This is a genomic window from Campylobacter sp. BCW_6464 (assembly GCF_001762775.1).
GTDB classification, from domain to species: domain Bacteria; phylum Campylobacterota; class Campylobacteria; order Campylobacterales; family Campylobacteraceae; genus Campylobacter_D; species Campylobacter_D jejuni.
This window is the reverse complement of record NZ_MJXM01000045.1, coordinates 1-104,357: the sequence shown is the minus strand read 5'-3', so window position 1 is coordinate 104,357 and position 104,357 is coordinate 1. Positions and strand designations below refer to the sequence as shown.

At 30.8% G+C, this 104,357-nt stretch carries 113 protein-coding genes, 9 tRNA genes and 4 pseudogenes; 71 read left to right on the top strand and 55 right to left on the bottom strand.

The features are described 5' to 3' along the window. On the top strand, positions 1-915 hold a 915-nt coding region (locus AJ885_RS04345), incomplete at its 5' end, for a methyl-accepting chemotaxis protein (RefSeq protein ID WP_002934477.1). 42 nt (positions 916-957) lie between these two features. Here AJ885_RS04345 and AJ885_RS04340 read toward each other — a convergent pair. From AJ885_RS04340 to AJ885_RS04245, 20 genes are all read right to left on the bottom strand, one after another. Continuing rightward, the gene (locus tag AJ885_RS04340; protein ID WP_070280793.1) at positions 958-3,324 is read right to left on the bottom strand and encodes a flagellar protein; all 2,367 of its coding nucleotides are present in this window, start codon (positions 3,322-3,324) and stop codon (positions 958-960) included. Between the two features lie 21 nt (positions 3,325-3,345). Further along, on the bottom strand, positions 3,346-4,734 hold the full coding sequence (locus AJ885_RS04335; protein ID WP_070280790.1) for an NADH-quinone oxidoreductase subunit N: 1,389 nt from the start codon (positions 4,732-4,734) through the stop codon (positions 3,346-3,348). Beyond that, positions 4,724-6,211 carry an NADH-quinone oxidoreductase subunit M gene (locus AJ885_RS04330; protein ID WP_070280788.1) on the bottom strand — a complete coding sequence of 496 codons (1,488 nt, stop codon included), beginning with the start codon at positions 6,209-6,211 and terminating at the stop codon, positions 4,724-4,726. The genes AJ885_RS04335 and AJ885_RS04330 overlap by 11 nt, the downstream gene beginning before the upstream one ends. Before the next feature lies 1 nt (position 6,212). Beyond that, positions 6,213-8,003 (bottom strand): NADH-quinone oxidoreductase subunit L, encoded by a 1,791-nt coding sequence (gene nuoL, locus AJ885_RS04325; RefSeq protein ID WP_070280786.1) that lies wholly within the window; start codon positions 8,001-8,003, stop codon positions 6,213-6,215. Between the two features lies 1 nt (position 8,004). After that, positions 8,005-8,301, bottom strand: a complete 297-nt coding sequence (gene nuoK, locus AJ885_RS04320) for an NADH-quinone oxidoreductase subunit NuoK (protein WP_002858466.1) — start codon at positions 8,299-8,301, stop codon at positions 8,005-8,007. Then, positions 8,298-8,816 carry an NADH-quinone oxidoreductase subunit J gene (locus AJ885_RS04315; protein ID WP_053872614.1) on the bottom strand — a complete coding sequence of 173 codons (519 nt, stop codon included), beginning with the start codon at positions 8,814-8,816 and terminating at the stop codon, positions 8,298-8,300. The genes nuoK and AJ885_RS04315 overlap by 4 nt, the downstream gene beginning before the upstream one ends. Then, positions 8,813-9,454: an NADH-quinone oxidoreductase subunit NuoI gene (gene nuoI, locus AJ885_RS04310; protein ID WP_070280784.1), complete on the bottom strand. Its 642-nt coding sequence runs from the start codon at positions 9,452-9,454 to the stop codon at positions 8,813-8,815. Before nuoI ends, AJ885_RS04315 begins: the two co-directional genes overlap by 4 nt. A gap of 9 nt (positions 9,455-9,463) precedes the next feature. After that, complete coding sequence (nuoH, locus tag AJ885_RS04305) at positions 9,464-10,462, bottom strand: NADH-quinone oxidoreductase subunit NuoH (protein ID WP_002856570.1); 999 nt, start codon at positions 10,460-10,462, stop codon at positions 9,464-9,466. After that, a complete protein-coding gene (locus AJ885_RS04300; RefSeq protein ID WP_070280782.1) occupies positions 10,455-12,917 on the bottom strand; it encodes an NADH-quinone oxidoreductase subunit G in 2,463 nt (820 codons plus the stop codon). Before AJ885_RS04300 ends, nuoH begins: the two co-directional genes overlap by 8 nt. Further along, on the bottom strand, positions 12,914-13,606 hold the full coding sequence (locus AJ885_RS04295) for a hypothetical protein (protein ID WP_002862215.1): 693 nt from the start codon (positions 13,604-13,606) through the stop codon (positions 12,914-12,916). The genes AJ885_RS04300 and AJ885_RS04295 overlap by 4 nt, the downstream gene beginning before the upstream one ends. Continuing rightward, a complete protein-coding gene (locus AJ885_RS04290) occupies positions 13,603-13,830 on the bottom strand; it encodes an NADH-ubiquinone oxidoreductase subunit E family protein (RefSeq protein ID WP_002824979.1) in 228 nt (75 codons plus the stop codon). Before AJ885_RS04290 ends, AJ885_RS04295 begins: the two co-directional genes overlap by 4 nt. Beyond that, a complete protein-coding gene (gene nuoD / locus AJ885_RS04285) occupies positions 13,827-15,053 on the bottom strand; it encodes an NADH dehydrogenase (quinone) subunit D (protein ID WP_044778690.1) in 1,227 nt (408 codons plus the stop codon). The genes AJ885_RS04290 and nuoD overlap by 4 nt, the downstream gene beginning before the upstream one ends. A gap of 1 nt (position 15,054) precedes the next feature. Further along, complete coding sequence (locus tag AJ885_RS04280) at positions 15,055-15,849, bottom strand: NADH-quinone oxidoreductase subunit C (RefSeq protein WP_079396964.1); 795 nt, start codon at positions 15,847-15,849, stop codon at positions 15,055-15,057. Continuing rightward, on the bottom strand, positions 15,846-16,349 hold the full coding sequence (locus AJ885_RS04275) for a NuoB/complex I 20 kDa subunit family protein (protein WP_002777888.1): 504 nt from the start codon (positions 16,347-16,349) through the stop codon (positions 15,846-15,848). The genes AJ885_RS04280 and AJ885_RS04275 overlap by 4 nt, the downstream gene beginning before the upstream one ends. After that, a complete protein-coding gene (locus AJ885_RS04270; protein ID WP_002824972.1) occupies positions 16,331-16,720 on the bottom strand; it encodes an NAD(P)H-quinone oxidoreductase subunit 3 in 390 nt (129 codons plus the stop codon). The genes AJ885_RS04275 and AJ885_RS04270 overlap by 19 nt, the downstream gene beginning before the upstream one ends. A gap of 113 nt (positions 16,721-16,833) precedes the next feature. Then, complete coding sequence (locus AJ885_RS04265) at positions 16,834-17,499, bottom strand: ATP-binding cassette domain-containing protein (RefSeq protein ID WP_044778688.1); 666 nt, start codon at positions 17,497-17,499, stop codon at positions 16,834-16,836. After that, positions 17,492-18,202, bottom strand: coding sequence for an ATP-binding cassette domain-containing protein (locus AJ885_RS04260; RefSeq protein WP_044778686.1), 711 nt, complete (start codon positions 18,200-18,202; stop codon positions 17,492-17,494). Before AJ885_RS04260 ends, AJ885_RS04265 begins: the two co-directional genes overlap by 8 nt. Further along, positions 18,199-18,993 (bottom strand): ABC transporter permease, encoded by a 795-nt coding sequence (locus AJ885_RS04255; protein ID WP_074487149.1) that lies wholly within the window; start codon positions 18,991-18,993, stop codon positions 18,199-18,201. The genes AJ885_RS04260 and AJ885_RS04255 overlap by 4 nt, the downstream gene beginning before the upstream one ends. Beyond that, the gene (locus tag AJ885_RS04250; RefSeq protein ID WP_053872620.1) at positions 18,980-19,924 is read right to left on the bottom strand and encodes an ABC transporter permease; all 945 of its coding nucleotides are present in this window, start codon (positions 19,922-19,924) and stop codon (positions 18,980-18,982) included. Before AJ885_RS04250 ends, AJ885_RS04255 begins: the two co-directional genes overlap by 14 nt. Next, positions 19,924-21,459: an ABC transporter substrate-binding protein gene (locus tag AJ885_RS04245; RefSeq protein ID WP_070274071.1), complete on the bottom strand. Its 1,536-nt coding sequence runs from the start codon at positions 21,457-21,459 to the stop codon at positions 19,924-19,926. The genes AJ885_RS04250 and AJ885_RS04245 overlap by 1 nt, the downstream gene beginning before the upstream one ends. Positions 21,460-21,754: 295 nt before the next feature. Here AJ885_RS04245 and AJ885_RS10645 point away from each other — a divergent pair, with 295 nt between their 5' ends. The 7 genes and pseudogenes from AJ885_RS10645 to cgb all read left to right on the top strand — a co-directional run bounded on the left by AJ885_RS10645 (position 21,755) and on the right by cgb (position 26,166). Further along, positions 21,755-21,943 carry a hypothetical protein gene (locus AJ885_RS10645; protein WP_251988560.1) on the top strand — a complete coding sequence of 63 codons (189 nt, stop codon included), beginning with the start codon at positions 21,755-21,757 and terminating at the stop codon, positions 21,941-21,943. A 151-nt stretch (positions 21,944-22,094) separates the two neighbouring features. Next, complete coding sequence (locus AJ885_RS10640) at positions 22,095-22,502, top strand: molybdopterin-dependent oxidoreductase (RefSeq protein WP_053872594.1); 408 nt, start codon at positions 22,095-22,097, stop codon at positions 22,500-22,502. A gap of 225 nt (positions 22,503-22,727) precedes the next feature. Next, positions 22,728-23,978, top strand: a complete 1,251-nt coding sequence (locus tag AJ885_RS10635; protein WP_353641643.1) for a molybdopterin-dependent oxidoreductase — start codon at positions 22,728-22,730, stop codon at positions 23,976-23,978. A 10-nt stretch (positions 23,979-23,988) separates the two neighbouring features. After that, positions 23,989-24,419, top strand: a pseudogene (locus tag AJ885_RS04235) (4Fe-4S dicluster domain-containing protein); the annotation flags it as partial. Positions 24,420-24,545: 126 nt separating this feature from the next. Continuing rightward, positions 24,546-25,172 (top strand): DmsC/YnfH family molybdoenzyme membrane anchor subunit, encoded by a 627-nt coding sequence (locus AJ885_RS04230; protein ID WP_079860282.1) that lies wholly within the window; start codon positions 24,546-24,548, stop codon positions 25,170-25,172. Beyond that, positions 25,120-25,677 (top strand): molecular chaperone, encoded by a 558-nt coding sequence (locus AJ885_RS04225; RefSeq protein ID WP_053872689.1) that lies wholly within the window; start codon positions 25,120-25,122, stop codon positions 25,675-25,677. The genes AJ885_RS04230 and AJ885_RS04225 overlap by 53 nt, the downstream gene beginning before the upstream one ends. A 66-nt stretch (positions 25,678-25,743) precedes the next feature. Then, the gene (gene cgb, locus AJ885_RS04220) at positions 25,744-26,166 is read left to right on the top strand and encodes a single-domain globin Cgb (RefSeq protein WP_002862237.1); all 423 of its coding nucleotides are present in this window, start codon (positions 25,744-25,746) and stop codon (positions 26,164-26,166) included. A gap of 19 nt (positions 26,167-26,185) precedes the next feature. On the opposite strand, the gene AJ885_RS04215 is transcribed toward cgb, so the two are convergent. Further along, positions 26,186-27,817 (bottom strand): multidrug ABC transporter permease/ATP-binding protein, encoded by a 1,632-nt coding sequence (locus tag AJ885_RS04215; protein WP_053872690.1) that lies wholly within the window; start codon positions 27,815-27,817, stop codon positions 26,186-26,188. A gap of 49 nt (positions 27,818-27,866) precedes the next feature. After that, a pseudogene (locus tag AJ885_RS04210) lies at positions 27,867-29,159 on the bottom strand (MFS transporter). An 87-nt stretch (positions 29,160-29,246) separates the two neighbouring features. Between AJ885_RS04210 and AJ885_RS04205 the strand changes: the two are divergent. The 15 genes from AJ885_RS04205 to hisIE all read left to right on the top strand — a co-directional run bounded on the left by AJ885_RS04205 (position 29,247) and on the right by hisIE (position 39,552). Next, positions 29,247-30,044, top strand: a complete 798-nt coding sequence (locus AJ885_RS04205) for an MBL fold metallo-hydrolase (protein WP_053872691.1) — start codon at positions 29,247-29,249, stop codon at positions 30,042-30,044. An 87-nt stretch (positions 30,045-30,131) separates the two neighbouring features. Further along, positions 30,132-30,350: a translation initiation factor IF-1 gene (gene infA / locus AJ885_RS04200; protein ID WP_002781436.1), complete on the top strand. Its 219-nt coding sequence runs from the start codon at positions 30,132-30,134 to the stop codon at positions 30,348-30,350. 171 nt (positions 30,351-30,521) lie between these two features. After that, a complete protein-coding gene (gene rpmJ / locus AJ885_RS04195; RefSeq protein WP_002781429.1) occupies positions 30,522-30,635 on the top strand; it encodes a 50S ribosomal protein L36 in 114 nt (37 codons plus the stop codon). A gap of 2 nt (positions 30,636-30,637) precedes the next feature. Continuing rightward, on the top strand, positions 30,638-31,003 hold the full coding sequence (gene rpsM, locus AJ885_RS04190; protein WP_002800121.1) for a 30S ribosomal protein S13: 366 nt from the start codon (positions 30,638-30,640) through the stop codon (positions 31,001-31,003). A gap of 9 nt (positions 31,004-31,012) precedes the next feature. Further along, positions 31,013-31,405, top strand: a complete 393-nt coding sequence (gene rpsK, locus AJ885_RS04185) for a 30S ribosomal protein S11 (protein WP_002779544.1) — start codon at positions 31,013-31,015, stop codon at positions 31,403-31,405. A 27-nt stretch (positions 31,406-31,432) separates the two neighbouring features. Next, the gene (gene rpsD / locus AJ885_RS04180) at positions 31,433-32,059 is read left to right on the top strand and encodes a 30S ribosomal protein S4 (RefSeq protein WP_002856574.1); all 627 of its coding nucleotides are present in this window, start codon (positions 31,433-31,435) and stop codon (positions 32,057-32,059) included. Positions 32,060-32,071: 12 nt separating this feature from the next. After that, positions 32,072-33,085: a DNA-directed RNA polymerase subunit alpha gene (locus AJ885_RS04175; protein ID WP_002855748.1), complete on the top strand. Its 1,014-nt coding sequence runs from the start codon at positions 32,072-32,074 to the stop codon at positions 33,083-33,085. Between the two features lie 3 nt (positions 33,086-33,088). Beyond that, positions 33,089-33,442 (top strand): 50S ribosomal protein L17, encoded by a 354-nt coding sequence (gene rplQ, locus AJ885_RS04170; protein WP_002851332.1) that lies wholly within the window; start codon positions 33,089-33,091, stop codon positions 33,440-33,442. Between the two features lie 172 nt (positions 33,443-33,614). Beyond that, complete coding sequence (gene hisG, locus AJ885_RS04165) at positions 33,615-34,514, top strand: ATP phosphoribosyltransferase (RefSeq protein ID WP_002866577.1); 900 nt, start codon at positions 33,615-33,617, stop codon at positions 34,512-34,514. Between the two features lie 7 nt (positions 34,515-34,521). Then, a complete protein-coding gene (gene hisD, locus AJ885_RS04160; protein ID WP_070280780.1) occupies positions 34,522-35,808 on the top strand; it encodes a histidinol dehydrogenase in 1,287 nt (428 codons plus the stop codon). Continuing rightward, positions 35,805-36,863 (top strand): bifunctional histidinol-phosphatase/imidazoleglycerol-phosphate dehydratase HisB, encoded by a 1,059-nt coding sequence (gene hisB, locus AJ885_RS04155; RefSeq protein ID WP_070280778.1) that lies wholly within the window; start codon positions 35,805-35,807, stop codon positions 36,861-36,863. The genes hisD and hisB overlap by 4 nt, the downstream gene beginning before the upstream one ends. After that, a complete protein-coding gene (hisH, locus tag AJ885_RS04150) occupies positions 36,860-37,447 on the top strand; it encodes an imidazole glycerol phosphate synthase subunit HisH (RefSeq protein WP_002882756.1) in 588 nt (195 codons plus the stop codon). Before hisB ends, hisH begins: the two co-directional genes overlap by 4 nt. Beyond that, entirely contained in the window at positions 37,444-38,178 is a 735-nt protein-coding gene (gene hisA, locus AJ885_RS04145) for a 1-(5-phosphoribosyl)-5-[(5-phosphoribosylamino)methylideneamino]imidazole-4-carboxamide isomerase (protein ID WP_070280777.1), read from the top strand. Before hisH ends, hisA begins: the two co-directional genes overlap by 4 nt. Next, positions 38,160-38,927: an imidazole glycerol phosphate synthase subunit HisF gene (hisF, locus tag AJ885_RS04140; RefSeq protein WP_002862247.1), complete on the top strand. Its 768-nt coding sequence runs from the start codon at positions 38,160-38,162 to the stop codon at positions 38,925-38,927. Before hisA ends, hisF begins: the two co-directional genes overlap by 19 nt. A gap of 1 nt (position 38,928) precedes the next feature. Next, positions 38,929-39,552, top strand: a complete 624-nt coding sequence (gene hisIE / locus AJ885_RS04135) for a bifunctional phosphoribosyl-AMP cyclohydrolase/phosphoribosyl-ATP diphosphatase HisIE (protein ID WP_070280774.1) — start codon at positions 38,929-38,931, stop codon at positions 39,550-39,552. Positions 39,553-39,575: 23 nt separating this feature from the next. Here the strand turns inward: hisIE and AJ885_RS04130 are convergent, their stop codons facing one another. Continuing rightward, positions 39,576-40,736: a tetrahydrodipicolinate N-succinyltransferase N-terminal domain-containing protein gene (locus tag AJ885_RS04130; protein WP_070209923.1), complete on the bottom strand. Its 1,161-nt coding sequence runs from the start codon at positions 40,734-40,736 to the stop codon at positions 39,576-39,578. Positions 40,737-40,761: 25 nt separating this feature from the next. Continuing rightward, a complete protein-coding gene (locus tag AJ885_RS04125) occupies positions 40,762-41,868 on the bottom strand; it encodes an Mrp/NBP35 family ATP-binding protein (protein ID WP_070209922.1) in 1,107 nt (368 codons plus the stop codon). A gap of 122 nt (positions 41,869-41,990) precedes the next feature. Here AJ885_RS04125 and AJ885_RS04120 point away from each other — a divergent pair, with 122 nt between their 5' ends. The 6 genes from AJ885_RS04120 (at position 41,991) to prfA (ending at position 47,061) form a co-directional block, all read left to right on the top strand. Then, positions 41,991-43,106: a bifunctional 2-C-methyl-D-erythritol 4-phosphate cytidylyltransferase/2-C-methyl-D-erythritol 2,4-cyclodiphosphate synthase gene (locus AJ885_RS04120; protein ID WP_070209921.1), complete on the top strand. Its 1,116-nt coding sequence runs from the start codon at positions 41,991-41,993 to the stop codon at positions 43,104-43,106. Continuing rightward, positions 43,103-43,990, top strand: a complete 888-nt coding sequence (locus AJ885_RS04115; protein WP_070209920.1) for a response regulator — start codon at positions 43,103-43,105, stop codon at positions 43,988-43,990. The genes AJ885_RS04120 and AJ885_RS04115 overlap by 4 nt, the downstream gene beginning before the upstream one ends. Then, entirely contained in the window at positions 43,968-45,128 is a 1,161-nt protein-coding gene (locus AJ885_RS04110; protein WP_070209919.1) for a sulfate adenylyltransferase, read from the top strand. The genes AJ885_RS04115 and AJ885_RS04110 overlap by 23 nt, the downstream gene beginning before the upstream one ends. A gap of 4 nt (positions 45,129-45,132) precedes the next feature. After that, positions 45,133-45,633: a phosphatidylglycerophosphatase A gene (locus AJ885_RS04105; RefSeq protein WP_070209918.1), complete on the top strand. Its 501-nt coding sequence runs from the start codon at positions 45,133-45,135 to the stop codon at positions 45,631-45,633. Between the two features lie 78 nt (positions 45,634-45,711). Beyond that, complete coding sequence (rpsT, locus tag AJ885_RS04100; protein ID WP_002856547.1) at positions 45,712-45,975, top strand: 30S ribosomal protein S20; 264 nt, start codon at positions 45,712-45,714, stop codon at positions 45,973-45,975. A gap of 18 nt (positions 45,976-45,993) precedes the next feature. Then, positions 45,994-47,061 carry a peptide chain release factor 1 gene (prfA, locus tag AJ885_RS04095; RefSeq protein WP_002858952.1) on the top strand — a complete coding sequence of 356 codons (1,068 nt, stop codon included), beginning with the start codon at positions 45,994-45,996 and terminating at the stop codon, positions 47,059-47,061. 13 nt (positions 47,062-47,074) lie between these two features. On the opposite strand, the gene AJ885_RS04090 is transcribed toward prfA, so the two are convergent. Then, a complete protein-coding gene (locus AJ885_RS04090) occupies positions 47,075-47,830 on the bottom strand; it encodes a HugZ family heme oxygenase (protein ID WP_070280772.1) in 756 nt (251 codons plus the stop codon). 193 nt (positions 47,831-48,023) lie between these two features. On the opposite strand from AJ885_RS04090, the gene AJ885_RS04085 reads away from it, so the two are divergent. The 4 genes from AJ885_RS04085 to AJ885_RS04070 are packed head-to-tail and all read left to right on the top strand — an operon-like array spanning position 48,024 to position 52,687. Beyond that, positions 48,024-50,147 carry a TonB-dependent receptor gene (locus tag AJ885_RS04085; protein WP_070280771.1) on the top strand — a complete coding sequence of 708 codons (2,124 nt, stop codon included), beginning with the start codon at positions 48,024-48,026 and terminating at the stop codon, positions 50,145-50,147. Further along, a complete protein-coding gene (locus AJ885_RS04080) occupies positions 50,122-51,108 on the top strand; it encodes a FecCD family ABC transporter permease (protein WP_070248920.1) in 987 nt (328 codons plus the stop codon). Before AJ885_RS04085 ends, AJ885_RS04080 begins: the two co-directional genes overlap by 26 nt. After that, positions 51,108-51,884, top strand: coding sequence for an ABC transporter ATP-binding protein (locus tag AJ885_RS04075; protein WP_044778649.1), 777 nt, complete (start codon positions 51,108-51,110; stop codon positions 51,882-51,884). The genes AJ885_RS04080 and AJ885_RS04075 overlap by 1 nt, the downstream gene beginning before the upstream one ends. Continuing rightward, positions 51,881-52,687, top strand: coding sequence for an ABC transporter substrate-binding protein (locus tag AJ885_RS04070; protein ID WP_044778648.1), 807 nt, complete (start codon positions 51,881-51,883; stop codon positions 52,685-52,687). Before AJ885_RS04075 ends, AJ885_RS04070 begins: the two co-directional genes overlap by 4 nt. Here AJ885_RS04070 and AJ885_RS04065 read toward each other — a convergent pair. Next, positions 52,684-53,541, bottom strand: a complete 858-nt coding sequence (locus AJ885_RS04065) for a radical SAM/SPASM domain-containing protein (RefSeq protein ID WP_070274062.1) — start codon at positions 53,539-53,541, stop codon at positions 52,684-52,686. The genes AJ885_RS04070 and AJ885_RS04065 overlap by 4 nt on opposite strands. Before the next feature lie 165 nt (positions 53,542-53,706). On the opposite strand from AJ885_RS04065, the pseudogene AJ885_RS04060 reads away from it, so the two are divergent. Next, positions 53,707-54,965, top strand: a pseudogene (locus AJ885_RS04060) (MFS transporter). On the opposite strand, the gene mutY reads toward AJ885_RS04060, so the two are convergent. After that, a complete protein-coding gene (gene mutY / locus AJ885_RS04055; protein WP_070248911.1) occupies positions 54,951-55,970 on the bottom strand; it encodes an A/G-specific adenine glycosylase in 1,020 nt (339 codons plus the stop codon). The pseudogene AJ885_RS04060 and the gene mutY sit on opposite strands and share 15 nt — an antisense overlap. 72 nt (positions 55,971-56,042) lie before the next feature. Here mutY and AJ885_RS04050 point away from each other — a divergent pair, with 72 nt between their 5' ends. The 7 genes from AJ885_RS04050 to AJ885_RS04020 all read left to right on the top strand — a co-directional run bounded on the left by AJ885_RS04050 (position 56,043) and on the right by AJ885_RS04020 (position 58,956). Then, positions 56,043-56,795, top strand: a complete 753-nt coding sequence (locus tag AJ885_RS04050) for a hypothetical protein (RefSeq protein WP_070248909.1) — start codon at positions 56,043-56,045, stop codon at positions 56,793-56,795. Positions 56,796-56,866: 71 nt separating this feature from the next. Then, positions 56,867-56,941: transfer RNA gene (locus AJ885_RS04045), tRNA-Gly, on the top strand. A gap of 9 nt (positions 56,942-56,950) precedes the next feature. Then, positions 56,951-57,039: transfer RNA gene (locus AJ885_RS04040), tRNA-Leu, on the top strand. Positions 57,040-57,057: 18 nt separating this feature from the next. Further along, positions 57,058-57,131, top strand: a tRNA-Cys gene (locus AJ885_RS04035). 21 nt (positions 57,132-57,152) lie between these two features. Continuing rightward, positions 57,153-57,240: transfer RNA gene (locus tag AJ885_RS04030), tRNA-Ser, on the top strand. 203 nt (positions 57,241-57,443) lie between these two features. Next, positions 57,444-58,454: a bifunctional diaminohydroxyphosphoribosylaminopyrimidine deaminase/5-amino-6-(5-phosphoribosylamino)uracil reductase RibD gene (gene ribD, locus AJ885_RS04025; RefSeq protein ID WP_079463153.1), complete on the top strand. Its 1,011-nt coding sequence runs from the start codon at positions 57,444-57,446 to the stop codon at positions 58,452-58,454. Further along, positions 58,435-58,956, top strand: coding sequence for a hypothetical protein (locus AJ885_RS04020; protein WP_070248907.1), 522 nt, complete (start codon positions 58,435-58,437; stop codon positions 58,954-58,956). The genes ribD and AJ885_RS04020 overlap by 20 nt, the downstream gene beginning before the upstream one ends. An 8-nt stretch (positions 58,957-58,964) precedes the next feature. Here AJ885_RS04020 and AJ885_RS04015 read toward each other — a convergent pair whose 3' ends face one another. From AJ885_RS04015 to AJ885_RS04000, 4 genes are all read right to left on the bottom strand, one after another. Further along, complete coding sequence (locus tag AJ885_RS04015) at positions 58,965-60,329, bottom strand: L-serine ammonia-lyase (protein ID WP_070209909.1); 1,365 nt, start codon at positions 60,327-60,329, stop codon at positions 58,965-58,967. Between the two features lie 14 nt (positions 60,330-60,343). Continuing rightward, a complete protein-coding gene (locus AJ885_RS04010) occupies positions 60,344-61,594 on the bottom strand; it encodes a serine/threonine protein kinase (protein WP_070248905.1) in 1,251 nt (416 codons plus the stop codon). A gap of 244 nt (positions 61,595-61,838) precedes the next feature. After that, a complete protein-coding gene (locus AJ885_RS04005) occupies positions 61,839-62,255 on the bottom strand; it encodes a PepSY-like domain-containing protein (protein ID WP_070248903.1) in 417 nt (138 codons plus the stop codon). A 64-nt stretch (positions 62,256-62,319) separates the two neighbouring features. Next, positions 62,320-63,063 (bottom strand): DUF4261 domain-containing protein, encoded by a 744-nt coding sequence (locus AJ885_RS04000; protein ID WP_070248901.1) that lies wholly within the window; start codon positions 63,061-63,063, stop codon positions 62,320-62,322. A gap of 158 nt (positions 63,064-63,221) precedes the next feature. On the opposite strand from AJ885_RS04000, the gene exbB reads away from it, so the two are divergent. The 3 genes from exbB to AJ885_RS03985 are packed head-to-tail and all read left to right on the top strand — an operon-like array spanning position 63,222 to position 64,709. Continuing rightward, positions 63,222-63,647 carry a TonB-system energizer ExbB gene (gene exbB, locus AJ885_RS03995; RefSeq protein ID WP_002851166.1) on the top strand — a complete coding sequence of 142 codons (426 nt, stop codon included), beginning with the start codon at positions 63,222-63,224 and terminating at the stop codon, positions 63,645-63,647. Beyond that, complete coding sequence (gene exbD / locus AJ885_RS03990; RefSeq protein WP_002851470.1) at positions 63,640-64,029, top strand: TonB system transport protein ExbD; 390 nt, start codon at positions 63,640-63,642, stop codon at positions 64,027-64,029. The genes exbB and exbD overlap by 8 nt, the downstream gene beginning before the upstream one ends. Continuing rightward, positions 64,026-64,709, top strand: coding sequence for an energy transducer TonB (locus tag AJ885_RS03985; RefSeq protein ID WP_002862271.1), 684 nt, complete (start codon positions 64,026-64,028; stop codon positions 64,707-64,709). Before exbD ends, AJ885_RS03985 begins: the two co-directional genes overlap by 4 nt. Positions 64,710-64,721: 12 nt before the next feature. On the opposite strand, the gene AJ885_RS03980 is transcribed toward AJ885_RS03985, so the two are convergent. Beyond that, entirely contained in the window at positions 64,722-65,591 is an 870-nt protein-coding gene (locus tag AJ885_RS03980; RefSeq protein WP_002862272.1) for a hypothetical protein, read from the bottom strand. Positions 65,592-65,594: 3 nt separating this feature from the next. Next, positions 65,595-65,756 (bottom strand): hypothetical protein, encoded by a 162-nt coding sequence (locus AJ885_RS03975; protein ID WP_002778908.1) that lies wholly within the window; start codon positions 65,754-65,756, stop codon positions 65,595-65,597. A 94-nt stretch (positions 65,757-65,850) separates the two neighbouring features. Between AJ885_RS03975 and AJ885_RS03970 the strand changes: the two genes are divergently transcribed. Continuing rightward, positions 65,851-66,834, top strand: coding sequence for an MnmA/TRMU family protein (locus AJ885_RS03970; RefSeq protein WP_070280769.1), 984 nt, complete (start codon positions 65,851-65,853; stop codon positions 66,832-66,834). Positions 66,835-66,918: 84 nt separating this feature from the next. On the opposite strand, the gene aroC is transcribed toward AJ885_RS03970, so the two are convergent. The 4 genes from aroC to AJ885_RS03950 are packed head-to-tail and all read right to left on the bottom strand — an operon-like array spanning position 66,919 to position 70,081. Then, complete coding sequence (gene aroC, locus AJ885_RS03965) at positions 66,919-68,007, bottom strand: chorismate synthase (protein WP_002862274.1); 1,089 nt, start codon at positions 68,005-68,007, stop codon at positions 66,919-66,921. Next, positions 68,007-68,681, bottom strand: coding sequence for a ribonuclease III (gene rnc, locus AJ885_RS03960; RefSeq protein WP_002862275.1), 675 nt, complete (start codon positions 68,679-68,681; stop codon positions 68,007-68,009). The genes aroC and rnc overlap by 1 nt, the downstream gene beginning before the upstream one ends. After that, entirely contained in the window at positions 68,668-69,108 is a 441-nt protein-coding gene (gene rnhA / locus AJ885_RS03955; protein ID WP_002851277.1) for a ribonuclease HI, read from the bottom strand. Before rnhA ends, rnc begins: the two co-directional genes overlap by 14 nt. Continuing rightward, positions 69,095-70,081 (bottom strand): hypothetical protein, encoded by a 987-nt coding sequence (locus AJ885_RS03950; RefSeq protein WP_044779894.1) that lies wholly within the window; start codon positions 70,079-70,081, stop codon positions 69,095-69,097. The genes rnhA and AJ885_RS03950 overlap by 14 nt, the downstream gene beginning before the upstream one ends. 69 nt (positions 70,082-70,150) lie before the next feature. On the opposite strand from AJ885_RS03950, the gene dnaG reads away from it, so the two are divergent. The 13 genes from dnaG (at position 70,151) to AJ885_RS03885 (ending at position 82,165) form a co-directional block, all read left to right on the top strand. After that, complete coding sequence (gene dnaG, locus AJ885_RS03945; RefSeq protein ID WP_070274060.1) at positions 70,151-71,968, top strand: DNA primase; 1,818 nt, start codon at positions 70,151-70,153, stop codon at positions 71,966-71,968. Between the two features lie 81 nt (positions 71,969-72,049). Further along, entirely contained in the window at positions 72,050-72,322 is a 273-nt protein-coding gene (locus AJ885_RS03940) for a NifU family protein (protein WP_002866611.1), read from the top strand. Continuing rightward, entirely contained in the window at positions 72,309-72,860 is a 552-nt protein-coding gene (locus AJ885_RS03935) for a hypothetical protein (RefSeq protein ID WP_002855727.1), read from the top strand. Before AJ885_RS03940 ends, AJ885_RS03935 begins: the two co-directional genes overlap by 14 nt. Further along, on the top strand, positions 72,844-74,127 hold the full coding sequence (locus AJ885_RS03930; protein WP_002862278.1) for a UDP-N-acetylmuramoyl-L-alanyl-D-glutamate--2,6-diaminopimelate ligase: 1,284 nt from the start codon (positions 72,844-72,846) through the stop codon (positions 74,125-74,127). Before AJ885_RS03935 ends, AJ885_RS03930 begins: the two co-directional genes overlap by 17 nt. A 3-nt stretch (positions 74,128-74,130) precedes the next feature. Continuing rightward, positions 74,131-74,442 (top strand): YbaB/EbfC family nucleoid-associated protein, encoded by a 312-nt coding sequence (locus tag AJ885_RS03925; RefSeq protein ID WP_002851172.1) that lies wholly within the window; start codon positions 74,131-74,133, stop codon positions 74,440-74,442. Then, the gene (locus AJ885_RS03920) at positions 74,439-75,533 is read left to right on the top strand and encodes a PDZ domain-containing protein (RefSeq protein ID WP_002862279.1); all 1,095 of its coding nucleotides are present in this window, start codon (positions 74,439-74,441) and stop codon (positions 75,531-75,533) included. Before AJ885_RS03925 ends, AJ885_RS03920 begins: the two co-directional genes overlap by 4 nt. Further along, positions 75,530-76,375 (top strand): polyprenyl synthetase family protein, encoded by an 846-nt coding sequence (locus AJ885_RS03915; protein WP_002883129.1) that lies wholly within the window; start codon positions 75,530-75,532, stop codon positions 76,373-76,375. The genes AJ885_RS03920 and AJ885_RS03915 overlap by 4 nt, the downstream gene beginning before the upstream one ends. 9 nt (positions 76,376-76,384) lie before the next feature. Further along, positions 76,385-78,283, top strand: a complete 1,899-nt coding sequence (gene tkt / locus AJ885_RS03910; protein ID WP_044779896.1) for a transketolase — start codon at positions 76,385-76,387, stop codon at positions 78,281-78,283. 1 nt (position 78,284) lies between these two features. Continuing rightward, positions 78,285-79,394 (top strand): ABC transporter permease, encoded by a 1,110-nt coding sequence (locus AJ885_RS03905; protein ID WP_070274059.1) that lies wholly within the window; start codon positions 78,285-78,287, stop codon positions 79,392-79,394. After that, a complete protein-coding gene (locus AJ885_RS03900) occupies positions 79,395-80,117 on the top strand; it encodes an ABC transporter ATP-binding protein (protein ID WP_002862283.1) in 723 nt (240 codons plus the stop codon). It begins immediately after the preceding gene. 2 nt (positions 80,118-80,119) lie between these two features. Beyond that, the gene (locus AJ885_RS03895; protein ID WP_002862284.1) at positions 80,120-81,010 is read left to right on the top strand and encodes an MlaD family protein; all 891 of its coding nucleotides are present in this window, start codon (positions 80,120-80,122) and stop codon (positions 81,008-81,010) included. After that, positions 81,010-81,609 (top strand): ABC-type transport auxiliary lipoprotein family protein, encoded by a 600-nt coding sequence (locus AJ885_RS03890; RefSeq protein WP_002862285.1) that lies wholly within the window; start codon positions 81,010-81,012, stop codon positions 81,607-81,609. The genes AJ885_RS03895 and AJ885_RS03890 overlap by 1 nt, the downstream gene beginning before the upstream one ends. A 55-nt stretch (positions 81,610-81,664) precedes the next feature. Next, complete coding sequence (locus AJ885_RS03885) at positions 81,665-82,165, top strand: flagellar FLiS export co-chaperone (protein ID WP_070209901.1); 501 nt, start codon at positions 81,665-81,667, stop codon at positions 82,163-82,165. 370 nt (positions 82,166-82,535) lie between these two features. Here AJ885_RS03885 and map read toward each other — a convergent pair whose 3' ends face one another. The 6 genes from map to AJ885_RS03855 all read right to left on the bottom strand — a co-directional run bounded on the left by map (position 82,536) and on the right by AJ885_RS03855 (position 87,157). Then, complete coding sequence (gene map / locus AJ885_RS03880; RefSeq protein WP_002856112.1) at positions 82,536-83,294, bottom strand: type I methionyl aminopeptidase; 759 nt, start codon at positions 83,292-83,294, stop codon at positions 82,536-82,538. A gap of 9 nt (positions 83,295-83,303) precedes the next feature. Beyond that, a complete protein-coding gene (murI, locus tag AJ885_RS03875) occupies positions 83,304-84,047 on the bottom strand; it encodes a glutamate racemase (protein WP_002871264.1) in 744 nt (247 codons plus the stop codon). A gap of 1 nt (position 84,048) precedes the next feature. Then, positions 84,049-84,510 (bottom strand): C40 family peptidase, encoded by a 462-nt coding sequence (locus tag AJ885_RS03870; protein ID WP_002862288.1) that lies wholly within the window; start codon positions 84,508-84,510, stop codon positions 84,049-84,051. A gap of 8 nt (positions 84,511-84,518) precedes the next feature. Next, positions 84,519-85,688, bottom strand: a complete 1,170-nt coding sequence (gene nhaA / locus AJ885_RS03865) for a Na+/H+ antiporter NhaA (protein ID WP_070239897.1) — start codon at positions 85,686-85,688, stop codon at positions 84,519-84,521. Beyond that, entirely contained in the window at positions 85,685-86,833 is a 1,149-nt protein-coding gene (gene nhaA / locus AJ885_RS03860; protein ID WP_032603391.1) for a Na+/H+ antiporter NhaA, read from the bottom strand. Before nhaA (AJ885_RS03860) ends, nhaA (AJ885_RS03865) begins: the two co-directional genes overlap by 4 nt. Before the next feature lie 141 nt (positions 86,834-86,974). Then, on the bottom strand, positions 86,975-87,157 hold the full coding sequence (locus AJ885_RS03855; protein ID WP_002856010.1) for a YjfB family protein: 183 nt from the start codon (positions 87,155-87,157) through the stop codon (positions 86,975-86,977). A gap of 360 nt (positions 87,158-87,517) precedes the next feature. Between AJ885_RS03855 and AJ885_RS03850 the strand changes: the two genes are divergently transcribed. The 9 genes from AJ885_RS03850 (at position 87,518) to AJ885_RS03810 (ending at position 96,181) form a co-directional block, all read left to right on the top strand. Further along, positions 87,518-87,730 (top strand): hypothetical protein, encoded by a 213-nt coding sequence (locus AJ885_RS03850; protein ID WP_002862290.1) that lies wholly within the window; start codon positions 87,518-87,520, stop codon positions 87,728-87,730. Positions 87,731-88,081: 351 nt separating this feature from the next. Then, positions 88,082-90,172, top strand: a complete 2,091-nt coding sequence (locus tag AJ885_RS03845) for an FTR1 family protein (protein ID WP_044779901.1) — start codon at positions 88,082-88,084, stop codon at positions 90,170-90,172. Then, positions 90,169-90,708, top strand: a complete 540-nt coding sequence (locus AJ885_RS03840) for an iron transporter (RefSeq protein WP_002778842.1) — start codon at positions 90,169-90,171, stop codon at positions 90,706-90,708. Before AJ885_RS03845 ends, AJ885_RS03840 begins: the two co-directional genes overlap by 4 nt. Before the next feature lie 83 nt (positions 90,709-90,791). Next, positions 90,792-92,195 carry a Fe-S-containing protein gene (locus AJ885_RS03835; RefSeq protein ID WP_044779902.1) on the top strand — a complete coding sequence of 468 codons (1,404 nt, stop codon included), beginning with the start codon at positions 90,792-90,794 and terminating at the stop codon, positions 92,193-92,195. Next, complete coding sequence (locus tag AJ885_RS03830) at positions 92,185-93,474, top strand: ABC transporter permease (protein WP_044779903.1); 1,290 nt, start codon at positions 92,185-92,187, stop codon at positions 93,472-93,474. The genes AJ885_RS03835 and AJ885_RS03830 overlap by 11 nt, the downstream gene beginning before the upstream one ends. Further along, positions 93,464-94,582, top strand: coding sequence for an ABC transporter permease (locus AJ885_RS03825; protein WP_002862294.1), 1,119 nt, complete (start codon positions 93,464-93,466; stop codon positions 94,580-94,582). Before AJ885_RS03830 ends, AJ885_RS03825 begins: the two co-directional genes overlap by 11 nt. Then, positions 94,579-95,232 carry an ABC transporter ATP-binding protein gene (locus AJ885_RS03820; protein ID WP_002860103.1) on the top strand — a complete coding sequence of 218 codons (654 nt, stop codon included), beginning with the start codon at positions 94,579-94,581 and terminating at the stop codon, positions 95,230-95,232. Before AJ885_RS03825 ends, AJ885_RS03820 begins: the two co-directional genes overlap by 4 nt. Further along, the gene (locus AJ885_RS03815) at positions 95,229-95,717 is read left to right on the top strand and encodes a TlpA family protein disulfide reductase (RefSeq protein ID WP_002851267.1); all 489 of its coding nucleotides are present in this window, start codon (positions 95,229-95,231) and stop codon (positions 95,715-95,717) included. The genes AJ885_RS03820 and AJ885_RS03815 overlap by 4 nt, the downstream gene beginning before the upstream one ends. Further along, a complete protein-coding gene (locus AJ885_RS03810; RefSeq protein ID WP_002867533.1) occupies positions 95,678-96,181 on the top strand; it encodes a TlpA family protein disulfide reductase in 504 nt (167 codons plus the stop codon). The genes AJ885_RS03815 and AJ885_RS03810 overlap by 40 nt, the downstream gene beginning before the upstream one ends. Positions 96,182-96,190: 9 nt before the next feature. On the opposite strand, the gene AJ885_RS03805 is transcribed toward AJ885_RS03810, so the two are convergent. The 12 genes from AJ885_RS03805 to recA all read right to left on the bottom strand — a co-directional run bounded on the left by AJ885_RS03805 (position 96,191) and on the right by recA (position 102,026). Beyond that, positions 96,191-96,628 carry a DUF411 domain-containing protein gene (locus tag AJ885_RS03805; protein WP_070209897.1) on the bottom strand — a complete coding sequence of 146 codons (438 nt, stop codon included), beginning with the start codon at positions 96,626-96,628 and terminating at the stop codon, positions 96,191-96,193. 279 nt (positions 96,629-96,907) lie between these two features. Then, positions 96,908-97,324, bottom strand: coding sequence for a hypothetical protein (locus AJ885_RS03800; RefSeq protein ID WP_070209896.1), 417 nt, complete (start codon positions 97,322-97,324; stop codon positions 96,908-96,910). 174 nt (positions 97,325-97,498) lie between these two features. Further along, a tRNA-Leu gene (locus AJ885_RS03795) sits at positions 97,499-97,583 on the bottom strand. 5 nt (positions 97,584-97,588) lie between these two features. Then, positions 97,589-97,665, bottom strand: a tRNA-Arg gene (locus tag AJ885_RS03790). A 14-nt stretch (positions 97,666-97,679) separates the two neighbouring features. Further along, positions 97,680-97,756: transfer RNA gene (locus AJ885_RS03785), tRNA-Arg, on the bottom strand. 4 nt (positions 97,757-97,760) lie between these two features. After that, positions 97,761-97,837: transfer RNA gene (locus AJ885_RS03780), tRNA-His, on the bottom strand. 24 nt (positions 97,838-97,861) lie between these two features. Then, positions 97,862-97,939, bottom strand: a tRNA-Pro gene (locus AJ885_RS03775). 42 nt (positions 97,940-97,981) lie between these two features. Beyond that, positions 97,982-98,830 carry a DNA ligase gene (locus AJ885_RS03770; protein WP_070280767.1) on the bottom strand — a complete coding sequence of 283 codons (849 nt, stop codon included), beginning with the start codon at positions 98,828-98,830 and terminating at the stop codon, positions 97,982-97,984. Next, the gene (cgpA, locus tag AJ885_RS03765) at positions 98,830-99,492 is read right to left on the bottom strand and encodes a glycoprotein CgpA (RefSeq protein ID WP_070209895.1); all 663 of its coding nucleotides are present in this window, start codon (positions 99,490-99,492) and stop codon (positions 98,830-98,832) included. The genes AJ885_RS03770 and cgpA overlap by 1 nt, the downstream gene beginning before the upstream one ends. Then, positions 99,482-99,685: a hypothetical protein gene (locus AJ885_RS03760; RefSeq protein WP_002839177.1), complete on the bottom strand. Its 204-nt coding sequence runs from the start codon at positions 99,683-99,685 to the stop codon at positions 99,482-99,484. Before AJ885_RS03760 ends, cgpA begins: the two co-directional genes overlap by 11 nt. 65 nt (positions 99,686-99,750) lie before the next feature. Beyond that, complete coding sequence (eno, locus tag AJ885_RS03755; RefSeq protein WP_044779909.1) at positions 99,751-100,995, bottom strand: phosphopyruvate hydratase; 1,245 nt, start codon at positions 100,993-100,995, stop codon at positions 99,751-99,753. Beyond that, positions 100,995-102,026 carry a recombinase RecA gene (gene recA, locus AJ885_RS03750; RefSeq protein WP_002862302.1) on the bottom strand — a complete coding sequence of 344 codons (1,032 nt, stop codon included), beginning with the start codon at positions 102,024-102,026 and terminating at the stop codon, positions 100,995-100,997. The genes eno and recA overlap by 1 nt, the downstream gene beginning before the upstream one ends. Positions 102,027-102,131: 105 nt before the next feature. On the opposite strand from recA, the gene AJ885_RS03745 reads away from it, so the two are divergent. The 4 genes and pseudogenes from AJ885_RS03745 to AJ885_RS10955 form a co-directional block, all read left to right on the top strand. Next, positions 102,132-102,992, top strand: a complete 861-nt coding sequence (locus tag AJ885_RS03745) for a menaquinone biosynthesis family protein (protein WP_070209894.1) — start codon at positions 102,132-102,134, stop codon at positions 102,990-102,992. Positions 102,993-103,003: 11 nt separating this feature from the next. Then, positions 103,004-103,273 (top strand): flagellar biosynthesis protein FliQ, encoded by a 270-nt coding sequence (fliQ, locus tag AJ885_RS03740; protein WP_002851290.1) that lies wholly within the window; start codon positions 103,004-103,006, stop codon positions 103,271-103,273. Continuing rightward, positions 103,270-104,046, top strand: coding sequence for a UDP-N-acetylmuramate dehydrogenase (locus tag AJ885_RS03735; RefSeq protein ID WP_070209893.1), 777 nt, complete (start codon positions 103,270-103,272; stop codon positions 104,044-104,046). The genes fliQ and AJ885_RS03735 overlap by 4 nt, the downstream gene beginning before the upstream one ends. A 206-nt stretch (positions 104,047-104,252) precedes the next feature. After that, positions 104,253-104,357, top strand: a pseudogene (locus AJ885_RS10955) (autotransporter); the annotation flags it as partial.

The following is a 104,357-nucleotide window of genomic DNA, read 5'->3' as shown; positions in this document are numbered from 1 at the left end:
ATCAACGAAAACATCCTTGCTACTAAAAAAGGTTTAGAACAAGACAATCAAGCTGTTAAAGAATCAGTTCAAACCGTATCAGTTGTAGAAGGTGGTAATTTAACAGCAAGAATTACTGCTAATCCAAGAAACCCACAACTTATTGAACTTAAAAATGTTCTAAATAAACTTCTTGATGTTTTACAAGCTAGAGTAGGTTCTGATATGAATGTTATTCATAAAATATTTGAAGAATACAAAAGCTTAGATTTTAGAAATAAAATCTCTAATGCTTCAGGAAGTGTTGAATTAACTACTAATGCTTTAGGTGATGAAATAGTTAAAATGCTAAAACAAAGTTCAGACTTTGCTAATGCTTTAGCTAATGAAAGTGGAAAATTACAAACTGCTGTTCAAAGCTTAACCACTTCTTCAAATTCTCAAGCTCAATCTTTAGAAGAAACTGCAGCAGCTTTAGAAGAGATCACTTCTTCTATGCAAAATGTTTCAGTTAAAACTAGTGATGTTATCACTCAATCTGAAGAGATTAAAAATGTTACAGGTATTATAGGAGATATCGCAGATCAAATCAATCTTCTAGCTTTAAATGCAGCTATTGAAGCTGCACGTGCTGGAGAACATGGTAGAGGCTTTGCTGTTGTGGCTGATGAAGTTAGAAAGCTAGCTGAGAGAACTCAAAAGTCTTTATCTGAAATAGAAGCTAATACTAATTTACTTGTTCAATCTATCAATGATATGGCAGAAAGTATTAAAGAACAAACTGCAGGTATTACTCAAATCAATGATAGCGTAGCACAAATTGATCAAACTACTAAAGATAATGTTGAAATTGCTAATGAATCAGCTATTATTTCTAGTACAGTAAGTGATATAGCTAATAATATCTTAGAAGATGTTAAGAAGAAGAGGTTTTAACCTTAGATAACTAGCTAAAAAGCTAGTTATCTCTAAATTTACTTATTGATTTAAAATTTGATTTTTACTCTTACATAAATTCTGCCAATTTGAAACACTTTTGATTTCAAGACATTGTTTTAAACTTTCTTTTTCAGCTTGTATATTTTGCATTCTTTCATAAGTTAAAGCTTGGATATATAAAGCTCTTGCTCTATCTTCATCTGAAAGTTTTAATTTAAGCAAATCTGTTAAAACGGCTAAACTTTCTTCATTTTTATTGATTTTAGCCAAAGCATCAAGATACATAAATTCTAAATTAGGACTAAAAAGATTTATACCTTTAAAATTTTGATAGTCAATGGCCTTAGGTGCGTAAGTTAAAATAGTTGTTTGCATATTATGATCATTAGCATAAGAAAGTAAAGCATCATAAGCTTCTACCATACTAAAATTCATTGGAAAACTTTCTAAAATTTGCAAAATTTTAATGGCTTGATTGTAGTCATTTAAACGCAACAAAGACAAAAATTGCAAATAATAAGCCTTAAAATTCTCATCATCGCTTTTTAAAATTCTAGAATTAGCTATATCTTTAGAAATTTTAATCACCTGAGGATATTGTTTATTATCAAAAAGAATAGATGCTTTTTGAAGACCATAAAATATAGAATCTTCACTATAATTTTTATCTATATAATCAAGTGCTTGTTCAACATTAGAAGTTCTGATAAGACAAGCTAACATTTGTTTTTTATTCTCAATTTTCTGACCTATATCATAAGCGCTAAAACGCATAAAAATATTTGCAGCATTGATACAATTATCAGCTTTTATCGCATTTTTTAAATCATTAACAGCTGCTTTCTCTAAAAATTGAGTAGCATTTGGAATTTTTTTACTTTCTATAAGATCTTTATAAGCTAAAATCGCACTAAAATTTCCCTCTTTATAATAAAGTGCAACATCTTCATCTAAAGCTTTATTTGCAATATTCTCATCTTTATTTGCATATTGCTTCATTAAATCTGTATAACGCTGATGCAAAAAGCTTGCATTATTATCACCTAAAGCAAAGAATACCTCATCACTTGCTTTTTTGATTTCATCTAAATACCTACCATCTAAATAATCATCCATATACAAATCAAGGTATTTTTTAGCATCACTAGATCTGTTAGTATGTGATAAAACTAAGGCTAAATCTTTTAAAGTTTCTTCATAACTTGGATCAAGTTTGGACATTTTAGCAAAGGCATCTTCATAAATACTTGCACTTATATCAAATTGTCCTTTTTGATTAAATAATTTAGCAAGTTCTAAGGATCTTGGAATATCTTTTCCAAAATATTCAGGATTGGCTTTTAAAATAGTGTTAATATACTCTATAGCTTTATTTACTTGCCCATTTGAAAGCAAATTCTTTGCCAAACTCATAGCTGCTCTTGCAGCTAAATCTAAATTTTTTGTATTAAAATAAGTATTTTCATAAATATTTACAGCTTTTTCTTTTTCATTTAAATTATAAATATAGTCTGCATAATCAAGTTTTGATAACTGAGTAAAATAATTATTAGGTTGTTCATTATCCAAAATCGACATTGTATATTCCACATCAGCACGCTGGGCTAAAGCGATATAAGTTCTTAACATTATATGTAAAACTTCTGAAAAATTTTTATCACTTGTAAAAGTACGCGTCCAATTTTTAGCATCATCAATCATCTTTTCTAAAATTTGTTGATCACGCATGCTTGGATCTTGGGTGTAAAGTTTATTTTGAGCTCTTAATTTATATAGTATAAATTCACTAGTAAAAATACTGCCACGATATCTATTGATAGCATTTTGCGCATCAATAGCAACCTGACTATAATTAGCCTTATCGTATTCTTTTTTGATGCGTAAATAAGTATTAATATCTGCACTTTGAGGGATAATAACAGGATCAGAATTTAAATCCAAAGCTCCAACATAAGGCAAGCTCTCGTGTGGAAAATTGATATTAAAATCAAGTCCATCATAGTCTTTAATAGGTGCTAGCTCTGGTGCAAAAATAAAAGTAAAAGCCTTACTTTTATGCGAACTTGATGAACTAAGTTCTTTATCTATATAAATATTTTGAGAAGTGTCAAACATTCTTGCTTGTATTTTTGGCAAAATGATCATTTTAATTTTTTGAGCTTCTTGTATAAATTTTAAATCAAAAGCAGAAAAACTCTGATCTTTTAATTTATTATCAACCATACCTACAATATCACATTCAAAATGAACTTTTGATTCGGTAATAAATTTTTGACATGTAAATTCTAAATCATTACTCGCATGTAAAACTGCAAAAGCTTGATTATTTTCGCGACCCGTGTTTAAAACAAGCTCAAAAGCAAAAGCATTTAAAAAATTTAATAAAATTAAAAATAATATTCTCATAAAATAATTATAGCAAAACTCTTATAACATTAACAATATAGCAAAAGTGCTTATACAAACACAAAAAGCTAAAATAAAATTTTGTATAAAACTAAACTTAATATTATAAACCCTATCATTTTTCATAAATAAAGCATGAATTAAAATCTTTAAATACGCATAAAGCATAATAACAGAAGATAAAGTCACAAAAAGTGCCAAATACCAATATCCATTTAAAATTACTGTATTTAAAATCATAAATTTACCCCAAAATACTCCAAAAGGCGGGACACCTGCTAAAGAAAGCACACTAATGCTTAAACAAAAAGCAATTAAAGGTTTTTTAACCAAAAGCCCATTTAAACTCTCATAAGAATTATTCTCATAATTGCTTAAAATCATAAATACAGCATAATTTGCAAAAGCAAATAAAGTCCAATATCCAAAAATAGCAAGCAAAATTCCATCAAAATTTTGTTCTTTTAATAAAGGAATGCAAGCTACCAAAACCAAAGAAGAATGCACTACAGAACTATAAGCAAACATTTTTTTGATATTGTTTTGACTTAGAGCCGCAAAAGCACCTATAAGCATAGAAAAAATCGCTAGAACTATTATGATATATTCAAAACCTGTATTATTTAAAAAATCAAACAAACGAATAACCACAACCAACATGGCAACTTTTGGCACAACTGAAATAAAAGCAACCAAATTTGTATGTGCTGCATAATACACATCTTTAAGCCAAAAATGAAAAGGTGCCAAAGAAAGCTTGATTGCACAAAGAACAAAAATCATCACTCCAGCACCCAAAAGCATGGGATCTTTTTGAAACTCATTTTTTAACGCTAAATTAGCAGATAAATCTAAAGTTCCTATTTTTAAATAAATAAAAGCTACAGCCATAACAAAAAACCCAGCTCCTACAGCCGCTACACTAAAGTATTTTATCGCACTTGAAATAGCATTATCACTTCCACGCATTGCTATTAAAGTATAAAGTGCTAAAGAAGAACTTTCAAGTCCTATAAAAATAAGTACTAAATTTGAGCTTGAAACCATCAAAAGCAAAGATGCAATCACAAATAAAAATAAAGCATAAAATTCACCCTGATTTTCTTCTTTTTGCATTAAAAGATATAAAAATGAAAAACACAAAATCACCAAAGAAGCATAAAATGAAACAATATCATTATTTAAAGTAGCCAAAAAAGCTTTTGCTTCTAAACCTTGAGCATTTGCATTATTTAAAATCAAAAAAGCACTTACAATTAAAGATAAAGAACTTATGCCAATATAAAACGATCGATGAAATTTCCAAAAACCAGAGCAAAGCAAAAGAACTATTGCAGTTGTAATTAAAAATAAAAATGGATAAGATAAGCTTATATTTAAAAGTTCTAAATTTAAAAAATTATTTAACATTTACCTCTCCTATTTTAGATAAAAAATCTAAAGTATTTTGCTCCACAGCTCTAATATTCATTGTTTTTATAAGATTATCCACATCTTTTTGTATCGGCTTTAAAAGTATATTTGGCATAAGCCCTAGTCCAAAAATCATTACTACAATACACACAAGCGCTACTATTTCTCTAAAGCGTAAAGAAAAACTCTCTATAAAGCTTTGTTTTTGCATGAAAAATATTTTTCTAAATACTGCAAACATATAAATCGCTCCTAAAATAATCACCAAACCTGCCAATAAAGCGTAAAATAAATTAATCTTTGCTATACCTAAAAGAATTAAAAACTCTCCCACAAAAGAAACAGTTAAAGGCAAAGAAACACTCGCAAGTAAAATTAGCATAAAGAAAATTGAAAATAAAGGTGCTTTTTTAGCCAAAGAATGGTAAAAAGAAATATCATAAGTATGATATCTTTGGTGTAAAAGTTCAACCATTAAAAATAAAGCTCCCGTTACAATACCGTGTGCAAACATATAAAAAACCGCACCACTAATACCCAAAGCATTTAAAGAAAAAATTCCCAAAATCATCACACCAAGATGTGAAATAGAACTATAAGCGATCAATTCTTTAATATTTTCTGCTCTATAAGCAATTAAAGCATTATAAACGATACTCACTATGCATAAAGCTACAATTAAAGGCATAAAATACACACTCGCATCTGGAAAAAGTGGTAAACAAAAAAGTAAAAATCCAAAAGGAGCCATTTTAAAAACTACAAGCATTACAGAAACAAGTACAGGCGAATTTGCATAAACCTTAGGTGCCCAAGTATGAAGTGGAAATAAAGGAGCTTTGATAGCAAAAGCGATAAAAAATGCTCCAAAAAGTAAAAGTTGCTCTGTGAAATTTACTGCTGAGGCATTATTTTTCCAAATTTCCAAGTCAAAAGTGAAGATGTTTAAAAGTTGATAATTTAAATAAGCTTGATAAATCAATGCTACAAGCATTAAAATTGAACCCGCAAAAGCATAGATAAAAAATTTCACCCCTGCTCTAAAATCTTTACCATAAACTCCCATAATATAAAGCAAAGGCAAAAGAGAAAATTCCCAAAAAACATAAAATAACAAACCATCTTTTGCGCTAAAAAGTCCCATAATAGCAAATTCTAAAAAGAATATACAAGATACAAGCGCTTTTTGTTCCAGCTTTAAAAATAAAAAGCTTAAAAATATCATCAAAGAACTTAAAAGCATCAATATAATTGCGATACTGTCTACTCCTACATGAAAGCTAAAAAATTTCAAAATTTTAAAAGAGAGATTATAATCAAAGCTTGCCCCTTGTAAAAAATCCGCAAAAATATCCAAATTTAAAGCCAAAATCATAAAACTTACAACAACGCTAAAAACCTTAACGCCTCCACGATTTAAAAGCAAAACCACAAAAGCAGAAATTAAAGGAAAAAATATCAAATAATTTAGCATTTTACACCATCCATACCAAAATCAACAAAATCACAAAAGCTGTCACCAAAAATCTAAGCATTAAGTTTAAGCTGTTTGGCATAATCATTTTTTGTGAAATATTTTGAGAATAAAAAGCAATTTTTTCAACTATTCTATCAAAAATATAAAGATCACAATGTTTTAAAATCGCACATAAGCTTTCATATTTTGAAACAATAAATTGATGATAGAATCTAGGAATAAAATAATCATTACTTAAAAGTTTGTGAATTTTATTTTCTTCAATACTTTCTTTAAACCAAGAATTTTTATAAGCAAAAATAGCCAAAATTACACCCAAAATAGCTGCTACACTCGCACAAATCATTACAATTTGATTTTGTGCATCAATAAAAACTAATTTTGTGCTTAAATATTCAAAAAAACTATGTTCAAAAAATCCTGCAACAATAGCTAAAACCATCAAAGGACTCATAGCCAAAAGTGCGATTTTACTTGCTTCATGTGGATGTTCATCATGCCTTGCAGGGGTAAAAAATACCAACATTAAAAGTCTAAAGCTATAAAATGCTGTTAAAAAAGCTGCGATTAAAAGCACTAAAAAAATACCATGGTGAAAAGAAATGAAAGAATATCCTAAAATCAAATCTTTAGAGAAAAATCCTGCAAAAGGATAAATTCCTGCTAAAGCTAAAGATCCTATACACATCAAAATAGCCGTAAATTTTAAAGGTTTAAAAAGTCCACCCATTTTTTTAATGTCTAATTTATCATTCATAGCATGCATTACATTTCCAGCACCTAAAAAAAGTAAAGATTTAAAAAAAGCATGTGTAGCTAAGTGAAATAAAGCTATACCATAAGCCCCAAGTCCTGCAGCTACAAACATATATCCAAGTTGTGATAAGGTAGAGTAAGCAATAATGCGTTTTAAATCCCTAGTCACCAAAGCCATAGAGGCTGCAAAAATCGCTACAAAAGCTCCAAGTAAGGCAATAATATAAGAAACCTCAGGAACTAAATCATAAAGCGTGCTAGCACGAATTACCAAATAAACCCCCGCTGTTACCATGGTTGCTGCATGGATTAATGCAGAAACAGGAGTTGGCCCTGCCATAGCATCAGCAAGCCAAGTGTGAAAAGGAAATTGTGCAGATTTTCCCATAGCTCCTATAAATAAACAAGTTGCGATTAAGATCAAAGCATTGTGATCTAGGCTTTGTGCCATGGAAAAAACTTCATTATATTTTAAAGTTCCTGCTTGTAAATAAAGCCAAAAAATTCCTAAAAGCATACCCAAATCTGCAATACGATTCATAATAAAAGCTTCATTAGCTGCAAAAGAATAAGTATCATTTTTATACCAAAAACCTATAAGCAACCAAGAGCAAAGCCCAACACCTTCCCAACCTACAAAAAGTCCTAAGAAATTATCACTCATAACTAAAAAAAGCATAGAAAAGACAAAAAGTCCTAAATAAGCAAAAAATTTATTAAAACCTTCATCATGAGCCATATAAAAAATACTATAAAAATGCACACAAGTAGCTACAATACCTACAACACTCATCATAGTAAGCGAAATGGCATCTATATCAAATCCAAAATTTACTCCAGCAAACCATTCAAACAAACTCACATTAAAAGCTTCATTGCAAAAAAGCAAATACAAAGAACAAAAAGCACTCAAAGCTATTAGAAGTGAGCAAATTATCCCTACAAATTGTTTTTTCTCACTCAAAGCAAAACAACTTGCAAACAAAAAAGCAATAAAAGGACTAAAAAGAGAAATCAAAGCCAAATTTTGCATACTAAGCCTCCACTTCTTTTAAGCTTTTTAATTCCAAAGTGCCTTTTCTTCTATACCAAAGCACACACAAAGCTACACCAACAGCTACTTCACAAGCCGCTACACCCATGATAAAAAGTGCAAAAACCTGTCCATTTAAATCATTGTGCATTTTAGAAGCTGCTACTAAGGCTAAATTAGCACTATTTAATAAAATTTCACTCGAAATAAAAAGCATGATGAGATTTTGTCTTTTTAAAATCCCTACAAGCCCTATGACAAACATTAAAATAGCTATAAAAAAATACTTTTCTATCATCGTTTTTCCTTTGTCAGCTCTTTATGAGTAAGAGTGATAGCACAAACTAAAGCAATCAAAAGTAAAATGGCTATAAATTCAAAAGCCAAAAGATATTTTGAAAAAATCGCTAAAGCCAGTTGTTTATTAAAATCAAACAAAGCAGGATCATTTAAAGGCAAATCCGTGCTGATATTTTGGTATTTAAAACCTATAAGCATGGCCAAAAGTAAAATCGCACTTAAAACTACCAAAGTAAAAAAACTTTTTTTAGCTTTAAGTTGTTCTTTAAATTCTTTAGAAGCATCAAAAAACATCATCGCGAAACTATAAAGTCCAAGCACAGCTCCACTATAAACAATAATTTGTATCACGCCTAAAAACTCTGCATCAAGTAAAAAATAAAATCCCGATAAAAACACCATTCCACCCGCTAAAGCCGAAAGAGAATAAAGCATATTTTTACTTAAAACCGCAATGCCAAAAAAGCCTAAAACCACTACACTAAAAAATACAAAAGCCAAATTTTCTATCATTTATTTTCTCCTTGCTCTTGTGTATTTTGATTTTCTAAGGCTCTTTCTTGCATCACATCGTAATAATTTGGTGTTTTTACCACCAATAAATCAGCATCTTTTCTAAGGCTTCCCGCTCCTTCAAATTCAACTTGATTTTTAAGCTTATCAATAGGAGTTAAAAAATCTTGCTTATAGCCAAAATAAGACCTTTGCTCAGCTGCATTTTCATACTCTGTTCCATGCACTATAGCAAGTTCAGGGCAAACCTCAGCACAAAAACCACAATAAATGCAACGCCCTAAATTAATACTATAATTTCCTACTTTTTTACGCCCATTTTCATCTAAAGAAGTTTCCATTCTAATACAATTGCTAATGCAAATTTTTTCGCAAAGCCCACAACCTATACATCTTTCATTTTCGCTTTCTATAAAACGCATCAAACGATGAACAGCACGGTAACGATTGTCAAGCTTTACCTTTTCAAAAGGATATTTAATCGTAGCGCTATTATTTCTCTTAAGTAATTCTCTCATCATCACAAAAAGCCCTACAAAAAGCTCTAGTTTAACGCTTCTACGCAAAGCTTGTGAAATTTTCTCCCAAGTGCTAACAGGAGTTTTTCTTTGCTCATCCACTAAATAATAATTTTTCATATCAAACTCCTATAAAAGAACTGCCAAAGCAGTGATTAAAAGGTTTAAAACCGCTAAAGGGATTAAGATCAAATAGCACATTTTCATCACTTGATCTGGACGCAATTGCGGAAAAGCAGCTCTTGCCCAAAAATACCAAAAGAAAATAAAACTTGATTTTACTATCATCATAATCCAACCAGGAATAATCCAAAAGCTATTAAAACCCCCTAAAAACAAAAGAGTTACCAAAATAGCTCCAGCTATCATAGAAGCATATTCACCTATAAAAAACATACCCCATCTTAAACCCGAATACTCCGTTCCATAACCCGCTACAATTTCAGCATCATTTTCCGTCAAACAAAGCGGAGTTCTATTGGTCTCTATAAATAAAGCAATTATAAAAAGCACAAAAGCCAAGGGCTGTTTAAAAATAAGCCAAGAAAAAAATCCATCACTTTGATAATTGTTAATATCCACCAAAGAAAAAGAACCTACAAGCATTACAATAGCAATCAAAGCCAAAGCTCCTACGCTTTCATAGGAAATAATCGCTACAAGCCCTCTTGCAGCCCCTAAAATCGACCATTTATTATTACTTGCAAGTCCACCCAAAAACACCGCATAAAAGCAAAGTCCTGAAGTGCCGATGACAAAAAGCAAAGCTACATTGATATCTGCCACTATAGGCTGAATCACCCTTCCAAATAAAGTAAATTCAGGTAGCATAGGAATAGCCGCTAAAGAAACAAAAGCACAAATAGCAGAAATCAAAGGTGCTATAGCAAAAATAAATTTTTGCGAATTTGAAGGGATTATATCTTCTTTAGTAAAAAGTTTTATCATATCAGCTACAAGTTGAATAAGCCCAAAAGGCCCTACCATATCAGGCCCTATGCGTCTTTGAAAATAAGCTAAAACTTTTCTTTCAGCATAAGTTGCAAGACCTGCTAAACTCGCAAATATTGCAATGACAATAATACATTTAATCAAAGCCTCTAAAGCAAAAAAAGCAAAATCACTCATGGTTTGTTCCTAATTTTTCTAAATTCGCCACAACAAATCTTTCATCAAAAAAGCTTAGCGTGTCAAGTTTTTCATCAAAATACGGTAAGAAAGCTCCATTTTTTATATCCTTATCCACACGCACACTAAGGCTTAATTCTTTATCTTTTATTTTAAGTTTTACAAGATCTTTATCTTTTAAATTTTTCTCTTTAGCTAAATTTTCACTTACACCTAAAAAAATCACCTCATTAATCGCACTAGCACGATTTGAAAATCTACCAAATTGATAGCTAGGATTAGCACTATAAAGCAAAATTTCATCTTCTTTTGGGTTTAAATTTTCAAAATTTGGAGAGATGAATTCTTTTTTAGCAACTTGTTTAAAACATTCTAAATTAAGCTCATATCCCCTTTTACAATCGCCTGCATTGGTATAAAAATTGTCTAAATGATCAAAATCAATCGGAGAAAAACCTTTATTTATAGGGAGTCTCTTAGTATAATTTATGGTATATTCCTCATCAAAACCTAAAGCATTAGCTAAATCATTTAAAAAATATCCCTTAAATTCTAAAGCAGCGTTAGTTGGCACCACTCTTTTATCGTAATTTAAAAAAGTTCCTTCTTGCTGATTTAAACTCGCACTAGCTAAATTTGCATGCTCTTCATAAGAAAAACTAAAATCACCTTTTTCATTATAACCTAAAGTCTTGCCTTCTTGTGTGTTTTTATCCAAATCGCAAATCATGGCCACACCTAAGGTATTGGTATGCGTAGGATTTAAAAAGACTTTAAAAGGAGTGGTATTTTGGATCAAAGCAAGTAATTTAGCAAGTTTTTTCGCATTTTTATGAAAATAAAAATCACTCCCTATAACAAGAGTAAAATTTGCTTTTTTAAGCAATAAATCTTCTAATTTATCTTCATCTATGCCTAAATTTTTAGCAAAAATAGAGCGTTGCACTTCTATGATTTTTTTCACTTTCTTAGGCACGACTTTTTTTACTTCTTTTTGGATTTCATTGCCTTCTTCATCTTTTTCTATGACTTGCTCTACAACTTCTTCGTTGATACTTTCTTCTATTTCTTTATTTTCACTAACAAAAAACTCTGCTAAATGAGTTTTAATACCTTCATCTTGGCTAAATTTTTGAAGTAAAAAATATAAAATTTGCTCTTCATCGCCACTTTTATGAATGTGTGAAATAAAATTTTTAGAATATTTTGCTATACCCATATCTTCCATAGGATGAAAATAAAGCCCTGAGCCTTTATTCATCACTAAAGCATTATTGATTTTATAGCTAAGTGTTGGAGCATCATATCTTAAAAGCATTCCAGCCACAACAAAAAAATCACTTTTTGTTATATCTTGAGTATTAGCACTATAAAACTCGCCAGAATTAGCGATAAATTCTTGTAAAAATTCTTTAAATTTCAAAGCTTCTTCATTGATCAAAGAAAGATTAAATTTCTTTTTTAAATTTTGTAAAATCAAAGCTTCTTCATTGGTAATAAAACTATTAAATTTAATGTTTTTAATTTCATTTTTCTCAAAAAGCTCCACAAGTTCTTTAAAGGCTTTTTCATCTTTATCTGCCTCATTTTGCGTATCAAAAGCAAATCTTGCAGCCTTATTTAAACTCGCAAAGGCAAAATCATTACTCACACGATAAATTTTTTCTTTTTGATTGCTAATACCACTTTGCTTAATATCATAATACATCAACTCACAATCGCTTGAATGCGGATTTGAAGCAGGGATTCTTTTAAGTTCCCAAATATTTGAAGTGTATTGAAATTTCGAACCTATCAAAGCTCCTGTTGGGCATACGCTTGTACATTCCCCACAAAATGAACAATCAAGCGTGTCGCCATTTGCAGGACCTATCAAACTTTTTTGAAATTTAGTCCAAATCGCATAAGCATCTTTTCCCATGCTCTCTTTAAAGCTATTATCCACACTATCTCCGCCACGAGGAACGGTTTTTAAAGCACTTTCGCCGATTTTATCCTTACAAACTGTAATACAACGCTCACATACTATGCAAAGTGCGGGATCGTAATTAATCATTCCCCAATGTTTATGCGGTTTATGCGTGTCTTTAATCCAATGTTTTTGAACATTTACACGACTTTTATGAGTGAAATTTTGCAATTCACACTCGCCTGATTTATCGCAAACTCCACATTCTAAAGGATGATTGATACAATAAGCTTGCATGATCTCATTTCTTTCATCCCAAAGATTTTTTAAATCACTTTCTACAACCATACCCTCTTTTGCTTTAGTATTGCAAGAATATACCTTTTTACCATCAGCTTCAACCATACACATACGACAAGCCAAAGTAGGACTACAGCCTGAAAGATAGCAAATCGCTGGGATAAAAATATCATTTCTTCTTGCTATATTTAAAATATATTCGCCTTCTTCAAAGGCGCAATTTATACCATTAATCTTAACTGTCATTTTGCTTCCTTTATGCGAATTGGAGTAAAATCAAAACCATTGTTTTCATAATTTAAAAAAGCTATGGTGCCTTGTAAATTTTCATCTAAACAAAGCTTGGTTTTAAAACTAAAATCTTTAGCCAAAATTTTAACTTCACTTTGATCTTTGCATTTTGCAATTTGTAAAAATTGCTTTGAACAATGTAAATTTTTATCTTGCAAATTTGCTCTAAAAAGCACTAAACCATCATAATTATCTAGTTCTTTTAAGGTGTTTAATTTTGCCTTTTTAAAATCGCATTCTTCTTCATCGCTATCTAAAATCTTTAATTCATATTTTACGCTTAAGAAATTCAAAAAATATTTGATATTTTCGCTATCTTTATAAAAATGGATATTTTTATCTATAATTAAATACTTAGCCTCTTTTAAAAAAGCAAGCACTTCACCTGCTTCTTCCTCTCCAAAGCAAGATTCAGCACTTAAATATCCCTCATCTAAATCGCTAAATTGTCCTTCATCGCTTAATTTACAAAGCAAGGCTAAAACAAAACTCAAACTTGCAATTTCGCATTTGTAAAATTTAGCTTTTAAATTTTTATCTTCCAAACAAGAAATATTAATACTATTTACACCTATTTTTTCACATAAATTTTTGTTTTTAAGGCTTGGCATATCTAAAAAACAAAGAGCATTATCATAAATCATACCCTCTCCTTTTTTATAACAATAGTCCAATCCACTTGATTAAATTTCAAAGAATTTAAAAGCTCGCAACCTTGTTCTTTTACAAAAGAAAAACTTTTTTCAACAGGAGAAAAATCGCCGATTTCAAAAAGCACCACTAAAACCTCACCTTGTTTTGCTTCTTTTATGATTTGTGCTAAATCTTCAAAAAGCTCTTTGCTTTTTCTTAAATCTACTCTTCTCATCGATCTATCTCACCTAAAACTATATTTACATTACCCATAATGGCTACAACATCAGCCAAATAAGTACCTACAAGCATTTCTTCAAAAAACGCACAATGCCAATAACTAGGCGTTCTAGCCTTTAAACGATAAGGTCTTCCTGTACCATCACTATGGATAAAAAAGCCAAGCTCACCTTTTGGACTTTCGGTAGGCACATAAACTTCGCCTTTAGGAGGTTTTAAACCTTGAGTGATTAAAACAAAATGCTGCATTAAGGAATAATTCTGCGTTAAAATTTGTTCCTTTGAAGCACTTACATACTCAGGATGCGTAGCTAAAATTTCAGGTGGAGTATCTTTATAAAGCGTGGCACATTGCCTAAGGATTTTCAAACTTTCACGAAATTCTTGCATATAAACTTTATATCTTGCATAAGAATCCCCTTGTGTAGCATAAGGCACACCAAATTCGACTTCATTATAAAGCAAATAAGGCTCTTCTTTGCGTATATCGTATTTTATACCACTTCCTCTTAACATCACACCCGTACAACCCCAATTTAAGGCTTGTTCTTTGGTAACCACACCTACATTTTCAGTTCTTAAACGCCAAATTCTATTATCATCTAAAAGATCTTCATAATCTTTTAGATCATTTGGAAATTTGTCACAAAATGCAAGCATTTCTTCTAAATAATTCTCAGGTAAATCAAGCATAACCCCGCCTATTCTCATAGAAGAATGCGTAAGCCTTGCGCCGCAATACTTTTCTATCAAATCCAAAACATATTCACGTTCTCTAAAGCAGTATAAAAACACACTCATCGCACCAATATCAAGCGCATGAGTGGCAAGCCAAAGTAAATGCGATGCGATACGGTTTAATTCTAAAAGTATCATGCGTATGACTGCTGCACGGCGTGGAATCTCTAAACCACAAAGCTTTTCAACCGCTGCACAATAAGCATAATTATTCGCTGAAGCGGCGATATAATCCATTCTATCAGTAGTAGGAATAAATTCTTGATAAATCATATTTTCAGCCATTTTTTCCATACCACGATGCATATAACCTATACAAGGACGTGCTTTTACAACTTGCTCTCCATCAAGTTCTAAAATAAGACGTAAATTTCCATGTGCTGAAGGGTGTTGAGGGCCTAAATTGATAATCATTTTTGAGTCTTCTTGCTCAAAAGTTATATTTTCATAATAAGGTTTTAACTTGCTAGGAATTTGCATTTTAACGCCTTTTCTCTAAAATTTTTGCTTCATCACGTTTTACTTTTTTTACAAAAGCTACGCCTTCATCTTCTTGATATTCTTGTTTAAAGGAAATTTCCTTCTTTTGACCACCTTTTGACACTTCATGATAAAGTCTTGCAAAATTTAGCGTATCTTTATCATCAACAAAACCAGAATCTCTTTGTTCTTCACCCACTACTTCACGATATTCTTTACCAAAAATTTTATCAATCTCATACCATCTTGCAAACTCATCACCCTTTAAAGGATAAGTTTTTAAAAGCGGATGTCCAAACCAATCATCAGGCATTAAAATGCGTTTTAAATTGGGATGATTTATGATGAAAATTCCAAACATGTCATAAATTTCTCTCTCACTCCAATTTGCCCCTTTAAAAACATGAGCCACGCTTTGCAAACGCTCTTTTACACCTACAAAAGTTTTTATTCTCACTCTTAATTTTTTTTCTAAATTTAAAAGCTGATAAAACACTTCAAAACCATTTCTATCTGCTATAAAATCAATAGCACTTGCCTCTGTAAAACTTAAATACCCTAAAGTTTTAAGCATTTGCAAGGTTTTAACATTGTCTTCTTTTTTAATTTCTATTACCCAAAAATCAAGCTCTATAAAGGAATTTAAAATTTCTACTTGAGTTTTTAAAACTTCAAAATCATCTTTAAAAACACTTTCATTAACATCAGATTTTACAGTGTGTGGTGCGTGATAAAATCTATCTTTATAGTAATTTTGAGTTTGAGCATTTTTTTTATCGCTATACTTTCTCATCATACCAACCTTTTAGGTGCGATCTTGCGACTTGCTTTTTCTTTGCGAATCTTTTTTTGCAAAATCATCAAAGCAAACTGAAAACTTTCGGGGCGTGGAGCACAGCCTGGTACATAAATATCTACAGGTATAATTCTATCCACTCCTTGAACAGTAGAATAAGTATTAAACATACCACCTGTATTGGCACAACTTCCCATAGAAATCACCCATTTAGGATCAGGCATTTGATCATAAAGTCTTCTTGTAAATTCAGCGTGTTTTTTACATAAAGTTCCTGCGATAATCATCACTTCGCTATGACGTGGCGAAGCTCTAAAAATCGTTCCAAATCTATCAAAATCATATCTTGAACCCCCAGCCGCCATCATCTCAATCGCACAACAGGCAAGTCCATAAGATAAAGCCCATAAAGAATTACTCCTACCCCATTGAACTAGTTTATCAACGCTAGTTAAAACGACGGGCAAACCACTTGCATAATTTACTTGATGCTCTGCCATGCAAACGCTCCTTTTTTATAAGCATATAAAAATCCAACTCCTAAAAGTACGATAAAAACAAAAACTTCTAAAAGCCCAAACCAACCTAAATCTTTAAAAATCAAAGCCCAAGGAAATAAAAACACAACTTCTATATCCAAAAGTATGAAGATTAAGGCGATGATGAAAAATTGAGAGTTAATCTTGTTAGCTTGTTTAACAGGAATAGGACCACATTCATAAATTCCAAGTCCTAATTTTTTGCGATTTTTTGCGGCAAAATTATTACCAATTTTTGAAGCTAAAAAAACCAGTCCAAAAAAAATAACACTAGCAAGTACTAGCATTAAAAAAATACCAAAATAAGGATGCGAAGCATCTATATGAGACATTTATTCTCCTTTTTTAAAGCACTTTAATCACTCCACAACAAAAATTAAATTTACACTTTTCTTTATTTTACTCTAAACTTTCTATATTGAAACTTATATTAAAAAATATTTTTTTAAAGTTTTAATTTTTTATGATTAAATTTATAAAAAAGATCACTTTGATGGGTTATAAATATATAAGAAATATTATTTTTTTGCTGATAGTCATATAAAAAAGTTAAAATTTCTTTAGAAGTTTTAATATCAAGCGCTGAAGTAATTTCATCTAAAATCAACAATTTAGGATTTAAAACCAAAGCACGGATAAGACCTACACGCGTGGCTTCTCCTCCGCTTAATTCATAGGGTTTTTGTTCTAAAATTTGTTTTTTTAGACTAAAAAAATCAAAAAATTCTAAAATCAAGTCATCATTCTTTTGTAAATTAAAATTTTCCAAACCATCTTGTATAAGATTTTTGATTTTTTTATAAGGGTTTAAAGTCATTTTGTGATCTTGAAAGCAATACTGAATTTGCTTTCTTAAAAGTCTCTGTTTGTTTTTATCAAGCTTGTGTAAGTTAAGATTTTCATACCATATCTCACCCTCGCTTGGATCTTCTAAAAAACAAAGAATTCTAGCTAATGTACTTTTACCTGCACCACTTTTACCTAAAATCATTAAATTGTCATTTTCATTTAAAGAAAAATTGATATTATCAAAAACAATATGTCTTTCTTTTTTTAAATACCAATGCTTTTTAAGCTCATAAAACTTACTTAAATTACAAACTTTAAGCATTATAATACCTTAAAAACTCATCTAAACTATATAAATTTGAACTATTTTTTTCTAGCATAAGAATTTCATCTGCTAAAGAATTTACCAAATTTAAATCATGAGTGATGCAAACTAAGGCTGTAGTATTTTTTAATTCTTCTAAAATCGATATGATCTTAGAAGCGTTTTCTTTATCCAAAGAAGCTGTGATTTCATCACAAATTAAAATTTGGGGTTGATTTAATAATGCTAAAGCTAGGCTCACCCTTCTTGCCATACCCAAACTTAATTCATTAGCATAAGAATGCCATAAACGATCAAGATTTTCAAATCCTAATTTTTTAAAATAAGAAAAAGCGTAATCTTTTCTTTCTTTTTGTTTTAATTTTGTATGAGTTTTTAAAACAAGATGACATAAATTTCCGATATCCAAATAAGGATAAAGACTAAGCTCTGCATCTTGTAAAACAAGTGCCACCTTAGAACGAAAATCTCTAAGTTCTTCTTTGTTAAAATTAAAAATACAAGAATTATGAAAACTTAATTCATCAAAACTTATTGTGAAATTAGAATCTAAAAGTCTTACCAAAGCTTTTCCTAACAAGCTTTTACCCACTCCACTTTGTCCTAGTATCATTAAAGTTTTGCCTGTTTTTATATCTAAATTAATATCCTTAAGCAATAAATTATTCTTCAAACTGATATTTAAATTTCTTACCTTCAAGATCTTATACCCCAAATTTTTTGTAAAAAATTACCCAACCATAAAAGAGGTAAAAACAACAAAAGCAAGCTTAAAAGTGGAAAAAGTATCATCCACCAAGCACCTATAAAAACTGCTTTTGAAGACTCACTCAAAAGAGTACCTAAAGTTGGAATTTCAAATCCTAAGCCCAGTCCAAAAAAACTCAAAGTAGCTTCTGTGGCTATAGCATGAACAATATTAAATATAAAAAGTGTAAAAATCAGTGTTTTTAAAGCGGGTATTAAATCTTTAAAAAAAGCTCTAAATTTAGTTCTTCCAAGCACTATATTTGCTTTGTAAAAATCTAAATTTTCAAGTCTTTTTAATTCACTTTCTATAATTCTTGCTATGAAACACCAATGAATTAAAGCGATTAAAAAAATCATCAAAAACACATCAGAAGTTATCATGCTTTGAAAAAACATCATAAGTAAAAAAGCAGGCAAGGCTAAAAAAAACTCTAAAATACGCATCCAAAAAATATAAAAAAAACATCGTGCTAAAAACAAATAACACAAAGCAAAAATAATAGACAATAAAGATCCACCAACACCTATAATCAAAGAATTTCTCAAAGCAAAAAGCAAACGAGAAAACAAATCCCTGCCTAAAAAATCAGTCCCTAAAATATAAGTAAAATTAGGAGCTTGATGCAAATTTTCTAAATGAGTGCTTAAAATATCAAAAGGAGTCAAAAAAGGTGCGAACAAGGCGCATAAAAACAAAAAAATTAAAGGCGCAAGTATGATAAGAAATTTAAACAAAATCAAGCCTTCTTAATCTAGGATTTAAAATCCTAGCTACAATATCACTTAAAAATGTAAAAAATGCTGCAAGCAAAACACTAAAAAATATAAGCGCAAGCACAACAGGATAATCTTTAAAAATAATACTTTTAAAAAGTAAAGACCCAAGCCCCTCGTAAGCAAAGACACTTTCTACCACATAAGTTCCCATCATAAAACTTAAAGCACTTCCCCCAAAATAAGCCACAATAGGACTTAAAGAATATTTCAAAACTAAAAAATAAATATCTTTTTCCCTCAAAGCTCTAGCATATAAATTTTGAATAAAAATTTGAGAAAAACTTTCATTGATAAAATTTCTAGCAATCCTTAAAAATAACGCCAAATGTGATAAAACGAGCACCAAAACAGGTAAAATCAAATGCTCTAAACGATTTAAAAAATCATCTTCAAAGCCTATATCACTACTTCCCATAACAGGCAAAATTTTCCAAAAAATTCCAAAAATTAAAACAAACAATAAAGCTAAAACAAAAGGAGGTAAAGCAAAAAAATTAAAAGCTAAAAAAGTGATGATTTTATCTATAAAACTTTCTTTATAGTAATATCCTAAAAGTGCCAAAAAAACACTGAGTAAAAATAAAAGCATTAAGGCACTAAAACCCAAAATAAAAGTATTAAAAATTCTTTCTTTTATAAGCTTTAAAACACTTTCTCCACTTAAAAAAGAAACCCCTAAATCTCCTTTTAAAGCCTTAAAAAGCCAAATTTTATACTGCTCTAGCAAAGGCTTATCAAGCCCTAAATTTTGTTCTATTCTTTGAATAAATTCTTTACTTTGTGAATTAACTCCATTAACATAAGCTATACCGCCTTTACTAAAATAAAGCAAAGCAAAACATAAAAAAGTGCTAAAAAATGCTACGACAAGACTAAAAACTAAGCGTTTTAGCACTATTTACTCCACTCATAAACATTCCAAGTAAAACCCACTCCATGATGACCTAAAGTCCTTGCTTTGATACCTTTTAAATCTTTATTATAAACTAAAGCAAAATCAAGATAGGCTAAAAAGATAAAAGGAGGATTTTCATACAAAGCATCTATAAAATCTTTATAATATTTTTTTCTCTCTTCCAAATTTGAAGTATTTCTTGCTTTTTGCAAGGCTATATCCACTTTTTTATCATGATAATGTCCAAAATTCCAACCCTCATCATTTAAAGCACTATCTTGCGAACTTTCAAATACCCTAAAAGTGTGAAAATCAGGATCTAAAGGACTTCCCCAGCCTATTAAAAAACTATCTACTTTAGAATAATCAAAACTTCCAGCAGGTTTAGCCACTACCTTGCTTACAACTCCTATTTTTCTAAATTCGCTTTGCAAAATTCCAGCTAAACTTACCCTTAAAGGATCATTACTCATCGCCCAAATTTCAAATTCTAAAATTTTCCCATCTTTTTCAAAATTTCCATCTTTATTTTTCTTAAAACCTGCATTTACAAGTAAATCCTCGGCTTTTTTAGGATCATATTTGTAAATTTTAAAATTCTTAGGATTTGCCCAAGAACGCTCTAAAGGGTGATTAGCTACAAAAGCATAATCATGCAAAAGATTTTTTACTATACTTTCTTTATCAACTGCATAATTTAAAGCTTGTCTTACTTTTAAATCTTTTAAAAATTCATTATCAAAATTAAACATTAAAGCCCGATAATCAGCCGATTTTTCACGTAAAATTCCAAAATTTTCATCATTTTTAAAAATATTTAGCAAAGAAACATCGATTAAAGCTGCGTCTATCTTGCCATTTTTAAGCTCAGCACTAGCTATAGAAGGATCAAAAATGTGTTTTATAATAAGTCTTGGAGTTTTTACCTTATCAAGATAAAAATGTTCATTAGCTTTAAATTCAACATATTCACCTTTTTTCCATTTTACAAATTTATAAGGACCTGTACCTATAGGATTTTGATTAAAAGAGCTTGTGTTTAAATTCTCATTTTCAAGCAAATGTTTAGGAAGCATTCCTATGCTTAAAGCATCTAAAAATGCAGGATAAGGTTTAAAAAGTGTGATTTTTACATGAGAAGGATTTAAAATTTCCACACTTTTAATGTCTTCAAAATTGACATAAACAGAAGAATTGTTTTTAGGATTTTTAAAGGCTTCTATGCTAAATTTCACATCATCAGCACTAAATTTGACTCCATCATGCCATAAAACATCATCTCTTAAAAAAATATCATAAACAAGCCCGTCTTTACTAACATCCCAAGACTTAGCCAAATCAGGTTTTAAACTCATATTTTCATCAAAACGCGTAAGCCCTGAAAATACAAGATTAATCACTGCATCATGATCCTCACTATAAGCAGGATTTATCCTTGCGATTTCATTTTCAACTGCTATAATAAGTGTATCTTTTGGGATTTTTGCTTCTAAATTCACAAACAACAACATTGCAAAAATTAAAAATCTCAACATAAAAAACCTTTTTATTTTAATAACGCACAAAATTATAAAACAAAAAAACTCAACTCGCAAGCCTATACGGGGGATAAAGTTATATTTTAGTTATAAATTTATATTTAAATACTATTTTAATAAATTTTTATCATTATATTATTCAAATTTTTATTTTTTGAAGTTAAATTCATAAACGAAAAATCCATTATAAAGCCTATATTTAGGAGTTTTAAAGTCTTAATTTTAATTGAATAAAATTATTATTTGTATTATAATCGCAATTACTTTTGTCACATAAATGTAAGGAGATAACATGGAACAAAATCGTAGAGATTTTTTAAAATGGAGTTCTTTGTTTGGCGGCTTAACCTTAAGTCCTATAAGTCTAAGTGCAAATTTATTAAAAACTCCACCATTGATCAGCAAATGGGCTGGATGTAATGTAAATTGCGGAACAAAATGTCCTGTAAAAGTGCATACTCAAGATGGAATTATTAAATAATCAGTACTGATAATGAAGGTGATGATAGCTTTGATAATCGTCAAGCAAGAGCCTGTATTAGAGGGCGTAGTTCAAGATATAAAGTTTACAACGCAAATCGCCTAAAAAGATCTTTAAAAAGAGTGGGAAAAAGGGGTGAAGGTAAATTTTTATGCCTATTTCTTGGAAACAAGCTTTTGATGAAATTTCTGCCAAAATGCAAGAAATTAAAGAAAAATACGGCAATGAAGCCTTTTATATAAATTATGCAACAAGAACAATAATCAATCGCTGTACACAAGGTCCATGGGCTAGACTTTTAAATTTTTATGGTGATTATTTAAATTATCATAATTCTTATTCTACGGCTCAAATTTCAAATGCTATGAATTTTTTCTATGGAGGATCTCCTGCTAGCGATATATACACTTTACGCTCTGCAAAATTAGCTATATTTTTTAGAGCAAATCATGTTGAAACTAGAATGGGAGGTGGTGGAGTAGGCTATGCTTATCAAAAAGCCTTTAACACCAGGAACCGATGCAGCTTTGATTATGTGATGATAAAAAGATTTACTTGATAGAACTTTTCTTGATAAATACACCATAAGCTTTAGCGAAAATACTCTGCCACAAGATACAACCAAAACTCAAGCTATGAAAGCTATGTTTTAGGACTAAACGATGGAGTAGAAAAAACTCCTGATTGGGCTAGCAAGATTACAAAAATTCCAGCACGCCGCATAGTTCAACTTGCAAGAGAAATTGCCACCATAAAGCCTTGTTTTATAGAACAAGGTTGGGGAGTGCAAAGACATTCAAATGGAGAACAAAATGCAAGGGCGATAGCAACTCTAGCTTGTATTACAGGAAATATTGGCATAGAAGGGACAAATACAGGATGTCGAACAGGGTCAAGTAAAACATATGATATAATGGGTATGCCTTTTAAAAATCCAATAAAAGATTCTATTCCTTGTTTTTTATTTACAGAAGCTATTTATCGCGGAAAAGAAATGACAGATATTAGTGATGGGGTGCGTGACACAACACAATTAAAACAAAATATCAAATTTATTTTCAATACAGCAGGAAATTGTCTTACAAATCAGCACAGCACCATTAAAGAAGTGCATGATATTTTAAGCGATGAGAATTTGTGTGAGTGTATAGTAGATGTTAATGTAACTAGAACTCCGTCAAATAACTACGCAGATTATATCTTACCTGATGCAACTATGCTGGAGCAAGAAGATTTTATAAGACCTAGCGCAGGATATTATAGCAATAAGCCTTATATTATTTATTGTCAAAAAGCTATCGAGCCAGTTGGCGAAGCAAAACCTATTTATGAAATGTGTCTTGAACTTGCTAAAAGACTTGGCATAGAAAAAGAATTTAGCGAAGGAAGAACACAAAAAGATTGGCTAAAATACCTTTATGAAGAAAGTATGAAAAAAAATCCACTTTTGCCTAGTTTTGAAGAAATGTGCGAAAAAGGACTTGTAAAATTTGAGCCTGTAAAACCTGTAGTGGCATTACAAAGTTTTATAAAAGATCCTATCAATAATCCTTTAAAAACTCCTAGCGGAAAGATAGAAATTTATAGCACAAAACTTGCACAAATGCAAAAAACTTGGAAATTAAAAGAAGGACAACAAACAGTGCCTATTCCTGTTTTTGAAAGCCAAAGAGAAGGGATTTTAGATCCATTAAAACAAAAATATCCTTTGCAATTTTTTGGCTATCACTACAAAGGTAGAACACATTCTAGCTTTTGGGAAATTCCACAAATTAGAGAAGCTAATCCACAAGAAATTTGGATAAATACCATAGATGCAGAGCAAAGAAGTATCAAAACAGGCAATGTGGTGCAAGTAAGAAATGACTTAGGAATCATACCAGGTTGTGCAGTAACCCCACAAGGCGCATGGGTAAAATATGAAAATGGCACCAATGTGGGAACTTGTGTGAATTCTTTGGCAAGTATAGTGCCAACTGCTATTTCTAAAGGAAATGGACAACATTCTATTTTAGTTGAAATTGCAAAAGTTTAAGGAGAAAAAGATGAAATTCGAAGAAAATTCACAATTTGGTTTTATGCTAGATCAAAACAAATGCTTAGGCTGTAGGACTTGCTCACCTTCTTGCAAGGATTATAAAAACATGCCTGTGGGGGTTAATTTTCGCCGTGTATTTGAGACTGAAGCGGGAAATTGGACCTGTAAAGAAGATGGAAGTTTTGAGCAAAGTGTTTTTGCTTACTACACTTCTATTTCTTGTAATCATTGTTCTAATCCATCTTGTCTTAAAGCTTATCCAACCGGTGCAACAACGAAAATAAATAGGGTATAGTAACAATCGATGATAGTATGTGTATAGGCTGCAAAGCTTGTTCTATGGTATGTCCTTATGGCGCACCTCAATTTAATCATGAAAGTGGTCATATGAGCAAATGCGATGGGTGTTATGAGAGATTAAAAGAAGGTAAAAATCCAAAGGAATTTGCAATGGTGGTTGCTTTTATCCCTTCATTTTTTCATTTAAATGATATTGCACACATTTTTAATGTATTAAATAGAATGGGTGTTTTTTATGCAAATAATGAGTGACATATAGGCTGGATGAATAATGAAATTTTATTTGTATCTCTTGTGTGTGCTTTGGGCTTTTTGCTTTATCTAAAAACTTCAAATTGGGTGTTTTATCTTACGCTAATATGTGGAATTTTAGGACTTTTCTTTATGAGTGGAGCTTATGGCTCCATGCAAGAAAGTGTGCCTACTTGGGATTTTAAGATCACTTTGCTTTATTTTTTCGCTAGTACTATATTTTTAGGTGCTATTGTTTATTATTGTTTTTTTGAAAATAGCGAACATGAAAAAAATGTCGTTTTTTACAGGACTTATGGGCATAGGGCTTTAAGCACTGCTATAGTTTTGCAAACCCTACATGTAGGACAAACTTGGATTATGGGGCTTGTAAACCCTTTTGAACTTTTAGGTGGAGCCTATGATTGGTTTATATCGCTTTCTTTTGCATTCTTAGGACTTGGGATTTTTACTTGGTATTTGCATAATTATTTACATGAAAAATTTAAAAGTAAATTTTTTGCTTATTTTGCCCTACTTTGTGCATTTTTAGGGGTGTTTACCACTAGAATGCTATTTTATGGACTTATAAGTTGGGACATTCTTAATGCAAAAATTGGCAATAGATATATTTATCAATTTTTTGCAAAATCCACCTAATCATTTTTTGCTAGAAAAACTTAAAAAAGAAGAATTCTGGCAAAATTGGTTTTTAAAAAATAATAGCAAATTACAATGCACCGCTTTAAAGCTTTTATCATCTTCAAACGAAGATGATAAATTAATAGCAAGTGATTTTACTTCTTTGTTTTTAAGTGATGTTGATTATGTAAAAGCACCGCCTTTTGCTTCTTTTTATCTTGATGAAAATAAAGAAATTTATTCAGATAATTCTGATAAAATTAAGCAAATTTTTGTGCAAAATAACTTTTTTTCTTTTTTTAATGAAGAACCTGCAGATAGCTTGATAAATGAATTATTATTTATTAGTTTTTTAATCAAAAAACAAGATGATATAACTTTGCAAAAATTCTTAAAAGAAGAATTTTTTACTTGGTTTAACATGTGGAGTTTTGATGTTATCAATAAAGCTAAAACACATTTTTATAAAGCATTAGCAATATTAATGCAAGACTTTTTCAATCAACTAAATACAAAATTTTAACACAAGTCAATTTTTTTCTCCTTTTTAAGATATAAAATATCTCTTTTACAATAAAAAGGAGAAATTATGACAAAAGAACAAATTCAAATCATCAAAGATTGTGTGCCTATTTTGCAAAAAAATGGAGAGGATTTAACCAATGAGTTTTATAAAATAATGTTTAATGATTATCCTGAGGTAAAACCTATGTTTAATATGGAAAAACAAATTTCAGGAGAACAACCAAAAGCTTTAGCGATGGCGATTTTAATGGCAGCCAAAAATATAGAAAATTTAGAAAATATGAGAAGCTTTGTTGATAAAGTTGCCATAACTCATGTTAATTTAGGGGTTAAAGAAGAGCATTATCCTATAGTTGGAGCTTGCCTTTTAAAGGCTATTAAAAATCTTTTAAATCCTGACGAAGCTACTCTTAAAGCTTGGGAAGTTGCTTATGGAAAAATTGCTGAATTTTATATCGATATAGAAAAAAAGCTCTATGATAAATAATACAAGCCCATTTTGGGCTTTAATCAAATTTTTCTACTAAATTTTTAGCTAATTCCTTTATATTCTCACCCTTTAATTCGCTGATTTCACCATTTTGAGCCAAGAAAATTCTATCAGCACTATCAAAATATGCATCATCATGTGTGATAGCAAAGATTGTTTTACCTTGCTCTTTTAGCAAAGGTAAAAGTTTTTTATAAAAAAATCTTCTAAAAACAGGATCTTGATCAGCCGCCCATTCATCAAGCACTAAAATATCCCTTTCTTCAAGCAAGGCTATAAGCATAGCTAAACGCTTTTTTTGCCCTGTAGAAAGTTTGGTTAAGGTCAGTTCATTATCTTTGACACTTGTTTTATCTTTAAGTTCTAAAAACTCCAACCAAAAAGCAATTTTTTCTTCGCTTGCAAAATTTTCTTTATTTAAGGTTTTAGTAAAAAGATGAAAATCGCTAAAAACAGCAGAAATAAGAGATCTATACTCATCTAACTTTTTATCATCTATAAGCGTATCATCAACATAAATTCCGCCTTTGCTTGGCTTAAAAAGTCCTGTCAAAAGCATACAAAAAGTGGATTTACCACTTCCATTTTTACCTATTAAAAATACCAATTCACCTTTTTTAAGTTCTATATTTACAGGATTTAAGTGAAAATTTTCTTCATAAGCAAATTGAGTATTTCTAAAAGAAATTTTTTTCCATTCGCTAATATAATGTGTTTTTTTAAAACCTTCTATATAATCATCTAATTCCAATTTTGCGATCTTATCCAAAGCGATTTTTGCCAAAAGCAAAGTAGGAAAAGATCCTATCATAGATACTAAAGGGGTTCGTAAAAACAAAATAGAAAGAGCTATAGTTGTAGCATCTGCAACACTTGCCCATTCAAATTTTAAAGCTAAGTAAAACTCTACGCCCACTAAAGCCAAAAGAGTTACATTTGTCCAGTTGTTTGAGAGATTGTTAAAAAGATTGCCTAAAGTACTATTTTTCTTTTTCAATCTTGCATTATTTTCAAATTCATCTTCATAATAAAGCTTGGCTCTATCACGATTGATCAAAAGTTCTTTATGTCCATCTAGTATATTTTGGTAATTATTTTGCAAAGCATCGTCATTTTCCCTTGCCTTTCGAAAATACTGATATACTTTCATCATCAAAAAATTATTAGTAATAAAAATAACCATAATCCATACCACACACAAAGCAAAAATTTGTGGTGAAAGATAACATAAATAAACACTAGTGCATAAAATCAATATACTTGATTGTAAAAAATCAGGCAATCTTAAAAGCCCAAAAGATATATTTCTCACATCACTTCCCAAAGAAGCTAAAATTCTAGCCTTACCTACTTTAGCCACTCTTAACAAAGGAGTGTCTAAGATCTGCTTTACTACACGCCTTTGCATTTTAAAAATAAAATTTTGTCCAAAAATACTAAGTCCAAGTTCAACTATGGTAGAACTTATAAAAAATATCAAAAGCAAAACAATAAAATAAAAAATAGGAATGTTTTGTGCATTTTTAAGCAAATAATCATTGATAAAAACAAGAGTTAAAACTCCAACAGCACTTGTAATAAAAGAAAAAAGCAAAAAAGAAATCAACTTTAATTTATTTTGCTTAAGTAATTCGATAATAAAAGGCATCTATAAACTCCAAAATATAATTTTAATTATAACATTTTAAGAGTGATTATCAAAATTTTATTTTATCTTTTACTATAAAAACAGCACAAATAGCCAATAACGCTAAAAAATCATATATATACTCATACCATATAAAAATGGATTTTCATTTTTACTCGCGAGTGTATTAAGCCAAAAAACGAGTTGCGGAGTAATACCGCCTGAAATTGCATAAGCAATATTATAAGAAAAAGAAATTCCTGAAAATCTTATTTTAGCTCTAAAAACTTCACTCATTAAAATAGGCGCAAACACATTAATCCCACCTAAAAAACAAACAATCGAATACAAAATACACACCAAAACCAAATTTTTAAGTTCATATAAAGCATAAAAATATAAAAAAGAAAAAAATACAAAAGTTAAAGAAAAGAAAATGCAAATTTTAAATAAACCAAATTTATCTACAAGATAACCCATAAAAGCCCCGCCTAAAGCTATTCCCAAAATTCCTAATATCTGCAAATAACTTCCTTCAACCCCACTTAAATTTAAAATACTAGGCATAAATTTAGGCATCAATAAAACAAGCACAATAACACAACCTGTTAAAACCCAAGTCATCATCATTGATGAAAATAAATTTTTTACAATATCCTTTTCTTTAAATAAATCTTTAAGTGGAAAAGAACTAAGCGATGATTCTTTTTTCATTTGTTTAAAAACAGGAGTTTCTTGCAAAAATCTACGCAAATAAATAGAAATAATCCCAAAAATTCCACCTACAAAAAAGCAATACGCCATGCATAAGCAGCAATTTCTTCTATACTAAAAAAAGCATTAATGATTAAAAATACTATACTTCCTAACAAAATTCCTAAAGCCATAGCTGAATTTAAACAGCTTAAAAAGAAAGCTTTTTGTTTTTCTTGACAATGTTCTCTTACAAAAACCCAAGCTCCAGGCAATTCTCCACCTATAGCTATGCCTTGAAAAATTCTTATAAGTATCAATAAAACAGGAGCTAAAAACCCAAGAGTTTCATAACCTGGAATAAAAGCTAAGACAAAGGTAGGAAGAACCATTAGTAAAATACTTAGCATAAACATGTTTTTACGCCCAAATTTATCTCCAAAATGTGCCATAACTATACCACCTAAGGACGTGCTAAATATCCAGCTGCAAATGCTCCATAAGTATTTAATAAAGCCCAAAATTCACTCATACCTTTAGGAAAAAATACATTGGCTATATATTCAGCAAAAAAGACAAAAATAATAAAATCATAAAATTCTAAAGTTCCTCCTAGTGAAGAAAGTCCTAAGATCTTAATTTCCTTTGTTCCAAATTTTGATTTTCTCATTGATTAATTACCTTAAATTTTAAAAACATTGTTTTTATTATACTATAATCATTTCCAAAATATTATCTAAAAAATTTAAGGATAAATATGTTTAATTTTATAACCACTCTTTTAAAAACCAATCTTTATTTTTTAGAAGAAAAAACCACAAGCAAAAGTTCAAATCAAACCCATATAATCCCACTTAAACAATCTGATGATGAATTTTTAAATTTATTATTTTCTTTTTTAGTGCCACAAAGCGATGAAGATAAGAATTTTATAGAAAAAACTCGCACAAAAATCAAAAGAAATGAGCATAATATTGCTCTGATAAAAAATCCAAATTTTAATGCTTTAATAGACACAGGGTTTTTAGATACTATTGATACATTAAAAGAAAAATTACATATCCAAAAAACCGATTTTAAAGATATCACTCATATTATCTTAACACATGCACATCCTGATCATATAGGAGCTTTAATGAGCGAAGAAAATCTTTTTCCAAAAGCTCAAATTTTAATCGATAAAAAAGAATATGATTTTTGGATCAAAAGCGATAGACAAGAAATTAAAAACACCTTACTTAAACTTAAAAATATAGAATTTATTAACCACTCTAAAGATTTAATCTTTCAAAATTCAGGCATTAAAGCCATACCTGCTTATGGACATACCCCAGGACAAAACGCTATAATAATTGATGATAAAATAGTCTTTTGGGGAGATTTACTTCATCTTTATGATATACAAATTCCAAAACCTAAAATCGCTATAAAATTTGATATAGATCAAAATGAGGCTATACAAACAAGGGAAAAACTACTTAAAGAATTTAAAGAAAGAAAACTCAAAGTTATAGGGACTCATGTGCCTTTTATCGAACCTAAATTTTTAGATTAATTACTTAAAAATTACTAAAAATTAAGTAAAAATTTTAATAATTTTTGCTAAAATTATAGCCTTTTTATTTCATGAAAGGAGAAAATTTTGGCAAAAGATGATGTAATTGAAATTGATGGCACCGTACTTGAAGCATTGCCTAATGCAAATTTCAAGGTTGAACTTGACAACAAACATGTAATTTTATGTCATATTGCAGGAAAAATGCGTATGCATTATATAAGAATAATGCCAGGTGATAAAGTAAAAGTAGAACTTACACCTTATAGCCTTGATAAAGGGCGTATAACTTTTAGATATAAATAATCTAAGTTATTTAAAAGCTAATTTTAGATAAAATTAGAGTTTTTGCGACAAATTACATCGAACTATATGAAGAAGTATTTTTAAAATCCACCACTTATTTTGAAAATAGTTGGTTATTCATAAAACCTGATGTAGTCGTAAATCAAGTGGAATTCATTCAAGGAGACGCTCATGAAAGTGAGACCATCGGTTAAAAAGATGTGCGACAAGTGCAAAGTAGTTCGCCGTAAAGGCGTGGTTCGCATTATTTGCGAAAATCCAAAACATAAACAAAGACAAGGATAAACATGGCTCGTATTGCAGGTGTGGATTTACCAAAGAAAAAAAGAATTGAGTATGGACTAACCTATATTTATGGTATAGGGCTTTTCACTTCAAGAAAAATTCTAGATAAAGTAGGAATTTCTTATGATAAAAGAGTTCATGAGTTAAGTGAAGATGAAGCAGCAGCTATCCGTAAAGAAATTCAAGAAAACTATATGGTTGAAGGGGACTTGAGAAAACAAGTTGCTATGGATATTAAAGCACTTATGGATTTAGGAAGCTTTAGAGGCTTAAGACACAGAAAAGGCTTACCAGTTCGCGGACAAAAAACAAAAACAAACGCAAGAACTAGAAAAGGTAAGAGAAAAACTGTTGGTGCAAAATCATAAGGATAAATCATGGCAAAAAGAAAAATCGTAAAGAAAAAAGTAGTTAAAAAAAATATAGCAAAAGGTATTGTTTATATCAGTGCGACTTTTAACAATACTATGGTTACAGTAACTGATGAAATGGGAAATGCTATCGCTTGGAGTAGTGCAGGTGGTTTAGGATTTAAAGGTTCTAAAAAATCAACTCCTTATGCAGCACAACAAGCAGTAGAAGACGCTTTAAATAAAGCAAAAGAACACGGAATTAAAGAAGTAGGCATTAAAGTACAAGGACCAGGAAGCGGTAGAGAAACTGCTGTTAAGAGTGTAGGTGCTATGGAAGGAATCAAAGTAACTTTCTTAAAAGATATCACTCCATTAGCTCACAATGGTTGCAGACCGCCTAAGCGTCGTCGTGTCTAAGATATAAGAAAAATTTAGGAGAATATTATGGCAAGATATAGAGGACCAGTAGAAAAATTAGAAAGACGCTTTGGTGTTAGCTTAGCATTAAAAGGAGAAAGAAGACTAGCTGGCAAAAGTGCACTAGACAAACGCCCTTATGCGCCAGGACAACACGGAGCAAGAAAAGGTAAAATTAGTGAGTATGGACTTCAATTAAGAGAAAAACAAAAAGCTAAATTTATGTATGGAGTAAGCGAAAAGCAATTCCGTCGTTTATTTGCTGAAGCAGCAAGAAGAGAAGGAAATACAGGGGTATTACTTATCCAACTTTTAGAACAAAGATTAGACAATGTGGTATATAGAATGGGTTTTGCTACAACACGTCGTTTTGCAAGACAACTTGTAACACATGGACATGTTTTAGTAAATGGTAAAAGAGTGGATATTCCTAGCTTTAGAGTAGAAGCAGGTGCTAAAATCGAAATCATCGAAAAAAGCAAAAACAATCCTCAAATTACAAGAGCTATCGAACTTACAGCACAAACTGGAATCGTTGCTTGGGTTGATGTTGAAAAAGATAAGAGATTTGGAATTTTCACAAGAAAACCTGAGAGAGAAGAAGTTGTCATTCCGGTTGAGGAAAGATTTATCGTTGAGCTTTACTCTAAGTAATAGGGGCTAAATATGAGAAACATTACAACATCTGCTTATACGCCAACAGAATTTACAATAGAAAACATTAGTGATACTGTGGCTAAAATCAGTGCTTGGCCTTTTGAGATCGGCTATGGAATCACCCTAGCCCATCCTTTACGCCGTTTGCTTTACACTAGCACCATAGGATATGCTCCAACTGCAATTCATATTGATGGCGTAGCTCATGAATTTGATAGCATGCGTGGTATGCTTGAAGATGTAGCACTTTTTATCATTAATCTAAAAAAACTACGCTTTAAAATTAAAGGCGAATCAAATAAAGAAATAGTAGAATTTAGCTTTAAAGGCTCAAAAGAAATTTACGGCAAAGATCTAAATAATGATCAAGTAGAAGTAGTAAATAAAGACGCCTATCTAGCAACAATCAACGAAGATGCTGAACTCAAATTCACATTGATTGTTGAAAAAGGTATTGGCTATGTACCAAGCGAAGAAATTAAAGAGCTTATAAATGATCCTAAATTTATAGCTTTAGATGCTTTCTTTACACCTGTAAGAGAAGCAACCTATGATATTGAAAAAGTTTTATTTGAAGATAATCCTGATTATGAAAAAGTGGTTTTAACCGTAACAACTGATGGACAAATCACTCCAAATGAGGCTTTTCAAAATGCTCTAGAAGCTATGTATAAACAATTATCAGTATTTGATAAAATTACCAATGTTAGAAGCGTAATTAAAAATCAAGCAACAAGCAATGAACTAGAAAATACTAAATTATTGCAAAACATTACAGATTTAAATTTAAGTGCTAGAAGTTATAATTGTCTTGAAAAAGCAGGAGTAGTTTACATAGGCGAGCTTGCTTTGATGAGTGTAAGTGAACTTGCAGGGCTTAAAAATTTAGGTAAAAAATCTCTTGATGAAATTAAAAACATCATGGAAAGCATAGGTTTTCCTGTGGGAACTTCTAAGCTTAGCGATAATAAAGAAATACTTAAAAATAAAATCGCAGAATTAAAAGCACAAAACGAAGGATAAAGAATGAGACATAAACATGGATATAGAAAACTTGGCAGAACTTCATCTCATCGTGCTGCCTTATTAAAAAATTTAACTATAGCTTTAGTAAATAGCGGAAAAATCGAAACTACTCTACCAAAAGCTAAAGAATTAAGAGGTTATGTAGAAAGATTGATTACTAGAGCAAGACTTGGAGATTTTAACGCTCATAGAGCAGTTTTTGCTTCATTACAAGATAAAAACGCTACTAATAAATTAGTAACTGAAATTGCTCCAAAATTCAAAGATCGCAATGGTGGATATACAAGAATCATCAAAACAAGAATTCGCCGTGGTGATGCTGCTGAAATGGCTTTCATCGAATTTGTAGCTTAATCAAATCCTAGCTTTTGCTAGGATTAATACTTCAATTAAATATCCTAAAAATAAAAAGTTTTAAATAATTATTTTAAATAAAATTAAATTTATTTATTTTCTAAAACCCTTGCTAAAAATTCAACTACTTATGCTAATATAAGTTTTTAATTTTTAATTTCAAGGATATGTTATGCAAGAAAACACTCGTTTACGCATTGCGATACAAAAATCAGGTAGACTTTCAAAAGAATCCATAGAGCTTCTTTCAGAATGTGGTGTTAAAATGCATATCCATGAACAAAGTTTGATCGCTTTTTCTACAAATTTACCCATAGATATTTTACGCGTTAGAGATGATGATATCCCTGGGCTTATTTTTGATGGAGTTGTAGATTTAGGCATTATAGGGGAAAATGTTTTAGAAGAAAATGAACTTGAACGCCAGTCTTTAGGAGAAAATCCAAGCTATAAGCTTTTAAAAAAGCTAGATTTTGGATATTGCCGTCTTTCTCTTGCCTTGCCTCAAGAAAATAAATTTCAAAATTTGAAAGATTTTGAAGGCTTAAGGATAGCTACTTCTTATCCACAACTTTTAAAGCGTTTTATGAAAGAAAATGGGATTAATTATAAAAATTGTATGCTTACAGGTTCTGTTGAAGTAGCCCCTAGGGCAAATTTAGCCGATGCAATTTGCGATCTTGTTTCAAGTGGAGCAACTTTACAAGCAAATAATCTTAAAGAAGTTAAAGTCATTTATGAATCTCGTGCTTGTTTGATTCAAAAAGAAAATGCTTTAAGTAAAGAAAAACAAGCCTTAGTGGATAAAATTATGTTGCGTGTAGCAGGAGTAATGCAAGCAAGAGAATCTAAATACATTATGCTTCATGCTCCAAAAGAAAAACTTGATAAAATTCAAGCCCTACTTCCAGGAGTTGAAAGACCAACTATCTTACCTTTAGCACACGATGAAAAAAATGTAGCTTTACATATGGTAAGTAAAGAAAATCTTTTTTGGGAAACTATGGAGGCTTTAAAAGAAGAAGGTGCGAGTTCGATTTTAGTTCTGCCTATAGAAAAAATGTTAAAGTGAGTAAAAAATGCAAATTTTAGTATATGATAATTTAGATGAAAAACAAAAAGAAGAGGCGTTAAAACGCCCTGCTATAAGCGCGAAGGATGAAATTTCAAAAATAGTAAGCTCCATTATTAAAGAAGTGCAAGAAAAAGGCGATGAAGCTTTGGTAGAACAAGCTTTAAAATTTGATAAGGCTGAAATTTCTAATATTAAAATCACTCAAGAAGAAATTACTCAAGCAAGTAATCGTTTGGATAAAGATTTACAAGATGCTATTTTAGTAGCTTATGAAAATATCAAAAAATTCCACGAAACCCAAATCCCACATGAAATCGCTCTTGAAACTACAAAAGGCGTTAAATGTGAGGTTTTAACACGCCCTATAGAAAAAGTAGGACTTTACATACCAGGGGGTTTAGCACCTTTGTTTTCAACGGTTTTAATGTTAGCTATCCCTGCAAAAATTGCAGGTTGTGAAAAAATCGTTTTAGCAAGTCCTGCAAAAATCAATGATGCCGTGCTTTTTTGTGCTAAACTTTGCGGCGTGGATGAAATTTATCAAATGGGTGGTGCAGGAGCTATAGCAGCTTTGGCTTATGGTACACAAAGTGTTTTAAAGGTGGATAAAATTTTTGGCCCAGGAAATGCCTTTGTAACCGAAGCAAAACGTCAAGTAAGTAGCGATATAAACGGAGCGACTATTGATATGCAAGCAGGACCTAGTGAAGTTTTAGTAATAGCTGATGATTTGGCTAATGAAAAATTTGTAGCTAGTGATTTGCTTTCACAAGCTGAACATGGTGCAGATTCTCAAGTGATTTTAGTGTGTTTAAGTCAAGATTTTGCTCAAAAAGCAAGTAATGAAGTCCAAAGTCAATTAGAACTTTTACCTCGTAAAGAACTTGCAAGCAAAAGCATTGCTAATTCACGCATTATCATAGCTAAAGATTTAAATCAAGCCTTGGAAATTTCAAATCTCTATGCCCCTGAACATTTGATCATACAAACTCAAAATCCACGAGAACTTTTAAAAGGTGTAAAACACGCAGGATCGGTATTTTTAGGAGCTTATTCTCCGGAGTCTATGGGTGATTATGCAAGCGGGACAAATCATGTTTTACCTACTTATGGACTTACTAAAACGCATTCTAGTTTAGGTTTGGCAGATTTTAGCAAAAGAATGACCGTTCAAGAATTAAGTAAAGAAGGCTTTTTAGCTTTGGGTAAAAGTGTTGCAATTTTAGCGCAAAATGAGCATTTAGACGCACACAAAAATGCAGTAACTTTTCGTTTAGAGAGCTTAAAATGAGTCAAAAAATCCTTTTTATAGATAGAGATGGCACTTTAATAGAGGAGCCAAAAAGCGATTTTCAAATCGATACTCTTGAAAAATTGCGTTTTGAAAAAGATGCTATTCCTACTCTTTTAAAACTAAAAAATTTTGGATTTAAATTTGTCATGGTAAGCAATCAAGATGGTCTTGGAACGCCAAGTTTTCCAAAGGAAAATTTTGAAATTGCTCATGAAAAAATGCTTGATATTTTAAAAAGTTGCGGTATAGAATTTCAAGATATTTTTATTTGTCCGCATTTTGAAAATGAAAATTGTGCTTGTAGAAAACCTAAAACCGCTATGTTAGAAGAGTATATCAAACACGAACTTTACGATAAAGAACAAAGTTTTGTTATAGGAGATCGCGAAAGTGATATGATCTTAGCTTCAAATTTAGGCGTATGTGGTTTAAGATACGGCAAACTTTCTTGGAAAGAAATAGAAAATGAAATTTTAAGTTCTTTTAGAAGCGCGAGTTATCAAAGAACTACTAAAGAAACAGATATAAAAGTGAAAGTGTGCTTAAATGGGGGTAAGATTAGCATTAAAACAGGTATTGATTTTTTTGATCACATGTTAGAGCAAATCGCTGTACATGGAGGCATAGGGCTTGAAATTTCTTGCAAAGGGGATTTAGAAATCGATGAGCATCATAGCGTTGAAGATGTAGCCTTAGCACTTGGAGCTTGTATCAAAAAAGCCTTAGGGGATAAAATCGGCATTGCAAGATATGGTTTTGCTTTACCTATGGATGAGTGTTTGGCAAGTTGTGCGATGGATTTTTGCAATCGTCCTCATTTAGTCTATAAAGCCAAATTTAAAAAATCTCATTTAGGGGCTTTAAGCACAGAAATGATCGAGCACTTTTTTTATTCTTTAAGCTATGCTATGGGTATAAGTTTGCATTTAAAAGTTAAAGGCAAAAACGATCATCATAAAGCCGAAGGGCTTTTTAAAGCCTTTGCAAAAGCTTTGAAAATGGCAGTGAAAATAGAAAGTGAAAATTTAGCCAGCTCTAAAGGAGTGATATGAAAATCATCATCATCGATACAGCCTGTGCGAATTTGGCATCTTTGAAATTTTGTCTGGATAGATTAGGTTTTAATGCAACTATCAGTAGGGATTTAAAAGAGCTTGAAAGTGCGGATAAGCTTTTTTTACCTGGAGTGGGTACCGCAAAAGAAGCGATGAAAAATTTAGAACAATTTAATCTTATTGATTTTATTCAAAATACCAAAAAACCTTTGCTTGGTATTTGTTTAGGTATGCAAATTTTAGGAAATTTTTCTGAAGAATTAAATCAAGAAACCTTAAAACTCATAGATTTTACAACTCAAAAATTTAAAGCTAAAGAAGGCTTTACTTTTCCACATATGGGATGGAATCAAGTTCATAGCTCTCATGCTTTGTTTAAAGGCTTAGAAGGGGCTTATTTTTATTTTGTGCATAGTTATTGTGTAGGACTTGGAGAATACACTATAGCAGATTGTGAGTATTCGCAAAAATTTAGCGCAAGCGTAATGAAAGATAATTTTTACGGGGTGCAATTTCACCCTGAAAGAAGCAGTGAAGCGGGGGAAATTTTAATTTCAAATTTTATTAAGGATATAGGATGACTCAAATCATACCCGCACTCGATCTTATAGATGGCGAAGTGGTGCGTCTTGTAAAAGGGGATTATGAACAAAAAAAAGTATATAAATACAATCCCTTGGAAAAATTCAAAGAATACGAAAAAGCAGGAGCGAAAGAACTTCATCTTGTAGATCTTACAGGTGCAAAAGATCCTAGCAAAAGACAACTTGCTTTGATAGAAAAATTAGCCAAAGAAGTCAATGTCAATTTGCAAGTAGGTGGAGGCATACGCTCTAAAGAAGAAGTTAAAGCTTTGCTTGATTGTGGAGTAAAAAGAGTAGTTATAGGATCTATGGCGATTAAAGATGCGACTTTATGTCTTGAAATTTTAAAAGAATTTGGTAGCGAAACTATAGTTTTAGCCTTAGATACGATTTTAAAAGAAGATTATGTTGTGGCTGTAAATGCTTGGCAAGAAGCAAGCGATAAAAAGCTTATGGAAGTTTTAGATTTTTATAGCAATAAAGGCTTAAAACACATACTTTGCACAGATATTTCAAAAGATGGCACCATGCAAGGAGTAAATGTAAGACTTTACAAACTTATCCATGAAATTTTTCCTAATATTTGCATTCAGGCAAGTGGTGGAGTAGCGAGCTTAAAAGACCTTGAAAACTTAAAAGGAATTTGTAGTGGGGTTATCGTAGGAAAAGCTTTATTAGACGGAGTTTTTAGCGTAGAAGAAGGGATAAGATGCTTACAAAACGCATAATTGCATGTTTAGATGTCAAAGATGGCAGAGTAGTAAAAGGAACACAATTTAAAAACCATAAAGATATGGGAGATATCATAGAGCTTGCTAGGTATTATTCTCAAAATGGTATTGATGAGCTTGTTTTTTATGATATTGCTGCAAGCGCTAGAAAAGAACGCATATCAAGAGAATGGGTAAGTGAAGTAGCAAAAAATATCAATATTCCTTTTTGTGTTGCAGGGGGTATTAAAAGCGAAGAAGATGCAGCTGAACTTTTAGCTAATGGGGCAGATAAAATTTCTATCAATTCTCCTGCTTTAAATGATCCAAGCCTAATCACACGCCTTGCTAAAAGCTTTGGCGTACAATGCGTAGTAGTAGGGATTGATAGTTTTAAAGATGAAAATGGAAATTTAAAAGTATTTCAATACACAGGCGATGAAAAAACAAGCAAGCATAGTGGAAAAAGCACTTTAGAATGGGTTAAAGAAGTACAAGATCTAGGTGCAGGCGAAATTGTTTTAAATATGATGAATCAAGATGGCGTTAAAAATGGCTATGATTTAGAACAATTAGAAGCTGTATATAAAATTTGCAAAGTACCTTTGATCGCAAGCGGGGGAGCGGGAAAAATGGAGCATTTTTTAGAAGCTTTTAAACTAGGTATAGATGGGGCTTTAGCTGCTTCTGTTTTTCATCAAAAACTTATAGACATTAAAGAATTAAAAATTTATCTTAAAAATCAAGGTTTAAGTATAAGGATATAATATGCAAAATTTCAAAGAACTTAATGAAAAAATTGCTTGGCAAAAAGTGGATCATCTTTTACCTGTCATCATCCAAGATGCAAAAACTTGTGAAGTTTTAATGCTAGGCTTTATGAATAATGAAGCCTTAGAAAAAAGCTTAGAAAGTGGTAAAGTAGTCTTTTTTTCACGCAAAAAACAGCGTCTTTGGATGAAGGGTGAAGAAAGTGGAAATTTCTTAAATATCATAGATTTAAGCTTAGATTGTGATAATGACACGCTTTTAATTTTAGCAAATCCTGTAGGGCCTACTTGTCATACGGGCAATATTTCTTGTTTTGAAAAAAATTCTAAAAATGCGGATTTTGTTTTTCTAGCCAGACTTCAAAAGCTTATTAATGCACGAAAAAATGCCGATGAAAATACTTCTTATACAGCAAAACTTTTCAAAAGTGGTACAAAACGCATCGCACAAAAAGTTGGTGAAGAAGGCGTAGAAACAGCTTTAGCAGCGACAGTAAAAGATAAAGAAGAGCTTATTTGTGAAGCAGCGGATTTAATGTATCATTTAAGTGTTTTACTTGCAGATGCAAATCTTAGTTTCTCAGATGTGATTTCAAAGTTGAAAGAAAGACATAAAGCTTAAAGCTTTATGTAAATAAATTTGTATCAATGCAAGGCTTCATTAAGTTTGACTGCTTTTTTATTTAAAGCTACTATCATAGCACCACTTATAGAATCTTGACGGAAATGTAGCCCATTTAAACCTTTAAGCTCTAAGCCTTTGTAAATTTCTTTATCAAAATTAAAATAAGGATTAAGTTTAGCAAGTTCCTCAGCATCTTTGAGTAAAAATTTCGTTCCTTCTAGCACCGCAATACCTGCATCAACTATACAATTATCCCCTAAAGGAATTCCTGTCACTGAATTAGCCCCTAAAAGACAAGCCTTACCTACGCTTATAGCATTGCCACTTGTTCCACTTAAAACACCTAAAATCGAAGCTCCTCCACCTACATCAGAACCTTCTCCTACTATAGCACTCGAGCTAATACGCCCTTCAACCATACAAGCTCCTGTTGTGCCTGCATTAAAATTCACATAACTTGCCCCTGGCATGATGGTTGTTCCCGCTGCTAAAGACGCACCCATTCTTACTTTAGAACTTTCTAAAATTCTTGTATTATCCTCAGGGATAATATGTGCTAAAAATCTTGGGAATTTATCAACAAAATCAATTTTTGGATATTGATTGCTCATTTTTAAACGCATTTCATTTGCTCTTAAATACTCAAGCTCGATAGGCTTATCATCACTCCAAGCTACATTGCTTAAAAGTCCAAAAGCTCCATTTAGATTGATACTTCTTAAAGGCACTTTTTTAGTAGAAAGCAAATAAAGTTTTAGATAAACACTTTCTACACTTAAAGGTTCTTTATCCTCAAAAAGACAAACAAAAGCAAACTCACCATCTTTAAATTTATCTTTGATAATCTTTAATAAATCAATATTTTGATGCCCCTCTTCTTCTAAAAAAGGTTTAAAACAAGAAAGTGCAAAATCAATATCTTCTAATTTCAAAGTTTGCACAAACTCACTCGCATTAAAATCAATCTCCGCACCCCTTTGCATAAAAGCTTCAAGCATGATTGCCGCTGAGCCAAAATTTTGCTCGTAATTAATTAAAGCAAAACTTGCTTGCAAGATTTTATTTTTATTTAGCTGTCCTCTATCAAGCCTTGCTATACCAAAAGCTTTAGGTTTTTTATAACCACTTTTTTGCTCAATTTGTTTGATTAAAAGTAAAAAATCTTCTTTAGTATTAATCATTTTCTTTTCCTTATCCACTTAATTTTTAATGCGAACACGCACTTTTTCCATTCATCACAGGTTGTATAGCAGAATTATCCGCACCACCTTCATTATTAATCTTTTCTATAAAGCTCCAAATTTTTTCAGCCGCCATTAAATAACGCTTTGAACTCACACTTTCAGGGTGATAAAAACTCACAGGCTTGCCTTCATCTCCACCTTCTCTTACTATCATTTCTATAGGAATTTGTGCTAAAACTTCACTTTTATAAGCTTTTGCCATATCCTCAGCTGTTCCTTTACCAAAAATATCATACTCTTTACCATTATCAGGACATAAAAATCCACTCATATTTTCAATCACACCCGCTATAGGAATGTGAAGTTTATTAAACATATCTAAAGCTCTTTTACTATCGTCTAAAGATACGGTTTGAGGTGTGCTTACGCAAACTCCTGCAGTAATAGGAATACTTTGTGCAGAAGTAATTTGCGCATCACCTGTTCCTGGAGGCATATCTAAAAACAATACATCAAGTTCAGGCCAAATCACATCAGCTAAAAGTTGCTCGATTGCTTTCATAATCATAGCTCCACGCCACATAAGACCTTGACCCTCTTCAATCAAAACCCCCATACTCATCATATAAACACCATGAGTTAAAATAGGCTTTAATCTCTGCCCTACTACTTCAGGCTGAGTTTTGGTTTCACCTAGCATTCTTGGAATATTTGGCCCATAAATATCCGCGTCTAAAATCCCCACTCTTTTTCCCATTTTAGCCATGGAAATTGCTAAATTTACTGTAGTTGTAGATTTACCCACACCACCTTTTCCACTTGAAACCATGATGAAATTTTTTACTTGTGGAGCGATATTTTTTCCACTTCTTGAATTACTTTTTTCTTCAGGAATTTTTGGAGTAATGATATTAAGTTCAATACTTTTTAAAGCCAAACTCGATAAAGCTTCAGTAGCATTTTTACGAATTTCATTGGCTACTTCAGGATTTGCTGAAACGATTTCTATATCAATGAATACACCATCATCTTGAATTTTAATATCTTTTACAAAGTTAAAACTCACTATATCCTTTTCAAAACCAGGATATTTTACAGTTTTTAATTTCTCTAAAATTTGTTCTTTCATATTTTTTCCTTGTCTTTTAAAAAAATCAATTTTACTAATAAAATGATAAAATTTAGCTTTTTATAAGTGTATAATATGGTAACATTATAAAAACCAACAATATTAAAAAGAGGAATGAAAAAATGAGTGAAATTAGCCTCATTATGTTAGCAGCTGGAAATTCTACTCGTTTTAACACAAAGGTAAAAAAACAATTTTTACGACTTGGAAATGACCCTCTTTGGCTTTATGCAACAAAAAATTTAAGCTCTTTTTATCCTTTTAAAAAAATAGTTGTTACCTCTAGTAATATCGTTTATATGAAAAAATTTACTAAAAACTATGAATTCATAGAAGGTGGTGATACCAGAGCAGAATCCTTAAAAAAAGCCTTAGAGCTCATAGATAGCGAATTTGTTATGGTAAGTGATGTAGCAAGGGTATTGGTGAGCAAAAATTTGTTTGATCGTTTGATTGAAAATTTAGATAAAGCAGATTGTATTACCCCTGCTTTAAAAGTTGCAGATACAACACTTTTTGACAATGAAGCCTTGCAAAGAGAAAAAATCAAACTCATTCAAACCCCGCAAATTTCTAAAACCAAATTGCTTAAAAAAGCCTTGGATCAAAACCTAGAATTTACAGATGATAGCACAGCTATAGCTGCGATGGGTGGAAAAATTTGGTTTGTTGAAGGTGAAGAAAATGCAAGAAAACTAACCTTTAAAGAAGATCTTAAAAAGCTTGATTTGCCTACACCTAGCTTTGAAATTTTTACTGGCAATGGTTTTGATGTGCATGAATTTGGAGAGAATCGCTCTTTGCTTTTAGCAGGAGTGCAAATTCATCCTACTATGGGGCTTAAAGCACACAGCGATGGAGATGTTTTAGCTCACTCTTTAACCGATGCGATTTTAGGTGCTGCAGGACTTGGAGATATAGGAGAGCTTTATCCTGATACTGATATGAAATTTAAAAATGCCAACTCCATGGAGCTTTTAAAACAGGCTTATGATAAAGTCAGAGAAGTAGGTTTTGAACTCATTAATATAGACATTTGCGTCATGGCACAAAGCCCTAAACTTAAAGACTTTAAACAAGCTATGCAAAGCAATATAGCTCATACTTTAGACTTAGATGAATTTAGAATCAATGTTAAAGCCACAACAACGGAAAAATTGGGTTTTATTGGAAGAAAAGAAGGTATGGCGGTGCTTAGTAGTGTAAATTTAAAATATTTTGATTGGACAAGATTATGAAAGTTTTAATTATTGAAAATGAAATTTATCTAGCGCAAAGCATTAGCATTAAACTAAGTGATGCTGGATATAGCTGTGAAATTATAAACTCGTTTGATGAATACAATGGTGAAAAATACTATGATATTGTACTGCTTTCTACAAATACTAATAATTTTCTAAAAGCCGTAGGTCAGTTTAAGCATAGTATTATTATTTTGCTTATTTCTTATATAAGCACAGATACAGTTTCAAATCCTTTGAAATTAGGTGCTAGTGATTATATTCAAAAACCCTTTATGATAGAAGAGCTGATTAGAAAAATAAAGCATTATCAAGATTTTAGAAAACTTTCAATCCTTAATAAAGCTTATCAAAGCTATATCAAATCAAGATTAGAAACAATCAAAATTCCAGAGTATAATTATAAAAAATTAAAACTTCCATTGATATTAAAATCCAACAAGCAAAGCAGTGCTGATGCTTTTGTTTTTAATTATGCAAATGAATGTGACATTACTCTTTCTTTTATTGATTTAACATCTACAAATTCAGTTGAAAAAGTTATGAAACTTCCCACAGAAAACAATCTCTTATTTTTGAGTAATTTTCAAGCATTAAAAGCAGCAGAAAAGGAAAAACTCCTAGATTTTATACAAAACAAAAATATTATTTTGCATACCAATTCAAATACAGATGATTTAAAAATAAACTGCATTAATTTAAATGATAATGAAAAAAATATCGATAGCAATGAAATTTTAACCATAGATGAGTATGTAAAATATGTTATTATAAACTACCAAAATATATTTCCTGATACTGATCTTTCAAAAAAATTAGGCATTTCACGTAAATCTTTATGGGAAAAAAGGAAGAAATATGAAATCAGCAAGAAAAAATAAAAACATTACCATAGATCAAAATGAATTTGGCATCTTATCACTTATTAAAGAAGGTTTGCTAGGCACTTGCACTCATTTAATGAATGAAAAAGAAGTCAATGAAATCATTAAATCAGGAAAATTTAAAGGAGAAAGTTTTCCCTATCCCTTAAGCTTTGCACCGAAAAATGCTGAAGAAGCACTAAATGATATAAAATCTGGCGATAGAATCGATCTCATACTAGACGAAAAAGTAGTAGGACATATAGATTTTAAAAGCCAATTTAAAAATAATAAAAATTTTTCTGATATTTTCAGTCCTAACACTTGCTCTTTAGAAGATATGGGAACAACTTGTATAAGTGGAAAAATAGAAATTTACAATTCTCAAATTAAAAAAATAAAAGAAAATTTTCAACAAATCAAAAACAATCTTAATGCACAAAAAATTACCGCTATAGTTTCAAGTTTTGATCCTTTGCATCGTGCCCATGAAAGAATGTTTCGTTGGACTATTGATAAAGCAGATTTAGTTGTAATTTTTCTTGTAGAATCTTTTGATGCAAATGGGTTTGAATTCGAACTTAAAGAAGCTTATTTGAAAAAATTTATTCAAAACTATCTTCCACCGGATAGAATTTTCATTTTTCCATTAAAAAATATTAATATTTTTCACGCTCATTTAAATCCTGGCTTAGAAAGCATTATCGCAAAAAGTCTAGGTTGTACCAAACTAGTAGTAGGACAAAATCATACAGGACTTGGAATGTTTTATGATGATAATCAACCAAAAACCATACTTGATGATTTTTCCAAGGATTATGGCATAGAAGTGATTGTTTTGCCTGAATTTGTATTTTGCGATCAATGTCGCATGATTGTTAGCACAAGATCTTGCCCTCATGGTTGTCATCACCATTTGCACTATAATTCTCAGTCTTTAAAAGATTTACTAAGAGCGGGTATCATTCCTCCAGCAATTTTCATGCGCAAGGAAGTATCTAGTATTATTTTAACTTCTCTTTTTCCAAATAGATTAAAAAATATGCAAAAAATTTATAATGAGCTTTTTCCAACTGATGGAATTTTAGAATACAAAAATGATGAAGAATTTTATCAAAAACTTTTAGAAATTCATCAAATGTCTTATATGGTGTAACAAAATGCAAAAATTATTTTTAACTTTTTTTTATTCAGGTTCTATAAAAAAGGCAAGTGGGACTTTTGGTACTATCGCTGCTTTAACACCTGCTTTTTTTATACTTAAATATCTCGGGATTAATACTTTGTTTTTACTAAGTATTTTAATTTTTGTTGCAAGTATTCGTGTTATAGATGATTATGAAAAAAAAACAGGAATTCACGATGACAAACACATAGTTATCGATGAAGTTGCTGGGGTTTTTCTTGCTTGTGCTATTGCAGCAAGTGTTGAAAACTCGATAGTCAATTTTATTTTGGCTTTTGTTTTATTTAGACTCTTTGACATTACAAAACCTTCTATTATTGGCAAGATAGATAAAAAAGTCAAAGGCGGACTAGGTGTAATGCTTGATGATATGCTAGCAGGATTGTTTGCTGGACTTTTAAGTGCGGTAATTTATGGATTTTTACTTAAATTTAATTTAGTTTTTTGGGATATAAATTTAAAGGATTTATTTTGAAATTTTGCTTAAATTAATTAAATTTTAAATTTTATTCTTATATAATTTAGTCTTTAATTTCAAAAAAGGAAAATATAAATGGCAAACCATAAATCTGCTGAAAAAAGAGCAAGACAAACTATTAAAAAAACAGAAAGAAATAGATTCTATAGAACAAGACTTAAAAATATAACTAAAGCCGTAAGAGAAGCTGCAGCAAATGGAGATAAAAATGCTGCTAATGAAGCTTTAAAAGTAGCTAATAAAAGCATTCATGCTATGGTAAGTCGCGGTTTCATTAAAAAACAAACTGCTTCTCGCCGTGTAAGCCGCTTAGCCCTTTTAGTAAATAAAATCGCATAATTTTCTATATAGTTTTTAATGTTAGCTAGCAAACTAGATCCTTTTTTAAAACGCTTTGAAGAGTTAAATTCTCTTCTTAGCAGTTCTGATATACTCAACGATATCAGTAAAATGACTACACTCTCTAAAGAACAAAAAAATTTAGAACCTATCGTTTTAAAAGCTAAAGAGTATTTAAAAACTTTAGACAATATAGAAGAAAATAAAGCTTTGCTAAACGATCCAGAACTTGGGGAACTTGCAAAAGAAGAACTAAAAACTTTAGAAGAATTAAAACCAAAACTTGAAGAAGAGATTAAAATTTTACTTCTTCCTAAAGATCCAAATGATGAAAGAAATATTTTTCTTGAAATTCGTGCAGGTACAGGTGGCGATGAGGCATCTTTATTTGTAGGAGATCTTGTAAAAGCTTATGCAAGATATGCTGAAAATCGCGGCTATAAACTTGAGATTGTAAGCTCTAGTGAAGGAAGTGTAGGTGGATTTAAAGAAATCATCATGCTTGTTAAAGGAACAGGGGCTTATTCAAGACTTAAATATGAAGGTGGAACGCACCGTGTTCAAAGAGTTCCTCAAACAGAATCCCAAGGACGCGTGCATACTTCTGCTATCACCGTGGCAGTAATGCCAGAAGTTGATGATATAGAAATCGAAATCAATCCAAACGATCTTAAAGTTGATGTTATGCGATCTTCAGGACATGGTGGACAAAGTGTAAATACTACTGATTCAGCTGTTCGTATCACTCATATCCCCACAGGTATAGTTGTAGTCAATCAAGATGGAAAAAGCCAACACAAAAATAAAGAAAGTGCGATGAAAGTCCTAAAAGCAAGGCTTTATGAAATGCAAGAAAGTGAAAGGCTAGCAAAAGAAAGTGAAGCAAGAAAATCACAAGTAGGAAGCGGAGATAGAAGCGAACGCATTCGCACTTACAATTTTCCACAAAATCGTATCAGCGATCATAGAATAAATCTTACTTTATATCGCTTAGATGCCATTATGCAAGATGGGCTTTTTGATGAAATCATAGAACCTTTAATCACTCATCATCAAGCCCAAGCTTTACAAGAACAAAATTTATAAGATTTTATACAAATTAATGCTTATGTGGGAATTTATGTGGATTTCCACTAGCACCTACATGTGCAACATTTCCATTTTCTATATCATAAGCTTGACCAAAACCTTTTACAAAGCGTCCTTTTTTAAATTCAAGCTTTACTAGATGAAAATCAAGCATCTTGCGTATAGTTTTAATGCCTCCTTCTCCTCCGGTTTGTTTTTCAAACTCATCATAAATTTGATCAAATCTTTCACCTCTCTCTAAAAAGCTTGCATTTACTCTATAGCGCAATCTTTTGCGAAGTATCACAGAAGCAGCTTTACTCTCATCCTCTAAAAACATTATTTCCATATTGTTTGGATTTACTTTGATGTTGTTAAAATGTTCACTTACTTCACTTATATAAATATAATTTCCCCATTGTGTGCTTACAAAAGGTGCATACGAGCAAACAACTTCTCCATTTGTATTTAAAGTTGCCAAAGCTACAGAATTAAAACTTAGCATAAATTCATTTAATTCTTTTTCTACACCACTAAAATTTTGCTCACTCTTTGCACTCATGCAAAGGGATATTATAGTATCTTTAATTGTGTTTTCATCGGCTTTTTTAGGAAATTCCACTCGTAAATTTTCTTTATCATTGTAAACAAGATTCAAGCCATTAAAATCAACACTTTTTAGAAAAACATCTTGCACTTGCTCAATACCACCAAATTTTTTACAAAGATCAACTAAATTTGATTTATGATGATCATTCATATGAGAAATAATGCTTTCAAAATTCATTTTTATCCTTTCTTGATTTTAAAATAAAATATTAAAAAAAATGGTATCAATTATCAAATTAAAAATAACTTAAAATATATAAATTATCTATTTTAACAAAAATTTATACTAAATTAAGTTAATAATGGATAAATTTCGTTCTAAATTATTATGATATAAATTATCATTATTTATTTTATTTAAGGAGTAAAATTTGCATCCAAATAAAAAAGCTTTTAAGTTATCTTTATTTGCATTATTGCTAATAACTAATTTAAATGCACAAGAGTCAAATGAAGCTATTAAATTACAAAAAGTTGTTGTTAGTGCAACAGGTTTTGAGCAAGATGCAGACTCAAATTTACGCAATATAATCAGCATAGAAGGCAAAGATCTGCAAAATAAAGGTTATGTTTCCTTAGAACAAGCCTTAGAAAGAATTTCAGGCATTAGTTTTGTAAATTTTGGACTTGGACGCAATATAGATATGCGTGGACAAGGAGATAAATCCAATATAGCTGTAAAAGTTATGATCGATGGGCGTGCTATTAATATTCTTGATAATTCCCATGGTGTAACCCCGCTAGATAGTATCAATTTAGATAATGTAGAACGCATAGAAATCATACCTGGAGGTGGGTCTGTGCTTTATGGAAGTGGTACTAGAGGGGGTGTGATTAATATCATTACAAAAAAACAAAAATCAGATGCTTTTGCTATAAATTTAAAAAGCAGTGCTTATGATCATGGTGGAATAGGTGGAAATTTAGGTATCAATGGCGCCAAACAAATAAATGAAAATTTAGCTTTTAGCTTTGATATACAAAGTTTTAATCTTGATGGATATCAAGAAGGTTATAATGAAAAAGGTTATTTTATCAACACAAAAACCTATATTGATATCAATGATAATAGCGATTTAACTTTGGGGTATAATTATTTTAAAAGCAAAAATACCAGCAGTGGCTATCTAACAAAAGCACAAGCTCAAAGCGATCCAACTCAAAAAGGCAATAGTGACAATATCACACAAATCAATCGCCCTGAAATTTCTTTGGATTATCATTACTATTTTGATGATATATGGGAATTTAACCTAGAAGCTTTTTGGCAAAATCAAAAGATCAACTATCTAAAAGATGTTTCTGAAATGAGCTCTATGGGGCTAAGCGTCCCTGTATATCAAAATGGAAGTGGTTTTGAAGACACGCTTACAGGGATAAGTTTAAAAAACAAACTAAATTATGCAAATAATTCTTATTTTATTTTTGGTTATGAATTTGCAAACCATGATGCAAAAAGAACAAGCATTATTCATTATGATGTAAATGCCGGCAAATTTCAAATGAGTCACACCATGACAACGCTTATGGATATGGATAAACAAAGCCATTCTATTTTCGCTCTTGATTCTCATGAATTTAACGATATTTTTAGTATTTCAGGTGGAGCAAGATATGAATATAGTCTTTATGACACAAATAGAAATTACACTAGCAATATGGTTATATCAAACATTCCTAAACCAAGCACTCCAGAACTTTTTTCAACCGATGATACAAGTCATAACTTCGCCTTTGAAATCACTCCAAATTTTAAATACTCAGACACAGGAAAGCTTTATATCAAATACGAAAGAGGTTTTGTCTCTCCAAGTCCAGCACAATTTGTCAATAAGGATAAAATTTCACAAAAGTATTATTCTGCAAATTTAAATCCTGAGATCTTTGATACCTTTGAACTAGGAATTGATGATTTTTGGTGGGATTTTTACGGCTTTAATCTAACTTTATTTTACACCCTAAGCAAAGATGAAATTTCTTATCTTGGAAACCCTCATGCCACAGGTGGAGGATTTTGGCAATATTATAATATAGATCAAACTCGCCGTTTAGGAGTAGAATTAAGTCTGAGTCAAAATTTTTTAGATGATGATTTAATCTTTAGAGAAAGTCTAACTTATCTTGATGCTAAAATTTCTAAAGGTGTTAATGACGGCATGAGAATTCCTTATGTTTCAAAAATCAAAGCCACAGCTGGGCTCGAATACGCTTGGAATAAAAATTTCTCAAATTTTATTGATTTAACCTATTTTTCTAGAGCAAAAGATGGTGGAACTATAGATGAAAATACAGGAAAAATGTCTAAAAATTCTTGGATAAGGGATTATTTTTTAACAGATATTGGTATGAAATATAATTATAAAAAATTACAAATTTTAGCAGGAATTCGCAATCTTTTCGATAAAAGATACTACACATACCAAGACAGTATAAATGATCAATACCTAGTTGGGAATGGCAGAAACTACTATGTTGAATTTAAATACGCATTCTAAAATTTTAGTGATTATAGGGCTTTTGGTAGCTTATATAATCGCTTCTTTTACAGCACTTTGCTTAGGAGATAAGAATTTAAACCCAAAAGAACTTTTTTCATATATCTTTAGCCAAGATGAAATTTTAAGACAAATCATCATAGATGGACGCTTGCCACGGATTATAATGGCGATTTTAATCGGTATGCTTCTAGCTAGTAGTGGGGCTATCACTCAAAATGTATTTTCAAATCCTATAGCCGATCCTTATATTATAGGTATAGCTTCTGCAGCAACCTTTGGAGCGGTTTTAGCGTATTTGTTAAAATTGAATGATTATTATTATGGAATTTTAGGTTTTGTTTGCTCTGCCTTTTTTGCCCTAGGAGTTTTTAAAATTTCTTCTAAAGCTTCTATAGCAACTTTACTCATTATCGGCATAGCAGCTTCATCTTTTTTAGGAGCTTTTACTTCTTTTTTCACCTATCTTATAGGCGAGGATTCTTTTAAAATAGTCGCTTGGCTTATGGGAAATATAGGCAATGCTTCTTGGTTTCGTGTGGGAATTTTAATCTTACCTTTAATTTTTTGTTTGTTTTATTTTTACGCTCATAAAAACGAATTAAACATACTTTTAAGCGGAGATGATGAAGCTAGAAATCTAGGGGTAAATGCTCAAAAATTAAAGATAAATTTACTCATTGTCTCATCCTTGGCTGTATCTTTTGCGGTTGCTTTTAGCGGACTTATAGGCTTTGTTGGGCTCATCATTCCTCATACCATAAGACTTTTGCTTAAAAATTATGATAATGCCTTAGTTATCCCTTTATGTACAGCATTTGGAGGATTATTTTTACTTATTTGTGATACTTTAGCAAGAACTCTTTTAGCCCCTGTGCAAATTCCGATTGGAATCCTAACTGCATTTTTTGGAGCTCCTATTTTTTTATACTTGGCTTTAAGCGCTAGGAGATTTTTATAATGCTAAAAATACAAAATTTAAGCTTTGCTTATCACCAAAAAGATTTACTAAAAAACATTCATTTAGAACTTAAAAATCAGGCTTTTATAGGAATTTTAGGGCCAAATGGCTCAGGTAAAAGCACTCTTTTAAAACTTATACTTAAAAATTTAAGTCCAAATAAAGGAGAGATAAGTCTTTTTAATACAAATATCAAAGATTTTTCTCTTAAAGAATTTGCCAAAATTTGCGGCTTTGTGCCTCAAAAATCAGAATTAAACACCCCTTTAAAAGTCATCGATGTGCTTTTAATGAGCAAATATGCAAATTTAAAACACGCTTTTAGTTCTTATTCTAAAGAAGATATTATAGAAATTAAAGAATTTGCTAAGAATTTAAGACTTGAAAATTTTCTAGAAAGAAGCATACTTTCTTTAAGTGGGGGTGAATTTCAAAGAATGCTTTTGGCAAGAGCTTTGCTTAAAAAGCCAAAAATTCTTTTTTTAGATGAACCCACTTCAGCCCTTGATTTAAACTATGCTATAGAGCTTTTAAGTCTTTGCGAAAAACTAGTTAAAGAAAAAAATATAGCCGTTGTTGCTATCTTGCATGATTTAAATTTAGCTTCTATGTTCTGCGATAAAATCCTTTTTTTAAAAGAAGGGGAAATAAAGTATTTTGGAACGAGTAAAGAGCTTTTTACTCAAGAAATTTTAAAAGAAATTTATGATTTAAACTGCGAGATTATTTATAAAAATTCTAAACCTTATATTTTAGCTTTAAAGGAGAAAAAATGAAAAAAATTTTAATTATTATGAGTTTGTTTTTAATCACACTAAATGCAAAAGAACGCCTTGTAGTGCTTGATCCTGCAAGCATAGAAACCCTTTTTATGCTTAAAGCTGGGGATCAAATCGTAGGCATTGCCACTTTACAACACTCAAATATCTATCCTAAAGATCAAACCTCAAAACTTACAAGCGTAGGCACTTTTTCAAATCCTTCGCTTGAAAAAATAGTAGCATTAAAACCAAGTTTGGTGATTTTAAGCTCTTATTCTTTAAATTTAGAAGAAGGACTTAAAAATTTTGGTATCAAAAGTATCAATTTAAAAGCCGAGCGTTTAGAAGATATAACAAAAAATATCACAATCTTAGGTCAAATCACCAAGAAAGAAAAAGAAGCGGAGCTTTTAAAACAAGAATTTGCTCAAAATTTAAAAAAATTAAGCGATAAACCCTTAAATAAAAGTGCGATTTATCTTTATTCTAGCAACCCTTTAATGGCCTTTAATGATAATTCTTTAATAGCTGATATTTTAAGACTCATAGGGATTAAAAATTTAAGTCCGCAAAGTCAAATTTCAAGACCTGTTATATCAGCAGAATATATACTAAAACAAAATCCAGACATACTCATTCTTGGAATGAATGCCAAAAACAATCTTTTAGATACAAATGCTTTATTGAAAAATACCAAAGCAGTTAAAACAGGAAGTATTTATTTTAACAAAGATACACATATATTATTACGCCTTAGTCCTAAGATAATAGATAGAATTCAAGAATTTAAAACAAAGCTAGAAAATAACAATTTTTAATCACCCAATCTTGCTTTAAAAAATTCGCAAGTTTGACAAAGTTTTTCTATGCGTTTATCTTCTTCAAAAGCTTTTTTCATCATCTTTATACGCGGTGATTTAAAAAGCTTATCAAAGTTATTTTCAAAAACATTTCCTAAGTTAATATCTGCTTTAGTATCCAAACAGCAAGGCACCAAACTTCCATCACTTAAAATCCCAATTTGCTCTTTTAAAGCATGACATTTTCCTTTTTTATAAAGGGGCTCATCTTTTAAATTAGGCCATTTAAAAAGTTTATTTTGATGAAGCAAAATATGTCTTTGCAAGCGATTTTTACTTAAGTTTGTATCAATCTTAACTTCAAATTCTTTGGCTAAAAACTCATAAATTTTTAAATTTGACTTAGGTGCTTTAAAATTAGCATCTAAATTCCAAAGTCTTAGATTGATAAAAGAAAGGCTTTTTTGCTCTAAATGCTTTTTGCAAAGTTCTAAAATAGGCTTAAAATACTGTTCTAAAGAAATTTTGCTTTGACTTAAAAAAGATATTAAAGAAATATTGATTTGATGGATATTCTCATACCCTAACAATAAAGCTTGATTTTTAGAATTTAAATAAAAGCCACTTGTAGTGATTTCAAGTTTCATAGCTTCACCTTTTGCGATTTTTAGATAATTTTCCAAATTAGGTAAAAGCAAAGGATCGCCCAAAAGATGAAAGGTAAAAAGCTCAGCTTTATTAGAAATTTCATAAGCTAATTTTTGAAATTTTTCTTCACTCATTACCCCGCGAATTCCTTTTTGAGAAGGACAAAAATCACATTTTAAACCACAAATATCACTTAATTCTATATATATTTTTTTAAATTTCATTATATTTCCTAGAGTAAACATTTTACCAAAATTTATGAAATTTATTAAAATATGTAACATTTTTATCGATATTTTTATCTTTTTTATTTCTCTTCTTTATTTTTAAATATATTAAACAAAAATCACACTATACTTAAATAAAAATCTAAAATTAAGGAAGGGTTTATGCAAGAGCTTACTCGCACAAAAAAATTCGCTCTATTATTGCTGCAAGTAGCGGAAATTTAGTAGAGTGGTTTGATTTTTATATCTATGCTTTTACAGCAACTTATTTTGCTCATACTTTTTCAACTTCAGATAATCCTGTTATCCAGCAAATCAATGCCTTTGGGGTTTTTGCAGCAGGGTTTTTTATGCGTCCTATAGGTTCTTGGCTTTTTGGCTCTTTAGCTGATAAAGTAGGTCGTAAAAAATCTATGGTTATATCAGTGGTTTTAATGGCTTTGGGCTCTTCTATGATAGCAGCCTTACCAAGCAAAGATACAGTGGGAGATCTTGCTATTATCTTACTTTTAATAGCAAGACTCATTCAAGGTCTTAGTGTAGGCGGGGAGTATGGCATAGCAGCTACTTATCTTTCAGAACTTGCTACAGAAGGAAAACGCGGTTTTTACTCATCTTTTCAGTATGTAACCCTAATAGGCGGTCAACTTTTGGCCGTTGCAAGCATTAGTATAATGTTTTTATTTTTTAGTATTGATGATATGAAAGATTACGCTTGGAGAATACTTTTTGTAATAGGCGGAATTTTAGCGCTAGGCTCGCTTTTTGTAAGAAAAATGATGAATGAAAGTGCTACAAAACTTCACCAGCATGAAGATCGTGGTACTTTAAAAGCATTATGTAAATCTTGGAAACCTTTTTTAATGGTGCTTGGGGTTACTTCTGGAGGTTCTTTAGCTTTTTATACTATTACAACTTATACTAAAACTTTTATGGAAAATACGGGTATGGATAAAATGCTTGTTAATAATCTTTTCTTAGGTGCTTTATTTATACTAATGATCATTCAACCTCTTTTTGGATATATAGGAGATAAAATAGGTCACAAACGATCTTTAATTGTATTTTGTATTTTGGCATTGGTAGGAATTTATCCTATTTTTTCACTTATAGCCAATAACGCACAAAATAATCCTTCTTTGACATTTATGTTGGTGGTATTATTGTTTGTTATTTTAAGTTTTTATACTTCAGTTGCTGGGATTTTTAAAGCAAAACTTTTTCCTGAACATGTAAGAGCTTTAGGGACAGGTTTAGGTTATGCTATTGCAAATGCTGTTTTTGGAGGATCTGCTCCTTGGGTTGCTTTACAATTTAAAAATGCAGGTATAGAAAATGGCTTTTTTATCCATATAGCTATTTTTACAATCATCATGCTTATAGCTACTTTATGCTTGCCTAAAAAATCAGAGCTTAATTAATTTTAACGCTTTTAAAGAAAGTGCCGAAAGCGCGGTACTTTCTAACTCTTTTAAGGTTTTAAATTCATAATTTTTATTTTCATTGTTTAAAATTTGATGATAAACCTTGATATGAAGTTTATACTTAGTATAGCCGTGCTTAAACTCCCCTATAAAACTCATATCTTTAGAAAGTTTATACTCTCCTTCTTTAAAAAAAGGAAAATTATACATACCCTTATAAAGCTTATCTTGGCTTTTCTGTATCGCAAATTTTTTATTAAATTCAAACAAAAAAAGATTTAAATTTAAACTCTCATAAAGTATTTTTTTAACTCTTGGATAAAGCTCTGTATTAAATTTACCTTGACAAAAATCATACAAAGGACAAATTCCACACTTTGCATTTTTACTCACACAAACCAAAGCCCCTATATCAAGCAAAGCTTGGTTATGATCAAAGGCATGATTTAAATTTAAAAGCTCTTTAGCTCTTTTTTCAAGTTCTTTCATACTAGGATTTTCCAAAGCAAAAAGACGAGAAAACACACGGCGTATATTACCATCAACAAAAGAAACTTTTTGATCATAGCCAAAACAAGCTATAGCGCCTGCTGTATAAGCTCCTATACCGCTTAATTTTTTTAGATCCTCAACTTCTTTGGGTAATTTAGCTTCAAACTTATCCACGCATTCTAAGGCTACCTTTTTTAAATTTCTAGCACGAGTATAGTAACCAAGCCCTTGCCAAGCCTTTAAAAGCTCATTTTCATTGGCTTTAGCTAAACTTTGCAAAGTAGGAAATTTTTGCAAAAAGGGAAAATAAAACCTTTCTAAAACTGATTTAACTTGAGTTTGTTGAAGCATAATTTCGCTGATATAAACCCCATAAGCTCTATCAATATGCTTTAAATTTTCATCACAATTTTGACTTTGTAAATTACGCCAAGGCAAAGTTTTGCGTCCATTTTTTTCATACCAAAGAAGTAAATTTTCTTGTAGTTTTTCAAGCTCTTTTTTTTGCATAAATGAGAGTATAACAAAAAATTTTAAAATTTTTTGCTAAAATTAGCTCAAATTAAATTATTAAGGATATCCATGTTAGCTTTTTTTAAAGGTTTAGGTATAGGTTTTTTATGTTTATTACTTTTTGTTGCAGGAGTAGTTTTTAATGTAGAATTTTTAGGCAAAAAAGACTCTAATCATGATTTATATTTTTCAAGAAATATAGAAGTAAGCAATACGCTAAAACCCGATATTTTATATGCAAATATTAATTTTTGGGCAAATGAAAATTTAAGCTCAAAAATCACATTAGATAATAGTGAAAAAGCCGAAATCACAAATACTTTCAATCAAATTTTAGAACGCTCAAAAAAAGAAAATTTTTGTAGCGGAGGAAGTTTTTCTTTAGAGCCTAATTTTTCCTATAAAGATGGTATACAAACTCCAAAAGGTCAAAGATTTGATGCGAATTTAGAATGTGAATTTAAAGAAAACCGACTTGCAGATTTTAACAAGCTTTTAAATGACATCAATTCTATCATAGCTAAAAATAATTTCATCAGCGTTTCAACACCAGCCATACAAACAAGATTTTCAAAAGATACACTAAACAACAACAAAGAAAATCTCTACAAAGAGCTTTTAAAAACATCATACGAATATGAAAAAACTTACTCTTTAGATCTTAATAAAACTTGTGTATTGAAAAATTTACAAGTAAATACAAATGCCAATATCGCACCTAGAATGTTAAATGCAAAATCTGACAATATAGAACTTTCATCTCCAATTATCAGCGAAAAAGAACAAATTTTAAGCGCGAAAGCTTTATTTATTTGCAAATAACTTAAGGCAAAATAAACTCCTTTTAAGTTTATTTTGCTATACTTTTATCTTCAATTCTTTCAGAAATTTATGCGGGAATAGCTCAGGGGTAGAGCACAACCTTGCCAAGGTTGGGGTCGCGAGTTCGAATCTCGTTTCCCGCTCCATAATCACCCGCCCGGGTGGTGGAATTGGTAGACACAAGGGACTTAAAATCCCTCGGAATTTTTCTTCCGTGCCGGTTCAAGTCCGGCCTCGGGCACCACTTTTTCAACATTATCAGGGCGACATAGCCAAGCGGTAAGGCATGGGCCTGCAAAGCCTTGATCTCCGGTTCGAATCCGGATGTCGCCTCCAAAAGGCAAAACTTTACTTTATCGGGAGATGGCTGAGTGGTCGAAAGCGGCGGTCTTGAAAACCGTTGAGGGTCACACCTCCAGGGGTTCGAATCCCTTTCTCCCGGCCACCAAGACTTTCTAGTTTATCAAGCTTATATCATTCCTGAAATTATAAAGGATGCTACAAATGAAAAATAATACTTCGGTCTTACTATTTTTGTTATATCCTAAAAAACTTAGAAAAACTATGACTAATATAACTAAAAATAAGAAATAAAATGGAAAATTTAGAATTTATTATCTTAAAACAAAAATATAAAATTTTAAAAATATGTCAAATTTTAAAATACAAGGCAGGCAAATGAAAGAATTTTATATGAATTTAGCTTTAAATGAGGCTTGGAAATATCAGTTTTTAACCTATCCGAATCCGGCTGTAGGCTGTGTAATCTTAGATAAAAATGGAAAAATTTTAGCCATAAAAGCTCATGAAAAAGCTGGATTAGCTCATGCAGAACTTAATGCCATAACTCATGCTTTTAAAAGTTTAAGACCTGAAATTTCATTGCCTAAAGAAGCAAACGCTTTACATGAGTTTATTTGCAAAAACCATCAAGGTGTATTTAAAGATAGCATAGCTTTTGTCACACTTGAGCCTTGCTCTCATCAAGGAAAAACGCCTCCTTGCGCAAAACTCTTTAGCGAGCTAGGTTTTAAAAAAATTTTCATCAGCGTTAAAGATGAAAATAAAATCGCAAGTGGTGGGGCTGAATTTTTAAAAAAACAAGGCATAGAGGTTGAATTTGACATACTTAAAGAAGAAGGAAAAAAACTTTTAAAACCTTTTTTAAAATGGCAAAAAGGGCAATTTAAACTTTTTAAATTAGCCCTTTCTATGAATGGCTCGCCTTTTGGCAAAATCGTAAGCAATGAGCTAAGTCGCACTTATGCACATAAAATTAGAGCGGTGATTGATTTGCTTGTAGTCGGCGGAGAAACCATAAGAAAAGATCATCCTATACTAGATGCTAGGCTTTGCAAAGCAAAAGCGCCTAATCTTTGTATCTTAAGCCGTCAAAATATAGATAATTTTGATAAAAATATCCCTTTATTTAAAGTTCCAAACCGCCAAATTTATACCCAAATTCCAAGTGAAGCTAAATTTTTAATGTATGAGGGTGGAGAAAATTTTCTCAAAATCTTTAAAGATGAAATAGATATGTTTTTGATTTTCCAAAGTTCAAGTTTAAATGATGAAAAAAATGTTACAATACCTTTAAATTTCAAGCCACTTTATAGAAATTTTTTAGGGAGTGATACTTATGGCATTTATGAACTTTAGTGGGTTTTTTTATGCGAGAAATGATTTAAGATTATTTAAAATAGAAAAGAAAAATGAATTAAAATCCTTTTTTTACAAAGACTACACCTTATCAAGCTACAAAGATAATTTAAATTTAAACAATGAAATCTTTTTTTATCAAAGTTTAAAAGAAGGCTTATTTAAAGAAAATGATGAAATTTTAATTTCAAATTTGGGTAAAAAGATCATACTTTTTAGAAATTTCACTCAAAATTGCGATAATTTTAATGAAGCAAAATTAAAACAAATATTGCTTTTATTTTTTTTATTATTAGCGAGCATATTTTTTGCAAGTTTGGCTATGATTAATGAATTTGGAGCCATAGATCTTGTTTTTTTAATGATTTGCTTATTGCTTTTAGTGATGGGAGCAATCAATCTTGGCTTGCTTTTTAAGCAAATTCGTATTCTTAAAAGTTTTTCCAAAGAAGAAATGAAAGAATTTTTAAATCAAAGAATGAAAAAATACACTAAAGTGTAAAAAACACTTTAGCATACTGTTTTTAAATTTGTAGCAAGACCACCTAAAGAAGTTTCTTTGTACTTATAATTCATATCTTTTCCTGTTTCATACATGGTTTCTATAACCTCATCAAGGCTTACCATAGGAGTAGATTTACGTGTCATTGCCATTCTAGCAGCACTTATGGCCTTAATAGCTCCAAAGGCATTTCTTTCTATACAAGGAATTTGCACAAGCCCTGCAACTGGATCGCAAGTTAAACCTAGATGATGCTCCATTGCCATTTCAGCAGCGTTGCATGCTTTAAAAGCATTAGCCCCTAAAACTGTTGCCATAGCCGCAGCTGCCATCGAACTAGCACTACCAATTTCTGCTTGACAACCTGCTTCTGCTCCGCTAATACTTGCATTTTTCTTATAAAAAGAACCTATAAGCATTGCTGTTAATAAAAACTCTATAGCCTTTTCATCACTAAAACCTATAGTATGATTTTTAAGATAAAGCATAACAGCAGGGATAACAGCACATGCTCCATTTGTTGGCGCGGTTACAACTTTTGCTCCGCTAGCATTTTCTTCAGCAATCGCAATAGCATATAAAGAAATAAAATCGATAATGCCCATAGGATCAGCTGTCATCGCCACTCTTTCTTTAAGTCCTTTAGCTCTACGCTTTAAATGAAGTTTTCCAGGCAAATAATCTTCATTTGGATGTGTACCATTATAATACACTTCTTGCATTATTTCCCAAATTTCAAGACAATAAGCACGAATTTCCTCTTTAGTGTGAAATTGCAATTCATAACGATAAGAAAGCTCTGCTAAATCCCAATCTCTTTTATCGCAAAGCTCTAAAGCTTCTTTTGCATTGTTAAGCTCTATATCTAGTTTTTTCTTTTTATTTTGGTTGGAATTTTTACCTTTTTTTTCTAATTGTGCAGCTGTTAAAACAAAGCCTCCACCTACAGAATAATAAGTTTCTTCATCAACTAACCCGCCTTTACAATCATAAGCTTTAATCTTCATACCATTCTCATGTAAAGGTAAAAAATCTTTGGAAAATATCAAATCTTTTTCATAATTAAAACAAAGTTTTTTCTCTCCACAAAAATCAATTTGAGCATTTTCAATAGCATTTTTATTTACTTCATCTTGTATTGCCGCGCTTAAATTTTTAGCTTCTAGACCATTTAACCCCCAAATTACAGCCTTATCACTCAAGTGTCCTTTACCTGTTAATGACAAAGAACCATAAAGAATGACTTCAACTCTATCAATTTCATCAAGCTTTTTAGCAACTTTTTTACAAAATAAATTTCCAGCAAGCATAGGCCCTAAAGTATGAGAAGAAGAAGGACCGACACCTATTTTAAAAATGCTTAAATTACTCATTTTTTATCCTTAATTTATAAAAGATTGTGAATTGCAGCAGAAATTGCAACTATTCCCATTACCAAAATAAAAAGATCTAAAAATTTATTACGAAATCTTGCCAAAATATCAAAACGATAAATACAATAAAGTGGCATCAAGAAAAGCAAAATAGCCAAAACAGGACCACCAATAGCCTCAATAATTCCTATAACACTTGGATTTTTATACGCAACAAGCCAAGCGATAGCAAAGGTAATGATCGCTGTTAAAGTTTGAGCGAATTTACCTTGAATTTTACCATTACTTGCTTTATATAAAATGCCATTTAAGCCTTCTTGAGAACCAAGATAATGTCCTAAGAAACTTTTACTAATGGCCACAAGTGCAACAATAGGCCCAACATAAGTCAGCAAAGAAACTTCAGGAAATTTATTTGCTATAAAGGTAAGAATATTGATATTTTGATCTTTTGCTGATGCAAAATCTTCTGGTGTAAAAGTTAAAGCACAAGAAAAAACAAAAAACATTACAACAAAAACCATAAGAATAACTGCCAAAGAAATAATTTTTCTAGCGCGAGGTTCAGCATAATCACCATATTCTTTTTTACAATAACAAGCAAGCGAAGAAATAATAGGAGAGTGATTAAAACTAAATACCATCACAGGAATAACAAGCCATAAAGTAACCCAAAAATTACTTGTTGAAATTACAGAAAAATCGGCATTTGTAAATAATGATGAATTCCATTGTGGAATTAAAAGCAATGAAAAAATAAATAAAAATATAATAAAAGGAAAAACAAGAAAACTCATTGCTTTTGTCACAACATTTTCACCAAGAATAGAAATCAAAACCAAAACTCCAACAATCAAAAAACTCACCCACCAACGAGCAGCATGAGTAAGATCTGCATTGAAATTAAACTGATTGACTAAAAATTCAAGTAAAGTTGTTGTAAGATTAGCACTATAAACCAATAAAATGGGCAAAATAGCAAAAAAATACAAAAGCGTAATTAAAAATCCACCACCCTTGCCAAAATAACCTTCTGCAACAAAAGTAATATCATCTTTTGGATTAGAACTTGAAAGCACAAAGCGACATAAATTTCTATGAGCTAAGTAAGTCATAGGAAAAGCTAAAACAAGTATAACTAACAAAGGTATCAATCCACCAAGCCCAGCACTAATAGGTAACAAAAGTACACCGGCTCCAATAGCTGTTCCAAAAAGAGATAAAACCCACCTTGTATCGTGACTAGTCCATTTAGGAGTATTCATTATTCTTCCTTAAAATTGTAAGATTATATCTCTTTTATTTTAGCAAAATATTTATAAATAATTATTTTTTTTAAAAAATATTTTAAATTTTATGTAACATTTTGTAAATTTAATTTTATAAAAAAACAATCACTTGTATCAATAAAGTATTATTTTAAAACTAAATATATTTTGGGTTTTACAATCAAAAAATAAAAATTTGGAAGACTATGCTTCCAAATTAAGAAGGTTAAATTTTCAAAAATTAATCTAATTTTTGACCTAGGACATTTCCTTGCATATCCGTATAAACTTTCATGTTATTATTAAACTTAAATTTATAACTATTAATTTCTTTATCTATTTCAATAATTTGAGCATTTGGTTGAGTTGCACTCACTTTTTTCATAACACTAGGTAAAATAGTATGCGGTAAAGCCTTATATTTTCCATCAACTTCTTTCCAATCTCCATTGATCGTAAAATCAATTTCAGTTCCATCATTTAAAATTACATCATAAGAATCTATATCTTTTTTCACTAAACCAATTTGAGCGGTTTTAAAATTTTTAGAAATAAATTCTTTGGCATTATTTGGAAGTTCGCTAGCAGGAACAACCATATCTTTAGCTAAAAGCACCGTAGCGCCCAACAAAGCAAGTAAAGTTAATTTTGCTTTCATAATTTCTCCTTTTGTGTTTTGGTTGGCGAAAGTTTAACTCAGAACTGTGAAGTGAATGTGAAACTTAAAAAATAATTTTCAAGATTTCGTTCTCAACACTTATGCCTTGACTTTTTATAAATTTTATTTCTTTTCCATCTTCAAATTTTAAAATATCTTTATCTTTTAGATTAATATCATAAGTTAAAATATGTAAAACAATATCATAAATACAAAAGAAAAGTTCTTTTTCTTCTATGTTTAAATCACAAACTTCAAGTTCTAATTTATCAAAATTTCTAAGCCCACAAGTATAAGCATTGACTCCATTTTCACTAGGATAAACACTAACATATATCCAATTATATACCGGCAAGCGATTATCATCTAACATTTTTGCATTTTCTATATAAAAACTGGGCTCTAAAACAACTGCACCTGTATAAAAACCTAAAGCATGTTTATTATCCAAACATAAAGCTGCAATTTTCGTAAACATTTTAGCTTGTTCTAATTTGCTTTGATCTTGACTTAACACCGCTATAAGAAGATGAGCTTTATGTTTTTTAGTTTGCTCTAAGGCATCTTTCCACATAAAATTAAAATTTGCATAGTATTCTGCTTCGTGATTAGGTATAGGATTTTTAATCAAATTTAGAGTAACCAACATATTTTCATATAAAAAAATCACGCCCTCTTTGGTAAAATTTTCATCAGCTATTTTTATATTAAATTTATATTCTAAAATGCTTTTTAATTCCGAAAAATTAAAATCAACTTCATCAAGAAGAACAAAAGAGGTAAAATTGTGATTTAAATCTATAGTCATGTTAAACCCTATTAAATTTTTATAAATTATAACCTAATAAAAATAAAAACTATAAACAAGAATTTCTTAAAAATTATGATAATTGATATTAATTATAAATTTATTTTTTATATAGTATAATCTTCTAAAATTTAGTAAGTATATTTTTGGAGAAAAATGTGGAATTTCTAAAAGATTACATCGATTTAATTATCTTTTTAATTCTAGGAATTATGGCATTTATAGCTTTTTGGTGTGTTGTAGAAAGAATGCTATTTTTTAGAAAAATTAACTTTAAAAATTATGAGAATCAAGAGCAATTTGATGATGCGATTAGTGAAAATTTAACCACTATATATATCATCTATTCCAATGCCCCTTATATAGGACTTTTAGGCACTGTAATAGGCATCATGGTTACATTTTACGAAATGGGCTTAGCGGGCAATATAGATGTCAAATCTATAGTCGTAGGACTTTCTTTAGCTCTTAAAGCTACAGCCTTGGGACTTTTGGTTGCTATTCCTGCTTTAATGGCTTATAATGCCTTACTTAGAAAAGTTTCCCTCTTAAGCAATGCTTATAAGGCAAATAAAAATGCTTAAACTACCAAAAAATGAAGGTTTAAATATAGTTCCATTTATAGACATTATGCTTGTTTTGCTTGCTATAGTACTTAGTATTTCAACCTTTATTGCGCATGGAAAAATTCAAATCTCACTTCCTTCAAGTGAAAATGCTACCAATATAAGTAATAATGAAAAAAAACTTCTTATAACCATAGACGAAAAAAATACTTTTTATTTAAATGATAAATTAGCTGATTTAAATGAAGTTCAAAATGCTATTTTTTCACTTGATAAAAAAACCATAGTAGAACTAAAAAGCGATAAAAATGCTAAATTTGAAAGCTTTGTAAAAATTATAGATTTTTTAAAAGCCAAAGAACATGAAAATTTTCAAATTCTTACTGAGAAAAACAAATGAAAACTTTATTTTTAAATCATAAATACCAAGCTTCTTATATAACTTTTATAGTCTTTATACCTTTGCTTTTTGTCATTTTTCACTCAAATGACTTTTTTAAAATGGAAATTAAAAATGAAGATTCTTTTTCTTTAGCAATAAAACAGTTTACCCAAACTAATCCAACAAATGAGACTAAACCAACAGAATCCATTATAGAACCTATCAAACCAAAACCTCAGCCAAAAGTTATTAAAAAAACTCCTGAAAAAATGCAAAAAAAGATAAAAAAAACACCTTCACATCCAATACCAAATAAAATCCCAATAGCACCAACTCAAGAAGTTAAAACTTTTACAAAAACAACTGATACAAATGTCAAACCTAAAATCACCCAATTAACACAAGGAAAAGATAATCACCCTGTATTAAAAGAAATCCAAAAAGCTATACAACAAGCACAATTTTATCCAAGGCAAGCAAAAAAAATGCGTATGCAAGGAACTGTAAAAGTAGAATTTTTATGGAAAGAAAATAAAACTTTAACAGATTTAAAAATCATAGAAAGCTCAGGATATGATTTGTTAGATAAAAGTGCTTTAGAAAGCATAAAAAAAGCTTCTTTAAATTTTCCACACTATAACGGGGATTTAAGAATTACACTACCTATTATATATGATTTTAAAATCTTAAGAGGGTAAAATTATAATTTGCTACACTCTCTTATCTACAATTTGTGTTTCTTGATTTTCAATTTTATTTTGAAAATCTTTACTTAAATTCTGACTTAATTCTTGTAAAGATTTTTGCTTCAGTTTTTCAAATTCTTCAGGATTGCTAGCCTCAAGCTTTGCCTGCTCATCAGCACTTAAAGCACTTAAACCTTTTTCTTGGGCTTTTTGAAGTAAATCTTCGTCTTCTTTTTCTTTGATATTATTTTCCTTATCATCTTTTTTATTGATTTTTTGCGGATCTATGGTTTTCATAGCATTAGCTCCACCACCTGATGCTTCTTTAATGTCGCTTAAAATTTCTCTCATGCTAGGCTCTTTAACATCACTATCATCAACTTTACCATCTTTATTTACATCTTTATCAATAAAAAAATTTAATTTTTCTTCTATATTTGCATCATCAGATATTTTTTCATCGCTTGTTTTAAAGCCTAAATTTTGCATACTTTGTTGAAGGGTGCTTGTATTAAAATTTAATTTTACACTTTGTTGTTTGTTATTTAAATTTGAATTTAAAGAACCAAAATTATCTTTTACACTTTCAAACCAATTTGAAACAAATTGGTTTGCTTCGCCATTAAGCCTTATACTACCATCATTTCTAGCAACATAATTCGTATAAGAACTGAAATTTTTTTGTAAACTACTATAATTTTCATCGCTTAAATTTAAAGCTATAAGTTCACCTTGCTTATTTTCAAAAACAACCTTAACACCATCGCTATTTAAACTCGAAAGATCTTGCACGGGAATTTTATCTTGATCTTCTTTTTTTAATACGCTAAGCTCTTTTTTATCAACATTATTAGTTAAAGAATGAGTTAAACTAGTAGAAGTATCGATTTTCATTATTTATCCTTTTTTACATTTTGCAAATAAACCTAAACGACACATTTTTCTCTCATGTGAATTTTTTAAAGAATTACACTTTTTAAGTTCTTGCTCGTAGTTAGCACAAGAATTTGCAAAAGCAAAAGAACTCAAAATGCTTAAAACCAAAATTATTTTTAACATTTTCCAATCCTTATTTTAAAGATTTTTTAGTTAAAATTATACCTTTTATAATCGACAAAATCTTAAAAAATTTTATAATCTCAGAAAGGAATCAATGAAAGCATTAGCTCTTTTTAGCGGTGGGCTTGATAGTATGCTTGCAATGAAACTCATCACTGCACAAGGCATAGAAGTTAAAGCTCTAAATATCAACATAGGTTTTGGAAGCACAAGTGACAAAAGCGAAATCATGAAAAAGCGTGCGGCAATGGTAGGTGCAGATTTTGAAATGATAGATGTAAGAAATTCCTATCTTCAAGAAGTGCTTTTTAATCCACAATATGGCTATGGCAAACATTTTAATCCTTGTATAGATTGTCATGCTTTTATGTTTAAAACTGCTCTTGCTATGTTAAAAGAAGAAAATGCAAGCTTTATCATCACAGGAGAAGTTTTAGGACAACGCCCTATGAGTCAAAGAAGTGATGCGATGGCAAAGGTTAAAAAACTTGCTCTTGATGAAGAAGATTTAATCTTGCGTCCTATGTGTGCAAAAAACCTACCTCTAACCAAACCTGAAAGAGAAGGTTGGGTAGATAGAGAAAAACTCGAAGGTATTAGTGGAAGAAGTCGTAAAAGACAACTTGAACTTGCAGCTAAATTTGGCTTAGAAGACTTTGAAAGCCCAGGTGGAGGTTGTTTGCTAACTCTTGATAGTTTTGCTAAAAAAATTCGAGATTTCATAGAATTTGACAAAGATATGCAGGTTAATGACGCACAACTTTTAAAATATGGTCGTCATTTAAGATTACCCAATGGAGCTAAAATGATCATAGGTAGAAATGAACTTGAAAATACTCTTTTAAAAGGTTTAAAAACTCCTAAATATGAAGTAATAGAACTTGGAGATTTAATCGGAGCTTACTCTTTGGTAGATGAAAAAATTTCAGAAAAAGACTTAGAACTTGCCTTAAAAATAGCCCTTACCTATACTAAACACGAAGTAGGAAAAAGCCATGAACTTAAATTTAAAAATCAAGCTTATGCAAGTATAGCTTTTGAAAATAAGGCTGATATTAATCAATTTTTTATTAGTTAAAGTATAAAGTATTTAGCAAAACAAGCGATATAGTATTTGAATCTTTTCAAAATATTGCAATCAAGCCCATGAAAATGGGCTTTTTTATTTTAATCCATAAGCATTTTTTAAATTGTTTAAATTCGCACTCGCATTCAAAAGCAAACAATCAGCCAAAACCAAACGCACCATAGCACTAGCTACAACACTTCCTCTAACACCTACACAAGGATCATGCCTACCTTTGAGTTCAAATTCCAAATTATTGCCAAATTTATCTATACTTTCTTGCTTGGCAAAAATAGAAGGAGTAGGTTTAAAATAAGTTTTTAAAATAAGATTTTCTCCATTTGAAATTCCTCCTAAAATTCCTCCACTATGATTGCTTAAAAACTTGCCATCTTTTAAAGCATCATTATTACACGATCCGCGCATTTTGCTTGCATTAATACCTTCGCCTATTTCAACTGCTTTAACAGCATTAATTCCCATTAAAGCATGAGCTAATTTAGAGTCTAACTTATCATAAAGAACTTCTCCAAGTCCCACAAGCATACCACTAACTTTTGTAAAAACAGCAGCGCCTACACTATCTTTTGAATTTCTAGCATTTAAAATTTCATTTTTAAAGTCACTTTCTAGTTTTGGATCAAGGCAAAAAATTTCACTTTTCTTAGCAAATTCAAAATCAAATTCTTCTTCTTTCAAATTTGATACAAAAGTTCCTATTCCAAAAACACCACTTTGAACACAAATGCCAAATTCACACAAAAGCATCGCTGCAACTGCACCACCAGCCACTCTAGCAACACTTTCTCTAGCGCTTGATCTACCTCCACCCCTATGATCTCTTATGCCATATTTATAAAAATAAGCAAAATCCGCATGAGCAGGACGAAATAGATCTTTTAAATTATCATAATCCTTAGAATGAGCATTTTCATTAAAAACTACTATAGCTATAGGATGACCCGTTGTATATCCTTCAAAAACTCCACTTAAAACCTGAGCTTTATCGCTTTCTTTTCTTGGTGTTGCAAATTTACTTCCGCCTTTGCGTTTATCAAGCTCATTTTGTAAAAATTCTTCATCAAATTTAACTCCAGCAGGCACTCCATCAATAATACATCCAACAGCCACACCATGAGACTCACCAAAACTTGTAAATTTCAATCTCGTACCAAAGGTATTCACTATAAAGCTCCTAATTTCTCAAGTGCAATTTTTGCTGCCATTTGTTGTGCTTCTTTTTTGCTTCCCGCAATAGCTCTTGCAAGTTCTTTACCATCAAGCATTAAAGCGATTTCAAATTGCTTTAAATGATCAGGACCAAAAGCACGCACTGTTTCATACTGCGGAGTTTGTCCGATTTTTCCTTGTGTAATCTCTTGTAATTTTGTTTTATAATCTTTTATAAGAATTTTTGCATCAATTTGAGGGAAATTTTTTTCTATAAGCCTTAAAGCAATAGTTTTTGCAAACTCAAACCCAGCTTCTAAATGTATAGCACCTATAATGGCTTCTAACGCATCTGAAAGTATAGAAGGCTTTTCTTTTCCTCCATTGTTTTCCTCAGCAACACTCATAAAAATAAAATCGCCCAAATTTAAACTATTTGCAATTTTTGCAAAAGACTTTTCATTCACTAAAGCCGCTCTAAGCTTAGATAAATCTCCTTCGGCATCTTTGGCGAATTTATGAAAAAGGTATTCACCCACAACTAAATCAAGCACGGCATCACCTAAAAATTCCAAGCGTTCGTTGTTGTAAGATTTTTTAAAACTTTTATGGGTTAAAGCATGTATAAGAAGATTTTTATCTTTAAATTCATAAGTTAAACTCTGCTCTAGTTTTTCAATGTTTTTCATCATTTTCCCTTGCAATTTTCAAAGCAGCTTCACGCGCCAATGTATCACATCTTTCATTTTCCAAATGTCCATTATGTGCTTTTACCCAAAAAGCCTTAATCTTATGAGATTTTGCCACTTTAATATATTCCTTCCATAAATCTATATTTTTTTTACCTTTAAAATCCTTTTTTATCCATCCTTCTAGCCATTCATTAATACTTTGAACCATTAGGTTAGAATCTGTAAAAAGCGAAATTTCACAAGGCTCTTTTAAAGCCTTCAAAGATTCAATAATTGCCATTAGCTCCATTCTATTGTTAGTGGTATTAGCCTCAGCTCCAAAACCTTCCTTTTGATACTCCTTATAACGCAAAATATAAGCCCATCCGCCAAAACCTGGATTATTAAGACATGAACCGTCTGTATAAATTTCAATGTGTTTCATTGTTTTTCACTTCATAAATAATTGTACAAGTATTAAACTCATAACAAATAGGACAGTGATAAAAAAATAAAGGCATAACATTTTTACACTCAGAACAACGATATGAAAATTCTAACCCCGCATTAAAAGAATTATCTTTTAAAATTTTTAACATTTTAAAATTAGAATTTTTAAAAACAAACTGATGTGTATCATCATGCTTTGAAATTTTGCCCAAAGCATAAAAGAATTCTAAAAAATCTTGATTTTCTAAATTAAACGCTTCATTTTCTCTATAAAGCAAATCACAAATATCAAAAAAATTTTGCCCTAAAAACATATGATATTTTTCAAAAACTAAACGCCCTAACATAGGATTATCTTCTATTTTAAATTCTAAAAGTTTTTTCTTTTTTTCTTCATCAGTGATATTAAAAGTACAAAGTTCTAAAGCTTTGATAAAATCATGCTCTTTTTGTACATCTTCATTAAGCTCAAAAAGACATTCTAAAAGTTCTAAATTTTCTTTATAAGAACGAAGTTTTAAATAAACAATTTTTAAAAGTTTTAAGGCTTGTATATTTCTTGGACGCAGTTTTAAAACTTGTAATAAAACTTCTTTTGCACGCTCTAAAAATCCTGCTTTAAAATAAACTTTTGCCAAAGAAAGGAAAATAAATTCTCTTTCTTGTTTATCTTTACATTTTTCAAGAGCAATCAAATAAATTTGAGTTGCTTTTTCAAATTCTCCGCTTTTAGTAAAAATTTCGGCCAAAAAACTTAAATTTCCAAAACTCAAGCTACTATTTCTTAACAACTCTTTATGAGCGTTATCCATTTCAAATTTTTTTATAAATTTTTCAAGCTTTTGTTCTTCATCTTTGTTAGCAAATATTTTCCAAATATAATTTGCAACAGCTACAACAAATACTAAAATGGTTAAAATTATAAGCCCTACTAAAGGGTCTCTGTATTCTACAAAGAAAAAATCCATAGTCTCGCTCTAAAAATTTTATGCCAAATTATAGCCAAATCTTTGTATAATTTTAACAAGGTTTGTAAAATGATAACTAAAGAAAGTATAGAAAATTTATCCCAAAGACTTAATATTGTTGATGTTATAGAAAATTATATTGAAGTAAAAAAACAAGGCTCTAGTTTTGTATGTATCTGTCCTTTCCATGCAGATAAAAACCCGTCTATGCATATCAATCCTACCAAAGGTTTTTATCATTGTTTTGCTTGCAAGGCTGGTGGAGATGCTTTTAAATTTGTAATGGATTATGAAAAATTAAGTTTTGCCGATGCAGTTGAAAAAGTTGCAAGCCTTAGTAATTTTACTTTGAGCTATACAAAAGAAAAACAAGAAAATAAAAAAGAGCTAAAATCTATACTACCAAGCTTAAATGCGTATTTTAAAGATAATCTCAAACACCACAAAGAAGTTTTAACCTATCTTTACCAAAGAGCTTTAAATGACAAAGATATAGCCAAATTCGAATTAGGTTTTGCAGGAGCAAGTGAAGATAGTATAAGATTATTGCAAAATCAAAAAATTCCTTTAGAAGATGCTATGAGTGTTGGAGCTTTAAAAAAAGATGAAAATAATGAATTTTACGCAAGTTTTATATGGCGTATCACCTTTCCAATCTACGATCATAAAGACTTATTAGTAGGGTTTGGAGGGCGTACTTTAAATCCCAATGCACCGGCAAAATATGTAAATTCACCCCAAAATATACTTTTTGATAAAAGTAGAATTTTTTATGCTTTTAACATCGCTAAAGAAAATATAGCCAAAAAAAAAGAAATAATAGTATGTGAAGGCTACATGGATGCAATAGCTTTTCACAAAGCAGGGTTTAACAATGCTGTAGCAGTTCTTGGAACAGCATTAACCGAACATCATCTACCTTTAATCCGCCGTTATGATGCAAAAGTGATTTTATGTTTTGACAATGATGAAGCAGGATTAAAAGCTGCGACACGATCTGCATTTTTATTAAGCACAAACAAAATAGACGGTAAAGTGGCAATTTTACAAGGCGGAAAAGATCCCGCTGAGCTCGTAGCAAAAAATGAAAGCACAAAACTCCATAATATACTCGATGAAGGAATAGAGCTTGGTGAATTTTATATCAGACGCTTAATATCCACTCATTCCATAATTTCTGCTCTTGACAAACAAAAAGCTTTAGAAACTATACAAAAATTCACCTTTAATCTTGAACCTTTAGTGGCAAATTCTTACACTAGTCTAGTTTCAAATTTATTAAAAGTGGATGAAAAATTTATCGTCTTATCACAAAATTCAAAAAAAACCATACAAACCCCTTTAATTTCTCAAAATAAATACAATTTTCCTAAAGAAAAAATTCACATTGCAGAATTAGAACTTATAGCTTTTTTAAAACAGCATCCAGATATATGTAACGATTTTAAGCAAATTAGTGATAGTGTTTGTTTTAAGCATAAAATTTTATTGGATAAAATTTTAGAAAAAAAAGGTTATGAAGATAGTGATATTAGAGAATTTGAAAGTAAAAATATTCGAAAAAATTTAAACTATAGCGAATTCTTGTTAGGTATTTGCAAGGTTAATTTAGCTTTTTTAAACAATGTAAAAATTAAAAATTCTACACTCGCATTAAAAAAACAACTTTTTACGCTTATTGATAAAAATTTAAATCTTTTAATTAAAAATTTAAATACCGAAGAATTAAATAATTTTTTAAAAGAATATTTAAGCTTCTTAAAATATGAAAAAAACGAAGAAATTCTGCAACAATCATTTAGAAACTTAAATGGAATTTTTAGTAACAAAAACTTTACAGCTTATGATTTAGGATTTAGCGCACAAGATAATGACGAACCTTTTTAATTTATTTAAATTTCAAGCCTTAATTTACCTTTTTTTAAACACAATCACGCTAAAGTATATAAAAATTTTTAAGGATAAATTATGATGCCTTTTAGTGATGAAGAGCTTATAAATCCTGTTAAAGCAAGTTTAGAAAAGAGCTTGCCTATGCTTGAACGTGATGGCGGAGGGCTTGAATTTTTAGGGATTAAAAATGGGGTTGTTTATGTCCATTTAATAGGAGCTTGCAAAGGTTGTGCATCAAGTGGAACGACACTAAAATACGGTCTTGAAAGGCAACTTAAGATTGATATTCATCCAGAAATCACTATAATCAATTTAAACGGCGGAGCAGACGAATTTGCAAAATTATAAAAAACTTGGAATTGAACATTTTTACAAGAAAGATTTTAAAACTGCAAAAATGTATTTTTCTATGGCTTATGAAAAACGCAAAAATAAACGCTTGCTAAATTTTATCTGCCTTTGTGATCTTGCTTTAAAATCTCCTAAAGAAGCTTCTTTACTTTTTGATTTTTATATAGAACATTACAAAATCTCTAGCATTGATAAAGACTTAGAAGAAATTTTAAGTACGATTGAATTTAAAAAACAAGAAAACAAACAGGAAAACGAATTTGAAGATGGGCATGCGTTAAATTATCAAGATTTTTTAAAAAGCGAAGAAGAACTTGGTTTTCAAAAAAGTTTTGAAAATATCATTAACAGCACTAAGTTAGTTATTGATAATCGTGATGATTTTTTAGATTTTTTGGAAAAATTACTTGATAATGGCTATAAAGATATGACTTTAAATTATATAGAAAATGTTATGCCTCATTTTTGGGCAAATGATAGATTTATCAAACTCCAAGAAAAACTCATAGGATTTAAAAGTGAAATTAAAACTTGAAAATTCATTCATTACAGATAATACCTTAGAGTGTGAAAAAGAATGCTTTTTTTTACAAACCACACAAAATGCTAAATTTCACGCTCAAGCCTTAGAAAAAGGTGCAAAAATCATTGATGTAAATGAATGTAAAAAACTTTTAAAAATCGATGAAAAGATTCAAATCATAGGAATCACAGGAACCAATGGTAAAACCACAACCGCAGCAGCGATTTATTCTATCTTATTGGATTTAGGTTATAAATGCGGGCTTTGCGGGACAAGAGGAGCTTTTATCAACGATGAACAAATTGATGAAAAATCCTTAACCACCTCCCCTATTCTTAAAACCTTAGAGTACCTACAAATAGCCACTCAAAAAAAATGTGATTTTTTCATCATGGAAGTAAGCTCACACGCACTCGTTCAAAACCGTATCGAAGGCTTAAATTTTGCTGCTAAAATTTTTACCAATATCACTCAAGATCATTTAGATTTTCACGGTACTTTTGAAAATTACAAAGAAGCAAAAGAACTTTTTTTTACAGATGAGAGTTTAAAATTTATCAACAAAGATGCTTTGGCTATTAAATTTAATGTGCGTAACGCTTTTACTTACGGCATAGAAAATCCTGCTTTATATCAAATCAAAGCCTATTCTTTAGAAGAAGGCATTAGTGCTATTGTAACAAATAAAAATCAAACTTTTCACATAGACTCGCCCTTACTAGGACTTTTTAATCTTTACAATCTTCTAGTTGCTAGTGCTTGTGTGAATGAACTTGTAAAGCCTGATTTAAAAGATTTGGAAAAAGCTATCAGTGGATTTGGCGGAGTTTGTGGCAGGGTAGAACAAGTAGCAAAAGGTGTGATTGTGGATTTTGCTCATACGCCTGATGGCATTGAAAAAGTGCTTGACACTCTTAAAAATAAAAAACTCATCGTTGTTTTTGGAGCAGGTGGAGATAGAGATAAAACCAAACGCCCTTTAATGGGAAAAATCGTCGAACATTTTGCAAAAATTGCTATCATTACAAGTGATAATCCACGCAGCGAAGAACCAAAAACCATCATGGAAGAAATTTTATCAGGCTTTGCTAAAAAAGAAAAAGTTTTAACGATAGAAGATAGAAAAGAAGCCATAAAAAAAGCTTTAGAACTAAAAGAAAATGACGATTTAGTCGTTATTTTAGGCAAAGGTGATGAAACTACTCAAGAAATTAAAGGGATAAAATATCCTTTTAGTGATAAAGTAGTTGTTAATGAAATTTTAAAAAATCAAGGATAATCAATGTTTGAAAATATGGATTTTTCTAAAATGGGTGAACTTTTAAATCAAGTTCAAGAAAAAGCAAAAAATATAGAACTAGAACTTGCAAATCGTGAATTTAGCGCCAAAAGTGGAGCAGGACTTGTTAAAGTAAGCGCTAATGGAAAAGGCGAGATTATCGATGTTAGCATTGATGATTCTTTACTTGAAGATAAAGAGTCCTTGCAAATTTTACTTATTTCTGCGATTAATGATGTTTTAGCCATGGTTGCGCAAAATCGCTCAAGTATGGCGAATGATGTTTTAGGCGGTTTTGGAGGTATGAAATTATGAAAAAAATTTTAATTATTTGCATGCTTTTTACTTTGTCTTTTGGTATAGAAAGACCTAAATTTGAAGATTTTTTAGCAGGTTATGAAAGAAATAAGGCAAGCATGCTCAACTATGAAGGAATGCCAGCTTTTGCACTCAGTGAAAATTTACTTGCTGTGTTAAAACAGCCTAATACTAAGCTTAACAAATATGTAAAATACGATCCATTTTTAAATTTATATCTTGTAAGAACTGACTTTAGCCTAATCCCTACTCCTATGGGTGATGAAGAAAAACTTACTCGTAATGATTGGGTTGGAATTTGGGATCCTAATAAACCTTATATAGGGCATATTAAGTATTTAGCTCAAAATATTGATGAAAAAGATCAACTTGATTTTAATTCTAAAATAGGACTTTTAGGGACTCCATGCTGTGAAATGATGGGGATTGCTTTAAATAATAGCTCTTTTATAGGCAATCGCTATTTAAAACATTTTATGAAATATAACGATGTTTATTGGGGGGATATTGGCGTTGATTTTGTTGTTCGAGAAAATAAAATTTATGTTAACAATGTAAGAAAAAATCCACAATTTTTAATCAACGATCAAGTTATAAGTGTTGATGGCTTACCCGCCAATGATTTAAGAAAACTCAATGAAAAAATTCTTTTTGCAGATCGCGGAAGCACTCTTTATTTTCAAGTATTGCGTGATAATATGGATTTAAATATTTCTACTGAAGTTTTTGCAAAAGATTTAAGCAAATTTAACCTTCCTGATTCTAAACCAAAACCAAAAATTACAAATTTCACAAGCAATCTTGGTTTAACGGTTAATACTAGTCTTGTTGTAACCAAAATAGATCCAAAATCAAAAGCATCAAATGCAGGATTTATGGTAGGAGATAAAATTTTACGCGTTAATAATATTATTTTAAATAATTTTAAAGAATTACAAAATATTTTAAGTGCTGGTAATGACTTTAGCATCTTAATTGAACGCAAAAGTACTAAATTACCTTTATCAAATTTCAACAATGAACTAGGCGGAAATGCCAACTCAGGTGGCGATGGTAAATTTCAATTTTTCATAAGGCTTACTAAGTGAATTTAAAAGAACTTTTTATCCATCACTTAGAAAAAAATCTACCTAAAGTTGAAAGCTTTCATCCTTTTTTTAATGAAGCTTTAGCCCTTATGCTAAAAGCGGGAGGAAAGCATTTTCGCGCACAATTGCTTTTAAGCGTAGTACAAAGCAATAAACCTGAACTTTTAAATCAAGCTTTAGATGTGGCTTTAGCTTTGGAATTTATCCATACTTATTCACTCATACACGATGATTTACCCGCTATGGATAATGCGGATTTTAGACGAGGAATTCCAACCTTACACAAAAGCTACGATGAAACTACAGCCATCTTAGTTGGCGATGCTTTAAATACTGAAGCTTTTTTAGTTCTAAGTCATGCTCATTTAAAAGATGAAATCAAAATCAAACTCATCAAAACCCTTGCCTTTAATGCAGGACTTAATGGAATGGTTATAGGACAAGCTATTGATTGTTTTTTTGAAGACAAAAGACTGAGTTTAAATGAACTTGAGTTTTTACACACACATAAAACCGCAAAATTGATCGCTGCAGCTTTAAAAATGGGTTGTGAAATTTGCGAACTTAACAACGAAGAAAGCAATCAAATTTACAAACTTGGTTTAAAACTAGGACTGATTTTTCAAATCAATGATGATATTATCGATGTAACTACAAGTCAAGAACAAAGCGGAAAGCCTACTAATAACGATATTCATAAAAATTCTTTTGTCAATTTGCTTGGACTTGAACAAGCCATAAAAACAAAAGAAAATCTTCTTAGTGAATGCGAACAAGATTTAGAAAAACTTAATGAAAAACTCGCACAAATGATACAAAATTTAATAATTCAATACTTATAAAGGCAAAAAATGGACATTCAAATTTTACAAGAACAGGCAAATACTCTAAGATTTTTAAGTGCCGATATGGTGCAAAAAGCAAACTCAGGACACCCAGGTGCACCTTTGGGCTTAGCAGATATTTTAAGTGTTTTAAGTTATCATTTAAAACACAATCCCAAAAATCCAACTTGGCTAAACCGTGATAGACTTGTATTTTCAGGTGGACATGCAAGTGCTTTACTTTATAGTTTTTTACATTTAAGTGGCTATGATTTAAGCCTAGAAGATCTTAAAAATTTCCGCCAACTTCATTCTAAAACCCCAGGACACCCTGAAATTTCAACTCTTGGAGTAGAGATTGCTACAGGCCCTTTAGGACAAGGCGTTGCCAATGCTGTAGGCTTTGCTATGGCGGCAAAAAAAGCACAAAATTTACTAGGTAGTGATTTAATCGATCATAAAATTTATTGTCTTTGCGGAGATGGAGATTTGCAAGAAGGCATTTCTTATGAAGCTTGTTCTTTAGCAGGACTTCACAAGCTTGATAATTTCATACTTATTTACGATAGCAACAATATCTCCATAGAAGGCGATGTAGGTTTAGCCTTTAACGAAAATGTAAAAATGCGTTTTGAAGCACAAGGATTTGAAGTTTTAAGTATAAATGGACACAATTACGAAGAAATCAATAAAGCCTTAGAACAAGCTAAAAAATCCACAAAACCTTGTCTTATCATCGCAAAAACAACTATAGCAAAGGGTGCAGGAGAGCTTGAAGGCAGTCATAAAAGCCATGGTGCACCTTTGGGCGAAGAAGTGATTAAAAAAGCCAAAGCACAAGCAGGTTTTGATCCAAATATCAGTTTTCATATCCCACAAGCAAGCAAAATCCGCTTTGAAAGTGCTGTAGAACTTGGGGATTTAGAAGAAGCAAAATGGAAAGATAAGCTTGAAAAAAGTGGTAAAAAAGAACTTTTAGAAAGGTTATTAAATCCTGATTTTAGCAAGATAGCTTATCCTGATTTTAAAGGAAAAGATCTTGCTACAAGAGATAGCAATGGTGAAATTTTAAATATTTTAGCTAAAAATTTAGAAGGATTTTTAGGTGGAAGTGCGGATTTAGGCCCTTCAAATAAAACAGAACTTCACGGCATGGGAGACTTTGTAGAAGGTAAAAATATCCATTTTGGTATCAGAGAACACGCTATGGCAGCGATTAACAATGCTTTTGCAAGATATGGAATTTTCTTACCATTTTCGGCAACTTTTTTCATCTTTAGCGAGTACTTAAAACCTGCTGCAAGAATAGCGGCTCTAATGAAAATCAAACATTTTTTCATTTTCACACACGATAGCATAGGTGTGGGCGAAGATGGACCAACACACCAACCTATAGAACAACTTAGCACTTTTAGGGCTATGCCAAATTTTTTAACCTTTAGACCTGCTGATGGAGTGGAAAATGTCAAAGCTTGGCAAATAGCCCTAAATGCAGGTATTCCAAGTGCTTTTGTGCTTTCACGCCAAAAACTCAAAGCTCTAAATGAACCCGTTTTTGGAGATGTAAAAAACGGAGCATATTTACTTGAAGAAAGCAAAGATGCTAAATTTACACTTTTAGCGAGCGGAAGCGAAGTTTGGCTTTGTCTAGAAAGTGCAAACGAACTTGAAAAACAAGGTTTTGCTTGTAATGTTGTTTCCATGCCTTGTTTTGAACTTTTTGAAAAACAAGATAAAGCTTATCAAGAAAGATTGTTAAAAGGTGAAGTTATAGGTGTTGAAGCAGCACATTCTAATGAACTTTATAAATTTTGCCATAAAGTGTATGGCATAGAAAGTTTTGGAGAAAGTGGCAAAGACAAAGATGTGTTTGAACACTTTGGCTTTAGCGTTTCAAAGCTTGTAAATTTTATCCTTAGCAAATAAAATGAATACAAATTTCAAATTTCAAAATAACACTCTTTTTATCTTTGGAATTTGGGATAAAACAAGTATTTATAAGTTAAAAATAAAAGATTTTTTAGCTTTGATTCAAAGCAAGGAAGTGATTTTTGATTTTAAAGATCTAAAAGCAATCGATACCGCTGGAGTGAGATTTTTCCTTGCTTTGGAAAATGACCTTAAAGATAAAAATATTAAAATCACCAAAGAAGGCTTAAATTCACGCTTTCAAACCCTTTTTGAACTTTGTGAAAAAAACTACCAAAGATTAAGCAAAACAAAAAAATCACATAAAAATTTCAGTGAATACTTTATCGATCTTGGAAAATTAAGTTTAGAACTTTTAAAAATTTTAAGAAAATTCATCAATTTCACAGGAGCTTTTTTCACAAGTCTTTTTTTATGCCTTAAAAATCCTAAAAATTTTCGCTTTATTGCTTTTTTATATCATATAGAAAATTCTGCTTTTAAAGCCTTGCCTATAGTTATTTTAACTGCTCTTTTAGTAGGAGTGGTTTTAGCCTATCAGGCCGCTTATCAACTCGCACAATTTGGAGCCAATATTTTCATAGTGGATTTGATGGGAATTTCAGCCACTAGAGAACTTGCACCTTTAATCGCTGCCATAGTGATCGCAGGAAGAAGTGCAAGCTCTTATACCGCACAAATTGGAGTGATGAAAATCACTGATGAAATTGCAGCTATGAATACTATGGGTTTTCGTTCTTTTGAATTTATTATTATTCCACGTGTTATGGCTTTGGTAGTGGCTATGCCTTTAATCGTTGCCATTAGCGATGCAATCAGTATTATAGGTGGAATGATGGTTGCAAAATTAAATCTTGATATTTCAATTGCCGAATTTTTAAGACGCTTTAGAGAAGCTGTAGATATAAAACATATCTTTATAGGACTTGTAAAAGCACCTATTTTTGGATTTTTAATAGGGCTTATTGCTTGTTTTCGTGGTTTTGAGGTAAAAAACACTACACAAAGCATAGGAATTTATACCACAAAAAGCGTTGTAAATGCTATTTTTTGGGTGATAGCTTTTGATGCTTTATTCTCTGTTATTCTAACTTCTGCAGGAATTTAAATGGTTATTAAAGCACAAAATATCATTACAAAATTTGGAGAAAAAATCGTCCATGATGGCGTAAGTTTTGAAATCAAAAAAAACGAAATTTTTGGTATTTTAGGAGGTAGTGGAAGTGGAAAATCCGTCCTTTTAAAACAAATGCTTATGCTTGAACATTTTGATGGTGGAGAATATGAAATTTTAGGCTATAAACTTAAAAATATCAACGAAGAAGATGCACTTGCTTTGCGTAAAAAATGGGGTGTGGTTTTTCAGTTTGCTGCACTTTTTAGCTTTTTTAATGTTTATGAAAATATAGCCATTCCTTTAAAAGAATACACTCATTTAGATGAAAATAGCATACAAGAACTGGTTTTAATGAAGCTAAAAATGGTAGGTTTAAACGAAAGTGTTTTAAAACAATTTCCAAGCGAACTTAGTGGTGGTATGCAAAAAAGAGTGGCAATTGCTAGAGCTTTAGCACTTGATAGTAAGTTACTTTTTTTAGATGAACCTACCTCAGGACTTGACCCTCATAGTAGTCGCGAATTTGACGATTTGGTTTTAGAATTAAAAAAAAGTTTTGATTTAAATATCATTTTGGTTACACATGATAAAGAAAGTATGAAAAATTTACTCGATCGCTTTATCATTTTAGAAAATAAAAAAGTTGGATTTTGCGGTACTTATGAAGAATTACGCCTGCAAAATGAACGACTTTTTAAAAGATTTATGGAGTAAAAGTGGAAAATAGAGCAAATTATTTTTTTGTAGGACTTTTTGTTTTTGGAGTGTTTTTTGCAAGTCTTGGTTTCATACTTTGGCTTGGTGGATACTCTAAAGAAGAAAGTTTTAAGTATTATGAAATTCACACGCAAGAATCCGTTGCAGGACTTGGCATAAAAGCACCCGTAAGGCTTTTGGGCGTGGAAGTAGGTAGCGTAGAAGAAATCAGCATTTACAATCAAGATGAACTCGGCGTTAACATACGCATTAAGGTCAAAAACAATACCCCTATAAAAGAAGACACCTTTGCTACTTTGCAACTTCAAGGTATCACAGGGCTTAAATTTGTCCAACTTCAAGGCGGAAGCAAAAATAGCAAAGATTTAGTATCTATACAGGGAAAACTTCCAGTCATTCCTTTTAAAGAAAGTTTTTTAGCAACCATAGACAGACAAAGTGAACATATTTTTTCTTTGGTTAAAACGGCCGATGATAAATCAAAAGAACTTTTAAGCGAAAAAAATCTTAAAAATCTAGAAATCTTTTTGCAAAATCTAGCAGAATTAAGTGCAAATTTAAATGCTAATTCTAAAAATTTAAGCCTTAATCTTTCAAACACAAGTTTAAAAATAGGAAAAATGGCTGATAATATAAGCCTTAGTGCGCAAAATTTCAACTCCAGTCTTAAAGACATAAAAGAAAGCACGATGATTTTAAAAAATTTCATAAAAAAAGCTGATGAAAAATTAAACACTTATGATGATATTAAAGCATCTTTGATGCAAAATTTAGAGCTTTTTAAACGAATTTTAATTGAAAGCAATATTCTAATAGAAAATTTACAAAACAGCCCTGCTGATTTGATTTTTAAAGAAACTAAACCTAAACTAGGACCAGGAGAAAAATAATGCTAAAGCAATTATTCTATATTTTGACTTTTATTTTTATATTATGCGGATGCTCTTTAAGACACGAAACCATCAATAAAAATGAAAATATCATATTAAAAGATGAAGGAATAGACTCAAATATTTTTTTTAAAAAAACCGGTAAAATTCTTAAAATTCGCAATGCAAATGCACCTTGGTATTTAAACTCGCGAGCTATTGTTTATATAGATAATGGTTTTAGCAACAAATACGCACATTATTTCTGGGGAGACTTACCAAGCAATCTTTATTCTTTTTTAATTTTATCAAAATTTGAACAAAGCAATATTTTTACAACCTTACTTTCTTCAACAAGCTCTTTAAATGCGGATTATGCCCTTGAAAGCAGGATTAACTCTTTTGAACAAATTCTTAACAACAATGAAAACTACGCTCAAATTTCTATAAGCGTAAATTTCATAAATCTTGAAAACAATCAAATAATAGCTCATAAAATTTTCAATACTAAAGAAAAAATAGAAAAAAAAGATATCCGCTCTACTTATAATGCTTTTCAAAAAGCCTTAAATAAAATTGGAAATGAGATTGTTTTTTGGGTAAATTCTAATTTATCCTAATTTAGGAACACTTTTTGCTTTTTAAATATTTAGCAATATTTTTGAAAGGTAAACAATGAAAAGTGATTTAGATATATTTAAAAAACACTTAGGCGAAATTCAAAGCGTGAATGAATTTAAAGCAAATCAAATTTGCTCTCAAATCAATGATGCAAATGATTTTATAGGAGCACTTCAAGTACTTGATATGTCTTTAAAAAAAATAGAAAAAAGCATTCTAGAAAGAATAGATGAAAATTCAGATGATATGCAAAAAAGAACTCTTGATGCCACAGCATCACAACTTATACAAAACTGCTCTTTCATGGGAATAGCCCTTTTTGGAAATATTTTCAATGTTTATGTTGGTAAAAAACTTTTTGAATTTGAAATTGCTAATCCACTTTTAATTCTTCAAACAAGTAATTACGAAGGTGTATTAGCCTATATACAAGATAAAAGAGATGAAATAAAAATCATTCTATCAGAGTTAGCAACCGCAATCACCATGGGCGAAACTGTGGATAATGCTGGAATTTATAACTCTACAATGGATTTTAAAAATTTATTTAAATAAGAATAGTAATCATTTGTTCTCTTTAAGCAAATATAATATATTTTAGCTTAAAGAGATTTTCCAAACTCTAAAAGAGAGTTAGGCTACGAATAAAAAGGGGGAGGGAAATAGCCTAACCCAAACGAGATCTTAAAAGATCTCTTTAAACTAAAATAAATATTTAGATAATTTAATAAAAATTATTAAATTATCTAAACCATATTTATGTTTTAGTTTAATACGATGTGACACTTTATTCTAATAACACTTAATATATGATAAAAATATTATTTAGTAACTTAAATTATTAAAGAATATTACTACAATATTATTTAAAAAATTTTAAATTTTTAGGATTTTAAGAAAAAAATATTATTTTTATAATTTAATATCATATCATAGAAAGAATTTCAGCACGCCCATTAATCACAGCAACACAATGTTCATAATGAGCCGCATTAAGCCCATCAATACTTCCAGCATCCCATTTTCCATTATAATGTTTTGGTGTTCCATCTTTTTGGCATATCATAGGCTCTATGCAAAACACCATTCCATTTTTAATTTTAGGGCCACTTTTTGCACTCGCACCTTTTTCTAAATAATTTAAAATTTCAGGCTCTCCATGGGGCTTTCGTCCTATACCATGTCCACAATATCCACGAAGCGGGACAAAACCTCTTGCATGGATAAATTCGCCTAAAGCAGCTGAAAGTTCCTTAAAACGCATTCCATCATGAATAATATCTATAGCATGATATAACGCGTCTTTAGCACAAGAGATTAAAGCTTTATCAGTGGGTGAAACTTCTCCTATAGCAATAGTTCTTGCTGCATCCCCATAATACCCATCAATCAAACTTCCCACATCAAGACCTAAAATATCACCCTCTTTGATAATTTTATCATCTGGAATTCCATGGATACAAACTTGATTTAAAGATGTACAAATGGCACCTGGAAAACCATAAAGCCCCTTAAATGATGGCTTGGCACCAAGGCTTAAAATATAATCTTCTGCCATTTTATCAATTTGTTTTAAACTCATTCCTATTTTAATTTCATTCTCTAAAAAATTTAAAGTTTTTGCTACAATTTGATTTGCTATTCTTAATTTTTCTATTTCATCTGGTTTTTTCAATTCTATCATTTTGTTTCCTTATAAATTTAGCCAAATTTTAGCAGTATTTTTTAAAGATTCAACATCGCTTGAAGCATAAAAATGCAATCTTGCTTTATGATTTTTCAAATCTATATTTTCTCTTTCTTTAAGAAATTCAACTATAGCATCTCCTGAATGAATTAATTTTGTTTTATCGCCAAAATACTTACTTAAAGAACGACCTAGTAAAGGGAAATGAGTACAAGCGAGTATCAAAGCATCTGGAGTTGTGATATTTTTAAAATAATACTCCATAGCACTTTGCAAAAAATCTCCTTCAAAAATACCTTCTTCAACCATAGGCACAAAAAGCCCTGTAGCTAAAGCATTTATATTTGTATATCCTTGAGATAATAAACGCTTTTGGTATTCTTCTGATTTAATGGTTGCTTTTGTTGCAATGACTAAAATTTCTTTATTTTTATCATGTAAAGCTTTTATCGTTGCTTCAACCCCTGCATCAATTACGCCATATACTGGAAAATGTGCTTTTGCTTTTAAAGCATCTAAAGCATAAGCACTAGCAGTATTACATGCAATGATAAGCATATCAATTTGAAATTGTTCAAAAAATTCCAATGCTTCAAGACAGAACTTGATAATAGTATCTTTATCTTTTACCCCGTAAGGAACTCTTGCGGTATCTCCATAATAGATAATTTCATCAAAAAGTCTAGCTTCATAAAGAGATTTTAAAACACTAAGCCCCCCTACTCCGCTATCAAATACACCTATTTTCACTTTAATACCTTCTTGCTCCTATATAACGAGCCTTCCAATAAGAACTATTTAACTCGACTTCTTTTACTCCACCTTTAGTAGATAAATGTATAAATTTTCCCTTGCTCGTATAAATACCAACATGCATACCATTTGGCCCTCTACCTGTCTTAAAAAATACCAAATCTCCTGTTTGCAATTTTGATTTAGAAACTTTTCTCCCAGAACCTAATTGAGTTTTTGTAGTGCGAGGTATGCGTATATTAAGCTGAGCTAATGCACTCTGCGTAAATCCTGAACAATCAGCACCTTTTTTAGTAGTTCCACCTAAAACATAAGGAGTTTTTTTCCATTCATTTGCTATAGTCTTAAGTTTTGTTTCTTTATTTGTATTATAAATCGGACGAGTATAGTTTAAATTCTGATAAAAACTACATCCACTTATAAAGAATACAATCGTGATGATGAAAAAAATATGCCTCATCAGTCCCCTTAAGATCGAGTAGCAAAGAATTTAAGATAAATAAAACCCCAAATCCCAGAACAAAATGAAGCTATAAGAATAGCTAAATTATCTGCATAATTAAAAATATCACTGACTTCATACGCCAAGCCATCGATAAACAAACTCATTGTAAAACCAATACCTGTAAGTATACAAACCCCATAAAGTTGTTTCAAATTTGAACCTTGGGGCAAGGCTGCAAATTTAAAGCGGATTGCCAAATAAGAAAACAAAAATACACCCACTTGTTTACCCACAAAAAGCCCCAAGAAAATACCTATACTTACACCTGAAAAAATTGCTCCTATGTCGATATTGGATAAATTTACCCCAGCGTTAGCAAAAGCAAATAAAGGCAAGATAACAAAAGCGAGCCAAAATTTTAGACTTTCATAAATTTCTTCTAAAAATGCTTCTCCATTTTTAGTTTGCATCGGTATAAAAAATGCTGTTATGATTCCAGCCAAAGTTGCATGCACACCACTTTTTAAAACACTAATCCAAAGAATAACTGAGCAAATAAAATAAAAAGACTTTCTTGTTATTCCTAAAATATTTAAAACAAGCATTACCAAAATAGCAATTCCTGCAACGACAAAAGCAACTATTGATAATTTTGTCGTATAAAAAATAGCTATAATTAAAATAGCACCCACATCATCAAAAATAGCCAAAGAAAGTAAGAAAATTTTTAAACTTGATGGAATATGCTTACCACACATCATTAAAATCGCTAAAGCAAACGCTGTATCTGTAGCTGTAGGTATAGCCCAACCTTTTAAAGTATAAGCATCTCCTATATTTACCAAAGCAAACAACATCGCAGGTATAAGTATACCCCCTAAAGCAGCCATAAAAGGTAAAACAATATTTTTAGGATTTTTAAAATCCCCATGCAAAAATTCCTTCTTAAGCTCAAGCCCTATAGCAAAGAAAAATATAGATATAAGCCCATCATTTATCCAAAGCAAAAAAGGTTTATTAAGCTCAAATTCACCTACACTAAATCCGACTTTTAAATTTAGAAATTCTCGATAATGTTCGCTAAAAGATCCATTTTGCACAAGCAAAGCAAGCAAAGTACAAACTATAAGTAAAACACCACCAAAAGCCTCATTTAAAACTAAAGTTTTTAATTTATGTACTATATTATTCATTTAACAATCTTAAGATAAATAAAACCAACAATGGCACTTAAAAAACTAGCTATTAAAATAGCAAGTTTATCCGCATGTTCAAAAATATCACTATTTTTATAGGCCAAACCATCAATAAATAAGCTCATCGTAAAACCAATGCCTGTTAAAATACATATACCATAAAATTTTCCATATTTAATATTTTCAGGTAGTTTTGCAAGCTTAAGTTTGATAGCAATAAAACAAAAAGTAAAAACACCTAGTTGCTTTCCTAAAAATAATCCTAGAATAATTCCAAGGCTTACAGGTGAAAATACTGAACCAAGATGCATATCTCTGATATCAATCCCAGCATTAGCAAAAGCAAATAAAGGCAAGATAAAATAAACCACCCAAGGATTTAAATCCTTAAGAACTTCATGCAAATAAGGTTTTTTATTTTTTGTATCAAGCGGTATAAATAAAGAAATAATCACACCAGCCAAAGTCGCATGTACTCCACTTTTAAGCATAGCTATCCACAATACAACACCTACTAACACATACAAAGAAAGATGGGTGATGTGATAATAATTTAACAAAAGCAGAGCAAATATACAAAACAAACAAATAATAATCGCCAAAGCTGAAAGCTGATCTGTATAAAATAAAGCAATAATAACAATAGCGCCCAAATCATCAAAAATAGCTAAAGAAAGTAAAAAAAGCTTTAAACTTGTAGGAATTTTATTTCCTAAAAGCATCAAAATGCCTACTGCAAAAGCTATATCAGTTGCTGTAGGTATTGCCCAACCTTTCATAGCAAAATCATGGGAATAATTAATAGTAGCAAAAATTAAAGCAGGAGTAATCATACCCCCAAAAGCTCCAAATATAGGTAAAGACACAGCTCTTATATTTTTAAGCTGTCCGCGTAAAATTTCATATTTTAACTCAAGCCCTATACATAGAAAAAATATAGCTATCAAACCATCATTTATCCATAAATCCAACGACTTTGAAATTTGAAAATGATCAAATCCTACTGTAAAATTAGCATGAAAAAAATCTGTATAAATAACACTTAAAGAAGAATTTTTACATAATAAGGCTAAAAATGTAAAAAATATAAGCAAAATACCAGGGAAAGTTTCACTTAAAACCATCTTCTTTATCATTTGCATCCTTGCTCCTAAATAAATATTATAAAAATTTAATACGATAAATAAAATGGCAAAATTATAACGAAAAAATACTAAAGAAATAATTATTTAAAAAAACAAGCTCAAGATACCAACAAGTTCTTAAGCTTGTTCTTAAGATATTTAAGCGTAAATATCCAAACCACTAGAGCTAGAAACTTGTGGAGCGGAGGCTTGAGAGACACCTTCCATACCTTCGATGAGTTCATTCATCAATGCCTCGTTTGTGTCCATAGATTTTTTCAAAACTGAAGTATTAACAGCAGTCATTAAATTAGCATTACCCATAGAAACATCTGAAACCATATCATCCTCCTTTTAGATTGAGTCTTAAGACTTTATTTAAATCGGATGATATTTTTAAAACTTAATATTTTTTACTAAACTTTTTAAAATTTTTCAAGGAAACCAATATCTGAAATTAAAAATCATAAATTTTTTAAGATAAAATCCTATTTTAAAAATTTTTACACTATGAAACAATAAGCAAAATATAAATGGTTGGTACTTTTAAAAGTGAATTAAATGGATAAAAATTTATTTCAATAAATTTAAGTTTTATCTTATTTTATACGATTTATAATATAATCAAAAATTACAACTTAAGAAAAAAATGAAAAAAATATCTTAAGTTTAGTAAACATTGTAAACTAAGAGGTTAATGAAATGATACTGGTAACACCTTGTGGCGTTATGGATACCACAAATTTTGGCAAAAGTGAAGTAAATAGGCAAACTATAGATTTTTCTTTAAAATCTCAAGAAAAAAAAGAGAAAGTAGAAGCTGAAGCTGAGAAAGAAGAAGTAAATAAAGACAATAGCGATTCTACAAACACAGATACCAACAAAAAAGATAAACTTTTGGATATATCTGCTTAGTCTAAAATATACTATAGCTATATCTCCTTAAAGAATACGCAATAAATGATTTTTTGATTTTTATTAAGCTTTTAAAACACTAAAAAATGAAAAATTAAAAATACAAAAACAATATCCCAAAGTGCATAGCTTAGAAGAAAGCCTTGCGATACTTAAAAACAACCCATATTAAATCACAAAAATAAGATATATTTAAAAATTTATTAAAATATATCTTAAATATAATTAATAAAAAATATTATCGATACAAAAGCTTATTTTTTAGTTCTATTTAAGATTTTTAATATTATACTAGCCATTATTTATTTTGATAATAAATATTATTTTTATCAAAAACCAAGGGTAATGATAATGAAAATTTTTAAAATTATATTTTTAATTATAAGTATTTTTTTATCAAGCTCAGCTTTTGCTAGAGTAGATGATTATATTAATGAAGCAAATCTTATCAAAGATATGCTAAAACAAAGCATAGAAACTTACAAAAAGGGTGATAATCTAGGTGCTAAAAAGCTTAGCGAAGATGCGTATTTTCAACATTTTGAAAATATGGAAGGCCCTATAGGAAGAAACATAGGAAGAAAAGCCATCACCATGGAGCGTAAATTTGTAAATTTGCGTCGCATGTATAAAGATGAAGCTCCTTTAACACAAATTAATGCTTTAATTGATAGTCTTTATTATGATCTTGATGAAGTAGCCCCAATCTTACAAAATGGATATCGTTTAAAAGCAGAAGCAAGCGATACAAACTATGATAAGGCTAAAGCTGAAAAATCAAGCCTAGAAGCCAATGCCAAACGCGAAGCTGATGCAGAAGCTTTAATCGCACAAATGATGGGCGTGGATAAAAAAGATTTAGCACAAAGCTCTTTAACCACCCAAGTTCCTACACCTACAAACAACGATGCGAGCAAACTTACAGATGATAATGCAAGCGCTGATTTACAAGCTGCTGCTGCAATGGACGCAAGATTGCAATTTATACTAGATAATATCTCTACCAAATTTTCACAGGCAGCTAATGCTTTTAAAGAAAAAAACTACCAAGCTAGTAAAGATTTTTTAAATGATGCCTTATTTAGTGATTATCGCAATACCAAAGTAGAAATTTTAGTAAATAAATTTACCAAAGCAGGAAACGATCAAAAAATTCAACAAGCCATACGCACCCTTATACGCCAAATCAACGATGCAAAAATAGATGAAAAAGACTTAAGAAATGGCTTAGATAACATAGAAGAACAAATTTTTGATGTTTTCTTACAAATTCCAAATTCAGAACTTTCAAGTTTGCAAATTTCAGGCTTTAATGATGAAACAAAAGGCAAAGATTATGCCAAAGTTTCTAATGATATCAAACTTGCCTTAGATGGAATTTTGAAAAATTATGATGGCTTTAGCGCTTCTATAGTAGATGATTTGCAAGGAATTTATCTAGATACTTTTGAAGCAAGCGGTATGGAAAATAAAATCGGTGCTGTAGATAGCGGCTTAAAACTTAAAATAGAAAGTTTATTTTCCAAAGGCGTAGCACTGATTAAAGCAAGTGCAGATAAAAAAGAGCTTGAAGCTACTTTTAATGACTTAGAACAACTCATAGCAAACAGTGTAGATAAAATTCAAGATTCCACCCCTTATTCGTTGTTTATATGGGCTTTAGGCATTATTTTGCGTGAAGGCTTGGAAGCTTTGATTATCGTTGTAGCCATTGTTTCTTATCTTGTGCAAAGTGGCAACAAAAATCGTCTAAATATCGCCTATAGTGCTCTTTTTACAGGAGTGATTTTAAGTTTTATTACCGCTTTTGGAGTTTCTTGGCTATTCAAAGAAAATGCAGGACAAAGTAGAGAGCTTATAGAGGGTATTACCATGCTTATAGCCGTATTACTACTCTTTTATGTGGGCTTTTGGCTACTTTCAAACGCACAAAATAAAAAATGGACAAGCTTTATCAAACAAGGTGCTATAGATGCTATATCAAACAATAGTGCAAAAACCCTTTGGATCACCGTATTTTTAGCTGTTTATAGAGAAGGTGCAGAAACTGTGCTTTTTTATCAAGCCTTGCTTTTTGATGCTAAAACAAGCACTGATTTTAGTGCTGTTTTTGGTGGGCTTGGACTTGGAATTTTAATACTTATTGTTTTATATTTTCTTTTAAAAGCAGGAGCCATTCGCATACCTGTAAAACAATTTTTCTATATCACTTCTTACATTATTTTTTACATGGTTTTTGTTTTTACAGGCAAAGGCATAGCTGAACTCATAGAAGGAAAAGTCATCATTCCTAGTCTTATACCTATGAATTTTGAACCGATTTTATGGCTTGGAATTTATCCTTACTATGAAACCTTAATCCCTCAATTTATAGTTTTGATCATGCTAATTATTGGCATTTTAATAACAAAACAAATTTCAAAAAAAGGAGTAGAATCATGATAAAAAAAGTTTTATCAGTAGTTGCTGCAGCTGCGGTTATTAGTACAAATTTATTTGCAGGCGAAGTGCCGATCGGCGATCCAAAAGAACTTAATGGCATGGAAATAGCCGCTGTTTATTTACAACCTATTGAAATGGAGCCAAGAGGTATTGATTTAGCTGCATCTTTAGCAGATATTCACCTAGAAGCTGACATTCACGCACTTAAAAACAATCCAAATGGTTTTCCAGAAGGTTTTTGGATGCCTTATTTAACTATAGCTTATGAACTTAAAAATACCGACACAGGTGCAATTAAACGTGGAACTTTGATGCCTATGGTGGCTGATGATGGTCCTCACTATGGTGCAAATATTGCTATGGAAAAAGATAAAAAAGGTGGCTTTGGCGTAGGAAATTATGAACTTACTTTTTATATCTCAAATCCAGAAAAACAAGGTTTTGGACGCCATGTTGATGAAGAAACAGGCGTGGGCAAGTGGTTTGAGCCTTTTAAAGTAGATTATAAATTCAAATACACAGGCACGCCAAAATAATTTTACGCTCGGATTTTCCGAGTGTTTAAATATTTTTATTTTTATTTGAAAAAATTAAAATAACAATGTTTAAAGAGTAAATTATGAGTATATATTTTGTGCATTTTCTTATCAGTGTTTTGCCACTAAGTATTTTAATAGCCTTTATCACTCCTGATAAAAAATATATTTTTAAAAGTTTTTTAGCAGTTTTTTTGGGCTTTTTATTTGGATATTTTGCTTTTTTTATCGCGGCACAATTTTTAAAAACCGAAAATTTAATCTTTAATTTTGATTTTGTTTTTATAGGTTTATTGCTAGTAAGCTTTATATTTTATTTTTGGAAAAAAATTGAAATTTTAAATTTTATTTTATTAGGAATTTTAAGTTTTTGCACCGCTTTGCATTATTATTTTTTAAGTCAAGATTTCCCTATTTTTACTAGCTCTTTAATCGATAGCGAAGGTATAAGTTCTTTAGGTTTTATTGCTTTAGCCTTGCTTGTTTGTATTTTGATTTTCTTCTTTTTAAAATGGCAAAAAAATTTTAATCAAAAAACAAGCTTTATGCTGTTTTTACTGCTTATCCTTATAGAAAGCGATAAAGCTCTAGCCAATATCTTGCTTACTTTAATGCGAAATTCCATCATAGAAACTCATGCTTTTTTGGTGAGTTTTGTAGGAAAAAGTAATTATTTTGGTGTTTTTGGAATTTATGTTTATTTAATTTTCATCACTTTTTTAGCATTCTTAAGCTTAAAAATTCGCAAAAAAAATATAAGCAAAAAACAAATTTTAGATATAAATTATCGCAAAAATGAAGCTAAAACAAGTCTTATTAATCGCTATTTTTCCAGTGTTTTTATCTCCTGTGTTATAAGTTTTTGCATTGTTTTATACTTTTTTATGGTAAGCTCTAAGCCTTTAACCATAGATGAGCCTAAAGAAATTTTACCCGATAAGAATGGCAAATTTATCTTTGATATAGCTCTTTTAAGGGATAACAAACTCCACCGCTTTGCTTATATCAGTGCTGAAGGCAAAGTGATAAGGTTTTTTCTTATCAACAAAAGAGAAGATAAGGATTCTCCTGTAGCTGTTTTTGATGCTTGTATGATTTGTGGAGATATGGGCTATATCAAAAAAGATGGACAACTCATTTGCATTTCTTGCAATGTGCGTATTTTCTTGCCTAGTGTAGGCAAAAGCGGGGGTTGCAATCCTATCCCACTCAAATACGAATACGATGGTAAAAAAATCACCATAGATGTTAAAGATGTAATAGCAGGATCTAATTATTTTAGTCAAATCAAAGAAATTGAAGTGCAAGATCCTGTATCAAAAACAAAGGTTATAAACACCCAAGCTCCTTTTTCTTATAGTTATAAAGGGATTACTTATTATTTTTCAAATCAAAACAACTATGAAGAATTTAAAAAAGATCCTACAAAATATGTAGAAGAAAATGAAGCGAAATTTTTAATCCAAAGGAGAAACGATGTTGGCTAAAATGATTTTTAACTCTATATTTAAAAACAAAATTCAAAAATTTTTAGCCTTTCTTACTTGTTTTTTAGCCACGCTTTTGCTCTCTACTATGCTAAATATTACCCTAAGTATAGGCGATGAAGTAACTAAACAACTCAAAAGCTATGGCTCTAATATCCTTGTTTTACCCAAAGGCTCAAGTCTTAGTATAGAAATAGGTAATGAACTTTATGAACCCTTAAAAAACAAAAACTACCTAGAAGAAAAAAATTTATATATGATTAAAGACATTTATTGGCGTAACAACATCACCGCACTTGCTCCTTTTTTAGAAGGTAAAATCGCAATTGAAAACTCCCAGCAAAAAGCACTTATTTATGGCACTTATTTTCAAAAAGCCATAAAAATTAAAGATGATGATGATTTTATCACAGGTATAAAAAGTCTTTATCCTTATTTAGCAGTCCAAGGGGAATGGGCAAAAGATGATAGCAATGAAATCATGCTAGGCGAAGACTTTGCTAAAAACAATAAACTAAAATTAGGAGATACTATCAAACTCATAGGAGAAAACAATCAAAGCAAAGAAGCAAAAATCGTAGGCATTTTACTTCATGCCAATCCTAAAATGTCAAATAAAATCATCGCTCCTTTAAATTTAGCTCAAGATTTACTCAACAAACAAGGGCTTTACTCAAGTGCAGAAGTAAGAGCTTTTACCATACCTGAATCAGCCCTTTCTGAAAAAGTGCGTCGCATGGGCGAAGAAAAATTAGATCAGTTAGAATATGACAAATGGTATTGCTCAGCTTATGTAGGCTCAATCGCTAGTCAAATTAGTGATGGCTTACCAGGTGCTGATGCAAAAGCTCTAAATGCTATAAGCGATGCTCAAAGCTTGGTGGTTAAAAAGATCCAATCCTTAATGGGCATTACTTGTATTATTTGTCTTATTGTTGCAAGTATTGCGATTTCAAGTCTGATGAGTTCTGAAATTCATCGTAGAAAAAAAGAAATAGGACTTTTAAAAGTACTTGGTGCTAATACTTTTCAAATTTATCTCATCTTTGCTAGTGAAAATTTAATCGTAGCTTTATTTGCTGCTTTATTTGGCTTTATTTTTGGCACAGCACTTTCTCAAATCATCAGCCTTAGCATTTTTGGATATTTTATTGATATAGCCTTTGTAGCTTTACCTTTAAGCTTTATTTTTGCAGGACTTATTGCCTTGCTAGGTTGCTTGCTTCCTATCAAAAATATCACACAACTTTCAGCTGCAGGAGTGCTTTATGGTAGATAAGTTTTTCCTTAATGAGCTTTTTAAAAGCATTAGCTTTTCTTATCAAAGACTTTTTATAATAGTTTTAAGTGTTTTTATAGGAGCACTTACTTGCTCAGCTTTTTTAAATATTTATTTTGATATTGACACCAAACTTTCTAAAGAATTAAAAGCCTATGGAGCAAATGTAATGATAAGCCCGAAGCAGGATGAAAATTTTATCTCCAATGCTGAGTATGAAAAAATAAAAGAAAATTTAAAGGCTAGAGCTTTAACTCCTTTTTTGTATGATTTTTTAAATTTAGGTAGTACAAGCGGAGTGGTTTTAGGCACTGATTTTAGGGCTTTAAAAATCACTAAACCTTTTTTAGAAGTTAAAGAAGGAAGCTTTTCTCTAAATGATTTTGATGAAAATTCAGCCTTTTTAGGGGTTAATTTAGCCAAGCAACTAGGCCTAAAAACAGGCAATGAACTTCAAATTTACAATCCAAACAACGGAAAAAGCATAAAACTTACCATAAAAGGCATACTTTCAAGCAATGATGAATTTGATAGCATTGTTTTAGCCCCTTTAAGCGTGGTGCAAAATTTAAGCGATAGAGCCGGTATTAACTATGCTAATGCTGTAGTTTATGGAAATTTTGATGAAGTTAAAGCCAAAACACAAGCAATCAACAATGAATTCATCGATGCAAAACCTATATCTTCAGTATCCTTAAGCGAAGGTTTAGTACTTGGAAAAATCAAAGCTTTAATGTTTTTAATCATACTTGTAGTATTGATCATAGTCACTACTAGCGTTAATACGACCTTAAGTTCTATTATATTTTCTCGCAAAAAAGAAATCGCACTGCGTTTAGCCTTGGGTGCAAAAAAAAGTGAAATTTTTAAACTTTTTGCTAGTGAATGCTTTATAGTAAGTTTTTTTGCTAGTTTAATCGGAGCTTTTTGTGGGATATTTTTAGCCAATGTCTTTGGTTATTTGATTTTTAATTCTAGTATTGATTTTAGATTTATAGCTGTTTTTATAGCCTTAATCATTTCTTTGATTTTTGCCTTTTTGGCTGCATTTTTTCCTATAAAAAGAGCATTAAAAATCAATGTGTGTGAAAATTTGAAAGGTGAATGATGAAAAAAGAACTTATTAAAATAAACAACTTAAATAAAGAATTTGGCAAAGTTAAAGCCTTAAACAATATCAACTTAAGCGTCTATGAAGGAGAATGGCTTGCTATCATGGGTCCATCAGGAAGTGGAAAATCAACACTTTTAAACATACTATCACTCATGGATACTCCAAGCTCTGGGGAGTATATCTTAGACAATGAAAACCTAGAGCAAATGGATGAAGAGCAAAAAATCACCTTGCGTCGTGAAAAAATAGGACTTGTCTTTCAACAATTTCATCTTATCCCCTATCTTAATGCCTTAGAAAATGTTATGCTCTCTCAGTATTATCACTCAAGCGTAGATGAAGAAGATGCCAAAATGGTTCTTGAAAAAGTAGGACTTTCACATAGACTCACTCATTTACCTAGCCAATTAAGTGGCGGGGAACAACAAAGAGTTTGTATAGCAAGAGCTTTGATCAACAACCCAGAGCTTTTACTCGCAGATGAACCCACAGGAAATTTAGATGAAGCTAATGAACAAATCGTTCTTCAAACCTTGCAAAAATTAAAAAATGAAGGCAAAACCATAGTTTTAATCACACACAATCCTGATTTGGCTAAATTCGCAGATCGAACCCTTATCTTACAACATGGGGTGTTAAAATGAAAAAAAGCCTTTTAATCTTAAGCATTTTGTTTTTGCTCAATGCTTGTTCTTTTGAAAATTCAAAAGATACTGGAAAAGTTGGAGAAAAAAGTGCTGAAATTTCAGCTAAAGATACTTTAGGAAAAGCTGTAAAACTTGCTGATGATAATACAAGTTTAAAAGTCTTAGTCTTTTTTCAAAATGGCTGCCCTTCTTGTTTAAAAGAACTCCCTTCTTTGGATGAATTCATACAAAATCATCCCAATAAAATCAGTGTTTATGCTATAAATTCCATCGATAATGCCAATGTGGTTAAAGTTTTAGCCGAACAATTTGACTTTAAAAATGTAAAAGTTTTAAAAGACGATCTTAAAATCACCAATGATCGTTATGCTGTGTTTGCAACCCCTACTACCATCATCATTAAAGATGGGATGATAAAAGATAGAATTTTAGGAGAAAAACCATGGGAATTTTTCGAATCCAAGCTTATTTCTTTGCTTTAATCATAGCTTTATTTTTTGTAGCTTGTGATAGTGGAGAAAATTTTAAAGCTTTAAATAGTGATAAAACCTATAATTTTGCCTACAATGGTTTTGAAAAAAGCCTAAAACTAAATGATAAAGCACAAAATTTTGCCTTAATATTTTTCACAAAAGATTGTGGAGTTTGTAAAGAACAAATTCCTATTTTACAGAATTTGGCTAAAAATTATGATTTTAATATCTTTGTGGTTTTAGGCGATGCAAATGATGCAAATGATGCAAAAGCTTGGGCTGATGAAAAAGGTTTATCTAATTTAGCAATGTTTTATGAAAAAAGAGCAGCTAAATACCTTTCAAGTGCCATTGGGGAAATATATGGAGTACCTGTACTTAGTTTTTTCAAAGAAGGGAAAATGGATGAAAAATTCATAGGCTTAACTCCTTATAGCATACTTGAAAAAGAAATCAAAAAAGTAAAAAGCTAAAAATTTACTTTAAAGCTTTTTATCTCCTATAAAATATCCATAAAGCTCATAGCTTCCATCTTTTTTCATCAAAATTACAGGATATTTTTCACTATAACCTTGTTCCATTCCTGGGCTTCCTTGCGGCATGCCAGGAGCTGAAATTCCTATAACATCTTTAGGTTTGTTTTCAAGCAACCAGCTTACAGCACTTTCAGGAACATGCCCTTCAATAGCATAGCCTTCGATCACACCCGTATGGCAACTTTGATACTCATCTTTTATACCCATTTTTTCTTTGATTTTAAGAAAATCATTGGTTTTATGAACACTAACCTCATAACCCTTAGCTTTCATATAATCAGCCCAAAAATCGCAACAGCCACAAGTAGGACTTTCATAAACTTGTATTTCCTTAGCCTGTGTAAGAGTGAGTAAAAAAAGAATGATTAAAATTGTTTTTTTCATAATTGCTATCCTAAGTAAAAAATATATAATAATACTTTTATAAAGTTAATACCATCACATTTTTAACACTAAAAATGAATTTACAAAAATTTAATCAAGAAAAGATTTTTAATGAGTGCTGATTTTATCTTTACAGCAAAGATATAAAAAACTAGAAATTTTTAACTTAAAAAGCTTAAAATTTAGATATACTTTATACTAACTATGTTTTTATAGTTAAGTCTTTAGGTTGATTTCCACCAAGAGTAAAAACTCAAGGCGGATTTTTATTTGCAATATTTACTTAATAGAATAATTATGATCGCTTGTTCCTCCACATAAATACCCCTTCTTATCAAAACTTGCAATTTCGCAAGAAAGAGTAGAGAGCTTAGCTCTTTTACCATCACTAGTTAATATAAGAACTTGTTTATAATAAACATAATTGCTTTTATCTGAATATATTTTTTGTATTATAGCTTGAGTTGAATTATAAGTTCTTGGATCAACTTTTGCAACAATATCTGCTTCATAAAAAGTTGCCTTTTTAAAAAGTGGCTGATCTATAATTGGTTTGATGCTCTCTTGGAAATATTTGTTTTGCATTTCGCTTGCTGAAACTGGAACTAAATCTTTTTTATTGATAACTATCAAATCTGCAAATGCTGACACATTTAAAGCAACTAAAGCTGCTAAAGCTAAACCTAATTTTTTCATTTTATCTCCTTGAATTGAATTTTGTATATTTTAATTATTTTTCAAATCTTTTGCAAGATAATTTTTAAATTTATCTAAATTAAATTTACATTTTATCTAACAATCATAAGAAATTTTAAAATGAAATAAAAATTTATGAGAAATCAACTCTTGTTTGAAAATGATAAAAGTAAGTGGTGCGGATGAAAGGACTTGAACCTTCACGCATTGCTGCACCAGATCCTAAGTCTGGCGTGTCTGCCAATTTCACCACATCCGCTAAAGTGGTACGCCCAAGAGGATTCGAACCTCTGACCTACGGCTTAGAAGGCCGTTGCTCTATCCAGCTGAGCTATGAACGCATATAAAATCTTGGTGGTGCGCTCGATAGGAATTGAACCCATAACCTACAGATCCGAAGTCTGTCGCTCTATCCAGTTGAGCTACGAGCGCTTAGTGGGGTGAGTGATGGGAATTGAACCCACGACCCTCAGGACCACAATCTGATGCTCTAACCGACTGAGCTACACTCACCATTTTGTATAAATTTATAAAAAATGGTCGGGGTGAAAGGATTCGAACCTTCGGCCCCTTGGTCCCAAACCAAGTGCGCTAACCAGACTGCGCTACACCCCGAATAAATAAAAGGAAATATTTTATCACAAAATAATTTTAAAGTCAAGGATTTTCATCTCTTATTCTTAAAAAAACCGGAAAGCGAGGTAAGGAATTTTTGGTCAATCCATTAAATTTATAAGTCACAATACTACCAATTTTTGGAGGATTTTTTCTATCTTCATCTTTTAAACCACTGCCTATTTTAATGATTTGTCCATTAGGCATTTTACAAAGTAAGGCACCTACTTGATTTTCAAATTTACCCTTACCCTTGCGAAATCCTACCAACTCACATTCTGCATCATCATAGGGTTTTAATTTCATAGCATTTTTACTTCTGCCTTTTTCATAAGGACTTAAATTTTTGCGTATGACAATACCTTCACCTTGATTTTTTATAATGCTTTCGTAAAATTGATTTAAATTATTTTGATTTTCAACTGGAATTTGAGGAATAATTTTTATATAGACACTAGGATATTTTTGCAAATACTCTTCTAAAACAGCCAAACGATTTTTAAGAGTGCAAGTAGAAATTTGAAATTCTTCACAAGCATTTGGTACATCAAAAATATTATAAGTTACTTCCTTCCATAAGGTCAAATTGCTATCTCCACTACGAATTAAAGCTGAAATTTCATCAAATTTATTTCTTGCTATCCAAAGCTCACCATCAATAGCAAAAGGAGGGAAATTTTTTGTAAAAAAGTCAGGAGTTTTTATTTGGTAATTTTGGCGAGTTTTTAGATATTTCCCATCCCAAATTCCACGCACTCCATCAAGTTTTTCGCTCATCAAATAAGCATTAAAATCTTTAGAGTTAAAATCTTGCTTATCGAATTTGCTAAGAAGTAAAATTTCATTAGCAAAAACTAGACAAGCGCAACATATTAAAAAAATAAATCTCATCAAAGCAGATTAATCATATATCCAGTTGCATCTTTTTGAATATTATAATTATAAGTTCCATCAAGATATATTACAAGTCGATAATATCCTTTATGAGATCCAAAGCCTATGCGTTTAAAAATAGAATTGCTAAGGCGTATGTTTTTTGTAGGGCTAATCAAATTAGACCTAAAATCTATAACGATTTTGCTCGGATTTCCTACTGAAAAATCTGCGATCATTTCATCACTAGTGTTAAGTTTTATTTTGTTTTTATAAACCGCGTAAGAAATAAAATCATAAATCTTTGCAACCTGTAAAGGTATTTCAACATTGGCTGTTGAGTTTGATTCTTGTTTAGAGCTATTTTTTTCAGGTATAGTAACTGAAACATCAAGTACTTTTGAAGGATCAGGGCTTTTAAATCTTGATATAGTATAAGTATCGTGCCAATCAATACTTTTATTGATATCTAAATCGATCTTATCTTCACTTCCGTCTAAATTGATATAATTAAAAGTGATGCTTTTTAAAATTCTTGCACTAGAATTAAATTTAACTTCCTCTTTTTGAAATTCAGGTGGAGCAACCAAGGTTATATTTTGATCTGTCTTGAAAGGATTTTCATCAGCATATAAAAGAGAGGTAAAAATAAAAAATATTGCCAAAATTCTAGTTTTCATTTGGGTATAATCCTTTTAATTCAAAATAATCTTTTTGTGCTTTAGCATTTTGTTCTTTGAGCAAAATAATCTTTTTATTAAGCTCTTCTTTGGTATTTTCTAAGCTTAATAAAGTGTCTAAAGAATACTGCCCAAAAAACATATTGCCAAAATAAATCGCTCCAATTACAACAAGAAAAGCCCAAAAAATCATTTTTATAACATGGGTATAAAAACTTTTTTTTCTTGTGCTTTCGTCGTATTCTTTAAGTAAATCGCTCAGAGCTTTTCTCCTAAGTATTCATCGCTTTCAAGTTCAATTTCAAGCAAGCGATTGTATTTTGCAGTTCTTTCGCCTCTTGCTAGGGCTCCTGTTTTGATTTGTCCTGTATTTAAAGCTACAGCAAAATCTGCTATAAAAGCATCTTCACTTTCGCCACTTCTATGACTCATCACGCATTTATAGTTATTTCTTTGCGCTAAACGCACAGTTCTCATAGTTTGGGTAATAGTTCCGATTTGATTTGGTTTGATAAGTACAGCATTTGCCATTTTTTTGATGATGCCTTCTCTTAAAATATCTTCATTGGTTACAAATAAATCATCACCCACAAGTTGAATTTTATTGCCTAATTTTTCAGTCAGCTTGATCCAACCTTCAAAGTCGTTTTCAGCTAAACCATCTTCGATACTGCAAATTGGATATTTTGCACAAAGTTCTACATAGCGTTCGATCAAATCCTCGCTTGAAAAAGCCTTGCCTTCCATGTTGTATTTGCCATCTTTGAAAAATTCTGTACTTGCTACATCAAGAGCGATTTTTACACGATTTTCATAACCTGCTTTTTTGATACAAGTCATTAAAAGATCGATAGGTTCTGTGTTGTTAGCTAAATTTGGAGCAAAACCGCCTTCATCACCTAAAGCCGTAGAATGTCCAGAATTTGCGAGTTCTTTTTTTAATATCGCATAAATTTCACAAACCGAACGCAAAGCTTCTTTAAAGCTGGTAAAACCGAAAGGCATGATCATAAATTCTTGAAAATCTACATTGTTGTTTGCATGAGCACCGCCATTTATGATATTACACATTGGTACAGGCAAAATGCTTGCATTTGCACCACCTAAGTAGCGATACAAAGGCATTCCCAAAGCAGCCGCAGCTGCACGAGCTGTTGCCATAGATACGCCTAAAGTCGCATTTGCACCTAAATTTGAGTAATTATTTGTTCCATCAAGCTCACGCAAAGTATCATCAAGTTGAGTTTGATTAAAAGCATCTAGCCCTAAAATTTCATCTGCAATGGTTTCATTGACATTTGCAACAGCTTTTAAAACGCCTTTTCCACCAAATCTTTCATCATTATCACGCAATTCTAAGGCTTCTTTTGAACCTGTACTTGCACCACTTGGAACTATGGCTGCACCTACACTTCCATCGCTTAGCGTAACTTCAGCTTTTACGGTTGGATTTCCTCTGCTATCAAGAACTTCATAGGCTCTAACATCTTCAATTACTAACATTATTCTTCTCCTTCGTCATCTTCGCTACCGCTGAACATACCTTCTATTCCCATAGAATTTTGAATCGCTTTTGTGATTTCATCTGCAATTTCAGGGTTTTCTTTTAAGAAAGCTTTTGAGTTTTCTCTACCTTGTCCAAGTTTTTTATCTTTATAAGAGAACCACGCGCCACTTTTATCTACGATATCAAGTTTTACACCGTAATCAATCAACTCACCTTCACGGCTTAAACCCTCTCCAAACATCACATCAAATTCAGCTTGTCTGAATGGAGGAGCAACTTTATTTTTAACTACTTTTACTTTAACGCGGTTTCCTATAGGTTCTTCGTTTTGTTTTAAGGTTGCTACTTTTCTAACATCTAAACGCACAGAAGCATAAAATTTTAACGCATTTCCACCTGTTGTGGTTTCAGGAGTACCATAACCCATAGCACCGATTTTCATACGAATTTGGTTGATGAAAATTACCGTGGTATTCATTTTATGAACTATACCTGTAAGTTTTCTTAGAGCTTGAGACATAAGTCTTGCTTGAAGTCCTACATGTTGATCACCCATATCGCCTTCAATTTCTGCTTTTGGGGTAAGTGCTGCAACGCTATCTACTACGATAAGATCTACTGCACCACTTCTTGCTATAGTTTCTACAATTTCTAAGGCTTGCTCTCCAAAATCAGGCTGAGAAACATATAAATCATCTGTATTTACACCTAAATTTTTAGCATATTTTACATCAAGCGCATGTTCTGCATCGATAAAAGCACAAACTCCACCTGCTTTTTGGCATTCTGCGATAATGTGTAAAGTTAGAGTGGTTTTACCTGAACTTTCAGGCCCATAAATTTCTATAATTCTTCCTTTTGGAACACCGCCTATACCTAAAGCAAGATCAAGTCCAACTGAACCTGTGCCTATGCTATCGATTTGCTCAACTTCTTTATCCCCTAGTCTTAAGATAGTGCCTTTTCCAAAGGTTTTATCTAAACTTTTTAGGGCAGCGTCTAGAGATTTTCTTTTATTATCATCCATAACTTTCCTTAAAAATTCTAAATTTTTAGTTAGAATTCTAACAAAATAAAATTAAATAATGGTTTATTTTGCTAGAATTAAAGCAAAGATTTAAAGGAAGTATAGATGAAAAAAATTACTATTGCGCATTCTCCTGATGCTGATGATATTTTTATGTATATGGCTATTAAATTTGGGTGGATGGGGAATGATTTTGCTTATGAAAATACAGCTTTAGATATACAAACTTTAAATGAATTTGCTTTGAAAAATGAATTTGATGCTACGGCTATTTCTTTTGGGCTTTATCCTTTAATTGCTTCTGAGTATGCGCTTTTACGCACAGCAGTGAGTTTTGGCGAAGGTTATGGGCCAAAACTCATCAAGAAAAAAGACACGCATTTAAAAAGAAATTTTAAAGTCGCTTTGAGTGGAGCAAATACCACCAATGCTTTGATTTTTCGTATGAAATACCCTGAAGCAAGAATCATTTATAAGAATTTTTTAGATATTGAAAATGCAATTTTAAGTGGTGAAGTAGATGCAGGAGTTTTGATCCATGAAAGCATTTTAGAATTTGATCAAAGTCTTTGCGTGGAAGCAGAACTTTGGGATATATGGCTTGAATTTGCTAAAGAAAATTTACCTTTGCCTTTAGGTGGAATGGCTTTGCGTCGCTCTTTGCCTTTAAGCGATGCGATTAAGATCGAAAAGGATTTAACCAATGCTGTAAAAATCGCCGATGCAAATCGTAAAATTTTAACCCCTATGCTTATAGAAAGAAAACTTATCCGTGTTGATGAAGAAAAACTGAATACTTATCTTAATCTATATGCGAATAAAAACTCCATTAGCATGAATCAAACTCAACTTTTAGCTGTAGATACGCTTTTTAAACTAGGATATGATTATAAATTTTATGATAAAATCATACACGTAAATGATTATCTTATCCCTAGCGAATACGAAGAAGCTAGAAATTCTTAAAAAGGATAAAAATGGATGAAAGTACCTTGGTTGCTCTTGGAGTGCAAACCTTTAAAATCACACTTTTACTTTCCTTGCCTATGCTTTTAGCAGGGCTTATTGCAGGGCTTGTAATCAGTATTTTTCAAGCAACTACACAGATTAACGAAATGACACTTTCTTTTGTTCCTAAAATCATCCTGGTTGTAGTTATTTTAATCTTTTTAATGCCTTGGATGACTACAACTATGATTGACTTTACCGAAAACATACTAAATCAAATTCCAACTTTTATCAAATGATCATTGATTTTAAAAAATACTCTTCTGTGCGTATAGGAAATGAATTTGAAGTTTTAGTTTTAGATCAAATTTGTGATTTTGATGGTTTTTTAATAGGTGGCGCAAATAACCTTTTAGTCAGCCCTAAAGCTAAAAATATAGGAATTTTAGGAGATAGTTTTGATTTTATACAAATTTTAGATCAAAATAAAGATTTTATACATCTTCGCATAGGCTGCAAAACAAAATCAAGCAAAATGTATCGCTTTGCCAAAGAAAATAATCTTAAGGGTTTTGAGTATTTAAGCAAAATTCCTGGCACACTTGGTGGGCTTTTGAAAATGAATGCAGGACTTAAAGGAGAGTGTATCAGTCAAAATTTAATCAAAATTGCTACTTCTCAAGGCGAAATTCTAAGAGCAAATATAAATTTTGATTATCGTTTTTGTCCTTTAAATACGCATTTTTTTTGGGCTGAATTTAAACTAAGCTTTGGCTTTGATACCCTTAAAGATGAAGCTTTAAAAAATGCAAGAAGCAACCAACCTAGTGGAGCAAGCTTTGGCTCTATCTTTAAAAATCCGAAAAACGACTTTGCAGGACGTTTAATCGAAGCTGTAGGACTTAAAGGATTTAGCAAAGGAGATGCTATGTTAAGCGATAAACACGCAAATTTTTTAATTAATAAAAAAAATGCAAGCTTTGAAGATGCGTTTTTTCTTATCGAATTGGCTAAAAAAAAAGTCTTTGAAGAATTTGGCACAAACTTAGAAAATGAAGTGATTATAATCTAAACACACAAAACAATAAAAGTCTAAAAAATTTACTCTTAATCTAACTTTAAATAAAATACAAATTCAAATCATATAGTTTTATAATAATAAGTATTTAATAATATTTTAAGTATAACTATTTTAATATTCTGTCGTTTTATTTTGTATTTTATATTATTTTTAAAAAATATAACATATAGAACAAATTATAAAGGGAGGAAAATCTTATGAAAAATATCACATTAACTAAAATACCTATAGGAGAGGGCAAAGAACCCTGTTTAAATTCTAAAAAAATAGTTTTATCTTTAGCTACTATTTCTTTTTTGGCA

Excerpts from the sequence above, each read along its gene's own strand:
- AJ885_RS04340 (WP_070280793.1), bottom strand. The coding sequence starts at position 3,324 with ATGAGAATATTATTTTTAATTTTATTAAATTTTTTAAATGCTTTTGCT.
- AJ885_RS04335 (WP_070280790.1), bottom strand. The coding sequence starts at position 4,734 with ATGTTAAATAATTTTTTAAATTTAGAACTTTTAAATATAAGCTTATCT.
- AJ885_RS04330 (WP_070280788.1), bottom strand. The coding sequence starts at position 6,211 with ATGCTAAATTATTTGATATTTTTTCCTTTAATTTCTGCTTTTGTGGTT.
- nuoL (WP_070280786.1), bottom strand. The coding sequence starts at position 8,003 with ATGCAAAATTTGGCTTTGATTTCTCTTTTTAGTCCTTTTATTGCTTTT.
- nuoK (WP_002858466.1), bottom strand. The coding sequence starts at position 8,301 with ATGATAGAAAAGTATTTTTTTATAGCTATTTTAATGTTTGTCATAGGG.
- AJ885_RS04315 (WP_053872614.1), bottom strand. The coding sequence starts at position 8,816 with ATGATAGAAAATTTGGCTTTTGTATTTTTTAGTGTAGTGGTTTTAGGC.
- nuoI (WP_070280784.1), bottom strand. The coding sequence starts at position 9,454 with ATGAAAAATTATTATTTAGTGGATGAGCAAAGAAAAACTCCTGTTAGC.
- nuoH (WP_002856570.1), bottom strand. The coding sequence starts at position 10,462 with ATGAGTGATTTTGCTTTTTTTGCTTTAGAGGCTTTGATTAAATGTATT.
- AJ885_RS04300 (WP_070280782.1), bottom strand. The coding sequence starts at position 12,917 with ATGACAGTTAAGATTAATGGTATAAATTGCGCCTTTGAAGAAGGCGAA.
- AJ885_RS04295 (WP_002862215.1), bottom strand. The coding sequence starts at position 13,606 with ATGATTTATGATAATGCTCTTTGTTTTTTAGATATGCCAAGCCTTAAA.
- AJ885_RS04290 (WP_002824979.1), bottom strand. The coding sequence starts at position 13,830 with ATGAGAAGAGTAGATTTAAGAAAAAGCAAAGAGCTTTTTGAAGATTTA.
- nuoD (WP_044778690.1), bottom strand. The coding sequence starts at position 15,053 with ATGCAAATTCCTAGCAAGTTAAAACCTTATTATGAAAATATAACTTTT.
- AJ885_RS04280 (WP_079396964.1), bottom strand. The coding sequence starts at position 15,849 with ATGATGAGAAAGTATAGCGATAAAAAAAATGCTCAAACTCAAAATTAC.
- AJ885_RS04275 (WP_002777888.1), bottom strand. The coding sequence starts at position 16,349 with ATGGCAGAGCATCAAGTAAATTATGCAAGTGGTTTGCCCGTCGTTTTA.
- AJ885_RS04270 (WP_002824972.1), bottom strand. The coding sequence starts at position 16,720 with ATGTCTCATATAGATGCTTCGCATCCTTATTTTGGTATTTTTTTAATG.
- AJ885_RS04265 (WP_044778688.1), bottom strand. The coding sequence starts at position 17,499 with ATGCTTAAAGTTTGTAATTTAAGTAAGTTTTATGAGCTTAAAAAGCAT.
- AJ885_RS04245 (WP_070274071.1), bottom strand. The coding sequence starts at position 21,459 with ATGTTGAGATTTTTAATTTTTGCAATGTTGTTGTTTGTGAATTTAGAA.
- AJ885_RS10645 (WP_251988560.1), top strand. The coding sequence starts at position 21,755 with ATGGAACAAAATCGTAGAGATTTTTTAAAATGGAGTTCTTTGTTTGGC.
- AJ885_RS10640 (WP_053872594.1), top strand. The coding sequence starts at position 22,095 with ATGCCTATTTCTTGGAAACAAGCTTTTGATGAAATTTCTGCCAAAATG.
- AJ885_RS04230 (WP_079860282.1), top strand. The coding sequence starts at position 24,546 with ATGAATAATGAAATTTTATTTGTATCTCTTGTGTGTGCTTTGGGCTTT.
- AJ885_RS04225 (WP_053872689.1), top strand. The coding sequence starts at position 25,120 with ATGCAAAAATTGGCAATAGATATATTTATCAATTTTTTGCAAAATCCA.
- cgb (WP_002862237.1), top strand. The coding sequence starts at position 25,744 with ATGACAAAAGAACAAATTCAAATCATCAAAGATTGTGTGCCTATTTTG.
- AJ885_RS04215 (WP_053872690.1), bottom strand. The coding sequence starts at position 27,817 with ATGCCTTTTATTATCGAATTACTTAAGCAAAATAAATTAAAGTTGATT.
- AJ885_RS04205 (WP_053872691.1), top strand. The coding sequence starts at position 29,247 with ATGTTTAATTTTATAACCACTCTTTTAAAAACCAATCTTTATTTTTTA.
- rpmJ (WP_002781429.1), top strand. The coding sequence starts at position 30,522 with ATGAAAGTGAGACCATCGGTTAAAAAGATGTGCGACAAGTGCAAAGTA.
- rpsM (WP_002800121.1), top strand. The coding sequence starts at position 30,638 with ATGGCTCGTATTGCAGGTGTGGATTTACCAAAGAAAAAAAGAATTGAG.
- rpsK (WP_002779544.1), top strand. The coding sequence starts at position 31,013 with ATGGCAAAAAGAAAAATCGTAAAGAAAAAAGTAGTTAAAAAAAATATA.
- rpsD (WP_002856574.1), top strand. The coding sequence starts at position 31,433 with ATGGCAAGATATAGAGGACCAGTAGAAAAATTAGAAAGACGCTTTGGT.
- AJ885_RS04175 (WP_002855748.1), top strand. The coding sequence starts at position 32,072 with ATGAGAAACATTACAACATCTGCTTATACGCCAACAGAATTTACAATA.
- rplQ (WP_002851332.1), top strand. The coding sequence starts at position 33,089 with ATGAGACATAAACATGGATATAGAAAACTTGGCAGAACTTCATCTCAT.
- hisG (WP_002866577.1), top strand. The coding sequence starts at position 33,615 with ATGCAAGAAAACACTCGTTTACGCATTGCGATACAAAAATCAGGTAGA.
- hisD (WP_070280780.1), top strand. The coding sequence starts at position 34,522 with ATGCAAATTTTAGTATATGATAATTTAGATGAAAAACAAAAAGAAGAG.
- hisB (WP_070280778.1), top strand. The coding sequence starts at position 35,805 with ATGAGTCAAAAAATCCTTTTTATAGATAGAGATGGCACTTTAATAGAG.
- hisH (WP_002882756.1), top strand. The coding sequence starts at position 36,860 with ATGAAAATCATCATCATCGATACAGCCTGTGCGAATTTGGCATCTTTG.
- hisA (WP_070280777.1), top strand. The coding sequence starts at position 37,444 with ATGACTCAAATCATACCCGCACTCGATCTTATAGATGGCGAAGTGGTG.
- hisF (WP_002862247.1), top strand. The coding sequence starts at position 38,160 with ATGCTTACAAAACGCATAATTGCATGTTTAGATGTCAAAGATGGCAGA.
- hisIE (WP_070280774.1), top strand. The coding sequence starts at position 38,929 with ATGCAAAATTTCAAAGAACTTAATGAAAAAATTGCTTGGCAAAAAGTG.
- AJ885_RS04130 (WP_070209923.1), bottom strand. The coding sequence starts at position 40,736 with ATGATTAATACTAAAGAAGATTTTTTACTTTTAATCAAACAAATTGAG.
- AJ885_RS04125 (WP_070209922.1), bottom strand. The coding sequence starts at position 41,868 with ATGAAAGAACAAATTTTAGAGAAATTAAAAACTGTAAAATATCCTGGT.
- AJ885_RS04120 (WP_070209921.1), top strand. The coding sequence starts at position 41,991 with ATGAGTGAAATTAGCCTCATTATGTTAGCAGCTGGAAATTCTACTCGT.
- AJ885_RS04115 (WP_070209920.1), top strand. The coding sequence starts at position 43,103 with ATGAAAGTTTTAATTATTGAAAATGAAATTTATCTAGCGCAAAGCATT.
- AJ885_RS04110 (WP_070209919.1), top strand. The coding sequence starts at position 43,968 with ATGAAATCAGCAAGAAAAAATAAAAACATTACCATAGATCAAAATGAA.
- AJ885_RS04105 (WP_070209918.1), top strand. The coding sequence starts at position 45,133 with ATGCAAAAATTATTTTTAACTTTTTTTTATTCAGGTTCTATAAAAAAG.
- rpsT (WP_002856547.1), top strand. The coding sequence starts at position 45,712 with ATGGCAAACCATAAATCTGCTGAAAAAAGAGCAAGACAAACTATTAAA.
- prfA (WP_002858952.1), top strand. The coding sequence starts at position 45,994 with ATGTTAGCTAGCAAACTAGATCCTTTTTTAAAACGCTTTGAAGAGTTA.
- AJ885_RS04090 (WP_070280772.1), bottom strand. The coding sequence starts at position 47,830 with ATGAATTTTGAAAGCATTATTTCTCATATGAATGATCATCATAAATCA.
- AJ885_RS04080 (WP_070248920.1), top strand. The coding sequence starts at position 50,122 with ATGTTGAATTTAAATACGCATTCTAAAATTTTAGTGATTATAGGGCTT.
- AJ885_RS04075 (WP_044778649.1), top strand. The coding sequence starts at position 51,108 with ATGCTAAAAATACAAAATTTAAGCTTTGCTTATCACCAAAAAGATTTA.
- AJ885_RS04070 (WP_044778648.1), top strand. The coding sequence starts at position 51,881 with ATGAAAAAAATTTTAATTATTATGAGTTTGTTTTTAATCACACTAAAT.
- AJ885_RS04065 (WP_070274062.1), bottom strand. The coding sequence starts at position 53,541 with ATGAAATTTAAAAAAATATATATAGAATTAAGTGATATTTGTGGTTTA.
- mutY (WP_070248911.1), bottom strand. The coding sequence starts at position 55,970 with ATGCAAAAAAAAGAGCTTGAAAAACTACAAGAAAATTTACTTCTTTGG.
- AJ885_RS04050 (WP_070248909.1), top strand. The coding sequence starts at position 56,043 with ATGTTAGCTTTTTTTAAAGGTTTAGGTATAGGTTTTTTATGTTTATTA.
- ribD (WP_079463153.1), top strand. The coding sequence starts at position 57,444 with ATGTCAAATTTTAAAATACAAGGCAGGCAAATGAAAGAATTTTATATG.
- AJ885_RS04020 (WP_070248907.1), top strand. The coding sequence starts at position 58,435 with ATGGCATTTATGAACTTTAGTGGGTTTTTTTATGCGAGAAATGATTTA.
- AJ885_RS04015 (WP_070209909.1), bottom strand. The coding sequence starts at position 60,329 with ATGAGTAATTTAAGCATTTTTAAAATAGGTGTCGGTCCTTCTTCTTCT.
- AJ885_RS04010 (WP_070248905.1), bottom strand. The coding sequence starts at position 61,594 with ATGAATACTCCTAAATGGACTAGTCACGATACAAGGTGGGTTTTATCT.
- AJ885_RS04005 (WP_070248903.1), bottom strand. The coding sequence starts at position 62,255 with ATGAAAGCAAAATTAACTTTACTTGCTTTGTTGGGCGCTACGGTGCTT.
- AJ885_RS04000 (WP_070248901.1), bottom strand. The coding sequence starts at position 63,063 with ATGACTATAGATTTAAATCACAATTTTACCTCTTTTGTTCTTCTTGAT.
- exbD (WP_002851470.1), top strand. The coding sequence starts at position 63,640 with ATGCTTAAACTACCAAAAAATGAAGGTTTAAATATAGTTCCATTTATA.
- AJ885_RS03985 (WP_002862271.1), top strand. The coding sequence starts at position 64,026 with ATGAAAACTTTATTTTTAAATCATAAATACCAAGCTTCTTATATAACT.
- AJ885_RS03980 (WP_002862272.1), bottom strand. The coding sequence starts at position 65,591 with ATGAAAATCGATACTTCTACTAGTTTAACTCATTCTTTAACTAATAAT.
- AJ885_RS03975 (WP_002778908.1), bottom strand. The coding sequence starts at position 65,756 with ATGTTAAAAATAATTTTGGTTTTAAGCATTTTGAGTTCTTTTGCTTTT.
- AJ885_RS03970 (WP_070280769.1), top strand. The coding sequence starts at position 65,851 with ATGAAAGCATTAGCTCTTTTTAGCGGTGGGCTTGATAGTATGCTTGCA.
- rnc (WP_002862275.1), bottom strand. The coding sequence starts at position 68,681 with ATGAAAAACATTGAAAAACTAGAGCAGAGTTTAACTTATGAATTTAAA.
- rnhA (WP_002851277.1), bottom strand. The coding sequence starts at position 69,108 with ATGAAACACATTGAAATTTATACAGACGGTTCATGTCTTAATAATCCA.
- AJ885_RS03950 (WP_044779894.1), bottom strand. The coding sequence starts at position 70,081 with ATGGATTTTTTCTTTGTAGAATACAGAGACCCTTTAGTAGGGCTTATA.
- dnaG (WP_070274060.1), top strand. The coding sequence starts at position 70,151 with ATGATAACTAAAGAAAGTATAGAAAATTTATCCCAAAGACTTAATATT.
- AJ885_RS03940 (WP_002866611.1), top strand. The coding sequence starts at position 72,050 with ATGATGCCTTTTAGTGATGAAGAGCTTATAAATCCTGTTAAAGCAAGT.
- AJ885_RS03925 (WP_002851172.1), top strand. The coding sequence starts at position 74,131 with ATGTTTGAAAATATGGATTTTTCTAAAATGGGTGAACTTTTAAATCAA.
- AJ885_RS03920 (WP_002862279.1), top strand. The coding sequence starts at position 74,439 with ATGAAAAAAATTTTAATTATTTGCATGCTTTTTACTTTGTCTTTTGGT.
- tkt (WP_044779896.1), top strand. The coding sequence starts at position 76,385 with ATGGACATTCAAATTTTACAAGAACAGGCAAATACTCTAAGATTTTTA.
- AJ885_RS03905 (WP_070274059.1), top strand. The coding sequence starts at position 78,285 with ATGAATACAAATTTCAAATTTCAAAATAACACTCTTTTTATCTTTGGA.
- AJ885_RS03900 (WP_002862283.1), top strand. The coding sequence starts at position 79,395 with ATGGTTATTAAAGCACAAAATATCATTACAAAATTTGGAGAAAAAATC.
- AJ885_RS03890 (WP_002862285.1), top strand. The coding sequence starts at position 81,010 with ATGCTAAAGCAATTATTCTATATTTTGACTTTTATTTTTATATTATGC.
- AJ885_RS03885 (WP_070209901.1), top strand. The coding sequence starts at position 81,665 with ATGAAAAGTGATTTAGATATATTTAAAAAACACTTAGGCGAAATTCAA.
- map (WP_002856112.1), bottom strand. The coding sequence starts at position 83,294 with ATGATAGAATTGAAAAAACCAGATGAAATAGAAAAATTAAGAATAGCA.
- AJ885_RS03870 (WP_002862288.1), bottom strand. The coding sequence starts at position 84,510 with ATGAGGCATATTTTTTTCATCATCACGATTGTATTCTTTATAAGTGGA.
- nhaA (WP_070239897.1), bottom strand. The coding sequence starts at position 85,688 with ATGAATAATATAGTACATAAATTAAAAACTTTAGTTTTAAATGAGGCT.
- nhaA (WP_032603391.1), bottom strand. The coding sequence starts at position 86,833 with ATGCAAATGATAAAGAAGATGGTTTTAAGTGAAACTTTCCCTGGTATT.
- AJ885_RS03855 (WP_002856010.1), bottom strand. The coding sequence starts at position 87,157 with ATGGTTTCAGATGTTTCTATGGGTAATGCTAATTTAATGACTGCTGTT.
- AJ885_RS03850 (WP_002862290.1), top strand. The coding sequence starts at position 87,518 with ATGATACTGGTAACACCTTGTGGCGTTATGGATACCACAAATTTTGGC.
- AJ885_RS03845 (WP_044779901.1), top strand. The coding sequence starts at position 88,082 with ATGAAAATTTTTAAAATTATATTTTTAATTATAAGTATTTTTTTATCA.
- AJ885_RS03840 (WP_002778842.1), top strand. The coding sequence starts at position 90,169 with ATGATAAAAAAAGTTTTATCAGTAGTTGCTGCAGCTGCGGTTATTAGT.
- AJ885_RS03835 (WP_044779902.1), top strand. The coding sequence starts at position 90,792 with ATGAGTATATATTTTGTGCATTTTCTTATCAGTGTTTTGCCACTAAGT.
- AJ885_RS03830 (WP_044779903.1), top strand. The coding sequence starts at position 92,185 with ATGTTGGCTAAAATGATTTTTAACTCTATATTTAAAAACAAAATTCAA.
- AJ885_RS03825 (WP_002862294.1), top strand. The coding sequence starts at position 93,464 with ATGGTAGATAAGTTTTTCCTTAATGAGCTTTTTAAAAGCATTAGCTTT.
- AJ885_RS03820 (WP_002860103.1), top strand. The coding sequence starts at position 94,579 with ATGATGAAAAAAGAACTTATTAAAATAAACAACTTAAATAAAGAATTT.
- AJ885_RS03815 (WP_002851267.1), top strand. The coding sequence starts at position 95,229 with ATGAAAAAAAGCCTTTTAATCTTAAGCATTTTGTTTTTGCTCAATGCT.
- AJ885_RS03810 (WP_002867533.1), top strand. The coding sequence starts at position 95,678 with ATGGGAATTTTTCGAATCCAAGCTTATTTCTTTGCTTTAATCATAGCT.
- AJ885_RS03805 (WP_070209897.1), bottom strand. The coding sequence starts at position 96,628 with ATGAAAAAAACAATTTTAATCATTCTTTTTTTACTCACTCTTACACAG.
- AJ885_RS03800 (WP_070209896.1), bottom strand. The coding sequence starts at position 97,324 with ATGAAAAAATTAGGTTTAGCTTTAGCAGCTTTAGTTGCTTTAAATGTG.
- AJ885_RS03770 (WP_070280767.1), bottom strand. The coding sequence starts at position 98,830 with ATGAGATTTATTTTTTTAATATGTTGCGCTTGTCTAGTTTTTGCTAAT.
- cgpA (WP_070209895.1), bottom strand. The coding sequence starts at position 99,492 with ATGAAAACTAGAATTTTGGCAATATTTTTTATTTTTACCTCTCTTTTA.
- AJ885_RS03760 (WP_002839177.1), bottom strand. The coding sequence starts at position 99,685 with ATGATTTTTTGGGCTTTTCTTGTTGTAATTGGAGCGATTTATTTTGGC.
- eno (WP_044779909.1), bottom strand. The coding sequence starts at position 100,995 with ATGTTAGTAATTGAAGATGTTAGAGCCTATGAAGTTCTTGATAGCAGA.
- recA (WP_002862302.1), bottom strand. The coding sequence starts at position 102,026 with ATGGATGATAATAAAAGAAAATCTCTAGACGCTGCCCTAAAAAGTTTA.
- AJ885_RS03745 (WP_070209894.1), top strand. The coding sequence starts at position 102,132 with ATGAAAAAAATTACTATTGCGCATTCTCCTGATGCTGATGATATTTTT.
- fliQ (WP_002851290.1), top strand. The coding sequence starts at position 103,004 with ATGGATGAAAGTACCTTGGTTGCTCTTGGAGTGCAAACCTTTAAAATC.
- AJ885_RS03735 (WP_070209893.1), top strand. The coding sequence starts at position 103,270 with ATGATCATTGATTTTAAAAAATACTCTTCTGTGCGTATAGGAAATGAA.